We start from the raw sequence: 115343 nt of genomic DNA, 5'->3' as shown, positions 1-115343 counted from the left end.
CGGGACGAGGTTGTAGAACTGGAAGACGAAGCCCACGAGGTCGCGGCGGTAGCGGCCGAGATCCTTACGGCTGAGCGAGGTGACCTCCCGATCTCCGACCAGGATCGTGCCGGAGTCGGGCCGGTCCAGCCCACCGAGGCAGTTGAGTAGAGTCGATTTACCAGAACCACTCGCACCGACGATCGTGCATATCTCTGACTCGTTAATCGTGCAGGAGACGTCCTTGAGGACGTGGATTTTACCGTCGCCCTGCCCGAAGGACTTGTTGACCGAGTCGATGCGGATGTCCATGTGTGGTGCCCTTCTTCGTTGGTATTACTGGTGGTCGGTGGTGCGACGGGACCGGATGAGGTCCGTCAGACAATGGATGGCGAGAGCTGGGGAATCTGATAGGTAGAAGTGCCCGCCGGGAACGGTCCGTGAACGAAAATCACTCGTGGTGGAGCATCTCCAACCGTTGACGTCGTCCTCAGTGAGAGTATCCGCGTCTCCGTGGATCTCGTGGATGGGAGAGTCGATGGGCCCCTCCATGGGCGTCCAGGTCTCGAGCAGCTCGTAGTCGGCCCGCAGTGGGGACAGGACGAGATCCCGTGTTGCCGGGTCCTTGAGGATCTCTGGAGGTGTGCCGTCCAGGGCGAGGAGCTCCTCGCACAGGCTCGCGTCGCTCCGGCTATGAATCGGGGCGTTGTCGGGCACGCTCCAGGGAGGCCGGCTTGAGGATACGACGAGCCCTGAGGGCGCACGGCGACCCCGGGCCTCCATTTCCTGGCACACCGCATATCCGACGAGTGCACCCATGGAGTGGCCGAAGAGGTACAGATCCATGTCCTCCAGGAAGAGAGTTGCAGAGAGGATCTGTTCGACGAGGTCGCTCATCCGGCGGAAGGGGGCGTGGGTGAGGCGAGCCTCCCTGCCCGGGTAGCGCAGCGCGAGAAGCTGTGTGTCCTGAGGTAGGAGCCTCTCCCAGCCGCGGAACAGGCGGCAGGTCCCGCCAGCGTGCGGCAGCCCGAGGACCGCCGCAGTCGGGGTCTGGGCCTGGCCAACGGCGGACAGCAGCGGGTTGCGGAGTGCCGAAGCCAGCGCCAGGCAGGTCACAGGATCTCCCCCTCCTCCATGTCGCAATTCGTTCCGTCGGGAGTGTCTTCCCCGGTTTCGAGCCAGGAGTTATCGGTGACGGTGACGCCAGGCAGTGTTCCCAGCCGGGAGAGAACCCAGGTGGGGTCAACAGCCTCGTCAAGCGGGAGGACCGCGGAGTCGACTCGTCCCTCGATGACGCAGAGAGCGGCCAGTGCGGTGATTTCCGCCGTGAGAGTGAAGGGCGCGTCGGTGGTGACGACGAGCTCGTCGTCACCGGCCCACCCGTGCAGCGTGTAGGTAGGCCGACAGCCGGTGCAGTCCACCCGGGCAGCGTCCCGGAGTCGGCGGACGGCCTCCTCCAGACGTTCCTCATCCCCGAGTCGTACGGGTGAGGCGGCGTAGTAGCGCGCCACCTCGGCGACGTGCTCGCCGTTGATGATCTGATACTCGACCGCGTCGGGGACGCCGTAGGCGGAGCAGATCCGGTTGATCTCCTCGGTGAGGACCGGTGTGACGCTCGCCGTCGGGGGCACGTCGGACGGCAGCTGGTGGGTCCCGCCCAGGAATGGGACGACGCGGTACGCAAGACGGCGGGTGTGCGGGGTGGCACCGCCTGTGCCTGTGTCGAGGAGGAGGTCTCGGGCGGAGCCCTCCGGGAGGGGACCCAGGCCTCCGTGCCATAGACCTACGCTGCGGGGCACTGAAGGTGCGCGAGCGAGGAGCGTATGCATTATGAGACCAGTGAGGCCGGGCTGCATGCCGGCGTCGACGACGACGGCGGAGCGGCCGCTGCCCCTGCGGAGATCATCTGGCTTGTCGAGCGTGCGAAGCAGGTCGCCCCCCGCGGGGTCGACAAGGGGGACACCGGCGGTGAGGGCCTTACGGGCGGTCGGACCGGACCAGCGGGAGGATGGGGCCGCGCAGCATACGACAGCGTCGAGGCCGTCGAGGAAGGAGAAGAAGGAAATCTCGTCGTCAAGATCGACGGTCCTGACCTCGATATCGGGCTCGCCGAGACGGTCTAACTCATCGACGAGACCACGGACGCGTCTGGGTACTCGTGTGCCCAGACGCAGATCGGTCCCGATACGCGCTAGGGCGCGTGCCACTCCGGCCCCGACGGCACCGCTGGCCCCGATGACTCCGACTGTGCTCATCGCAGATCGCCCTTGAGCAGCTCTGCGGCGATCCGGGACACGAGAGGAGGCTCCATGCAGGAGAAGTGGTTGCCGGGAATGTCCACGGTGCGGAAACCGGCATTGCTCCGAGAGTCCCAGAAGGATTCCATGTCCTCGTCGAGCCCGGGCAGAAGGGCCTGTTCGCCGTGCTCGCAGAGGAAGGTCAGGTCCGTCCCGCAGTCGGTGGGCTCCACTTTCCCCATGACCCGCATCGCCTGACGGAACATCTCGAAGGTGTTGCGGATGTAGTTGGCATCGAAACTGAGCCCGACGGCGGTGACGAGATTCTTGAGGCGGGCATCGGGCTCCATACGCAGCAGCGTGCTCAGGTCCGTGAGTCCCGACTCGTCCGCGGCCGCAGCGATCGACTCGTCCGATATCGTGCCGGGGGCCCGTTGGAGGGCGGCTTGCAGGACGTGACCCATGACCTCGAGCTCTGGGAAGCCGAGCGCGGTCGGGTCGAGACCGACGGAACGGGCGTAAACGTACTCGACCATGAGGCGGGAGGTAACATCGCAGGGCAGCCGGTAGGAGGAGATGACTGTGAGGCCGTTGACACGGATTCCCGCCTCCGGCAGGCGCCGGGCGAGTTCTGCCGCGACCATCCCACCCATGCAGTAGCCGGTGAGACGGACTTCTTCCAGATCGAGGGTGCGTAGGGTTCGGATGTGCTCATCGCAGAGATGGTCAAGGACCTCCTCCGGTTCCAGGGCGGTGAGGGACTGCGGGTCGGAGGCCTCGAGACCGATGAGCGGCAGTGGCGACTCGGCCGTTCGGAGCTCATTGATGAGGTTGCGATAGGGGGTGAGCGTGCCCGAGCCTTCATGCACGATGACGTGTGCCGTGCGTCCCGCGCCCGGTCGCAGGACAATCGCGCCAGCTGAGGGCGCCCCGTCCGCCTTGTCTGTGCCGTCGATGGTGAGGGTGTCGACGAGCGCGGCCACGCCACGGACCGTCGGGTCGGTCATCACCCTGCGCATGACGTCGTCCCATGTCACGGAGTCCGGAACGAGACCACGGTGACGTAGTTCATTGACCATGCGGGCGACGAGCAAGGAGTCCCCACCGACGTTGAAGAAGTTCTGAGACGGACTGAGCGGTCCAGTCCCGAGGATCTCCTGCCAGATGGCAGCCACGGCCTGCTCGGTGCCAGTGGCCTCCTCGTCGCCGCTCGTGTTGACGGCATGGGTGACGACTCGGAGCTGCTCGCCGAGCGCCTTGCGATCCGTCTTGCCATTCGAGGTTGTCGGCAGAGTATCCATGACTAGGAGCTCGGCGGGAACCATGTATGGGGGCAGCCTGTCCTCGAGGTATCTGGTGAGTTCTTCTGAAGAGACGGGAGCGAGGCCGTCCTTGACGCGGGCGAGCGCGAGGACCTGCCCGACTGATGCCAGGTCGTCGTCGTCGCTGGGGGTGAATCCCTCGAGGATGAAGCCGTGCCGCTCCAGCAGCTCGCGCCACCTGGAGGCGGGGATGAAGACTTCACCTGTGTCCTGACGGAAATCGACGAACTCCTGCCGAAGCCCGGACTGGAAATCCATGGAGACCATGAGCGTGTAGTTGTCCTGGGCCTCGTCGAGGAGGACGAGGCGTCCCCGTGGGGCGAGCATCCCGTGGATCCGTTCGAGTGCCATGTCGATGTCGAGCGCGTTGTGCAGGACGTTCGCAGCCAGGACGACGTCGCAGGAGTTCGGTGCGATGCCCTGTTCAAGGAGATCGTGGTTGATGTCGAGGATCCCATACGTCAGGCCGGGACGCGGGCCGTAGATCTCCCGCGCTCGGGTGAGGAAGAACGTTGAGACGTCGGTGAACAGGTATTGCGTATCAGTCCCCTCAAGTGACTCAAGAACGGCTGTCGAGGTCCCGCCGACGCCAGCTCCCACCTCGAGGATCCGCAGCGGGGAACCGGTGGGGCGGTCTTCTGCGAGTGAGGAGATTGTGCGGGCGATGATGTCGTTGAAGTAGCGGCTGACAAGGTTGTCCCGGTACGCCCCCAGGGCGACATCGGCCCTTCCCTCCGGGAAGAGGAGCTCGGTGGCCTGGGTGTCGCCGCGCAGCAGGCTGGGCAGAGCAGCCATGCAGTTGCGGATATAGGCGTCGACTTCGTGCCCGTACCCGGTGTGATCCTCCATCTCTTGGATGCGGGCATCAAGCGCTTCCGCCTCCTGATAGGTCGGCTCGGCGTGCATGCAGTAGGTACCCTCGCTCTCGACAAGGAGACCCTCGTGGACGAGAGCGCGAATCCAACGGGTGAGCAGACCATGATGCGATGGTGTGGCGAGGGCTAGCAGTTCCTGGTGTGTGCGCGGGCCCGAGTCGAGGCCGCCGTCCCACAGGACACGTGCCATGGAATGGAGCGCCCGTCGGTTGCCGAGAACGGCGACCTGGGCGAGTTCGGCGTTGTCGACGTCGTCCAGGATCGGGCTGGACGCGAGCCCGACTGCTACCGGTGCATCGGTCGCGGGGGCGGGGGCGACGAATCCGACGAGACGCTGGGAATCCCCGCTACGGTCGACGAGTACCACAGCTGACGACACTGATGGGTGGGATGCGAGGGCGGACTCGACCTCAGCCAGTTCGATACGGTGCCCGTGGACCTTGACCTGGCCGTCCTCACGGCCGAGGAACTCGACAATGCCTTCGGTGTCCCTACGGCCCCAGTCGCCGGTGCGGTACAGGCGCTCATTGGTGCGTGGGTGGATGAGGAACTGACGTGCGGTGATCTCGGGAGAGGCATGGTAACCCTGAGCCAAGCCTGCGCCGGCGAGATAGAGCTCGCCGTCCACACCGGGGCGGCGTTCACGAAGATCCTCGTCAAGGACGTGGATCGCCTGGTTCGTCAGGGCTCGACCGTAGGGTATGGAAACCCATGTCGGTGCCACCTCGTCGATCTCGTGGAATACTGACCAGATAGAGGCCTCCGTGGCGCCGCCGAGGCTGATGATACGGGCGCTCGGAGCGGCGGTGCGTACCTGGTCGGGCAACGTCACGGGGATCCAGTCACCCGACAGCAGGACTGTGCGCAGACTCGCGAGGTCATTGTCCCCACTCACGAGGGAGTCGAGGACCATCTGCATCTGGGCGGGTACGGAGTTCCATATGGTGATCTTGTGGTGCCGGACGAGACCCGCCCAGGCAACGGGGTCGGTGCGTTGCTGTTCGGTGGGGATGATGAGTGCTCCACCTGCAGCGAGGACACCGAGAACGTCGTAGACGGATAGGTCGAAGCTGGGGGAGGCTAAAGCCAGAGCCCGGTCGTGCTCGTCGACTCCGAACCTGGTGGAGACGTCCATGATCGTGTTGTCGGCGGCGGCGTGCGTGATGACGACACCCTTCGGAGCGCCAGTGGAGCCCGACGTGTAGATGAGGTAAGCGGGCACAGACGTGTCTGTCTCCTCGTCGATACCCACTGCGTCAGTGACGAGGGAGTCGGTGACGGACTCGGCGTTGAGGACCGTACACTTCCAGTCCTCGGCGGTGTGGGCCCGATCCGTGATGACGAGGCTTGCTTCTGCGAGCTCGGCGATGTGGACGCGTCGTCCTACTGGATGTGAAACGTCGATGGGCACGTAGGCGGTGCCGGCGCGAAGGGCGCCGACGAGGGCGGACACGAGCTCGAAGCCATGGGGAAGACATATGGCCACATGATTTCCGGGGGCCGCGCCGGCGGCGCGGATCGAGGCGGCGTACGCGGCCGAGCGGTCGAGGAGGTTCTTGTAGGTCCAGGACCTCTCTCCGCTGATGACGGCTACGGAGTCGGGGGCGGTCAACGCACGATCAACAACCGACCGCTCCAATCGTATTGGTCGGCCGGGGACAGGAGTGATCCGGCAAATGGTCGGGTCCGGTTCCATCGGGATGGGGCGGCCATCCGCCAGGGCCAGGAGGAGATCCCGCATGCAATTGAAGGCATCCTTGTCCCAATCACCGCGCAGGGCTTCGTCACGGACGTCCCAACTCACCTCGAGCTCCCCGTCGAGTTCGAGGGCTTGGCAGTCGATGAGTACCTGCGGGGTCTGGGTCAGGCCTTGGACGGTCCTGCCGCCAAGACGAGACAGGGAATCGCGGCTGCCGACACCGAGCATGGAGGTGAAAACGAAGGGGAGGAGCGCAGCCTTCCAGCCGCGACGGCGGGCGATTTCACGGACGACTTCAACGCCACTGACGTGGTGGTGGTCGAGGTCCTCCCACAGCTGATGGTGTACCCGGCCGATAAGCTCCTCAATGCGGTCGGCTCCGCTCGCATCGACGAGCACAGGAATGGTGGAGGTGAAGTCACCGATGATGCGCTCGAGGTCATCGTGCAGGGGAAGCGGCACAAGTGAGGTGACGTTGAGCGTGAAGCGCGGTCTGCGAGCCCAACGAGCCAGGGTGGAGCCGTAGACGGCGAGTAGGAGACCTGTCGGTGATGCTCCAGCGGAGGCCGCGAAAGTCTTGAGCGCCTTCCAACGGTTGGCGTCCAGACGCAGGACATGACGGTGGAAGGTCGGTGGGCTCTGGCGCGGTGGAGCGAGGGGGACCTCCGGGGCACCCGGCAGGTCGTTCAACCGCTCCTGCCAGTAGTCCCGGTCCTGAGCGACCCGCTTGGCCCACGGATGGCCCGGCTCCTGGATGGCACGCAGCGCGAGGACGTAGTCGCGGAAAGTGACATCCAGGGGTTCGAGGTCCTCATACGGCGCCAAGTACAGGCTCACGAGTTCGTCAATGAGCGTCGTGATGCTGCGTGCATCAGCGATGAGCAGGTCGATGGAGAAATGCAGTCGAGCTCCGCAGTCGTGCCGCGTCACGTGCAGCTCAAACAGTGGCCATGACTCGATGTCGTAGACCTGGTGGGCCATCCGCTCACGGGTGGTGTCCAGCACCGTTTGGGCCGCTTCGATGCCCTGCCCGCGGACATCAGTGACCCCGATGCCCACTCGCTCACGCGTCGCAGGTACCTGTTGCCACCCGGCGACGTCAAAGCCGGCACGAAGCATCCCGTGCCGTTCGACGAGTCGATTCCAAGCGTCCTCGAGGCGGACGGGATCCAGATCGGGGAACTCGATCTCCGTGTAGCCGTGGCAGCCGAGGCCTCCGTAATCGATTGCGCTGCCACGCCCCACCAGATGAGATGTCTGAATGTCGGTGAGAGGGAAGGGGGCCTCGGCGTCCTCGGGGTGTGCCTTGAGGAGCGGGCGGTCCTTCCGTTGGAGGCGCTCAAGGATCTCGTCTCGGTGCACGGTCAGGCGCTCACGGAGTTCTGGGGTGAGGGCGCCGCGAGGTGCACGGAAGCGTAGACGACCGTCCTCAGCGTGAAGCTCGATACCGGCGCGGCGTAGGTCATCAAGCAGGACGGTAAGGGACTGATCATTGGGGGACGCGGGACTCACAGCTCACCCTCCTCGTACTCGTCGTCGGGCATGGTGGATGAGGACAGGACGAGGCCCGACCTCTCCAGAGCACGCGCGGTGCCTGCCAGAGTCGGGTCGAGGAAGAGGTCTCGCAGGGGCAGATCCGCGCCCTCCTCGGAACGTATCCTGGTTGCCATCCGGGTGGCGGTCAGAGAGTCGCCGCCGAGTTCGAAGAAGCTTGCAGCGCGACTTGTCACCGGCACGGAGAGGAACTCCTCCCACAGGGCGGCCACGTACTCCTCGTACGGTCCCTCGGGCGGGGCGTCGTTCTCCGTAGACGTTGCACCCAATCCCCTTGTCAACGTTGTCACGGCTGCGCGGTCGACCTTCCCGTTGCGGGTGAGCGGCAGAGTGGGCAGGACGAGCACGACGGCGGGTACCTCGTAGGCGGGGAGCCGTTCTCGTAACCAGTTCAGCAGCGTGGGCTCGTCCACCGCACCGTTGACCGTCACGGCAGCGGCGAGTTCGTGGCCAGCACCCCGGTGCACGACAACGACCGCGTTGTTGACGTCCGGGTGATTGGCGAGGACGGACTCGATCCCACCGAGCTCGATGCGGTGTCCGCGAACCTTGACCTGGAGGTCGGTGCGACCGAGGAACTCGACACGCCCATCGGGTAGGTATCGTGCCCGGTCACCGGTTCGGTACCAGGAGATGCCGTCCTCAGCGCGGCTGAAGGCTGCTGCCGTCAGCTCCGGGTTGTTGCGGTAACCGTGGGCCACTCCATCGCCGCCGATAAGCAGCTCCCCGGCCACCCAGACAGGGCAGTCGAGCATGTTCGGCGTGACGACGCGCAGCTGTTGATTGGAGAGGGGACGGCCATAGGGGATGGATCGCCACGACGGGTCGACGACGTCGACCTCTTCGTAGTTGGACCATACAGCCGCCTCGGTGGCTCCGCCTAGAGCGACGAAGCGGGCATCGGGGCACAAGGACCGGAGACGTCCGGGCAGGTCGAGACCCACCCAATCGCCGGACTCGAGGACGAGGCGCAGTCCGAGGCTGTCACTGGGCCTTGCCTCCAGCGTCGTGAGGAGCATATCGAGCAGAATGGGGGCTGAGTTCCATACGGTGACTCCCATTGAGGTGACAAGCCGAGACCACTCTTCCGCATCGCGTTGGTCCTCGTCTCGCAGCAGGATGAGGGAACCTCCTCGACCGAGTAGGCCGAAGATATCGAAGACGGACAAATCGAAATCGAGTGCGGAGACCGCCAGCCCCCGGTCCTCCTGTGTGATGCCGAAGCGGGTGCAAACGTCGTCGAGCGTGTTCCACGCAGAGCGGTGGCTGACCTCGACGCCCTTCGGCTCGCCGGAGGAGCCGGATGTGAAGATGATGTAGGCGGCCTGCTCCGGAGTGATGGGCACCGGTGTGTCGAGGGGCTCGGCGCCCCATGCCTCCTCAAGGGAGTCCACGACAAGGTCCACACCGGCTTGCTGGAAGGCGGCGGTGCGCCGGGCCTGCGGGTGCGTAGTGGACATAGGGACGTAGATGGCTCCTGCGGCAAGGACACCAAGGACGGCAATGATCTGCTCGGGGCCACGGGGCAGCGTGACACCGATGGCATCGCCGTCCACGACACCGCGCCCACGCAGCCATGCTGCGGTGCGCAGGGCGCCATCGGCGACCTCACCATAGGTGAGTCGGGTGCCGTCACCTGTGAGTAGCGCGGTGCGTCGGGGCTCACGATCGGCGTGCTCGAAGAATGCCTCGTGAAGAAGTCGTGGGGTGATCGGCGAGGCCGTCTCATTGACCGCTTGCCGGATACCGGCCTGGTCGTCCGGTAGTGGGAGGTGGATCGGGTCGTCCCAGTCATCGTCGACTAGCGAGTTGACGAGGTGAGAGTAGGAATCGAAGGCGGCGTCAAGAAAACCGGAGGGGAAGAGATCCTCAACGGCGTCCCACGACAGCAGCAGTTCCCCGTCCTGCTCCATGACCTGATGGTCGATCCACACTTGCGGCGTCTGGGAGAGGACCTCGACCGGGTACCCCAGCAGGCGGGTGGTTCGCGTGCCGAGGGCGTCGGAGCCGAGACTCGAGGTGAAGACTACAGCGCCGGCGTCCGCTCGGTTCGTATGCGCCAGCTCCCGCAGGACCTGGACACCGCTGTGGTCGGCGTGTTCGAGGCTCTCGATGACTTGTTTCTGCATGGTCCGCGCTGCATCAAGAAAGCCCTGCCCGTTCGTGGGTGTGCAGACAACGAGAACATTCTCGGTAAAATCAGCGACCATGGTGGCCACATCCGGATGCACCATCTGCCGCTCGAAGGTCGTCAGGTTGATGCTGAACGGCGACGCGTCACCACTATATCGGGACATGACTGCCGCGTAGCAGGTCAGCAGGACCGCCGAGGGAGTCAGACCAACGGCCCGGGCGCGGTTACGCAGCCTTGTCCAACGGGCCTGGCTGAGACGGGTACTGCGGCGAGTGAAACGAGGGGATCCGGTGACTGTGGTGATATCGACGGGCAAAGCGGGAGCCCCGGGCAGAGAGTCCATTCTCTTCTCCCAGTAACGGCGGGCCGCCTCCCGGCGCCGGCTCGCTGCGGGGGCCGTCACTGCCAGGTAGCGGGAGAAGGGATAGGGGTGCTCCTCGAGTGTGTCGGGGCCCTGGTCATAAGCGATAGCCAGATCCTCCAGAAGGATCGTGATGCTGGTGGCATCAGCGACGAGGAGATCAATGTCTACGTGGAGCCGCTGCTCGCCGTTGGGCAGGAGAGTCAGTTCCAGCTCCAGGTTCTGTCCCACCGCGACGTTAAGTACGCGGTGGGACATCGCTGCGCGCACAGCCTCGAGTTCTTCCTCAACACGGTCCCCAGCGTTGGTCAGGTCGTTGACGGTAACGGTGCGGGGGATGACTGAGTCGAGGACGCGCTGGGTGTTGTCATCGTCAAACACCGCCCGCAGCATGGGATGGCGGCGTAACAGAGCGTTCCATGCCGCGGACAGGCGCGCGGGGTCTAGGTCGTGGGTGCGGAACTCCATGTAGGAGTGGCAGCCGACACCGCCGAGTGGTGCATCGGGGCGGCGGCCGAAAAGATAGGCCTGCTGGATGGGGGTTGTTGGGAACGGTAGCGTCGGGTCGACAGGCCCCGCAACGGCCTCGGGGGCACAACGCTTCTGGGAGAGCAACCTGCTCCATGCCCGCAGATTCGGCGTGGCGAAGAGCTCGCGATACGTGACGTGGTGACCTCCCGCGGTCAATCCGGCGGCGAGCTCCGCAGCCTGAACGGAGGTCAGTCCGAGAGCGAGAATGTTGGTATCGAGATCCTCCTCGGTGATGGGGGTACCAAGCATCCGGGTGAGCACGGCAATGAGATCATCGAGTGTCTCAATGCCGGAGGCGGGGGCCTGGCCCCGACTCTCGAACAATATGGGCAGCTCGCCGCGCAGATAGGCATCCACAGTCGCTGAGCGACGAACCTTGCCGGAGGTGGTCCACAGGATGGTATGAGGTGCAACGACGACGACATCGTCAACGGGCAGGCCATGGACGTCGAGGATTGCCTGACGGCAGGCAGGGACGATGGCTGCGACGGCGGGATCGTTGGGCGAGGCGCCGGCGGTGGCCTCGACGATGACGACGGTGCGTTCCACGCCGTTGACAGGACGCTGCGCTATGCAGACGCGTCGTGTAGGCACCTCGGGCAGGGAGCGGAGAGTCTGCTCGACATCCTGCGGGTAGATGTTGACGCCGCGGTGGATGATGAGGTCCTTCGCGCGGCCGGTGATGTAAAGGTGCCCCTCGTGCAGGACGCCGAGGTCTCCGGTGCGCAGATGCTCAGTGTTCGGGTCGCCGACGAGATGAGCGCGGAAGGTCTCTTCAGTGGCGTCCTCGTGCCGCCAGTAGCCGGGCGGGATTCCGGGGCCGGATAGCCAGATCTCGCCGATGACGCCGTCGGGCAGTGCCCGGTGGGTCTCGGGGTCGACGATGGTGACGCCTGTGCGCAGGGTGTACGTACCGACGCTGACAAGGTGGGTCGCTTCTTCGTCGGCGGTTGCGGGGATGGCCCGTCCGCGACCGAGCTGGGCGGCGCTGAAGGCTGTGATGGGTTGCGAACCCCGTCGGGGACCCAGCCCTGGGGCGGCACACACAGCGAGCGACGCCTCGGCCAACCCGTAACAGGGGGTGAGAGCCCGCGGATCGAGGTTGAGACGCTCAGTCGCGAGCTTGCGAAAGCCACCGATAGTGGCAGGGTTGATCGGCTCGGAGCCGTCAATGGCGAACTTCAGGGAGGACAAGTCGGCTCGGAAGTCGCGGGACCGCATGAGCGTCTTGCCGACGAGCCCGTAGCCGAAGTCAGGTGAAGCAGTGTAGTTCGCATGGTACGTCTCCATGCCGGTGACCCAGCGCAACGGGTCGGCGATGAAGGAAGCGGGAAGCATGAGGGTGGTTGTTCCGCTGTTGATAAGAGGTACGAGGGCGCCGTAGATGAGGCCCATGTCGTGGTGGAGGGGGAGCCAGGAGACCATGGACAGCAGCTCCCCGGGCTCGAGGCCGTTGGCGACGAACTCGGCCTGGTAGGCGAGGGCCCGATGGTCGTTGAGGACTCCCTTGGGATGACCGGTGGAGCCGGAGGTGTACTGCAGGAAGGCAGGGGTGTCGGGGCCTGTGGGCACGGGCTCGTCAATGTCGGTCGGCTCGGTGAGCTTGTCTGGAGAGAGGATCTGCGAGGAGGGGGTGAGGGACGCCAGATCCAGGCTTGTGGCGGTGGTGTCGTCGGCGATGACGACGGTGGGGGAGGAGTCCGTAATGATGTGGTGCAGACGCTCGGTCTCAGGACCTCGAGTGATGGGGAAGGGGACAGGGATGGGAATCATCCCCCGGTACATGGCGCCGAGGATGAGGATGAGGAGGCGATCATCGCCGGGGATGAGGGGGAGCACCCTGTCGCCGGGTGTGCCGGGAAGGTGGGCGGCAGTGACTGCGATCTCGTCCCACAACTGACGGTAGGTGTGGCTGCGAACCGTGACGGTTCCGTCTGAATAGTCGAGAAAACGAAGGGCAACACGATTCGGGAACGCGTCGAGTGCGCGAGCAAGAGCCTCGATGACGGAAGTCATTATGTCAGACCAGGCCTCAAAACGGGAATAAACCGACTCAGCAGACTGTAATGTAAGCCTACCCTAAGGTCAATGCTTCGTTGAGGATCAAGACAAGAGCATGTGCAGGTAGCTCGGCACCTCGTACGGTGTCCACTCGTGAAATCTGTGGAGTGCGGCGTTGCTGGGGAGAATTGTCCGGTGTGTGGTGGGGGTGGGGAGGACTCGTGACGCCGCGGTTCTCGTAGGAGCGCTTCCCGGGTCTCCCGAACTGGTGGCAGAGCGGTCGATGAGCTCTTCGGTTCGTCCTCGAAAGCGGAGGCGGATCGGCGCCGCCGGGGCAAGAGGAGAGGGCCGGGTATGCGCCCCCGACTGCGCTTCCCGGCCCTCGCTTGAGTGTCACTCGGCCGGCATTCCCGGCTCAACGGGGAGTGGTCCCCAACCGGCCGTCAGGTAGGGGGCGGCCGGCTTCAGCGGCTGAGGGTCGCGTCGGTGCCGACGCCGGCTCCGGCGGAGATGCCGGCGAGCTCGTGGTCGTCGGCGTTGCCGCCGGTGCAGACGATCGCGCAGGGTCCCTGGCGGGTGGGGTCGGCCATGAGGCCGGCCAGGCTCGCGGCCCCGGCGCCCTCGGCCAGGGTGTGGGCGTGGGTGGCCATGAGGCCGATGGCGCCCTGGATCGCCTCGTCGTCGACCAGGATGAAGTCGTTGAGGCTGCGGCCCAGCACCGACTGGGTGAGGGCGAAGCTCGCCCCGACGGCCAGCCCCGCCGCGCGCGTGCGGCTGTGGACGGTGGCCGGCTCCCCGGACCTCCAGGCGCGGTGCGCGGCGGGGGCGGCGCTGGACTGGACGCCGATGACCCGGCACCCGGGGACCAGGGCGTCGCGCACGAGGCAGGCGCCGGCGGCCCCGGAGCCCGAGCCGACCGGCGCGTAGACGGCCTCCAGGCCCGGGTGGCGGCGGAAGAGCTCGAGGTAGACGGTGGCGTGCCCGAGCACGATGGCCGGCTCGTCCCCGGGGGAGACCATGCGCATCCCCTCGGCCAGAGACAGGGCCTCGGCGTGGGCCAGCGACTCGCACATCGTCTCCCCCTCCACGACGACGCGGGCGCCCAACGCGCGCACCGCGGCCACCTTGCGGGCCGGCGCGCCCACCGGGACGACGACGGTCACGGGGACCTCGCTGCGGGCGCCGGCCCAGGCCAGGGACTGGGCGTGGTTGCCGGTGGAGGCGGTCACGACGCCGCGGCGCCGCTCCTCGGGGCTGAGCGCCGCCATGAGCGCCACCCCGCCGCGGACCTTGAAGGCGCCGGTGGGCTGGACGTTCTCGTGCTTGACCGTGACCTTCACCCCGGCCTCGGCGTTGAGCAGCGGGTAGGACCAGGCGGGAGTCTCAGGCAGGACCCGCGAGACAGCCTCGTAGGTGCGCAGGACGGCGTCGAAGTCGAGGCCGGACTGGGTGGTGGCGGGAGCCTGGGGCAGGGTGTCGATGGCGGTCATGGCTTCATGATGCGGGCAGCCGGGGTATCGGTCCAATGAATCTTTTGACGAATACCCATCGATACAGGGCATACTTGGTGGCGTGATCGATGTGCAGCAGCTGCGGGCCCTCGTGGAGCTCTCCCGCCTCGGCACCGTCTCGGCCGCCGCCGAGTCCCTGGGCTTCAGTCAGTCCACCGTCTCCCACCAGCTCGCCGCCCTGTCGCGCGCGACCGGCGCGGTCCTGCTGACGCGGGCCGGACGCGGTGTGCGGCTCACCGAGGAGGGCCGGGCGCTGGCGGCGCGGGGCCAGGAGGTCCTCGACCTGCTGGAGCGCACCGAGCGCGAGGTCGTCTCCATGGCCCGCGCGGAGGCGGGGCGCGTGCGCCTGGCCGCCTTCCCCTCCGCGGTGGCCTCCCTGGTGCCGGGGGTGCTCGACGTCGTCGGCCGGCAGTACCCGGGCCTGGAGGTCGAGCTCGTCGACGCCGAGCCGCCCGAGGCCCTCGACGCGCTGCGGCGCGGGCGGGTGGATGCGGCCCTGTCCTTCTCCTATGTCGACGACGACGCCGGCGAGGGCCTTCAGGCCGAGTGCCTGCTCGACGACGTCCTCTACCTCGTCACCCACCCCGGCGGCATCACGCGCATCGCCGACGGCGCCCAGTGCCGGTGGGTGACAGGCTGTGCGCGCTGCCGCGAGGAGCTCCTCGCCGTGGGGAGAGCCAACGGCTTCACGCCCGAGACCGCCTACGCCTCCGATGACTACGTGGCCGTGCAGGCGCTCGTCGCCGCCGGGGTGGGGGCGGCCCTGCTGCCCGGGATGGCGCTGAGCGCCTACCGGCACGAGGGGGTCCAGGTGCGGCCGCTAGCCCGCGAGCAGCGGCGCGTCGAGGTGGTCACCCGCGCCGAGCGGCCCCGGCCGCTGGCCATCGACGTCCTGGTGGAGGCCTGCCAGGTGGCGGCCCGCCGCACGAGCCTGCGCCGCCCCGCGGTCAAGGGCGCGGCAGCGACGCCCTGACTCGCCCTCCCGAGCAGGACGGCGCCAAGCATTGATTGACGTGGGTCACAGTGCTAAAGTCGAGTCACGCAATCGTTTGCGCAGTGAGGCGCTCGGCGGTGAAGGAAGGCAAAGATGCAACGAAAGATTCTGCTCGACTGCGACCCGGGGCATGACGATGCGGTCGCCATGATGCTCGCCTGGGGCAACCCCTCGATCGAGCTGCTCGGTATCACCACCGTGGGTGGGAACCAGACCCTGGACAAGGTGACTCGCAACGCGCTCAGCGTGGCCACGGTCGTGGGAATGCACGACGTCCCCATTGCCGCCGGCTGCCGGCTCCCCCTGGTCCGCCCCGTTGAGATCGCCCCGGACGTGCACGGCGACAGCGGCCTGGACGGCGTCGAGCTGCCGGAGCCCGCCGTGGCGCTCGATCCGCGCCACGGTGTGGATCTCATCATTGAGACGATCATGAGCAACGAGCCGGGCACGGTGACCCTCGTCCCCACCGGCCCGCTGACGAATATCGCCATGGCTGCCCGCAAGGAGCCCCGTATCGTCGAGCGCGTCCAGGAGATCGTCCTCATGGGCGGGGGCTACCACGTGGGGAACTGGTCGCCGGTGGCCGAGTTCAACATCAAGGTCGACCCCGAGGCGGCCCACATCGTCTTCAACGAGAAGTGGCCGATCGTCATGGTGGGACTCGACCTGACCCACCAGGCCCTGGCGACTGACGAGGTGGCCGAGCGCATCGCGGCGGTCCCCGGCAGCGTCTCGCAGTTCACGCTCGGCCTGTTCACCTTCTTCCGCAAGGCCTACCAGGACGCGCAGGGCTTCGACTTCCCGCCGGTTCACGACCCGTGCACGCTCGCCTACCTCATTGACCCCACGATCGTCGAGACCGTCAAGGTGCCTGTCGACGTCGAGCTCAACGGCTCGCTGACCACCGGCATGACGGTCGCGGACTTCCGGGCGCCGGCTCCCGAGGACTGTCACACCAAGGTCGCCACGCGCCTGGACGCCCCCGGGTTCTGGGGCCTGGTGGTCGACGCGATCGACCGGATCCAGAAGGTGGTCGACGCATGAGCCCGGCAACGGCAGAGGTGAGGGCCTCCGGGGCGGCGGCGAAGAAGTCCGTCGGCGCCGTCATGACGGCCCTCCTGGTCGCCTGCTTCGCCTTCCAGCTCAACGCCTCCATGCTGAGCCCGGCGCTGGTGACCATGGAGAAGGAGCTCAAGACCACCGGAACCGTCATCGCGACGTCGCAGACGGCCTTCTTCACGGCGGCGGCGCTCTTCGCGCTCTTCCTTCCCCGCCTGGGGGACATGATCGGCCGGCGCAGGCTGCTGACCTGGATGATGGTCCTGACCGCCGTGGGCTGCGTGATCTCGGCGCTGTCGGGGGTACTCGGCTCGGTCGCGCTGCTGTTCGTCGGCCGCATCGTCCAGGGTGTGGCGGGGCCGACGGTGCCGTTGTGCCTCATCATTCTCAAGCAGGCCGTGCCGGACCCGAAACGGTACGGGACGCTGCTGGGGGTCGTCACCGCCGTCAACGGCGGTATCGCCGGGATCGACGCCCTAGCCGGCGGGTTCCTCGCCGGACGCTACGGCTTCGCCTCGGTGTTCTGGGTGATGACAGCGGCCGCCGTCGCCGCGGCCCTCGCCGTCGCCCTGCTCACCGACGAGTCCCGGATCGACAACCCGACGCCGATGGACTGGCTGGGGACCAGCCTCCTGGTCGTGGCGGTCGGCTCGGCCCTCATCGCGATTGACCAGGCCGGCAAGCTTGCCCAGGCCAACTGGGTGCTCGTCCTGGTTCTCCTGGTGGTTGCCGGCGTGGCCTTCGTCGCTTTCTGGCGCCAGGAGTCGGTGAGCCGTCACCCCCTGGTGACCACCACCTATCTGAGGTCGCGCTCCACCTGGGCGCTTCTGCTCACCACCATGCTGACGATGACCGGGGTCTTCGCCATCATGAACGGCATCGTTCCCGCCCTCGGACAGGATGCGGACTTCGGTGCCGCACTGGGAGCCGACGTCGTCTCGTTCTGGACGCTGACCCCCTACGCCCTGGCAGGACTGCTCATGGGACCGGTCGCGGGCACCCTCGCCGGCCGCATGGGGTACCACCGGGTCCTTCGGTTCGGTCTGATCGGCACGGTGGCGGGGCTCGGCCTTCTCCTCCTCGGGGTGGCGACTCCGCAGCCGTGGCTGCTGCTTGTCATCTCGGTCCTCGTCGGCGTCACCTATGCGGGCATGGGCAACATCATGCTCAACGGGCTCGGCATCGAGCTCTCCCCGAAGGACAACCCCGGTTACCTTCCGGGCCTCAACGCCGGGGCCTTCAACCTGGGCGCCGGGATCTCCTTCGCGATCCTGTACGCGGTGAAGACCGCTGCGGGAGACGTGGGACGAGGAGCCTACGTGGCCACGATCGTCGCTGGTGTGGTGCTGCTTGCGCTGGCGTTCCTCGCTTCGCTGCTGATTCCCCGGGCGGCGGCCGACGGCGAGGCGCCGGCCGGGCCCGCGGGGAGCTGAGAGCCCGGCCGGCTGCGGTCGACGCGGGGACTCGCCACGAGGTGGGAGACGATGGTTACTCAGAGGGATATTGCTCGCGAGCTGGGGGTGGCGGTGTCGACCGTCTCCAGGTCCTTGAGCGACGTGCCCGGTATCCCTGAGGCGACCAAGGAGCGCGTCCGTCAGGCCGCTGAGCGGCTGGGGTACCGCAGGGATGCGCATGCCGCCTCCCTGCGGACCGGCCGCTCGGGGACGATCAGCCTCGTCGTCGGGGCCATCGACAATCCCTTCTTCGCAGAGCTGGCCCATCACGTGGAGACGCAGGCGAACCGTCTGGGGCTCCTGTTGATGATCGCCAATGGTCAGGAGGACCCGGCCGCGCAGGAGCGGGTTGCGCTGTCGATGCTCGAGCAGCGGGTCGATGGCATGATCCTGGTGCCGGTGGGGCCTCCCACGAGCGGGTTGCAGGAGCTGGTGGCGCAGACCCCGACTGTCGCCGTGGACCGACTCCTGCCCGGAGCCGACGTCGACTCGGTCCTGGTGGATCCCCGAGGGGCCGTCCGCGAGCTGGCCGGGCACCTGCGCGATGCGGGGTATCGGCGTCCGGCCGTGATCTCAGGGCCGGACGTCACCAGTACGGGCGCCGGACGCGCTCGGGTGGTCTCCGAAGAGCTGGAGGCCGCCGGATGGTCCGGTTTCCCGGTACTGTCGTCCGCACATGACGCCTCGCAGGCTCAAGAGGTCGTGGAGCGCCTTCTCGCCGACTGCCAGCCGGATGTCCTCATCTGCGGAGGCAACGTCATCACGCTCGGTGCGCTGCGCGCGATGAAGCGGCTGGGGGTCGACGTCGGTGCCGACGTCGGAGTGGCCACATTCGATGATCTTCCGTGGTTTGATCTGATGAGTCCGGCACTGACGTCCATATCGAATGACATTCCACGCATGGCGGCCGAGACAGTTCGGCTGCTGCTGCAGCGGATTGAGAACCCCGATGGGGCTGTCCAGCAGGTGGTTCACGAGGCCTCGCTCAGCCTGCGTGAGTCCACCTGCGGTTCTCGTCCGTGAATCGATGCCACATGAAAGGGAGATATCTGATGCGTACGTGTGTGCGAGCTGTCCTGGGTGACGTATCCGGCGAGGTCGCCGTCTTCGGGTCCCTCAATGCTGACCTGACGGTCCGAACCGAGCGCTTTCCCAAGCCCGGTGAGACGATCCGCGGGGAGGACCTGGTGATCCTACCGGGGGGCAAGTCGGCGAACCAGGCGGTTCAGGCCGGTCTTCTCGGCGCTCGCGTGAGGATGATCGGGGCTGTCGGAGCGGACGGTCACGGCGACCTGCTCATCGAGTCCCTCCAGTGCGCCGGCGTGGACACCTCCGCGGTTCAGCGTGAGAACGTGGCCACCGGCACCGCCATCATCACCGTGGACTATGCGGGGGACAACACCATCGTGGTGTCTCCCGGTGCGAACGGGAGGGTGGACGTCTCGACCGCGCAGCGGCACCGGGATGTCATCGGTGAGGCCCGTGTGCTGGGGCTGTGCATGGAGGTGAGCGCCGAGGCAGTCGAGGCCGCGGCCCGCATCGCCCACGACGCAGGCACCCGCGTGGTCTTCAACAACTCTCCGTTCCACCCGGTGCTGTCCGCCGGGCTCCTGGAGGCGATCGATGTCTTGGTCGTCAATGAGCATGAGCTCGCCGACATGCTGAAGCCGGGTACGAGCGACGTTGCGGCCGAGCCGGAGCGCGAGCGGGCCGACGACGCCACGGACTGGGGTGATTGCGCGAAGAGGCTGGCCGTCATGGGGATCTCCTCCGCGGTGGTGACTCTGGGGGGCCGCGGGTCGATAGTGATCGAGGGGGAGGAGATCACCCCGGTCGATCCCTTCCCGGCGGATGTCGTGGACACCACCGGTGCCGGTGACTCCTTCCTGGGCACGCTGCTGGCGGCGCTCGCCGCAGGGGCGGGACTCAAGGAGGCGGCAGGTGCGGCCTCGGCCGTCTCCGCCTTCGCGACGACCTCCGTGGGGGCGCAGGCCTCCTACGGGGACATCGCCGCAGTCGAGCAGCACTTCGGATAAGCGCGGCTCGACGAGCGAGGCGAGAGAGCCGAGGCTGCTCGCGGCGGTTGCAGAGGTCTGTGGCGCCTCAGGGAGGAGTGGTGACAGGAGACCGGCCCGCAGGCCCCCGCCTCAGTTATTCGTGAACTGCTCGAGGTCCTCGGTGTGCGGGTGGCCGTCATCGGTCGAGCTGAGCCAGAAGACAGAAACGTACTTGGCGTAGGCATCATCTGAAGGAATCTGCTTGAGCGCAAGGAGACCTGGCCCTGTGGGGAGGCCGACTTCTTTCATCAGGAGATCTGTGATGTCGGTGTGTTGACCTGAATCGGGGTCCACGAGTTCCCGCCGTATGCTTCTCAGTTGCTCATTCGCGGCTTGACGTTCTTGTATGCCGATGGGGTCGTAGATTTGAGCTAGTAATGATGACGCGGCAGCTGGATCGGAAAATCGTGACATCCAGCCCCCGGAGTAGACATCGATGACGCCGGAGACGGTGTCGATCGTCTGACCTGTGCCGTCAATGCGAGAAACCGTCATAGGGGTGCAGTGGTCACCATTGCAGGGATCGCCATATTTGTAGTTACTCAAAAGAAAAGAGTTGTGGCTAGCCCCAATAAGCCATTGTGTTGTGGGCGTCGTGACCGGAGGTGCGCCTTGGTTTAATAAAGACAGAATTGTCAACGTGGCGTTTCCGGACGCTCCCGGGAAAGGCTGGTCAGATGTTTCGACAGCAAGATGTGTGTCAGTCAATGCGACTCCAATAATTCTGCGAGTGATATGGGTCGTCCGGACAACTGCTCCGGTGGAGGTATCAACGACCGCAAAATAGGCTGTCGCTTTCGTTGAACTATTGAGCTTAAATGCTACGTATTTCCCGTTGGGGCTGAGTATCCAGTCGTTCGTAAGGGCGGTGGTCTTGGTTGATGGTGACTGTTCACTCGAAGAATCTGGGTGGGTCGGCGCATCATGAGGATGCGTGAAATCGTTCACTCTGATCTGTGTTGCCCATACTATGCTCTTGTCCGAGGATCGCCTTCCGAACACGGAGAGCGAGGGGGGTTCGCCTCCGGTTCCCTCGTCTATCAACTGGCTTACTCCAGTAATGTAGTATCCGTTCGCGGCGATGGAGTTCTTCCAAGATGTGAGGTTTGGGGGATTTTCGGCCGAATCTATCGTCTCAGCTGTGGAGAGATCCAGTGACGTGATCTTAAGTCCAATGGTAGAATCCAGGGAGCGATGGTAATGACAGGTGCTGATTGTCAGCATGACTGCAATCATGAGGGCTACAATAGTGAATGCTCTGGCATCTCTGTGCAGCTCCTGTTGCACGAATGAGTGAGGTGTAGAGGCCTGCTGTAATTTCATGCGTTCCGCTCCGTAAGTCCGTAGAGACGATAGGTGGAGGAATGATCACTAGGGCCGCTGATATTCAGAAGGATAGTGGTGCATCCAGGAGTGCTCGTGAACTCCAGGTAAGGTCTCCGGTGGTCCCCTTTATCTGCCATGAGTTGATGCACTCCCTCTGAGAGGATGAGTGGACTAGTGTCAATAGTGTTGCCGCTGACTGGAATAGTGAGTTCTGGCGACCCGTCTGACGGACGTAGGAATATGTTTGCAATGATGGAGCCGTTGCTTGGACGCGGAGCGATCCCTACATGGGCAGAGGCTAAGCCTGGATAGTGCTCGGCAGGTGTGGCCGTTCGGTTTGTCGGCGTGAATACTGTTGCGACGCGTGGAGTGTTCCAGGCAGTGATGACGTCATATATGGACTTGTCGGAACCGTAGTAAGGGTATGTCGACAGAGTTTGAGATGCGGTGGATGCGACATCGTTAATACCTGACGCTGCGCCAAGAGGAATTTTATCTATGTTGCTGGAGTTGCTCTTGCAGGCTTGGTCGATGTTGATGGCATGTGCGGTAGGGTTTCCGTTCTTGTCGTTCTGATTGTTGAACTGGGCGGTCCAGCCAGAAATGACGACCGGGTTTGCTCCCATATAATCCTTGTGGCTGCGTGGCCGTAAGTTATCAACGACTATCGGATCAATGAGGAGATTATCGACACGGGTGCTTGCGGACGGATTGGCGTCGGGAGCCACGGCGATGCTTGCGGTCCCGACCCACATCTCCTCGTCCGTATCTTTATTGTCTTGTTCGAAGGTTGACACAATGAAGGTACTGTGGCCGGCTGACCCCATGAATGTGGTATCAATGGCGTCTCTGTTGCTCCACAACTTCCTCCCGTCCTTCAAGGAGTATGCCGTGTCCCCATCGAGAAGGGCGGAATCTGTGAGCTGTAAGGTGCCGCCGTTGCTCATGTGCCTTATGACGGGAGTGCCTGTTCGAGTGTCAAATACCAGTGTCGTCTCTGGTGAATCGGATGCTGACAAGTATTCATCGGAACTGATACCCAGATCATCTGGGATTCTTGCCCTGAGAGCGAGGTAGTCTCTGTTGGGGCTTGTAAAGGCGTATAGAGTGTCAAGGGATGCTTCATATTCCCATAGGATGCTGCCGTGGGTCGGCTCCAATGCTGTGATTCCCTCGCTGCCGATCACGATAGGTCCCGTCGATCCAGCGATGACGCGATCGACTCCGCCTATATCTTTGACCCAGCTTGCTTTAGGGCTGACTGTTGTGGGGATCTCGGGTGAATTGTGTGGTGCTGCAGACGTGCTGTGCGTGAAAGGTGTCACGAGGTAGTGTGCCGTTGATGTCAGTAATGAGAGTGCGATGATTGGCGTGAGTGATATGGCAGCAAGTTTTAACTTCGTGATCGGCTGGAGTTTTAATGATGCTTGCTTGGTTACCTTGACGCTGCTCTCGCCTGGCTGAGGACGTGCCGGGAGATACAGCTTGCGCCAGCGGGCCGGATTGCTGAGCTGCCTAGGGTGCATGGAAAGTAGGGTTCGCACGCGATGCAGGATGATGCTCGTGCAGATGAGTGTTGTGAAGCCAAGGGTCTCTGCTGCGTGGCACAAGAAAATGGGGATGGAGATTCCCGATCGCTCGTATGCTGTCATCCAGTGGTGAATATTGATGCCTGCCGTCGCGACACCAAGTAGTGCAATGAGGCTGACGATGACAATCATTGCCGCTCGCCTCAACTGATTGGCGACTGCGGCGAAGGACCATAAGAGGAATTGTAGTGCGAACATTGCGACGGTAGCCTGTACTGCCAAGTTGGAGAAAGGTCGCACTGATTTCATGTGAAGGACGTCAATGTCGATCCCGTAGATCGAACTCAGTAATTTTGCGATACCCGACGAGGCAAACATTGCCAAAACTCCGCCCCAGCGCAGGGCGCGCATCGTGAGGACGCCGCGTGGTGGGAAGGACTCGCCGTCGGCCTCGCTTTCGCCGGTGTCGGTCGCGGCCTGGTCGGCCTCAACGGCATCACAGTTGGCGCTGCCTTCGGCCTCACCCGTGTCCGGCTCCGTTGAGGCCTCGTCGCTGGAGGCGGCGGTGCCTGGCTGGGTTCCGATCCCCTGGCTGCCGGGATCGGTGCTGTGCTGATCGGTGCCGTGCTCGTCGGCGTCAGGCGTGAGAGGCATGAACCTATTGTGGTGACCCATCCGTGACTATGTCAGGCGTTTGCGAGGCCGTCACTCGTTTGAACGGGCCAGGCGGAACACTCCGGTGGATGGGCTTCGGGTGCTGCTCTGGGCGATCCCAGTGCCACCGGTTGAGGCGTCCTGGCCCGCGCCTCAGTTGTTCTTGAACTGCTCGAGGTTCTCGGTGTGGTGGTGACCGTCGTCGGCGGCGCTGAGCCAGAAGCGTGGAGTACCTGCCTCCCGGTATCCCTTGTCGTTGGTGACAACCTGGCTGATGAGGAGCCCCGGACCAGTGAAGACTCGTCGCGCCACGGCGTTATCGGTGTCCTCGTTGTAGACCGTGCCCGAGTTGGTGTCGACGACCTCCCAGTGAAGTCTCCCCTCATCGGTGAGATAGGTGCACCGCCTGATCCACCCGCCGAGAAGGATCTCGCTGGAATTGGTGAAGGAGGCCAGGTGCTTGCCGTGAAGATCAACCTGCGTCACCGTGGAGGTCGTGGCGGTGTCGTGGGAGTGGGCAGGCTGTGAGGACAGCAGAAGAGAGTTCTTCCCGGAGCCTGCAAGCCACAGGCTGGTGTTGAAAGACGTTGGAGATGACGTCGTGTCCGTCAGCGAGAAGACGCTGATGCGGCCCTTGCCCGAGCCGGCGGGATAGTAGGCGTCAGCTGTCTCGACGGCGAGCGAGTCGCTGGTGAGGGCCTGGCCCAGGACCAGCCCTGAGACCTCTGCTGTGCGCACCTGCTTCCCGGAAACCGCGTCAAGAACGACGACGGTTACTCGCTGATCTCCAGGTGTAAAAGGCGTTTTCTGAGAGTGAGGTTGATGCTCACTGGTGGTCTCCGGCGGGCGTAGTACCAGAGAGACATACTTCCCGTTCGGGCTGACGGTTGCGTATCCAGCAGTGCTGGATATGAGAAGGTCGCGCGCCTCCTGCTGAGCAGAGTGGGCATCAGGGCCTGATTCAGTGTACCCATAGTCTGCAACCTGCGGCGTCAGGTTGATCGCCCAGCGGGGCTCCTTGCTGGAGTCTTCAAATCTCGCCACGAGCGTTGACATTTTGTCGTCATCCATGAATCGGTAAGTGACGCAGATGTCTCCATCTTGTGCGGGAAGGTAGGAGGGAACGCGCCGGAACCTATCGTCTCGACCTTCGGACTCTCTCTTGCAGTTCTCCTTCTCGTCCGACGTGAGAGAGGTTGATGATATGTGCGATGCGGTGCTGGCGTGTGATGTGGTGCGGTTGGCGTGGCAGGCGTTCAGGGGAAGCGCGAGCAGCAGTGGGAGTACCGTCATGAGTGCTGCGCTTCGATAGCTTATGAAGGCAATGCTGTGTGGGATTCTAAACTTCATGTCGACCTACCCGGGGAACCCGTAGATTCGGAAAGACTGTGATGCTGTAGGGAGAGCGGGGGTGTTATTGATGATGGCGAGAGTGGATCCGGGGGTACTCAATGAGGAGATGTGTCGACTGTCGTCACAACTTACGGCGATGTCCTCCATGGCGGAGTTATATTCTCTTGATCGTGGTGGATAGTAGGTTGATCCTGGCTCAACCTCTGTGAGTGGAATTATTCTGCTGTCGCCTGTTTTGATCGTGATATGGCCATCGCCTGTGGTGATAACGGCGGTATTTCCTTCTGTCGTCTTGGTGACGGGTGCGCCGTTTTCAAGGCTTGTCGTGGTGATTCCTACTGCCGTGACATAGTGCGGGGACTGATCGAGTGGTGCGACCGTCGTGGTCGCAGGACTGAAGACCGTTCCGACACTGCTCGAACCCTTCCACGTCGAAGAGCCTTCAAGGTTACTGAGCTTGGTAGGCTGTCCGTCCGGCGTTGTCGCCGGGAAGACGGAGATCGTGCCGGTGGAGAGCGACGCTGGGACGTTGATGCCCAGTGTTGTTCCCAGGTCGAACGTGCGGGCGTCCGCCTCAGGTGCTTCACTGAGGGCGTCCAGGCTGATCGCGTGCGCGCGGCGAGCTTTCGCCTCTTCGTCTATATGGCCCTGCGGGGCGCGGTCGTCGTAGACGCCGATCCAGCCTCGGGCGGTGACGATGTCGCTCCGTTCCTGCTCGTGAAGGGTCCCGTTGACCTTCCTGGGCTGAGAGGGGTTGGCCTGAGATATGACTCCCAGAGAGTCGCGACCGCTGTCATATCCAAGAATGAAACTGGAGTGGCCTGCTGTGCCAGCATATTCGGTGGCAATTGGGGGTAAAAAGGTGTCATCCAGTTTGAAGTCTTTGAGATCCCACATCCGTGAGCCGTCGGTCAGGGAGTAGGCGACGGTGTCGTCAAGAAGAGCTGAATCGCTGAGCTGAAAAGTGTCGCCGTGGTCTCCAGCCTTGCGGGGGTGCTCCACAACGATCTTCCCGGTGACTGCGTCGAACACTAAGGTCCTGATCGGATATGCGCCATCCAGCTCTCGCCATTCTGGGCTCATGGACGAGTAGATGATGGGGTCGGCGGCAATGACCGCCACGTATCGTCCGTTCGGGCTGGTGATAAGCCCCAGATCCCCTGATGCGACAGGATCTATTTTGGGAGACCAGGTGAGGAACATGGCGCCGGCACGGCGGTACTGCCAGCGTGCCGATCCGTCAGCGGGGTCGAGTCCGGTGATCGTGTCCTTGGTGAGGAGGATGGGACCCGCGGCCCCGCCAGCGATGTCGAGGAAGTCGTCGACATCCTTCACCCACGTCTTCTGCGCTCCGAAGGATGTGGGATAGGCGGGTAGTTGGGCGGTATCGACAGCGGGTGCTGTGGTCTGCGTGATCGTGGGGGCGTCGGGGTGCGTGCTCTTCACCATGCGATAGGGGATGCCGAAGCCGGCCACCAAGGCAATTGCGGGCAGGAGTGCGATGGCGGCCGTGCTGAGGCGGCGGAAGGGATGGATCTGAACGGCGCGGGACCATAGCTGCCGTAACCCGACGCCCCGAGGGCGGCTGAACCAGAGATCCAGAGCCTCGGGGGACGGCTCGTCACCGTGTGGCTCCTCGGAGGGGAGAACGACTGACCGAGCCGCCCAGAGCCCGATATGCGCCATCGCGATCAGTCCGTACGCGGCGATGCCCATCGCGAAAGCCAGGAGCTCGCCCAGACGGACACCGAAGGCGGATGCGGTCTCCCGCCACAGCTGCAGGACCGGAAGGCAGGCGTAGGCGGTGCCTGCTGCAACCCCGGCCACAGGCAGGAGCTTGAGGGCGGTGATGACACCCGTCCGAATTCTGTTCGCCCCGGTGGTGCGGTAGTAAGGCGTGGGCCACACGGATGCGCCCACGAGCCACAGCACCAGCAGCAGCGCGCATCGTTTCCATGACTGGGTGATCGCTACCCGACCCACGCCTTTGATGCCGCTGCTCCAGGCGAAGAACAGGGCGACTGCCACGATCAAGGCGATGACGCTGCCGGCGAGCAGGGCGCGCATGCATGCCAGCAGGCGTGGGTGATCGCTGAGCGCAGCATCGTCGTGATCGAAGGGCGCCGGAGACACCTCGGTGTCGGTGCCGGCGGTCTCCTCGGCCTCGGAAGGTGAGGGCGAGGTGGGCTGAGAAGATGCGGAATCCATGATGGTGTGTGAATCGTGGTGATGTCAGTGGACGGAGAACTGCTCGAGGTTCTCGGTGTGCGGGTGGCCGTCATCGGTCGAGCTGAGCCAGAAGACGGGCTTGGACTCTGTCGAGCCCTTCCCGTCGGGGACCTCCTGCTTGACGAGCATTCCGGGGCCCGTTGGTACGCCGCGTTCGAAGGTGTTCTTTCCCGTGATGTCGATTGTCTTCTTAATGCTGGGATTGACGAGTTGCTGCTCAAGTGTCTCCCAGGAGGAACCGATGGCCTTCCTCTCCTCCTCTGACGCTGCCTTTGAGCGTAGGTGAAGGGCGCTGGCTGCCTTGGGATCGGCGAACCTATGGATCCACCCGCCGGGGTGAACGGCAGTCACTCCGGAGACGCTTTTGGTTGTCGTCCCATTGGTGCTGACGAGGGAGACAGTCGTAAGTGAGCATCCGTAGACGCACTCGTCCGGGAGGCGATTGGGGGCGAGCATGAAGTTCTCCCGGGTGGCGCCCACCAGCCACTTGTCGGTCGGGAAGGAGGAGGGCTGAGTGCTTGTGTCTGTCAGGGAGAAGGCGGTGACGGTTCCCTTCCCGGAGCCGGCCGGGAAGTAGTTCTGGGCGGTCTCGACGGCGAGGGTGCTGTTGGTGAGGGCCTGCCCCAGGATGATTCCGGAGACCTCGGCGGTTCGGACGGCCTTGCCGGTCTTCGCGTCGAGGACGACGATATGCGTGTGTTGGTCTGCTGCCGTCTCTCCCGACTGCTGCTCGGCGGGAAGGAGGATCAGTGACAGGTATCGTCCATCAGGACTGACGACGGTGCTTCCCGTCGACGACCGGCCCATGTCTTCCTTCATCGCACTTTGGGCGTTGTCTGCGTATTCAGTTCTCTCTTCGTTGGCGGCTACGGGCTTGATCGAGACCGCCCACTGGACCTTATCGGTGGAAGGGGCTCGGCTCACCACGGTGGTCGTCAGATCGCCAGCGACGGTGCCTTTCTTTCTGTTCTGGTCTGAGGTGCTCATGGTGACGGTGCCTTCGGCGGTTGGCAAGGGATCGCTGTCCATGAGGCTTCTAGAATTGTTTGGAGCGGCAGCATTCGCTTCCTGAGCATTGAGAGGCGAGATGACTGGACCGTCGTCACTATCCCCAACGCTGCATGAGGTGATGGTGAGCGCGAGCGTTGCGGCTGTGGCGAGTGCCGACAGTCGCCGGAGCGCGGAGGACGGGCGGGTAAAAGGGTGCGTGGCTCTCATTCCTCGGCTCCTGCGACTCCGAAGATTCGATAGATGTCCCGGCATCTCTGGCCGTCAGTCTGTGGCCCATTACTGCAGTGCGCGTAACCTATGTCAGTTGTGTTGAGGGTGACGACGGTGGTGCCAGGTGTCCGCACGGCCCTTGCTCGTCTTTCGGAAGCAGTGTTTGGGGAGAATAATGGTTGGAGTGGTATGCCGTTGTCGTCTGCTAGCTCTTGGGGTGATCGAAATGTGGAACCGGGTGTGACGGGTATGGTGGTGCCGGGCGAGCCGTTACCGGGTCGAATAACGAGCGCTGCGGAGGTTGAGCCGTCGTCTGCTGGTATCTCAACGATTCCGGTACGCGCACTGGCGAGGCTCCGATCCTGTGACGCGGGGGTGACTGTGTTGGTGGAAGGGTCGAAGACTGTCGCGGCTCGCGCATTCGCTTGGGGGTACTTGGAAACTGCATCCGCAGCGATAACGGGATAGGTGACGATGCTGTCCGAGAGGCGTGATGCCACAGTATTGATTCCCGAGGTCGTTCCTAAGGGAAAGCTTGTGGCGTCGGAGCCGTCGACCTTGGCCAGTGCGTCCAGGCTGATCGCTTCAGCCATAGGGTTGCCCGAGGAATCAAGTTCACCGGTATATCGGGCGACCCATCCGTTGATAAATGAAGTGAAAGTGTTGGAAAACTCTTCATCAAAAGTAAACTCTGACAGGATCTGCTGAACCTCGACCTCGGCGGTGGGATTGTTCTGCGGGCAGACCGTGATGGTCATTGCAGCCTTCTTCGTGCCGGAGGGAGTAACCTCGACGGCATCGTCCTCAAAGTATCCCAGGATGAATGAGGCGTGTCCGGCTGGACCGGAGTAGGACACGCTGGAGCTCTCCGGGAGAGTCCACATCTGAGACCCGTCGGTCAGGGAGAAGGCAGTGTCGTCGTCGAGGACTGCGGAGTCGGTCAGCTGAAGATAGCCGCCGGTACCTTGACGCTCGAAGACGAGCCTGCCGGTCAGGGCATCGAAGACCAAGGTGATGGCGTGAGGAGAGGCGACGAATGTGGGTAGCTGGATTCGGGTGGTCACGTACTTACCATTAGGGCTGGTGATGAGTCTAGGGCTGTCGGAGTAGCTGTTGGGGGCGAATGTGGCCTGCTTACGGCTGTAGCTCCACAGGACACTGCCGTCCTTGGGGTTCAGTGCCATGATGCCGTCGTCGGTGAGGAGGATGGGGCCGCCGGCGCCTGCGACGGTGGTCACCTCAGTGGAGGAGATCTCCTTGCTCCAGGAGGCCTTCGGCGCCAGCGACGTGGGCGGCGCCAGCGAGGCGTCGGCAGGGGTGGTGGCCGTGACGTGGTGGACCGGGTTGATGAATACCGACGTTCCTGCGATGGCGGAACCTAGCGTCAGCGCTGGGGCAATGACCATAGCCGTGAGGTAGACACGCGTGCGTCGAGATACCCGAATACGCTCGTACCGGGGGAATCCATTGTCGGTCTTCTCACCGGTCTTGCGCCTGAGGCGGCGCCAGCGGCTCGGGTCATCGGGATCGCTGTTACCGACCGCAGTGGTGCGCGTACGCAGGTAGTGCAGCAGTGGGACAACGTTGAGGAAGAGCGTGGCTGAGAGCGCCACTCCAGCCAGCGCCAGGAGGAACAGGACGGAGAACCCGGTCTCCTGGTAGGTACTCCACCACGCCATTATCAGAGATGCTGACACCGTCGCGCCCAAGGCCGCCATGACCGTGATCATGACCGTCGTCAGGATGGGGCCCTTCTTCCCCCTTAAGGTGAGGCACGGCCAGACCAGCACCCCTCCGACGATCATGCAACTTGTCAGTACTGAGACTTTGCTCGGGATGAGATCGCTGGCCGTCTTGAGCTCTCGGCGCAGCACCAGTGCGGTTGCTGCGAGCACGACGGTGCCGATGAGTCCGCCCCAGCGCAGGGCGCGCAGCGTCAGGGTGCCGCGTGGTGGGAAGGGCTCGCTCTCGCCCGTGCCCTCGAGCTCGCCCTCACTGTCGGTAGTTGCAGCCTCGCTGGGCTCAGTGGCGTCGCGGCCGGTGCTGCCCTCGGTTTCCCCCGTGTCCGGCGCCGTCGAGGCATCGTCGCCGGAGTCGGCAGTGCCTGGCTGGGTGCCGGGATCGATGTCGGGCTGATCGGTGCTGTTCTCGTCGGCGTCGGACGTGGGAGGCATGAGCCTATTGTGGTGACCCATCCGTGACGATGTCAGGTGTTTGCGCGGTATTTGCCCGGTTGAACGGACAAGGGAAGGAGCGCTCCGGACGGCTGATCTACTGGTGCGGTTCCGGTTGCTCCCGGTGCCTCCGGTTGGGGCGTCCTGGCCCACGCCTCAGTTGTCCTTGAACTGCTCGAGGTTCTCGGTGTGGGGATGCCCGTCGTCGGCGGCGCTGAGCCAGAATGCGGGCTTGGACTCCGCTGATCCGTTCTCGGTGGTGACGTTCTGGTAGACGACCAGTCCGGGGCCATTCGGCACGCTGCGTTCGTCCACGGTCATGTCGGTGGTGTCCGTGGTCTGGCCGGTGTCGATGTGGACGAGCTGTTTCGGGAGTTTCCGGAGCTTCTGGCGTGCGTCCTCAGTTGCGTCATTGTTGTCCGGAGAGGCATGCATTGTGTAGAGGAGGCTGGCGGCCGCTTTCGGGTCCCGGTACTGACTCACCCATCCTCCGGGATGAACGGCGGTGACTCCAGGCAGGGTGCCGATAGTGTGACCATCGGTACCGCTCCGCGTCACGGTGTACGGGGCGCAATCCGACGTGCACTCGTAGGTCGGCACGTCCGGTGCTAGGAGGAGGTCCTGCCCCGATGCGCCGATGAGCCACTGGTCGGTGGAGAACGAGGATGGTTGCGCGCCGGAATTCTTGATCGAGAACACGCGGATGGTTCCCTTGCCGGAACCGGACGGGAAGTAGTCCTGGGCGGTCTCGACGGCGAGGCTGATGTTGGAGAGGGCCTGCCCCAGGACGATCCCGGAGACCTCGGCGGTTCGGACAGCCTTGCCGGTCTGCGTGTCGAGGACGACGACGTGCGTGTGTCGGTCGGTCGCCGGCACTCCTCTTTGTGTCTCATCGGGTGTCAGGACCAGAGACAGGTAACGGCCGTCGGGGCTGACGATTATGTCGCCATCATGTGACTGGCTCGCTGTGCGGTCATGTTCGTATTCCGAATCCGAGATACTGTTCGGCATCTGGCGGTCGGCGGCTGATGGCGTAATGGACACCGCCCACTGGAACTGATCGGTTGAGGGATCTCTGCTGACGATCCTGGTGACGTCCGCATCCGGTTTCTTGGTGGTTGTGCCAGTGCTGTAGTTGGTGCTGATGAAGAGTTTCCCTGTTTTGGTCGTCAGCTTCCTCAGCGAAGCATCATGCAGTTCCTGCGCCGAAACACCCTGCTTGAGGTCCTCCACGGACTGGGAGGAGAGAGACGTGAGCGCCGGCTCTTGACCGTATGCGCTGATGTTGCATGAGGCTATCGAGAGGGTCAAGGAGACGGATGCGGCCACCGCCAGCATGCGGAGATACGGAGTGTGGTCACGATGCCCTGGAGTGAGTGAGGTTCTCATTTGTGCTCCCCCGTGATTCCGTATATCCGATATGTGTGCGGGCATCGTTCGCTCTGGTCGTACTTCCCGCGGGTGCAGTCTCTTTCGGTGTCGCCGGTGGCATTGAAGATGGCGATGACGGCTCCGGGAGTTCTCATCGCTTGTGCTCGTTCGGCGGTGCCGCCTGGAGTGCTGCTTGCCAGGAGGGTCGGAGGAAGGTCGGTGGAGCCGGGAGTGATGGGGATCGTGGTTCCGGTGGAGCCGTCTCCGGGACGAACAGTGATGGCGGCCGACAGTGAGCCATCGTCTGCTGGTATATCGACGAACTCGGCCGGCGAGCCGGTGAAGCCCGGGTACTGGGCGATAGAGGAGACAGTGAGGGTGGGTGGATCGAACACCTTCTCCGTGCGTGGCTCCGACGGGAAATCTCGCGGACCGTTGTCCAACCTGATAGGGGAGTAGGTGACGATGCTTCCGGAGCTCAAGGATGCAGCGGTGTTGATCCCTGAGGTGGCCCCCAGGGGGAAGGTCCTCGTGTCGGTGCCGTCGACCTTGGCCAGTGCGTCCAGGCTGATCGCCTCGGCCACAGGGTTACCCGACGAATCGAACTCGCCGGTGTAGCGTGCAGCCCATCCCTGAATGAAGCTGCCGGGGCTAGGTGGGTAATCATAGTAATCGGGAGGATTGGCAAGCACATCGTTAACCTCCACGGCGGCAGAGAGATCCTCCTGTGGAGTGACGCGGAGGGTGATCGTTGACTTGTAGGACTGGAGGGAATTTTCATGACGTTGATCCTCGCTGTACTGGTCCAGAATGAACGATGCGTGCCCAGCAGTTCCGGAGTAATCGACACGGTCACCATCGGATAGAGTCCAGAGCTTCTTCCCGTCGGTCAGGGAGAAGGCAGTGTCGCCGTCGAGGATCGCGGAGTCGGTCAGCTGAAGCGGGCCGCCGGTGCTCAGATTCTTGAAGACGATCCTGCCGGTCAGAGCATCGAAAACCAAGGTGTCTCCAACGGAATCCACGAACTCGGGTGACAGGATTCTCAGCGCCACGTACTTGCCGTCAGGGCTGGTGATGAGCTGATGGTTGTTGGGGGAGGAACTGGAGGTGGCGAATGTGGCCCGCTTACGGCTGTAGCTCCACACGACGCTGCCGTCCTTGGGGTTGAGCGCCATGATGCTGTCGTCGGTGAGGAGGATGGGGCCTCCGGCGCCTGCGACGGTGGTGAGTTTGGAGGAGGAGGAGATCTCCTTGCTCCAGGAGGCCTTCGGCGCCAGCGACGTGGGAGGCGTCAGCGAGGAGTTGGCGGGGGCGGTGGCCGTGACGTGGTGGACCGGGTTGATGAGCGCCCATGTTCCAGCAATGGCGGAACCGAGCGTCAGTGCTGGGGCAATGGCCATAGCCGTGAGGTAGGCACGCGTACGTCGGGGTACCCGAATGCGCTCGTAGCGGGGGAGTCCCTTATCGGTCTTCTCTCCGGTCTTGCGCCGGAGGTGCCCCCAGCGGCTCGGGTCCTCGTCATCGCCGACGCCGACCACGGCGCTACGCAAGTAGTGCAGCAGTGTGCCGGCGCTCAGGAAGAGCGCGGCCGAGAGCGCCACTCCAGCCAGGGCCAGGAGGAACAGGACGGAGAACCCGGTCTCCTGGTAGGTGTCCCACCACGCCAGAGTCAGGGATGCTGAGGTCGTCATGCCCAGGGCCGCCATGATCGTGGTCATGATCGTCACCAGGACGGGGCGCTTCTTGCCCCTGAAGTTGAGGGACGGCCAGACCAGTAGCCCTCCGACGATCATGTAACGTGGCAGTGCTGAGACCTCACTGGGGACGAGGACGCCGGCGCCAATGAGCCCCCGGCATAGTGTCAGTGCAGTCGCTGTGAGCACGAGGGCGCCGATGAGTCCGCCCCAGCGCAGGGCGCGCAGGGTGAGGGCGCCGCGCGGTGGGAAGGGCTCACCCTCACGCTCACCTTCGGTCTCGTCCTCGCTGTCGCCGGTGTCGGTTGCCTCCTGGTCGGCCTCAGCGGCGTCACAGTTGGCGCCGCCTTCGGCCTCACCCGTGTCCGGCTCTGTCGAGGCATCCTCGCCGGAGGCGGTATCGCCTCGCTGGGTGCCGGGCTGATCGGTGCTGTCGTCGGTGTCGGCGTCGGACGTGGGAGGCATGAGCCTATTGTGGTGACCCATCCGTGACGATGTCAGGCGTTTGTAAGGCCATCACTCGGTTGAATGGGCAAGGGAAAGCGCCCCAAGAAGCGGTCTAGCGTTGCTTCGGTCGCTCCCAGTGCTTCAGGTCGGGTGCGGTGACGCCTTCAATGGTGCCGAGCTTTCGTCCCCGGGTATCGACGCGGGTGAGCGTCACCGGCATCTCGCTGCGCCATCCGGTGGCCGGCGACTGTGGGGACAGGAGCAGGGCGCCGTCGTCGATCCCGGTGAGCCACTGGTCGGTGGCGAAGGATGCTGGAGCGGCGGAGGTGTCGGTCAGGGAGTAGACGGTGACCGTCCCCTTCCCGTCCCCGGCCGGGTAGTAGGTCCGGGCGGTCTCCACGGCCAGGGCGTCGTTGGTCAGCACCTGCCCCAGGACGAGCCCCGAGACCTCCACGGTGCGCACCGTCTCCCCGGTGGCGGCATCGAGGACGAGGACGTGGGTGCGCTGAGCGGCGACGTCGAGCGGGTTGTGGTCGTCGTCTGAGTCGTGAAGCACGGGCCTCATCTGCGGCGGACGCAGGACGAGGGAGACGTAGCGGCCATCGGGGCTGACGACGGCGTAGCCGGCTGGCCGCCACGCGAGGAGGTCGTGGGCAACGTCCTGGGCAGAGCTGCCGTCGTCGTCGAGCCAGTTGACGACGGCCGGCTTGATCTCACGCGCCCACAGCACCGAGCCGTCTGCGCCGCGGTACCTGGCGACGATGGAGCTGTTCGCCCCCGACCGGTCCCGCCGGTCGCGTTGCGCCTTCTCCTTCTCCGTCAGTTCCTGAGCTGAGACGTGGAGGAAGTCCTCGCCGACGGGTATGGAGTCGCTGTCAGTGCTGGTGGGAGTCTTCGAGATGCGCTCCTTGACCTGTGAGGCGCTCAGGGCGGTGGACTCCACCTGCTGCAGCTGCGCGGGGTTCGGGCTGCAGGCGCTCATGGCCCCCGCGAACAGGACTGCCGCAGCCAGGGCCGAGCCGATGAGGCGCCGGCGACGGAGGTGAGGGCGTGTGCTGGTCATGACGAGGCTCCTGAGATGCCGAAGATGCGGAAGGAGTGGGAGCCCTTGTCCGGGCCGGTGGCCATGATGACGAGGGTCGTTCCCGGCGTGCTCAGGGTGGTGAGCAGTGGATTCGACGACGGCGACGGATCCTCGATGGTCCACACGTGCCGAGTTCCGGGCGCGTAGTAGGTGGAGCCCGCGGGTACGTCCACCGTCGTCGGGGTGCGCTCCCCGCTGCTGACGCTCAGGACGCCGCCACCACCGGACTCGGCGCGGGTGAGGCCGGCGTAGGACAGGATCCCGGCCTCCTGCGCCGAGTGGGAGACGGTTCGGGTCTGCGGGTCGAAGATCGCTGCGACGGCTCTACCGCCCTCGAAGTTCTTGGTAGATGACGGCATGTAGCCGACTCCGTGACCTACGGTCCGTTGAGGCAGCGTCGTCAGCGTTCCGGTGGCGCGGGATGCTGCGCTGTTGGTTCCGGAGGTCAGGCCCAGGTCGTAGGCGGTGGTGTCGGCACCGGCGACGCCGGCCATGGCGTCCAGGTTGACGGCCTGCGCCGCCCAGCCCGTGGGGGAGGTCTGGAAGTCGATCGGCGTGGGAGTCTGCGTGAAGGCGGCCACCCACCCGCCGCTGATGACCGGCTCCCCCTGACCGTTGGTGACCAGTGGGGCGCTCTCACGGCGCGTGACGGGGGAGGTGTCCGCCATGAGTGTGTAGGTCACATGCGGCCCGTGCCAGTCTGGTTCTCCCTCGGGACTGCGCGGCACACCCCCGAGGAGGAAGGTGGAGTGACCGGCCGTTCCCGAGTAGGGCCAGGTATCAGGTGAGACGGAGACCTCCTCCTTGTCGATGGACCACAGTCGGGAGCCGTCGGTGAGCGAGTAGCCGGTGGCGCCGTTGAGCAGGACGGAGTCGGTGAGCTGGAGGACGTCTCCCTGCATGAAGCCCTCATAGGTGACGCGCCCGGTCACCGAATCGAGGACCACCACCAGGGATTCGACGCTCATACCCTCTGGCTCCTCGCCGTCGGTGGCATCGAGGGTCACCGCGAGGTGGCGGCGGTCCGGGCTCGGGTAGCAGCGGATGAAACGCGCGTGCTTGCGCGGATAGGTCCACCGCGTCGAGCCGTCGGCGGGATTGAGGCCGACGACGCCGTCGCTGCTCAGAACGACCGGCCCGGCAGCACCGGCCACCACCTCCGCCATGTTGTGGATGTCCTGCGACCAGGCCGCCGTCGAGGCGAAGGACCGGGGCAGCGCCGGAAGCGCAGAGGTGTCGATACTCGCAGCGGTCGACGGCGTGACCCGGCTCGCGACCAGGTGCGGGACCGTGGCCGCTGTCCCGAGGGCGAGCGGTGGAATAACGATGAGAACGACCGCGCCGAGGACGGAGCGCCACGAGGGCCGGGGCAGCCGAATCCTCCGCAGGCCTCCCAGCCGTGCCCGCAGGTGCTGCTTCTGCGGCGGCGGGAAATAGGTGGCCCGGATGGCGCGAACCAGGAGATCGGTCGCCGCCAGCAGGCCCAGGCCCAGCGCCCCCACCGCCAGCGTGAGCAGCTGGTTGATACTGACCGAGGTACTGCGCAGCTGGGCGTGCCACAGGCGAAGAAGGACGATGGCGAAGCCGCCCGAGAACACCAGGAAGCACAGCGGTTGAAAGAGGACCGTCTTCCTGATGAGCGCTCGCGGTGAGGTGGGATAGCTCTTCAAGGCAAAACGCGCGTTCTCTCTCCACTTGAAGTAGCCGGCGATCCATATGAGCGCGGCCAGGCCGCCAACGAAGCCCCCGACCGCCTTCATCGCGTGACCGGGATCCTCCAGCCCGCTCTGGTAGACGAGGAACAGTACGGCCATCGACCCGACTGCCAGGAGCCAGCCGAGGCGCAGGGCCCGCAGAGCCCGCAGGATCGTGAGGATGCGTCGCGGAGGATCGGGCACCGAGCCGTCTGAGGCGCCAACGGAGTCAGCGGTCTCCCGGGACTCGGCGGACTCTGCGGTCTCCGCGGAGCCGGCGGGTGCAGGGGACTCGGTGTCCTGGGGCTGGTCACTGTGCTCATCGGTCATCGTGCTGTCTCCCGTGCCGCTACTTGCTGGTGAACTGCTCGAGGTTCTCGGTGTGGGGGTGTCCGTCGTCGTCCGCGCTGAGCCAGAAGACCGGGGTGTAGGTCGTCTCACCGCTCGCGTCAGTGCTCGTCCGGCCGACCACCAGCCCGGGTCCGGTGGGGACTCCCCGATCGCCGACGATCATTCCGGTGACATCCACGCTGCTTCCCGTGGAGACGTTGACGACCTGCCGCGTCAGGCCCTGCAGAGCGGCTTTGAGAGAGGCTGGTTCCTCCTTCTCGCCCGCCGCTGCGAGGTTGGCCGAAGCATTGACGGCCGCCGGGTCACTGACCTGCGTGACCCAGCCGCCAAAGTGCACGGCCTCAACACCCTTGATGGTTGCGCGGACCTTCCCGGAGGTATCCACCTGGGTGAAGGTCGATGCGCCGGAGTTGCTTTCCGGCCCGTACGGGGAAGGCGGCTGCAGAGACAGCAGGAGCGAGTCGGTCCCGGCCCCCGCCAGCCACTGATCGGTGGCGAATGACGAGGGTGGGGAGGACGGGTCATCCAGTTCGAAGACATGGACCTGGCCTTCCCCCGTGCCGCCGGGGAAGTAGTCGTTGGCGGTCTCCACGGCCAGAGAGCCGTTCGTCAGACCCTGCCCCAAAATCACTCCGTTGAGCTCCTCCGTGCGCACCACGGCGCCGCTGGTGGCGTCCAGGACGACGACGTAGGACTCCTGTTCGGCGAGCCTCTCCTCGAGCCGCCCGTGATGCGGGGTGAGGATGAGGGAGACGCGGCGCCCGTCGGGGCTGACGACGATCTCTCCGCTGGTGCGGGACTTCAGTAGGTCTGAGACGTTCTGCTGCGGGGCGTCTGCATTCTCCAGCGCGTTGCGCGATGCGCCCGGGGGCGTGATCGTCACCGCCCACTTCAGGGCGCCGTCTGATCGGTTCCGGCTGACGAGGGTGGTTCCCACGGGCTTGCGATGGTTCTTCCCCCAGTTGATGAGCACCGTGATGGTGCTGTTCTCAGTGGGAAGCATTGGGAACTCCATGTCCGGGCCCGTGTTGGCGTCGGCCTCGAGGCTCGTGACCTGCTCGGCGGTGAGTGCAGTGGCCTTGACGGTGACCTCCTGTGTGGTCTGGATCGGGGCTGAGGTCAGCTGACCGGCGCAGGCGCTCAACGGGAGGGCCAGCAGTGCTGCTGCAAGGAGCAGCTCGGAGGATCGATGTCGACGGTGCGCAGGTGCCGTGGACGTGCGGTGGGGGTGCCGGGCGGCTTGCTGGCTCATGACGAGGCTCCTACCAGTCCGTAGAGACGAATGCGTGTACCGGTGGTCTGACTCTCGTAGGTGGGGCGCAGAACCACGATGGTGACGCCCGGCGCGCTGAGTGCGCTGATGCCGTCGTTACCTCCTAGCATATTGACGGGGAAGTCGTGAACGCCGCCGTTGCGGCCGCGTGCTCCTGGAACGAAGGGGACTGTGCCGTTCTCCAGGGGGATGGAGGTGGCTTTCGACTTGTCTCCCGACTGAAGGCTGATGCGTCCTTGTCCGTCGTCGGCGCGGGTGATCCCGACCGCGGTGACGAGCCCCGGATCCTGGGGGGCCGCCAGCACGGCGCGTGTCCTGGGGTTGAAGGTGGTGGCGACCGTGGACTGGTCCTTCCAGCCATCGGGGCCGGGGGTTGCGTTCGGCTCGACCGGGGTGGGCGCGGTGGCCGGTAGGACGGCCAGCCTCCCGGAGAGAAAGGACGCCATTGGGGCGATGCCGAGGGTCTGGCCCAGGTCGTAGGCATGGGTGTCTGCGCCGGGCACCTTCGCCAGCGCGTCAAGGGAGACGGCCTGGGCGCGGTGAGCCTTCGAGTAGTTCCCATCGACATCGACGAACTCATCCTGGGTGGCCTCGGGGTAGGTGACTGTCCAGCCCTCGACGATGAGCGGCTCCCGATTGGCGTAGGCGGCCGGAACGTCCCTGACGACACCGCGGGGGTTGGTATCCGGGACGAGTGTGAAAAGGCCGATCCCGTTGGGGCTACCGGGGATCTTCTCCGCGAGAATGAGGCTGGCGTGCCCCGCTGTGCCTGTGTACGGGGAGCCCTCCTCGGAGAGATCGAGGTCGACGTCGTTCAGCCGCCACAGGATGGAGTCGTCAGCCAGCGAGTAGACAGTGCTGCCGGCCAGGAGCACGGAGTCGGTGAGCTGGACGGCCTTGCCATCGTGGAGGTGCTCGTTGGTGACCCGTCCGGTCACGGTGTCCAGGACGATGGTGAGGGCCGATTCCAGACCGTAATCGCCGTCGGAGCTCTTGCCCTGGAACTCCAGCTCCCCGAGCGTCAGGGCGACGTGGCGCCTGTCCGGGCTGGTGATGAGGTAGGGACGCTCACCAAGGACGCTGTTGACATGTCCCCCGTACTGGGCGAACTTCTTGCCTTGGCGGTGGTAGTCCCAGCGGATCTTCCCGGTGGAGGGATCCAGGCTGATGAGGCTGTCATCGGTGAGGACGAGGGGTCCGGCGGCCCCTGCGTTCACGTCCAGCGCGGAGGGGATGTCGTGGGTCCAGGTCACCTGAGACGGGAAGGAGGCCGGGTAGGTGGGCAAGGTGGCGGGGGCGGCCACAGGGATCGGGCGGGGCCGGTCCCAGTTGTGGGCGAGGTAGGCGCTTGCGCTGAGCACAAGGGTTGGGGCCAGGAGGATCACCACCAGAACGATGCGTGAGCTCCAGGAGCCGGTGCTCCGGAGGTGGGTGGGTAGGAAGAGACGAGCGGACCTGGTACGCAGCCGTGAACGGAGCGAGGAGGCCTGTGCGACCTCGGGGAAGAAGGAACGAGTGACGCGCTGGAGAAGATCGAAGGTGAAGAAGGAGCCCAGCCCCAGGGCCGTCATCGCGAAGGCGAGTAGCTCGCCGGCGCTGGCGTCCAGCGGCATGAAGATGTCGTGCCACAGGCCGAGCGCGCCTCCGGCGCTGAGCAGGCCGCAGGTGGCCACCCCGGCAACGGGCAGGAGCCGCTTGATGATGCGCCGGCAGGCCTTCACCCGATGCTGCCAGTCGACCCAGTACTCGGCACGCTCCTGCCAGGCGAGAATGCCGATCCCCCACAGGACGAGCGCCGTGACCAGCGGCGCGAGGCCGAAGTAGAGGAGCACCCACCGCATCGTCAGATCAGTGCGCCATGCCAGGTAGAGGCCGGCCGCTACGAGGACGGTGAGCAGGGCGCCGGCCCTCAGCGCCCAGAAGAGGCCCTCGATCCGCCGCGACCAGACCCGTCGGCGCTCCTGAGGCGTGCGGGGGCGCCGACGGCGGGCAAGAACTGACGGCGAGGAGTAGGGATCCTCTGAGATGAGGGGAGCGGGAGCCGCGAGAGGCTCCGTGTCCTCTCCGGGGCGCTGATCGGTCATCGTGCTGTCTCCCGTGCCGCTACTTGTTGGCGATCTGCTCGAGGTTCTCGGTGTGGGGGTGGCCGTCGTCGGCGGCGCTGAGCCAGAACTGCTGGGGTTTGCCGTTGCCGTCGGCGGTCTCACGGCTGATGAGCAGGCCGGGGCCGGTGGGGACGCCAACCGATTCGGCCTTTCCTCCCGCGAGGTCGTGCGTGCTCCCGGAGTTCAGGTCGACGATCTGGGTGGGCAAGGCCTTCCAGTCGGCTCGCGTCTGGTCATCGTCCTTGCCGACCGTGCTGGCGGCGAGTGCGGCCGCGGCGGACGGATCGCTGAAGCGTTGAAGCCACCCGCCGGGGTGGATCTGGTTGACGCCGGTGATGGTTCTGCGCACTGTGCCATCGGTGCCCATCTGGGTCACCGTGAACGGGCGGAACCGGGTGCTCCAGTCGTTGCTGGCGGAAGGGGAGTACGGGGACAGGAGGAGTGAGTCCCGGGAGGCGCCGATGAGCCAGTGGTCGCTGGGGATGGTGGACGGTTTGCCCGCAAGGTTGCTCAGTGGGTAGACGGAGATGACTCCCTGCCCCTCGGCTCCCGGGTAGTAGTTCTGGGCGGTCTGGATGGCCAGGCTGTCATTGGTGAGGACCCGCCCCAGGATCAGTCCGGAGACCTCCACCGAGCCCTCGAGCTTGCCCGTCTCGGCACTGAGGACGACGACGTAGGTGCGCTGGGCTGAGAAGTCGTCGTCCTGAGCGGTCCGGTGCGGTTGGAGAATGAGTGAGATGTGCTGCCCGTCGGGACTGACGACGCCCACGCCGGAGGATTCCTGTTCGAGAAGACGGAACGTGTTCTTCTGGGTGGTTGCCCAGTCATCACTGCTGGACTCGTACTCGTGATCGAACACCGCGGGTTCGATGCGGCTTGCCCACTGCAGGCCCTTGATATCCGGTTTGTACCCCGTGCTGCCCGGTTTGTAGCTGGTGACGACTCCTGCGCGTTCCGACTTGATATTGGAGGAGACCTGCGAGTTGTCCACCCTGACGGTCCCGTAGCGGGTAGGCAGGTCGCCAACGTCCATGATGTCGAAGTGGTTCCGCTCGGACTCCACCTGATCTGCACTGAGCGGGGTGACGGAGACTCCCGCCGACGGCGTGGTCGCTGCAGTCTTTGAGGCTGAGGAGCCGCAGCCGGATAGAGGGAGCGAGACGAGGAGTGCTGCCACCAGGGCACGGGCGGCACGGCTCGCCGCCGAACCGGTGTGGTGACGGCGCGTCGTGGGCATGGGGCTGGTCTTCGTCGCGTGTGTCGTGTGGTGCATCATCGCGCTTCTCCTCCCACGGCGTAGATGCGAGAGGTGCCGGAGTACCGCGTGCCGGTCCGAACCACGATGATGGTGGCGCCGGGGGTGCTGATGGCGCTCACGAGGTTGTCTTCCGGTTTCACGTCGGCGAGTGCCAGATCCTTGAGCTGAGGGTTGTAGAGCGTGTCTCCCGGTGGAGCGAATGTTGTGCCTGGCACCAGGGGGATTGATACGCCCGATGACCCGTCTGCGGGTTTGATGGTGATCCGTCCCTCGACGGCTTCACCCACGGCGGCCTGGGTGATGCCGACGGAGGCGGCGGCCAGCCCCGGAGTCTGCGCCGCCGCCGTCACTGCCACGGTCCGAGGGTTGAAGACGGAGCCGACAGTGCCGGAGGCCTCCCACAGGAGAAGGTCTGAGTCCACGTCATTCTTTGGTTTCTCAGCCGGGAGAGGTGGGAGGGTCACGAGGGTCTGCGATTTCCTGGAGGCGACCGAGTTGACCTTGGAGGTCATGCCGAGATCGTAGGCCCGAGTGTCTGTCCCGGGGACACCGGCCAGACCGTCGAGACTGACTGCTTGGACCTCCCTATCCTGTAGGCCCTCCTCGGACCATGAAGGCTTGACCTGTTTCCCGTCGGGTTTGTCAATGACCACCCAGCCGTCGATGACAACGGGGCTGTCGTCGACGTTGGACCCGCCGCTGGTCTGAGGGGGCGACTGGGGGGTGAGGTCAGGAAGCTCATGCGTGGCAGTGGGATCGTTTTGGGGGACCGCAACGTCATGGTCCCCCGAGGGGAGACTGAGGACGAAGGCCGAGTGCCCGGCTGCGCCGGAGTAGGCGGCCTGAGCGGATTCGGCTCCTGAGGCGCCGTCAATGGTGAGCTTTCGAAGGTCCCACATGGTTGACCGGTCCGTCAGCGAGTAGGCGGTGGTGCCGTAGAGGGCCGCCGAGTCGGTCATCTGGAGGGGGTTGTCGCCGCGCCAGTCGAAGACCGTTGCCCCGGTGATGGTGTCGAGCACGATGGTGGTCTTCGGCGTTGAGGCGTCGAGGTCTCCGTCCGTGTTGATCAGGGATGTGTAGACGACCGGCTCGTCGAATCTCATCGCCAGGTAACGCCCGTCGGGGCTGGTGATGATGTCTTTCGCTGTTGAGCCCTTGCGCTGATAGCTCCACCGGTTCGAGCCGTCACGAGGGTCGAGCCCGGTGACTCCATCAGATGTGAGAACGATGGGGCCGGCGGCGCCGGCGATCACGTCCTGTCCGCTCGCCAGGTTCTTGGTCCACACCTCCGTCGAGGCGAAGCCGGTGGGGTACTCCGGCAGCTGGTCGGCGTTCGCTGACGGGCCCGTGGTCTGGGTGATGGTGGGCCGGTGGGACGCCGTTGGGTGGCCGTGGTAGGGGACAGCAACGGAGGCGGCGAGCGCCACGACGGGAACGAGGGCGAGCAGGGCACGAGGGCCCAGGGTCCGGAGGGAGGATCGCCCCGGTCGCCGCAGCTGATCGCGCAGGTCGTGTATCCGCGCCGAGATTGGGGTGGGAACGTACAGCGACTCTTCGGCATAGGGCTCGAACAGAGCACGTGAGGCCCGCAGAAGAATGTCTGTGGACAGCAGCAGGGCGAAGGCGGCGATCCCCATGGAGTAGGCCAGGGCCTCGCCGAGGTTGACCGCGTAGGTGGAGAACACGGACTTCCAGAGCCTGACGATCGGGAGGACGGCGTACGCGGCAGCGGCCGGGACCAGAACAGCGGGCAGGAGCATGAGTGCTGTTCGGACTGCGGTCAGCATCCTGCTGCGTGTGCTGGGAGTGCCAAGTCGAGGCTCGGGCCAGAGGGTGACGCCGCACACCCATAGGGCCACGATCAGCGCCAGGCCCTTCCAGGACAGCAGGGGGAGCTTGAGCGTCACCTTGGCGATCCCGCTGCCGTAGATGACGCAGAGGGCGGCCGCGGCCACCATGCCGAGGAAGCAGCCGAAGCGCAGTGACGTCAGGGCCGCGATGATGCGCCGATGGCGCCGTCCGCGCCGGTTGAGGGCCGCATCGGCCTGGTCGGCCCTGTAGCCGGAAGCGGAGGGGGATTCGTCGAGGGGTTTCTCGACGTCGACTGCGGGCGGCATGGCGGGTTGTCTTTCCTCGGGGGCGGTCGGGCGTTACTTGGTGGAGAACTGCTCGAGGTTCTCGGTGTGGGGGTGTCCGTCGTCGTCGGCGCTGAGCCAGGAGACCGGCACGGACGGCGAGCTCTGCTTGTCGGGATCGGTTCTCCTCGTCATGAGGAGCCCTGGGCCGGTGGACAGCCCTGTCTCCTCGGCCTGGTCGCCGTTGAGGTCGGTGGCGGCCCCGGTGTCGACGTCGACCACCTCTCTCGCTGCCTGCGCAGACGCTTCGCCGTCCCCGCCGTCTGGGGTGGGCTCCTTGTACCTCTCGACCCAGCCGCCACGGTAGACCCTGTCTGCATGTGTGATGGTGCCGAGCTTCTGGCCGCCGGTGCTGATGCGCGTCAGGGTGAAGGGGCCGCAGGGACTGCTGCACATGTCGTGGTGCAGTGGCTGCGGTGACAGGAGCAGTGAGTCCTGGCCGGCTCCCACGAGCCACTGATCGGTGGGAGTCGTGGTGGGGGAGGAGGTTCCATTAAGTGGGAAGGCAGTGATGGCGCCCTTGCCCTCCCCGGCGGGAAAGTAGGCGCGAGCGGTCTCGACGGCGAGGTGATCGTTGGTGAGGGCCTGCGCCAGGATGAAGCCGGAGACCTCCCGGCTGAGGATGGTCTTCCCTGTCCTGGCATCAAGAACGACGACGTAACCGCGTTGCTGGGAGGCCAGTTCCACGGTGCTCGACTGATCGGTGAGCTGCGGCTCGTCCTCCTGCTTCCGAGTCACCTGTAACGCGAGGGAGACGTAGTTCCCATTGGGGCTCACGACCAGCGCGCCGACAGCTGTCGACATCAGTCGCCCTGTCAGATCGTGGTCTGAATAGTCCGGCCACGAGATGCTGCTGTCAGAGGCGTTGGTCAGGCTGATGTCGAGAGCCCACTGAGGTGTGTGCTCTGTGGAGTTGATGCTCGCGACCGTGAGAATGTTGTTTTTCAGGGCTGTTGAAACATGCGTCCCACCGTTGGTGGGGGTGGATGGCGTATCGAGCTCATCGATGTTCTTCAGGGTGCGCGAGGTGATCGCGAGAGACTCGTGAGTGGCTTTTGAGCTGAGAGGTGCGCAGGCGCTCAAGGAAAGCGCCAGGGTAAAGGCGATGACGCACAGTGCCGTCAAGGATCTGGGAAGAGTGTTGGTGACAGGAGGCATGAAAGTGAGTGCGTTTCGAGGGTGCTTGCCCATTATTTCCCTCCCGTGATGCCGTAGATCCTGACGTATTGTGATGCCCCATCTCCTGGAGGTGCGGCGTTCAGAGTGACGAGTGTGACGCCAGGGGTATTCACTGCCGACAGGTAGGAACCGCCGGCGTGCGCGACCGCCAAGTCGTTGAGTTTCGCGTTGGAGGAGTCGTCCGTTCCTGGTGCGTAGAAGGTTGTCCCGGGGGCGATGGGCAGGGACGCGGAGTGGCCGTCAGGGGTGCGGGCGGTGATCTGGCCACCAGGGTTCGTCTCTGTTGCCCGGGAGGTGATACCGACGGCGATACCAGAGATTCCTGCCGACTCTCGAGCGGGTTTCACTGCCTTGCTGTGCGGGTCAAAGACCTGCCCGACCGACGGCACCCCGCCCCAGAACTCTCTGAAGTTAGGAAACCTGTCGGCGTTGTTGGGTGGTGGGTTCGATGGCAGCATCGCCAGCGTTCCTGATGTGTAGGAAGCCATGGCATTGACGCCCAGCGTGACGCCCAGGTCGTAGGTCTGGGTGTCGGCACCTGGCACGCCGGCCAGGCCGTCAAGGTTCGCCGCGTAGGCATGGCCGGTCTCAGTCAGGGTGGTCGCCCGTGACCACGCATTGTTGTCGAAGGAGGCAACCCATCCGTCGATGACCACCACCCGCCCTAGATAGTTCTCGAGCAGGTTGGGAGTGGGAGTGATCTGGTCTGGGTGTGCCTGCGGGATGAGGGACAGATGCAGGTCCTTGCCGGTCTCGATGAGAAAGGACGCATGCCCGGCCGTACCGATATAGGCGCCTGGTCCGAGGGGTGGCACCTGAAGCCCGGCGCTCTGGAAGTCCCAGAGCTTGGTGTCCTTGTCCAGCGAGTAGACGGTTGTGTCATCGAGCAGGGCGCTGTCCGTGAGCTGGAGTGCCCCTCCTGCGCTGACGTGCTCGTGAGTCACTTTGCCGGTGACGGAGTCGAGCACCAGGGAGACGTAAGACTGGACGTCCTGGCGGTCCGGGCTGCCGTCATTCTGTTTCCCGCCGTTAGTGATGAAACCTGGGCCGCTCAGGCGCAGGGCGACATGGCGGTGGTCGGGGCTGGTGATGAGGTAGGTGTCGCCCAAGGATTGCGCGGCACGATTCGAAACCAGCGCGGAGTACACGGCGTCGTCACGCTGGTACGTCCAGCGAACGGAGCCGTCCTTCGGGTTGAGTCCCATGAGGCCGGTCGTGGTGAGGACCACGGGGCCTGCGGCGCCGCCGACGACGTCGAGCATCCCATCGACGTCCTTGCTCCAGGCGGCTTGGGAACCGAGAGCTGAGGGGGCCGACGGCAGCTGGGAGTCGCTGATGGCGGCTGCGGTCGTGTGGTGCACGGGGGCGGCCCCGCGGTAGTGCGGGACCGCAGCAATGCCCGTCAGGACAACAGATGGCAGAAGGATCAGAACGCCTGCAGCAGCAACCGTGCGTCGGCTGAGCGTCACGGGCCTGAGCGTCGGGAGCCAACGGCGCAGGCCACGGCGTCGTTTGGTGGGGGCTGATTCACGAGGGCGACATGCTCGGATCCCCCGGAGAACGGCGTCGCATGTCGCCAACAATCCAGCGGCGGCCAGACCGAGGGCCACGGCCAGCAGCTCGCCGACATGAAAGCCGGCGTTCAGGACCTCACGCCACAGCAGGATGACCCGCCAGACGGCATAGCCCGCACAGCCCGCGATGCCCGCCGGCAGGAGGATGAGGGGGATCTTCGGTGGCTTGGGGGTGCCCACGTTCTGCTCCGCCCACGCACTGAAGCTCTTGGTGCAGATGGCGGCGCAGGCGGCCCAGAGCCCGACGGCGATGAGAACCGGATACTGGCACTGCTTGCGCAGCGGAGTGAACAGGTGGGACAGGCCGATACCCCACAGGAAGTACAGCCCGACGGCGGTGGCCGACGCGAGCAGAAAACCGACCCGAAGCGCCCTCAGGATGCTGGTGAGGCGCTTGGACCATCCGCGACGGTGCTGACGAGCCGGGGTCTCTTCGGCGGCGTCAGTGTCGGCATCGGATGGGGACTCGGCGGCAGGCGGCATGGCGTGGGTCCTTCGGTGTGGGTCGGATGGGCGCTACTTGGTGGAGAACTGCTCGAGGTTCTCGGTGTGGGGGTGGCCGTCGTCGGCGGCGCTGAGCCAGAACTGCGGGGTGGAGGTGGTCTCGCGGTTTTGGCCTTCGCCGGTGGAGGTCTCCCGGGAGACGAGGAGCCCTGCAGCAGTCGGCAACGCGACTTCCTTCACCTCAAGGCCCGCGACGTCGGTGGTGACGCCGGAGTCAAGGTGGACCAGTTCAGTGGGGACGGTCTGAGGAGGGTTTGAGGTGTCCTTCGGGGGCGGTGTGCTGGTGTCCTTGACCCGTCCGACCCATCCGCCCCGATAGACGTCGGTCACTCCGGCGATTGTTCCGACGACGTCGCCGCCCTTGCTCAGGCGGGTGAGCGGCTGAGCGCTGTAATGCCCTCCGCTCATGTTGGACGGCGCCAGCAGCAGGGAGTCCTGGGTGGCCCCGACGAGCCACTTGTCCGTGGGGATCGTGGTCGCCTTGGCCGTCGGCTTGTCCAGGGCGTACGTGGTGATGGTCCCGTGTCCGTTTCCGCCGGGGTAATAGCTCTGGGAGGTCTCCACGGCCAGGGTGTCATTGGTGAGCACCTGGCCCAGGATCAGCCCCTTGACCTCCTCAGTGCGGACAGTCCTTCCGGTCTCGGTCTCGATGACGAGGACATAGGCGCGCTGGTCTGCGATGGTGAAGTCCCTCGTCCTCTTGTTGCCCGGAAGCCTGTCATCGCTCGTCGCGTTGGAGCGGAGGAGAATGAAGGAGGCGTAGTGAGTATTCGGGCTGACAACTGCATAACCACTGGTTGGGGTGAAGAGGAGGTAATCTGCTGCGCCTTGGGGGGTCATCGTCTCGTCAGTGCAGACGCCGGAAATCCTGGGAGTGATTTTCGTGGCCCAGACGATATCGTCCTGGGTGTCATGTTTCACCAGTGCTGAAGGGGCGTCCATGTCGCAGGTGGTGTCGAGATGGAGAGGGCCGCTCTTGGTTGGCAGGGGAGAGACGTAGCCTGGGTAGCTATCGTCAATCTTGATTGCCTTGGCCTCCTCGGCGCTTACGGAACTGAGCACTGGTTTGCCGGACTCATCCGGGGTGCTGTCCGTGAGCTGGCATGCAGTCAGCGAGGTCAGCGTGAGGGTGAGTGCTACCAGTGTGGTGAAGCGACGTCGGGGACGTTGTGAGTAACGACTGTCCCTTACGTGCCAATGTTCGGTGATTCTCATGTTGTTGCGCCCTTCGTGAGACCGAAAAGACGAAAGGTGTGGGGGGATTCATTGTGTTGCGCCGTGGGGTTGAGGATGATGATGTTGGCGCCTGGGGCGTGAAGTGCGGACACCTCTGAGGAATCTTTGAGCGCGATGGCGATATCCTTCATGTCAGGGTTGTACTTGGGTGATCCCGGTGTGTGGAAAATGCTTCCCGGAGGGATGGGGAAGGAGGCCTCCTCGCCCTGGCCCATGGGGGCGACTCGCACTCTTGCCTCGAGACTGTTGGGTGTGCTCGCGGGTGATATTCCAACTGCTCGGATGAGTCCTGAAGATTGGTTCATGGGTAGGATCTTCTGTGTTGAGGGGTCGAAGATTGCTGAGACCGTATGAGGTTCCTCCCAGAAGTTAAAAGAGTGTTCTTTGAAGGTGTTTCGTGCGGACGATGATGGCGTTCCGGGGAGCATGATGACTTTTCCTGTGGTCAGCGATGCGGTGGTGTTGATGCCCACACTTCGTCCCAGGTCATGTCTTTGCTGCTGAGAGTCTTCTTCGGAGAGTAGGGAGTCCAGGGTGACGGCTTGCATCGCCCAGCCCTGGTGGAAGGATCCGTTGGCGCTCGTCGGGGCTCCGTCTCGATAGATGGCTGTCCAACCATCGATGCAGATGGCATTCGGAGTCTCTATCATCAGCGCCGACGGAGGAGAGGTGTGGATCTGATCTGGATCGTCCTGGGAAACAAGGTATAGGCGGCCGTACAGTGCACTATTCTCGTCTTGACTGCCTTCGCTGTCGGCTTCGACGTTGACGATGAAGGTCGAATGTCCCGCTGTCCCCGAGTAGGTCGTTCTTTGGTTGGAGGAGTCGGATTTGTGCTTATCGAAGTCCCACGTCTCGACGCCGCTGTCGATGGCGTAGATCTTGCTTCCGTCCATGATGGCAGAATCGGTGATCTGAAGGGCGCCACCGTCGGATAAATGGTCAATAGCCACCCGTCCGGTGGCGGTGTCCAGGACGATTGTGATCGCCGGCTGGCCGATGCCTCGTCCGTCTCCTGTCTTTCCCGGGCCGGCCAGGCGAAAGGCGACGTAACGACGGTTGGGGCTGACCGCCAGGGTCCGGTGGAGTCTGTCGCCGATGAAGTTGGGGAGGCTACCGAAAATCTCAATGTATGTTGAACCCGGGCGCTCGTAGCTCCACAGGACACTGCCGTCCTCCGGGTTGAGGCCCATGACGCCGTCGGCAGTGTGGATGACGGGGCCGGCGACTCCCGCCGCGATGTCGAGGACATTGTCAATGTCCTTGACCCAGGCTGGCTCGCTGGCCAAGGAAGTGGGATAGGCGGGAAGATTCTTGGCGACTGATGGTGGCGCCAGCTTCTGGACGGCCTCATTGCGTCGGCTCAGCGGGACGGCGGCGGCCCCAGCGAGGATGACGGAGGGGGCCAGCACCAGAGCGGCGCGTGCAAGAGTCCGACGTCGTGGACCCTCGGGGTGCTGAACCGGCCTTCTGGACCGCCGGAGACGTGACCACCGCTTGCTCCGGAACTGCTCCGGAGGCAGTACGGCGGCCCGGAGCATGCGAATGAGAATGTCGGTGATGCTTAGAAGTGCCAGTCCTGCCGTTCCCGCGGCGATGGCGACGAGTTCCCCGGTGTTGATCCCGGTACGGAAGAGCACGGAGGACCACGTTGACAGGCACTCCCACATCATCCAAGCGGTGAATACTGCGATTCCACTCATCGCCAGGACGGCGACCGCCGTGCGTATCACGGCGATGGAGGAGCCGTGGACTGGATCGCGGAACCTTGAGGGCCGAGGGCGCAGGATGACGGTCATGAACCAGAAAGCGGCGATCACGACGGGAGGTACGCCCCAGATGGGGGAGGTGTCAACGCCGCTGGGCCAGGCGAAGAAGAGCACCACGGCGCCGATGACGCTGAGCAGCGCCCCGATTCTCAGTGCTGGCAGGGCGGGCAGGAGATGTTGCGCGATACCCGCGGCCCCCTGCCCTGTCTCCCGCGCTTCGGTGTCAGGGGCCTGACCGGTGGACGTGCTGGAGATGTCAGTCGGCGCCGTGTCGTCATGATCGGCGTCGGCTCGAGAAGTCGCGGGAGGCATGATCTCCATTGTGGTGGGCCGCCCCGGATCGTGCGGCAAAATTCGTGGGGCAGTTTGTCCTGCGCCGCGTGAATACACCGACGCCGTCCCTGCCATCGCGTTCGTACCTTGAGTCTCGCGTTCGTGCCTTGGGCCTCGCGTTCGGGGGTTAAGGGTACGAACGCGAGACCTACCCTACGAACGCGACCAATGGGGCAGGGCGTCAGGCGGAGGCTGAGCCTGCGAAGACGACGATGGACGGGGATCATGGCCTCATGAACTGCTCGCACCATCGTCTGGCCCTCCTGACAACCACCGGTGCCGGCCTCTGTGGAGCGCTGGTGCTGGCCGCCTGTGCCGCCCGTCCACGCGGGGACGACTCGCTCCCGCTGCCCGGCGACGACCTGGTGCCCGAGGCGACCATGATCGAGACCCACCAGATCGACATCGACGCCCCGGTAGCCGCGGTCTGGCCCTGGCTGGTGCAGCTGGGGTACGAGCGCGGCGGCTTCTACAGCTTCGATCTGCTCGAGCGTCTGGCGGGTGTGGGCATCACCAATGCCCGACGCGTCGAGCCGCGGTGGCAGGACCTCGCCGTCGGTGACCGGGTGTATCTGGCCGCCGACGCCGCCCTGACCGTCGCGCGTCTCGAACCCGGGCACTGCCTCGTCCTGTCCTCCGACGGCGGCGCCGCGCCGCCCGGGGCGGGCATGGACTTCGACTTCTCCTGGGCCTTCGTGCTCGACGAGCTTGACGCTCCCCGCTCCGGTCGCTGCCGTTTGCGGATCCGGGAGCGCTACCTACCCCACCGGAGCGCGACGACGGCGGTGGTGTGGGCGGTGCGCCCCGTCGCCAGGTTCATGACCCGGGGGATGATGTGGGGCCTGCGCAGGCGCGCCCAGGGCTGAGTCGACCCGGCTCAAGGCTTACTCACGCCTACCGCGAACAGGGGCATGGCCCAGGCGTCGGCCTGGTTAGCCTTGTCAGCACGTGCTCTCAGCGCCATCTCTCCGCGGCGCTGCGACATCCCTCGCCACCACCGGACGAGCGGTCCTGCACTGAGCGCGTGCCGAGGAGGAATTACTGATGTTTGAACGCTTTACCGACCGCGCCCGTCGCGTCGTCGTGCTCGCGCAGGACGAGGCGCGGGCCCTGAACCACAACTACATCGGCACCGAGCACCTCCTTCTCGGCCTCATTCACGAGGGCGAGGGGGTGGCCGCCAAGGCGCTGGAGTCCATGGATATCTCCCTGGACGCCGTGCGCAGCCAGGTCATTGAGATCATCGGCGAGGGGCAGTCCGCCCCCACCGGTCACATCCCCTTCACGCCGCGCGGCAAGAAGGTCTTCGAGCTCTCCATGCGTGAGGCCCTCCAGCTTGGCCACAACTACATCGGCACCGAGCACCTTCTGCTCGGCCTGCTGCGCGAGGGTGAGGGCGTGGCCGCCCAGGTCCTGACCAACCTCGGCGGGGACCTGTCCAGCGTGCGCCAGACCGTCATGCAGATGCTCTCCGGCTACGAGGGCAAAGAGACCGTCAACGCCGGCGGCCCCTCCAAGGAGGGCACGCCCTCGGGCAGCGCCATCCTGGACCAGTTCGGCCGCAACCTCACCGCCGCCGCCCGCGAGGGCAAGCTGGACCCGGTCATCGGCCGCAAGAAGGAGATGGAGAGGGTCATGCAGGTCCTCTCCCGGCGCACCAAGAACAACCCCGTCCTCATCGGGGAGCCGGGCGTGGGCAAGACCGCCGTCGTCGAGGGCCTGAGTCAGGCCATCGTCCACGGTGACGTCCCCGAGACCCTGCGCGACAAGCAGCTCTACTCCCTGGACATGGGCTCGCTCGTGGCCGGATCGCGCTACCGCGGTGACTTCGAGGAGCGCCTCAAGAAGGTCCTCAAGGAGGTGCGCACCCGCGGCGACATCGTCCTGTTCATCGACGAGATCCACACCCTCGTCGGTGCCGGCGCCGCCGAGGGCGCCGTCGACGCCGCCTCCATCCTCAAGCCCATGCTGGCCCGCGGCGAGCTCCAGACCATCGGGGCCACCACCCTGGACGAGTACCGCAAGATCGAGAAGGACGCCGCCCTGGAGCGCCGCTTCCAGCCGGTGACCGTCGACCAGCCCAGCATCGAGGAGACCATCGGGATCCTCACCGGCCTGCGTGACCGCTACGAGGCCTTCCACCGCATCGTCATCACCGACGAGGCCATCGAGGCCGCTGCCAAGCTCGCCGACCGTTACATCAACGACCGCTTCCTGCCGGACAAGGCCATCGACCTGGTCGACGAGGCCGGCGCCCGCCTGCGCATCCGCCGCATGACCGCCCCGCCCGAGCTGCGCGAGATCGACGAGAAGATCGCCGAGGTCAAGCGGGAGAAGGAGTCGGCCATCGACGACCAGGACTTCGAGCGCGCCGCCTCCCTGCGCGACGACGAGCGTCGCCTGGCCGACGAGCGCGCCGCCAAGGAGAAGGCCTGGAAGTCCGGCGACCTCGACCAGGTCGCCGAGGTCGACGAGGCGCTCATCGCCGAGGTCCTGGCCATGTCCACCGGCATCCCGGTGGTCAAGCTGACCGAGGCCGAGTCCGCCAAGCTCCTCAACATGGAGGCCGAGCTCCACAAGCGCATCATCGGCCAGGACAAGGCCATCGAGGCCCTGTCGAAGTCGATCCGCCGCACCCGTGCCGGCCTGAAGGACCCCAAGCGCCCCGGTGGTTCCTTCATCTTCGCCGGCCCCACGGGCGTCGGAAAGACCGAGCTGGCCAAGGCCCTGGCGGAGTTCCTGTTCGACGACGAGGACGCCCTCATCCAGCTCGACATGTCCGAGTTCGCCGAGAAGCACACGGTCTCGCGGCTCTTCGGCGCCCCTCCCGGCTACGTCGGCTACGACGAGGGCGGCCAGCTCACCGAGAAGGTGCGCCGCCGGCCCTTCTCCGTGGTCCTGTTCGACGAGGTCGAGAAGGCCCACCCGGACATCTTCAACTCCTTGCTGCAGATCCTGGAGGACGGGCACCTCTCTGACGCCCAGGGCCGCGTGGTCGACTTCAAGAACACCGTCATCATCATGACCACCAACCTCGGCTCCAAGGACATCGGCAAGTCGGTGGCCACCGGCTTCCAGTCCACCGAGTCCGGCGCCATGGACTACGAGGAGATGAAGGCCCACGTCAACCGCGAGCTCAAGCAGCAGTTCCGGCCCGAGTTCCTCAACCGCGTCGACGACCTCATCGTCTTCCCGCAGCTGACCAAGGAGGAGGTGCGCCAGATCGTCGACCTCATGATCGCGCGCCTCGACAAGCGCCTGGCCGAGCAGCAGATGACCATCGAGCTGACCGAGGCCGCCAAAGAGCTCCTGGCCGAGCGCGGCTTCGACCCGGTGCTCGGCGCCCGCCCGCTGCGCCGCGCCATCCAGCGCGACATCGAGGACGCCCTGAGCGAGAAGATCCTCTTCGGGGAGATCGAGCGGGGTCAGAAGGTCATCGTCGACGCCGAGGGCGAGTCCATCCTGGGTGAGTTCATCTTCCGCGGCGAGCCCTGGGAGCAGGGCGAGGCCGAGGTCGCCGCACTGCGTGAGGCCGAGGATGCCGCGGCCGGCGGTGGGACAGGGGCCTCCAGCCCGCTGCGCATCTCCTCGACGCCCATCAGTCGTGGCGGCGGCGCCTCACCGGCCGCCGAGCCCGGGCGCTGACCTCACCGGGTCCAGTCCCCTTATCAGTTCCATACGATGGGCCGCAACCTCACTGGGGTTGCGGCCCATCGTCGTCGCTGCACAGCGGGGCCCTCGGTCTGCAAGACGCGTTGGCGTGAACTGCAGGGGCGGCGGTGGGGCCGCCTTGCTCCCGCCTCCATTTTTCCAGGTGACTCCCATGAACTTGGACGCATGAGTGTGCGGGATGCGGTTCGCAGTTATGAATATGCACGGGACTCGGGGTCGGTGTCGCCGCAAAACATGGAAATGAAAATTGAATGAAATCTGAACGAAGCAAGAGAATGTTCTGAGAGTTTGGCCTGACTGTCTCATGTCTGTCCTCTGCCGGATACAGTGGAGTGACGATCCGTCGAAAGTCGTCCCTCTGACATGGTCGATCGGTGTCGTCACCCCGCCTTGTGCGGGGCCGTCTCAAACGTCTTTGCCCCTACTCGTCCTCACTGTCCGTACCTGTCCGCCCTCATTCAGACTGCCGCGACGCTCCTCGATCGCGGCGCCGGAATGTCCGGCTCGGATCGCCCGTGCGTGCTCACGCATTCTTGGTGCCGCTACTCCCATGACCCAACTCAGATACGAACCGCGACATTTCCACCAGCATCGTTTTCCGCGACTGCGGACCGCTAACGCTGCTGTGACCCTGAGCGTCCTCGGCGTGGTGGCGGCGGTACTGCCCTGGATCGGCTGGCCGAAGCAGGTCACTGTCGGTGTCCTGGTCCTCACCGTCCTCATCGGGCTGGGGCTGGTGACGGCGCCGCCCACCCGGGCGCTCAAGCGCGGCGGCATCGCCCCGGGTGCTCGTTGGCACTGGGGTGCGGCGATGCTCCTGGGCATGCCCCCGGCGATCCTGCTGGGTCTGAGCTTCCCCGTCGTGTCCCAGAAGATGGCTGCCAGCACGGTGAGTGGCACGGGCCTGCCGGTCATCGTCCTGAGCGTGTCGGTGGCGGTGCCCTGGCTCAGCCAGATCATCGGCACCCCCGTCTACCGGCTCCTGGGCGACTCCATCGGCCGCGGTCCGCGGGCGGTCCTGGAGCGCTACTGCTCCATCTGGCCGGCACTGTTCCTGTGGGCGCTCCTGCCCACGGCGCTGGAGATCCTCGTCGTGGCCGCCGTGACCGGCTGGAACCCGCGCGTCCTGGGCGTCCACACCGCCCTGCTCCTCCTGCACGTCATCTTCGTGCAGTCACTCATCGTCGCCGACGTCGCCGGACGACGCCGCCTGTGGTCGGTGGGCTGGCTCTGCTACGCCGTCGCGCTCGTTGCCGAGCCCACCTGGTGGTACCTGCCTCCGCTGATGGGAGCCCTCAGCCAGCTCCTGTCCATGGGGCGCTCCCTGGGTAGGATCCTGCGGCCCCGCGGGGTTGCCACCGGCATCCTCGTGCAGGACATGCTCCGCGGCGCGATCCTGGGGGGAGTGCTGTGGTCAGACAAGTTCTTCCTCTTCCTGGGCGCCGGTCGCGACTTCGACGTGGCGCTGGTCTACCTGTGCCTCCAGCCCGCCGTCGTCGCCTACTGCTACTACTTCGCGGTCACCGCGCCGCGGGTCAACACCGAGATCGCCCTGTTCCAGACGGTTCTCAAGCGTGAGGGCATGACCAGCCTGCGTGAGCGCGGGCGCACGCTGCGCCGGCTGCTGGACGCCAGCCTCATCCGCGCCTGCATCGTGGGGGCCGCCGGCGTCATCGTCGTCGTGTGCTCCATGGCGCTCATATCCTCCGAGCAGGTCCCGCTGGTCCTCGAGGTGTGCTTGTCCTCGATCCTGTTCACGGTGCTGACGCTCCTGAGCTACGAGATCGACCACATCGGAGACTCGACCACCGCCCTGCTCCTGTCCGGCATTCACGTGGCGATCGCCGCGGCCCTGCTGCTCAAGGTGGCCGACGCCGCCGCCTACCTGCCGCTGGCCGGTGTCGACCTGGTGCTGTGCGCGCTGGGGCTGCTGCTCTACCGCAAACGGTGGGCCGCACCCGAGTACTCCTTCTTCTGGGGAAAGGCCATGTCCTGGTGAGCTCGTCATCCTCCTTCCGCGCCCGCCTGGAGAGTCTCCCGCTGCGCTACTCGGCTCCCGCCGGCGGCTACGCCCCGATGCCCAGTCCCGACGACGCCCCCGGCATCGGGGACCGGGGCGAGGAGACCGGCCCCAGGATCAAGGTCGGCCCCGACGGCTACGGCGTCGTCGTCACTACTGGCGGCGCCAGTGCCCCGAGCGGCCCCTCGGCCGCCACCCCCTCCGCCGGCTCACCCACCGTCCCGCCCGCTACTGAACCGGCTGCGCAGCCGGCCGCGGCGTCGGCCTCCACTCCTGAGAACCCGGCCGCACCGATCTACGGTGTGGTCCAGGCCCCGGCGCCGGCCGGCTACGGCGTGGTCCAGCCGCGCCCCAAGAGCCCGGAGTCGGCCTCCCCGCAGAGCCCCGACGTCCTGGACTCCCCGATCTTCGGTGCCGTGAGCTCGGCGGCCTCGGGCGCCTCGGCGTCCTCGCCGGTGGAGCCGGCCGCCCCCCGCTCCGCCGCGTCACCGGCTCCCGATGACGTTGAAGCCCCTGACGCCACGGCAGCGTCGGCGCCCTCTGAGCCCTCTGAGCCTTCTGAGCCCCCGGCGCACGACGAGTCCCCGGCCCCCACGGCCATCGCCTGGGAGTCCGTGGCCTCGGCCGCCTCCGACGCCGCCGCCATCCCCCTGTCCCAGCAGACCGCCCAGGAGGAGCCTGAGGACGAGGAGACCCCCGCCGGTGGGAGCGAGCTGCCCCAGCTCCCCGAGGAGCCCGAGCCGGAGACCGATGACCAGGAGCTGCCCGACGGCGTCCCCGAGGACGGCGTGTACGTCGACGTCGACGTCGCCATCGTCATGGAGTCCACCTACCCCTATCTCAAGGGCGGGGTCTCCGCAGTGGTCCACGACATCATCACCGGCAACCCGGACCTCACCTTCGGGATCATCCACATCACCTGGGACTCCCACTCCCCGCGCAAGGACCTCTACGGCATGCCGGACAACATCGCCTGGGTGAAGGTCCTCTACCTGTCCATGGAGGAGCACCAGGAGGACTTCCTGCGCGCCCGCCCGCGCGACCTGCACATGAACCGCCGCCAGCGCCGTGAGCTGTCCCGGCGCATCCTGGGCGCCCTGCTCTCCCTGGCCCAGGACGGCCAGACCGAGCCGCTGTGGGACCTCATCAGCGAGGGCCTGAGCGCCTCACGCCGCTACCCGGTCTGGGCGATCCTGGGCACGCGCGAGTTCATGGAGGCCTACCACGACATGATGCCGGACCTGGGGATGTCGATGACCGACATCTTCTGGTGCCTGCGCGACTTCTTCTCCCTGGCCTACGCGGTCCTGGCCGAGCCGGTCCCGCGCGCCCAGGTCTACCACGCCCACACCACCGGCTACGCCATGCTGCTGGGCGTCAACGCCGCCCGCGAGCACGGCACCAAGGTGCTGCTGACCGAGCACAACCTCTACGTGCGCGACACCGTCAACACCCTCCTGGAACGCAGGCTGGACCTCAACGTCAGGCTCACCGACTACCGCACCTTCGACGTCACCGGCCGCGAGCGCATGTGGATGGCCTGGTGGCTGGAGATGGGGCGCCTGTGCTACCCCTACGCCTACGCCTCCACCTACCTCTACCCGCGGGCCATCACCGAGGCCAATGAGCTCGGCGGAGACTCCGGGCGCGCCATCGTCATCCCCAACGGCATCGTCACCTCGGAGTTCGACGCCTCCTACGCCGCGCGCCTGGCCGCCATCGAGGAGATCAAGAAGGAGGGCGCGGACAAGCACCTGTGGAAGCTGGTGTACATCGCCCGCGTCGTACCCATCAAGGGGCTGCTGGACATGATCGACTCGGTGCGCCTCATGGTGGACCGGGGCCTGAACATCCACCTGGACGTGTGCGGGCCCACCGAGCACATGCCCTCCTACTTCGAGCAGTGCCTGACCCGCATCGTCGAGCAGGGCCTGGAGAGCGTCATCACCATCCGCGGCACCGTCAAGGTCCGTGAGCTCCTGCCCGAGTTCGACCTGTTCGTCCTGCCCAGCTACAACGAGGGCCTGCCGGTCGTCTCCCTGGAGACCATGGGGGCCGGCATCCCCACAGTGAGCACCGATGTCGGCGCCGTGCGCTCCGTCGTCGAGGACATGATCGTCACCGACGACGGACAGACCTGGGACCCCTGCGGCATCATCATCGAACCAGGTGACCCCGCCGTCATGGCGGACAAGGTCCAGGAGGTCATCAGCGACGTCGACCTCTACGAGCGCCTCAGCCTCAACGCCCGCGGCCGTGTGGAGGCGGCCTACGACCTGGTCAAGGTCAACGCCTCCTACAACAAGATCTACCGTCAGGGCGGCGCCGGTGAGCAGGCCGGCGCCCGCGCCGACCGAGGAGGAGCATGAGGAGCAGCACCGGCGGCGTCGGCGCCTGGATCCGCTACGGCAACCCGCTTGAGCCCGGGGAGCTGGACTTCGCGATCGCCCACTACCGGGCGGCGATCCTCCAGCCCTGGGAGACCGAGGCGGCCGCCCGCCTCAAGGAGGCGCGACCGGACATGACGGTTCTGGCCTACCGGTGCCTGTCCTCCACACGGGACTTCGAGCCGGACTCCATGCGCGCCTCCGGGCTGTCCTACCGCGAGGCCCTCCGCCGCGGTTGGCTCGCCAGGCGTGACAACGGCGACCTGGTCGAGTGGAACACCTACCCCGGCCACTTCCAGGCCCGCGTGTGGGACCCCGACTACCGCGCCCGCTGGGTGGAGGAGGTCTGCCAGGCCACCGCTGAGACCGCCTTCGACGGCGTCATGGCGGACAACGACGTCTTCGACGACTACTACGGACTGGACCTCCCCCTGGACGGAATCGCCGACACCGCCGCCCTGCGCGCCGAGCTGAACATCTTCGTGGACCAGGCCGGTGCCGGCCTTAACGCCGTGGGCAAGATCCTCATCCCGAACGTGGCCGAGGCCCGCCGGGAACCCGGCCGCTGGGAGCGCCACTCGGCCTGGGGTGGTGGCTTCGACGAGTGCTGGCTGGGCTGGGGGGATGACAACCTCTTCGATGAGGCTACTGCCCTGGCCCAGATCCATGAGCTGCGCGGGCCGGGCCTGTCCATCGTGCGCACCCCCGACGGTGGGGGAGGCGCCTCCGCGTCCGGCTCCCGCCGCTTCCCGGGCCTCTACGGGCTGGCGGCCTTCTGGGTCTTCGGGGCGGGGGAGGGCGCCTACACGGCCACCGGCCACGACGACTACTCGCGCACTGCCTGGTTCCCCGCCCTGGACGCCGACCTGGGGCGCCCGCTGGGACGGCCCCGGAGGGCCTCGGGCGCCTGGGTGCGTGAGTTCGAGGGCGGCCTGGCCGCCGTCGTGCTCAGCGGGGAGGGGAAGGCGACGCTAGACCTGCCCGCCGGCCTGGTCCTGCCCGGCCCCACCGGGGCGCCCGACGGCGAGCCCCTGTCCACCCGCATCACCCTGCCGGGACACACCGGCCTGCTGGCGCTGCGCCCCTAAGCCCCGGGGCCGGCCGGCGATCCGGACGGCAGGGCGCTGGGATCTGAGATGCCCTTGGCTGCGGGCAGTGGGATGATCGCTCTGCGTGCCTGAGGCGCGCTCGGATTCGGCTCGCGCGAGACTCATTAGGGACTAAGGTCTTGTCAAACGTCGGCCAGGTCGGGGAGATCATGGTGCTGCTTGCTCCCCTGAGAATCCCGCCGTCCCGTACAGCGTCCTCTCAGGCTTGAAGCGCGGCGTCCGCTTCGGGCGGTGCCGGTCACCCGCAGGGCTCAGGACAAGGACGACCTATGGCACAGATCTCCCAGAACGGCGCGGTGGATCTCGCGCACAAGCCCATGATGAGTACGGGCCAGATCCTGCTGATGAACGTCGGTTTCTTCGGCATCCAGTACTCCTTCGGCATGCAGCAGAACATCATGTCGCCCATTTACCAGTTCCTCGGGGCCTCCCCCGACGAGCTGCCCATCCTCAACCTGGCCGGACCCGTCACCGGCCTGCTCATCCAGCCCCTCATCGGGGCGCTGTCGGACCGGACCTGGAGCGACAAGTGGGGCCGCCGTAAGCCCTTCTTCCTCATCGGCGCCGCCGGCTGCTCCATCTTCCTGTTCCTCATGCCCTTCGTGACCGCCGTGTGGATGGCGGTCCTGTGCCTGTGGCTGCTCGACGCCTCGAACAACACGGCCATGGAGCCCTACCGCGCCTTCATCGCCGACCGCGTGCCCGACAAGCAGCTCGCCAAGGGCTTCCTCGCCCAGTCCCTGTTCATCGGCGCCGGCTCGGCCCTGGCCGGCGGCACCCTCGCCGTCCTGGAGAAGATCCTGAAGGGCGCCACCGCCGCGGGCATCCCCTACTGGGTGTTCGGGGCCTTCATGGTGGGCTCGGTGTGCTCCATCGGCTCGGTGCTCATCTCGGTGCTCTCCACCAAGGAGCTGCCGCCCACGCCGGAGGACCTCGCCGAGCTCGAGCGCAAGAAGAGGGAGGAGGGCCCCTTCGGCTTCCTCAAGGACGTCGGCGTCGCCATTGTCGAGATGCCCCGCGGCCTGAAGAAGATGGCCCTCGTCTACCTCTTCCAGTGGTACGCCATGAACGTCTTCTGGCAGTACCTCGGGCTCATGTGCGCCATCGCCTACTTCGGCGTCGACGTCAATCAGAAGGGCTACGCCGAGACCGATGCCTTCAGTGACGCCTCGGGCTTCGCCACCGGCCTCATGGTCGTCTACTACATCGCCTGCACGATCGTGGCCCTCTTCCTGGCGCGGCTGGCCAACAAGGTCGGCCCCAAGCACGTCCACACCGCGGCCCTCTTCCTGGCCGCCATCTGCCTCTACCTGCTGACCCACATCGGCGGCCCCGACAACACGACGGTCCTCTACCTGCCGATGATCGGCATTGGTGTGGCCTGGGCCTCAATCGTGGGCATACCCTACGTTATGGCCACCGAGATGATCCGCAAGGAGCGCCGGGGCGTCTACATGGGCGTCATCAACATGATGATCGTCGTCCCCCAGCTCCTTCAGACCCTCACCTTCGGCTTCATCTACAAGAACCTGCTCGGCAACCACCCTGTCAACGCCCTGCTCTTCGTCGCAGTCTTCCTCGTCATCGCCGGCCTGCTCATCGAGTGGATCGACACCGACAAGGACGCCGACCCGAGGGTGCGCGCCGCCGCCATCGCCGCCACCGAGACTGCCGTCGCCTGATCGGGCGCATATGCGCCACATGAAAGGATGACACTTGTGACCTACAACACCATTGTTGCCGCAGTCGGCAATCTTGAGGAGAACACCCACGTCATCGATCGCGCCTGTGAGATGGCGCGACTGTGTGACGCCACCCTTCTCCTCGTGGCCGGCTACGACCCCGTCTCGCCCCGGGACAAGGCCCGCGTCGCCGACACCGCGCAGGTCGCCGATGTGCGGGTCGCCGAGACCCAGCTCACCGAGGACGAGGCCTACGCCGTCGTCGAGAAAGCGCGCGACATCGCAGTCGAGCGCGGCGTCGGCCTCGCCCAGGGCGTCGTCGTCGAGGGAACGGCGGCCTCCGCTGTAACTCTTGTCACGCTGGAGGCCGAGGCGGACCTCGTCGTCGTCGGCTCCAAGGGCGTGGACTCCCTGCTCGGTCGCATTTTCGGCGCCGTCTCCGTCCAGGTGCTGCGCAAGTCCAAGTGCGACGTCCTCGTCGTCGTGCCATAGCTGTGCCGTAGATCCCTTCGGATTCTCCTCAGGTTCTCTCCAGGCGGCTTCCATTGCATCCATCGCGATGGGCGTCCACCGGGCCCGCGTGCGGGTGGTGGGCGCCCGTCGCGCCGCCTTCACCGCCGCCACCGACATCCCGGTCTACTTCGCCGACCCCCACAGCCCCTGGCAGCGCCCCACCAACGAGAACACCAACCGCCTGATCCGCGAGTACCTCCCCAAGGGCACCAGCTTCACCGATGTCACCGACACCCAGGTCCAAGACATCCAGGACCGCCTCAACCGCCGACCCCGCATCGTCTTGAACGGACAGACCCCAACTGAGAAACTCAACGACATCATCAACGGTGCAAACACCACCTGACCCCACCGTCGATCTCGTCGTCGATCTCGTCCGAAAACGTCTATCTCGACGGGGCGCGGCGCGCTGGCGCCGATGAGTGCTGATCGAGTGGTATGAGCACTGATGAGTTTGGCCTAGGACTGAAGTCACACTAGAGTGCGGTGAGGTACGACGCGTCGCCGCGTCACGCCTGCATCAGGACGATCTGAGGCAGAGCCGAGAACGACCCGAATCAGAAAGGGGCATCGATGCCCAAGTACGTGTACCGCTTCAGCGAGGGTGACAAGGACCAGAAGGATCTCCTGGGAGGCAAGGGAGCGAACCTGGCGGAGATGACCCGCCTGGGCCTGCCCGTTCCCCCCGGCTTCACCATCACCACCGACGCCTGTCGCGCCTACCTGGCCAGCGGCGAGGTCCCCGAGGAGCTCTCGGTCCAGGTCACCACCGCTCTGCGTGGAGTCGAGGAGGAGCTGGGGCGCGAGCTCGGCGCCGCCGAGGACCCCCTGCTCGTCTCGGTGCGAAGCGGCGCCAAGTTCTCCATGCCCGGCATGATGGAGACCGTCCTCAACATCGGCCTCAACGACGTCTCCGTCAAGGGCCTGGCCGCCGCCAGCTCCGACGAGCGCTTCGCCTGGGACTCCTACCGCCGCCTCATCCAGATGTTCGGCAAGACCGTCCTGGACATCGACGGTGACCACTTCTCCGACGCCCTGGACGCCAAGAAGGACGCACGGGGCGTCTCCATGGACTATGAGCTCCCCGTGGACGCCCTCCAGGAGCTGGTGGAGGAGTACAAGGCCATCGTCAAGGAGCACGCGGGCATCGACTTCCCGCAGGACCCCCGCTCCCAGCTGGACATGGCCACCGAGGCCGTCTTCCGCTCCTGGAACACCGAGCGCGCCCACATCTACCGCCGCCGCGAGAAAATCCCCCACGACCTGGGCACCGCGGTCAACGTATGCACCATGGTGTTCGGCAACATGGGGGAGACCTCCGGCACCGGCGTGTGCTTCACCCGCGACCCCTCCACCGGGCGCACCGGCGTCTACGGCGACTACCTGGTCAACGCCCAGGGCGAGGACGTCGTCGCCGGCATCCGCAACACCCTGTCCCTGGCCGACCTCGAGCGCCTGGACAAGGCCTCCTACGACGAGCTGCGCTCCATCATGCACCGCCTGGAGACCCACTACCGCGACCTGTGCGACATCGAGTTCACCATCGAGCGCGGCAAGCTGTGGATGCTCCAGACCCGCGTGGGCAAGCGCACCGCCGCGGCCGCCTTCCGCGTGGCCACCCAGCTCGTCGACGAGAAGCTCATCACCATGGACGAGGCCCTCACGCGCGTCTCCGGCGAGCAGCTCACCCAGCTGATGTTCCCCCAGTTCGACGACGACTCCAGCCGCGACCTGCTCACCCGCGCCATGCCCGCCTCCCCGGGCGCCGCCGTGGGCTACATCGCCTTCGACAACGACGAGGCCGTCTCGCGCTCCCAGAAGGGCGACTCCGTCATCCTCGTGCGCCGCGAGACCAACCCCGACGACCTGCCCGGCATGGTCGCGGCCGCCGGCGTGCTCACGGCCCGCGGCGGCAAGACCAGCCACGCCGCCGTCGTCGCCCGCGGCATGGGCAAGACCTGCGTGTGTGGCGCCGAGGCCCTCGAGGTCGACGCCGCCGCCAAGACCCTGCGCATCGCAGGGCGCGAGGAGGTCCTCACCAGTGAGGACGTCATCGCCATCGACGGCACCACCGGCGAGGTCTTCCTCGGCGAGGTCGGCGTCGTCGACTCCCCGGTCATGACCTACCTGCGACGCGGCCTGGACGAGGCTCTCAACGCGGCCGGCGACGACGACACCCGCGAGCTCGTCACCGCCGTGGACCGCCTCATGGTCCACGCCGACGAGGTCCGCCGCCTCCAGGTGCGCGCCAACGCCGACACCCCCGACGACGCCCGCCACGCCATCCACCGCGGCGCCCAGGGCGTGGGCCTGTGCCGCACCGAGCACATGTTCCTGGGCGAGCGCAAGCAGCTCGTCCAGAACCTCATCCTGGCCTCCACCGACGCCGAGCGCGAGGCCGCCCTGGCCGCCCTCCTGCCGCTGCAGAAGGGCGACTTCATCCAGATGTTCGAGACGATGAACGGCAAGCCCATGACGGTGCGCCTCATCGACCCGCCGCTGCACGAGTTCCTGCCGGACCTGACTGAGCTGAGCATCAAGGTGGCCGTCGACCGTGAGCGCGGCGAGCTGGACCCGGCCGACGAGGAGCTCCTGGCCGTGGTGCGCAAGAGCCACGAGGCCAACCCGATGCTCGGCCTGCGTGGGGTCCGCCTGCTGCTGACCATGCCGGGACTCATCGAGCTCCAGGTGCGCGCCATCGCCGAGGCCGCCGTCGAGCGCCTCAAGGCCGGCGGCGACCCGCACCCCGAGATCATGATCCCGCTCATCGGGTCGGTGCGTGAGCTCCAGCTGGCGCGCGAGCGCGTGGAGCACGTGCTGCAGGAGGTCTCCCAGGCCTCCGGCTACGCGCTCGACTTCCCGGTGGGCTGCATGATCGAGCTGCCGCGCGCGGCCGTCACCGCCGCCCACATCGCCGAGGAGGCCGACTTCTTCTCCTTCGGCACCAACGACCTGACCCAGACCACGTGGGGCTTCTCGCGCGACGACGTCGAGGGCTCCTTCGTGGGCCGCTACATCGACGACGGCATCTTCGGGGTCTCCCCCTTCGAGACCGTCGACGTCGACGGCGTGGGCGGCATGGTGCGCCTGGGTGTCGAGGGCGGCCGGTCCACCAAGCCGACGATGAAGATGGGCGTGTGCGGTGAGCACGGCGGGGACCCCGAGTCCATCGGCTTCTTCCACCGGGTGGGTCTGGACTACGTCTCCTGCTCGCCCTTCCGGGTGCCGGTGGCCCGCCTGGAGGCCGGGCGCGCCGCCGTTAAGGACAAGGCTGAGTAGCCGGGTAACCGGGTAGCGAGGTCCGCGGACCAACAGCGTTGTGGGGGCCGGGCTGGGATCAGGAGGCCGGCGACGGCGAGGCGATACCCAGGCGCCCGCCCAGCCAGTCGACCTGGTCGGCCAGCGCCGGCCCCCACACGGCCCAGGTGTGGGCGCCGTCGTACTGGCGGGTGCTCACGGTCATTCCGGACTTCGTGGCGGCCTCGGTCAGGACGGGCACGGCCCCGCGGTAGCCCTTGTCCTGGCGGCCCACCGACAAGATGCCGGCGATGCCGTCGTAGCGGCCGGGTGGGGCGGCGGACATCAGGGAGATCGGATCGTTGGCCTCGTAGGCGGCACGGTCCCCGCCGAAGCCCTCGGAGATGGTGCGCTCCACGCTGCCCAGCGTGGGGTGCTCCTCGGCACTGATAGCCAGGAAGGTGCGGTAGACGCCCGGTGAGCGGGTGACGACCTGCATCGCGCAGGTGCCTCCGTTGGACAGGCCTGCCACCGCCCAGTGGGCGGGGTCGTCGTCGACCTGCAGGTTCGCCCTGATCCAGGCCGGGACGTCCTTCTCCAGGTAGGTGGCCACCTTGCCGCCGGCCTCGGTGTCGGAGCACAGGGGATTGGCGTACGGGCTGCCCAGGAGGTCGGCGACGACGACCACCGGGGCCAGGCCGTGGTGGTTGGCCGCGTAGGCGTCCATCGTGTCCTTCAGGTTCCCCAGCTCGAACCAGTCCGACGGGCTTCCCGGCTGCCCGGTGAGCAGGACGAGGACTGGCAGGGCCGGGCGCTGTGAGCTCAGGTAGGCCGGCGGCAGGTAGATGAAGGCCCCTCGCGGCGTGAAGCCCTTCGTCCCGGACTGGTCGCCGGCCGGGATGTCGGCGGTGACCGCCTCACCGCGGGCGGGCATGTCCGACGGCGGCCTCCAGGTCTCCTCCAGCGTCCCGCGGCCGCGCACGGGTGCCGGCGACTGGGCCGCGGCGCCCTGCAGACGGTTGAGTGGTGTGGTCGCCACCCCGTAGCCCAGGACCGATGCCAGGGTCGGGTAGGAGGCGAAGAAGGCGTTGATCGCCAGCAGCGAGGAGGCCACCACGGCTACGAGGCTGGAGGCGGACTCCGTGGCGCGTACCAGGCGGCGGTTGCGTGAATGCACCGCCTGGTGACGCCCCTCGGTGCGGTTACCGGTGACCAGCTGGGCGATAACGAGACCGATGACTCCCACCCAGGTCCACACGAACCAGCCGACGCCGTCGGCGATGGGATGCCAGATGACGTCCACGACCAGCCAGGAGGTCACCGCGCTGGCCGCTGCGGCGCCGGGTACGACGAGCTGGCGAGACCAGGGCAGGTAGCGGGTGCGCCGCCACCACAGCCAGGCGATGACTACCGCGGCAACGACCGCGCAGGCCGCCCCCAGCCAGGGCTGGAGGATGTGGACGGCCTTGAGAGCGCCCACGACGCCGCCCGAGGCCTGCACGTCAGCGGTGCTGCCGGCAGTGTTGACGGCAGTGGCGGCGTCGGCGGTGGGCGCACCAGCACCGCCGACCTCAGTCACGGTTCATCAGCACCTGGGCGAAGCGCGCCGTCTGAGAGGGCTTGAGACCGGGCAGGTAGGCCCGGGCGATGGCGATGCCCACAGTGGGCAGGTCCACCAGATCGGGAACCGCCAGGTACATGGGCACTGAGCGCGGCTTGAACTTGCGCTTGTAGGCGTGCAGGGAGCTGAATCCGTAGGCCGGCTCCAGCACGGAGGCCAGCAGGTTCAGGAGCGGGTCGAAGCGTGAGGAGGATCCTCCGTCGGCTGGTGCGGAGCGGGACAGCGGCGCCCCGGACAGGGACAGGATCTCCAGGCCCTCGGCCTGAGCGTCCTGGGCGGCGCGCCCGATGAGGTACTCCATGACGGGGCGGAAACCACCCTCGCGGCGTCGCATGAAGTCCAGGGTCAGGCCGATGACGCGCCCGTCGCGGTAGACCGGCAGCCAGGAGGTGACGCCCTGGACGGTGCCGTCGGCGTCAATGGCCAGCAGCAGGCGAGTCTCGGCGTCGTCAAGCTCGGCCAGGCCACCCAGGGTGAAGCCCATCTCCGGCAACGGCTTGTCACTGGCCCAGGCCTGGGAGATGGCCCGGATCTGGTCGCGCCGGCCGGCCGGGCAGTCGCGGAAAGTGGTCCACACCGCCTCAACGCCCTCCTTGTTGGCGTGGTTGAAGGCAGTGCGCACGTCCTGGTAGGCCTTGCCACGGAAGGCCAGGTCCGGCAGGTCCAGGACGGCCTCCTCGGCCACCTGCAGGATCGTCCAGCCCATGGCGCGAGCGGCCTCCATCGCCGGGGCGTGCACCGTGTACAGGGCCGGGATGAGTCCGGCGTCGGTGGCGAAGTCGGCGAAGTCGCGCACCGCCTGGGCCACGTCGGCGTCGTCGGCGGCGGGGTCCCCGACCGTCAGGGCGACGTCGCGGCTGGGCCGGTAGGAGAAACCGGCCGTGCCCGCCTCATTGACCCAGGCCTCGTTGCCCTGCCAGGTGAGCATCCACCCCAGGGTCCCGGCGCCGCGGCTGCGCACCAGGTCGACGAGCTCCTCGCGGTCGGAGACCCGGGTGCGGGCGGGAGCGGACTGGGCCAGCCACACCCACAGGATCGTCAGGAGCCACACCAGGACCGGCACCCACGCGGTGAGTAGGTAGGCCAGGGGCGTCAGGGGCGCGACGATCAGGCTCATGATGCCGCCGGTGCTGATGGGCAGCAGGTAGGACACGTAGGTCTCCAGCAGGGCGGGCCAGGTCGCGTAGGGGGAGAAGTCATGAGACATGAGCAGGCCCCCGGCGACGGTCAGGACCGCCCCACCCAGGAGGGTCAGGATCCAGGCGACGACGGCGCGGCGGATGACGCCCGGGCGCGACCCCAGGGTGAAGCGCCTCCTGGTCCACACCACCAGGCTGATGACCACGATGTTGAGCAGCAGCGGCACCAGCAGGTGCCCCGAGCGCAGCCAGCTGTGCAGGAGCTGGGTCGTGGTAGGACCGGACTCGGGCAGCTGCTCGCCGATCTTCTCCACCAGGGCGAACAGGGCCGCGCACACTCCCAGGAAAAACTGCAGGGCGATGGTGCCGTAGGCCGCTGATCGACGCCCGCGGCGCAGGCCGTCGGCCAGGACCAGCTGCAGGAGCGCCGGCATGCACATCAGGAGCTGCTCGACGGGGTAGATGACGGCGTCCTTGGGCAGGATGGCGGGGGTCAGCCCGTAGCGGGCGTCGGCCAAGGGGCCGGCGGCGTTACTCACTACCGCCAGGGCGCAGCTCACGGCCCAGCAGGCCACCAGGAAGGCCACGAGCTCGCGCTCCGCACGTCGGGGCAGCTCCTGGGAGGGGGCCGTCTGCTGCCCGCGTTCCAGGACGATTCCCATGATGAGGCCGATGACGCCGGCTCCCAGACGGGCCAGCGCGCCCACGGTTCCGGTCACGGCGGCCGAGACGACGAGAACGGCGAAGGTCACCAGGCGCGTGCGCCGTCGCCAGGACGGGCGCATGACGCTGGTGGAGGCCGCCACCAGGCCGGCAGTGGGCAGGCTGATGCCCTGGATCGGGGGGTGGACGAGGTAGGGGGACCAGGCCTCCCACACGCGGCCGATAAGGGGGTAGAGCGCCTGGGCCAGGACGATGCCCCCGGCGCAGGAGACGGCGGCGGTGGCCAGCCACCGCCGCGTGCCCAGGAGTCGCTCCAGCAGCACGCCGACGGACAGCAGCATGAGGCTTCCGGTCACCGGCAGCAGGTGGCCGGGGACCGCCCAGGCGGTCAGCAGGGTCCACACCCGCTGGGGCTGGTCAATGTAGGCGGACAGGGCGATCTGCCCTCGGGGCCCCCAGGGCAGCAGGGCGATGCTGATGACCAGGGTCAGCACGGCGCAGGTGGCCGCGGCCGGCGCCGGGGCCAGCCAGGTGCGCGTGGCCTGCCAGGCTCGGTGCGCGTAGGCGCTCAGGTGCGAGGGCCGCGATGCGGGGGCCGCTGGCGAGGACGACGGCGATGGGGCAAAGGAGGGCGCCGGGGAGGGCGCGAGCTCGGGTGCGTCCGGGGGAGTCGTGGTGGACGAGTCCGACGGCATGAACGCTCCTCAGGCGGTAGGTGATGGGAGGCTAGTGGTGCGAAAGGGGTGGAGGGGCTCCCCGTCGGGAGCCGACCAGCCGACATTCTTATCCACTTCCCGGCCATCCTCATCCACCTCGAGGCGGATGCGACCATGAGACCGGTCTCTCCAAGATTCAGGGACAACCCTAGGAGATAACCTCGATCTAGGTGTGCTGCCGCAGTTTTCTCACTGTGCGCGGACTGATGTGATGGGGTGGCGGCCCACTGCTCGTTGCCGTCATGAGATAGTCTGCCGTGTGCTGGCGGTCGTGACAGGATGGCTGGGTACTGTGTTCGTGGGTGACTCGACTGTGAGCTGTCCACGTGCGTGCTCACCTGTGCTGGGGGCCATCGCGGAGCAGGACGACGAGGAAAGGCGGCCCCATCCATGGCCATGTACGAGCTCGACGGCAACCACCTCCTGCCCGTGCGCCTGGGTCGCTCCGCTGACGCCATCACCCTGTCTCACAGTCTGGTCGCCATCCAGCGTCAGATCGTCGACGTCCTGCGTCGTCCGCTCTTCCCCCTGTCATGGGAGGAGCTCGAGACCGGAGCGAGCCTGACCGCCCTGGACGCCACCGGGCAGGTCGTCGTCGTCGAGGTCCTGGAGAGAATCGACTCCACGGGGCTGCTGGCCGCCATGTCGCGCCTGACCCAGGCCGCCACCGCGGGCCGCCGCGAGATCGCCAGCAGGTACGCCGGCGGGCTGGGGGCCTTCAGCCAGGACTGGAACGAGTTCCGCGAGGCAATGCCCGCCCAGGCCGAGGCCGGACCGCGGCTGACGATCCTGAGCGCCTCCCTGGAGCCTGACGTCGTCGGAGGGCTGGGAGTACTGGCCTCCTCCGGGCTGGAGATCCACGAGGTGGACGTGCGCATCGTGGACGAGTCTCGCATCGTCGTCGTGGTGGAGAAGATCTCCGGGCTGGATGTGGCCGCCGGGGGACCGCTGCTCGTGGCCCGTGCGCCCCGCCCGGCCCTGGCCGGTTCCGCCTCCGCCGGTTCGAGTGGCTCGCGGGCCGTTGACGCCACTGAGCAGGCCGAGCACATGAGCCCGGTCACCGGCCCCATCGAGATCGTCATCCCCACCGAGCCGGCGCACGGCCCCGACGCTGAGGGCGCTGATGACACCGGCGCCGCCATTCCGGCGGGAGCCTTCGCCGCAACGGGTGCTGCCGACGCGCTCTCCGAGCTGTTCGAGCCGGTGGCCGTCACCGCCGAGCAGCCCCAGGTACATGCCCCCTCCGCCCAGGGCGGGGACGAGGCCCAGCCCGAGGATTCCGCCGAGGCCGACGCCGTCCAGCCTGCCGGACAGGCCGCGCCCGAACCGGATGAAGACGCCGCCGAGCCCCCTGCCGACGACGCCCACGTCTCCACCCCCGCGCAGGACCCGACCCAGGACGCCGCTGACGCCGCCCCCGATGACACCACGACCGATGCCGTCCGCGGTGCCGAGGCCGAGCACGAGGCCACGGCGAGCCGGCCCGAGCCGGGCCCGGAGAGCTCCGAGGATGCTCCTCAGGCTCCCGCCGCGTCCGAGCCCGCGGACCGCCCCGGCGACCCCGACCACGACCCCGGCGACGAGCCCTCTGCCGACGACGTCGGCCACCCGGGCCACCCCGACTCCACCGATGACCCCAGCGCCGGGCAGCGGGCCATCGCCGCCCTGGCCGGAGGCGTGGACATCCTCGGCGGGAGCAGCCTGTCCGGGGGGAGCGGCTCAGCGGCGTCGGCCGGCTCGGCGCCTTCTTCCGTTCCGCTCGCCGCCGATGAGACGCGCGATACCGCAGGAGCCCCGCAGATCGGCGATGCCCCGAGCCAGCCCGGTTCGCGCACCCGCATGGGGCGGCGCTCGCGGGCGGCGCGCTCTCAGGCGGAGGCCTCCTCGGCTGCGCCGGCCGCGCAGTTAGACGCCTCGCGCGTCTCCTCCGGCGGCGGGCACTCGGTGCGGGCCGCGCAGGCCTGGTCCACCGTCGCCCCCAGCGAGTCCCGCCCGGAGGCGCCCACCGGCGCGGTGCCGCTTGTGTCCTGGGAGCCGCTGCGCGGGTCGGCCGATGCGCTTGACCCGGTGGCCGAGGCGCTGGGCGGGGATCCCTCGAAGTCCCTCCAGGTCCAGGAGACCGCGGAGCTGGCGGCCGTGGCGGCCTCGTTGGGCGAACCGACCCAGCTCGTCTGGCAGCGGCTGCGTCGAGGCATCTACCACGAGGCGATCCTGTCGGTGGAGGGCGTCATCACCCTGTCCGACGGGCGCTCCTTCACCGACCCGACGTCGGCCGCCAACGCCGCCCAGGCAGTCACCGACGCCGACGGCTGGCGCGTGTGGCGCGTGGGGGTGCACGGCCCTCACCTGGGGGACCTGCGCGACAACCTGGCCGACCGCAGCTTCTGAGGCCCTTGGCCTGGGCCGCTGGCCGTCGTCGGACCGGGTCAGCGCAGCACGTAGGCGGACATCCAGCGGCGCAGGGCGGAGAAGACCTGCTCACGCACGGGCGGCTCGGACAGGGTGAGGTCGTGGACCCCGCCGGGGAAACGGGCGATGGTCACCAGCTTGCCGAGCATGACGGCGCGGCGGGCGGTGGCGTCGGCGTCGATGATCGTGTCCGCGCTCCTGGACTCCGGCATCCACGTCACTCCGAGCCGGGTGGAGGCCGCGCCCATGGACAGCACCGGGCAGCGGATATCCAGGCCCTGGGCGACGCGGTTGTGACCTTCCATGACGGCCTGGAGCCAGCCGACACGCACGGGCGCGGAGGGTTTGATCGACCAGGCGGGGTTGATGTTCCAGCCGGTCACGTAGGGGTCGTCGGCCCAGGCGGGATCGGGCAGCTCGCCGTCGCGCTCGGGGACCCAGCCGTCGGTGATGGAGAAGACGCGCGCCGGGTCGACCCAGCCGTCCAGGATCGACATGTGCGGGTCGCGCAGCGCCAGGGTGCGCAGCACCGGATCGCCGACGGTGCGCACGAGCTCGGAGCCCTGGAGTGAGAGCCAGGCGGAGTTGAGGACCAGGGCGCGCAGGGCCCCCGGGTGGCGGTCGGCCCACAGGGAGGCGATGAGTCCGCCGGTGGAGTGACCCGACAGGACGACCTCGGTCTCCCAGCCCTGGTCGGTGCGAATGGCGGACAGGGCCAGGCCCAGGTCCTCGTCGTAGTCGGTCAGCGAGGTGCACCAGCCCAGCATCTGGCCCTCGCGCCAGGAACGGCCGTAGCGGCGCAGGTCCAGGGCGTAGAAGGCCCCGCCCAGGCGGGAGATCTCGCGGGCCAGGTGGGTCTGGAAGAAGTAGTCGTTCCAGCCGTGCAGGTAGAGGTAGATGAAGGTGGGGGTGGTGGGGGTGCCCGGCAGGGCGCCGGGGTCGAGGGCCGGCAGGTGGCGCACCAGGGTGGCGACGGCGCCGTCGTCCTCGTCGTCGGGCAGCAGCTCCAGGGTGCGGGCCTCGAAGCCCGGGCCCAGGAAGTCCGGCCCCCAGGCGTCCGCCGGTGCGTGCTCGGTCGTTGCGTTCACGACCCCATGATGGCACCGCTCTCCGGACGGGGGCTCCACGACGCCTCTCTCACTCACCAACCAAAACTTCACAATCGACCCGGAGCCGCGTCGTTTCTGAAGTTTCTGTCGAAGTGAGGTGGGTGGGGTGTATCTGCGGCGGCATCAGTGGTGGGAGGGCTCCTCGGCGGACCGCTGACGAAACGGGTCTCAGCATCGACCCTGACGACCGCCTTCGGCATCCTCCTCCCGGGCGTCTGCGCCGTGACCGCCTACGACCTCCTGACCGCCTGAACGAGTTGTTGGCGCTGCCGGGATGTTTGAGCCGCCTGGGGTCTTTGAGATTCTGTCACGTCGATGGGCAGATTTCCTCCGACAGCCTCCAGGTATCGCCGGATGGTGCTGCTCTTCAAGTCCTCAAATTCGCCGCACTCGATTTTTGATATCTGACGCTGTCTGACGCCGATTCGATCTGCTAACTGTGCCTGAGTGAGGCCAGCCTGCTTGCGCAGTTCGCGCAAACGATATGCGCGGATCTTGGCAAGCATCCGCTTCTTATGGGCGTCAACCTGTTCTCTGTCTACCGGATGTACTTCCAAGAACTCTGCAATCGTCATGGGCATGGTGTCTACTCTCCTCTCAGGTTTTGTAAGTGCTTGTCGAACAAATCGTCGGCTATGGGTATGTTCCGCTTGTACCAACGGGTCCAATTTCCGGATTTATCTCCAGCAATCAACAGGATTGCCTGCCGTTTTGGGTCGAAGGCGAATAGGATTCGAAGCTCGGATCTCCCTGTTGATCCTGGTCTCAGCTCTTTCATGTTCTTGTGGCGAGAGGCCTTGATGGTGTCCACCAGCGGGCGACCGAGCCGAGGTCCTTGTTCCTCCAGCAGCTCGATGGCCGCGACGACCTGCTCCTGCGAGCCGCTGTCCAGTGACGTCAGCCAACCTGCGATGAGCTCGATGTCGACGCTCCACACCTTGACATGGTAGCACCTGTAGGGTCTAAGCGAGTGTGCCGAGTCCCGCCGCAAGACGTCTATGGTGTCGGTATTCGTTGCGACCTCGGCGGTGGGAGGGCTCCTCGGCGGACCGCTGACGAAACGGGCCTCAGCGTCGACCCTGACGACCGCCTTCGGCATCCTCCTCCTGGGCGTGTGCGCCGTCACCGCCTACGACCTTCTGACCTCCTGAGCCAGGGATGGGAGGTCGCCCACCGAGCCTGCGGTGACCGTGGATACGGCGCTGCGGCTCGGCACGTACTTCGGGGTATCCGCGCAGTTCTGACTGAACCTGCAGACCCAATATGACCTTGACGTGGCGGAGGACCGTCTTTCGATGCAGATCGATGCCATCACTCCGCTGCGGTTGGCCTGAGGCTCGACACGCCGTACAAGTTGGTCAGCCGGCCGAGATGCGTGGCAGCATCGGTGGCATGAGCAGGGGAACAGTGCCTGAGCAGACCAGCACCTATGATGTCGTCGTGATCGGTGGCGGGCCGGCGGGGGAGAACGTCGCCCAGTACGCCATCAAGGGCACCGACCTGACCGCGGTCCTCGTTGAGGGCGAGCTCCTGGGCGGCGAGTGCTCCTACTACGCCTGCATGCCCAGCAAGGCGTTCCTCGTGCCTATCGAGGTCGCGGCGGCGTCCGCCAACCTCAGCGGCCTGCGCCCGGCCGAACTGTCCGTGCTCGATCTGCTCAAGCGTCGTGACGAGTGGGTTTCCCGCTACAACGACGCTGGTCAGGTGCGCTGGGCCGAGGGTGCCGGCCTCGACGTCGTTCGCGGATGGGCTCGCCTCGACGGCGAACGGCGCGTCGCCGTGAGAACCGCTGAGGGGGAGCGGGTCCTTCGCGCCCGCCGCGCTGTCGTTCTCGCCACTGGCGCGCAGCCCGTCATGCCTGCTGCGTTCCAAGGCCTTGAGGCCTGGGACTCGCGTGACGCCACCGGCGTGCAGGAGATCCCGCAGCATCTCATCGTCGTCGGTGGCGGGGTCGTCGCCTGCGAGGCCGCCACGTGGATGTCCGCCCTGGGCTGCGATGTCACCATGCTGGTGCGTGGTCCCCGCCTCCTGTCGGCTGCGGAGTTCTTCGCCTCCCGACTCATCGAGGAGGCTCTCACTGCCCGCGGTGTCACCGTCATGACGGATGCCCGGGTGACTGCCGCCGAGCGGTCCCAGGCCAGTGACACCGGGCTCGGTCGTATCCATGGCGGCTCTGTCACGGTCACCTGTGCCGGTCGAACCATCGAGGCCGATGAGATTCTGGTCGCCACCGGCCGTCGCCCTCTACTGACCGGCATAGGGCTGGAGACCGTCGGCCTGGAGCCCGACGACGTCCTGGCCGGTCGCCTGCCCGACTGGCTCTACGCCGTCGGCGACGCCAGTGGTGAGGCCCAGTTGACCCACATAGGCAAGTACCGAGCACGCGTTGTAGGGGAGAGGATCGCCGCCCATGCGGCGGGCTGCGAGTCCGAACCAGTGCCCGAGAGCATCCCGGTCCCGCAAGTCGTCTTCACCGATCCCCAGCTCGCCTCCAGCGGCCTGACCGAGCAGAGGGCCCGGGCCCTCGACCACGACGTCGTCACCGCCCAGGTCGGTTACACCTCGGCTGCTGGAGCTGCCCTCCTGCGCGACGATGCCCACGGTGAGGCCAAGCTCGTCGTCGACCGGCAGACGGGGGCCGTGCTGGGAGCCACCTTCGTGGGCCCTGGTGCGGGTGAGCTCATCCACGCCGCCACCATCGCTATCACTGCGGGCGTCCCCGTCCATCGGCTGCGTCACGCCGTGCCCGCCTACCCCACCGCCAGTGAGATATGGCTGCGCCTCATCGAATCCCTCCCGAGCGAGTTGCTCCACCCGAAGAGGTGATATGCGGCGGCGCCACGTGGCGTCCATGGGAAGCGGATGAGAGGTCTTCAGCGATATCAGCCTGGAGCAGCCTCGCCTTGAGTGGCACCAGTCTGAGAGACTGGGCGCATGCGAATCGCCATCGGTGCCCCGGGCAATGGAACCCTCCTGAAGGACGCTCTTGAGGAACGACTGGCCGGGGACGGGCGCGTGAGCGGCGTCGTCGACCTGTCCACACCGGACATCACCTACCCGGAGGTCTCCTTCCAGGTCGCCCGGGCAGTCGCCGAGGGACGGGTCGACCGTGGGCTTCTCATCTGCGGCACCGGCGTGGGAACGGCCATCGCCGCGAACAAGGTGCCCGGGGTGCGCGCAGCAACCGCGCACGACCTGCTCACCGTGCGCGGCTCGGTGGAGAACTACGACGCCCAGATCCTGTGCATGGGACAGAACGTCATCGCGGCCCCGGCCGCCTGGGCGCTCATTGACATCTGGCTCGACCTGCGCCACGACCCCACCAGCAGCTACGGCCCTAAGGTTGGTGAGATCGCCGCCTACGAGGCGCGCCTCCACTCCTGACGGCGGCCCCGCGCGAGCCGCCTAACGAGGTGTGGGCCGCGCCGGAACTGCGCGCGCCGGTGCGGAGACTCTGGTGTCGAAGCGTGTGCTGGCCAGGCGGCGCTCGGCCCAGGTGATGGTGTCCAGCACCGCGCGGGCCGTGTACGCGCGGCGCCCTGCGCCGATCGACTCCGTCGTGAGGATCCCGGCAGCCCGGAGCGTCTCAAGTCCTCGCGTCGCCGCAGTGCGCGAGACCCCGTAGACCTGCGACGCCGTCGAGATGGTCAGGACTGGGGTAGCGGGTAGTCCCTCAAGGATGCGCGACGTCGCCGAGTCGCTGCGCGGGCGGCGACCGGTGCCCTCCCGACTGGCCCACGCCTCAAGCGCGCTTGCCCAGTCGGAGCGCACGTCGTCGAGCTCGGAAGAGATCTGTTCCGCCTGGTCACAGGCCAGTATGACCGCTTCAAGGAAGAAGGCGATCCATGCGTGCTGGCCGGGGGAGGTTTCAGCCTCATCAGCGGCGTCCTCTCCCCGATAGGCGGAGAGCGCCTCGACATACCGATGACTCAGCGTCGACAGGACCAGGCTCGTCGGCAGCACCATGCCGGGAAGCAGCCCCCGGCGAGTCAGTACCGTGTGGATGAGTGCTCGGCCCACGCGGCCGTTACCGTCCGTGAACGGGTGAATCGTCTCGAACTGCGCGTGGACGAGTGCCGCCTGAATGAGCGGAGCATGCGTGGCGCCGTTGAGGTACCGCAACAGGTCCTCGATCAGACCAGGAACCAGATCCGGTGGAGGCGGCACGAAGTCCGCCTCAATGGGGTGATACGAGGATCCCCCCAGCCAGTTCTGAACCGTTCGGATTCCATGATGCTCCGGTGAATCGGGTAGGAGGCTGCGATGCAGGGCCAGTAGCCGGTCAACGTCCACCGGCGCCGTGTCATTCAGCTCTTCAACGGCCGCGCGAACCAGCGTCACGTTGTTGGCGACGGTGCGTGCCTGGGTGCTGAGCCCCTTGACCTCCTCATGCTGGCCGAGCTCCGCCAGCGCGACCTTGTGGGCCGATGGCGCGATCCCCTCGATCCGCGATGAGGCGATCGCCTCGCTGCGCAGGAGAAACCTCGAGACGGCAGTCATGGCGGGAGAAATGGTGAGCGTACGAACTCGCTGCTCGGCCTGGGCCGCCAGCGCCTCGATGTCAGGACTGAGCCTCAGACCGGAGCCGATGAGTGGATCCGGCACGTAAGCCCGGTACTCGCCTGAGCGGCGGTCACGACGGCTCAGCCCGGTGCTGTGCGGGTTATCCCAGTGACCAATGATCCACTGCCCCACTCATCCTCCTTAGCGTGTCATGTCCGAGGTCTCGATGACACTTTAAGTCGTAAGGTGTCACAAACGGCTTGCTTGTGCAACGTTGGTGGCCGGTTTGCGGTCGCCGGTGGAGCGGACGGCATGAGCCGGCACCGCCGTGAGGAACCTCGCACTGAACTGCATTGAGTGCAATCATGCACTGAGTGCAAGATGACGGTGTGACACGAGCCGACCTGCGCGCAACCCAGGCGCGACGCACCCGCGCCGCCATCCGCGCCGCCGCACTCACCCTGACCCGGGAGCGCGGCTACGCTGCGATGACGGTCGATGACGTCGCCGCCCTGGCCGGAGTCTCCCGGCGCACCGTCTTCAACCACTTCTCCTCCAAGGCCGACCTCCTCGTCGTCGGCCCGGAGCTCCCGACGCCCGAGGTTGTCGAGGCCTTCGTCAACGGCTCCGGAAGCCTCCTGGAGGACCTCGGCGACCTGCTCGCCTCCGGCGCCGAGGCCGTCGAGTCTGAGCGCGGCTGGCTCCTGTCCTTCCCGGAGATCGTGCGGGACAACCCCGAGGTGGAGCGTGCCGTCCACGAGCGGCTGCGCATCGTCGCCCAGTCCTTGGCGGAGGCCGCCGGCCGCCGCCTGGGAGCTGAGCCCGACGACCCGCGCACCCGCGCCGTCCTCGCCCTGGCCATGGCCATCCAGCGCAGCTCCCTGGACCTGTGGTGCGGGCGCTCCCACCCCTGGGAGGAACGCCGTGAAGCCGCAGCGCGCTCAGAGAACCCCGGGGCCTCCGAGAGTCCTGTGAACCCCGAGGTCTCAGGCCAGTGCCCCCAGACCAGCTTGGTTGACGCCGTCCGCGCCATGGTCGAGGCGATCTCCGAGGTCGTCTCCCCGCCTTGGTCCGACGCCGCGGCCCCCACCGCTGCCGGCGACCCGACGCCGTCGAGCCCGCTGGGGAAGCCACGCGGGGGCTCTGCCCGTCCTTCTCGCAGCTGACTGAACCGACCGTTTCCATCCTTCGCCCTCAACCGACAAGGCCACACTCATGACTCAACGCACCTCGACGTCGGCCTCCGCCGGCACCGCCCTCCACGAACCGGGGGCGGAGTTCCGCCCCGACCGCCGCTTCTGGGCGGTCTACGCCTCGCTCCTGATCGTCATGTTCCTGTCCGCCATGGACCAGACGATCGTCGGCACGGCCCTGCCCACCATCGTGGGCGACCTCGGCGGCGCCGCCCACATGGCCTGGATCCTGACCGCCTACACCCTGGCCATCACCGTGGCCATGCCGGTCTACGGCAAGCTCGGTGACCTCGTGGGGCGCAAGAACCTCTTCCTGGTGGCCATCGGCCTGTTCCTGATCGGCTCGGCCCTGTGCGGTACCGCCGACTCCATGACCCAGCTCATCATCTACCGCTTCATCCAGGGGCTGGGCGGCGGCGGCCTCATGATCTCCTCCCAGGCGATCACCGGCGACCTCATCCCGCCGCGCGTGCGCGGCACCTACATGGCCCCCATGGGAGCCATGTTCGGCGTCGCCTCCATCCTGGGACCCATCATCGGCGGCTGGCTGACCGACTCCGTCTCCTGGCGCTGGACCTTCTGGATCAACCTGCCGCTGGGCGTCCTGGCCTTCATCGCCATCCTTTTGGTGCTGCGCCTGCCCTCCGGCCGCCTGACCAGCCCCATCGACTGGTGGGGGCTCACGCTCATGAACGCCGGCGCCGTCGCCATTGTCCTCATGGCCACCTGGGGCGGCAACCAGTACGCGTGGACCAGCCCGGTCATCATCGGCCTGGGGGGTGTCGGCCTGGTCTGCTGGGGCCTGTTCGGCTTCGTCGAGACGCGAGCCACCGACCCCATCCTGCCCTGGACGATCCTCACCAGCCGCACCTTCCTCGTCTCCACGCTCGTCGGCATGCTCGCGATGGGCGGCATGATCGGCGTCATGAGCTACCTGCCCACCTACCTCCAGATGGTCTACGGCTACTCGGCCACCGCCTCCGGCCTGCTCCTGGTGCCCATCACTATTGGGATGCTCGTCTCCTCGATCCTCTCCGGCGTGCTCGTCTCGCGCACCGACCGCTACAAGATCTACCCGGTCGTGGGGCCCCTGATCGCCGCCGGCGCCGCCTTCTGGCTCTCCCGCCTGTCGACGACGTCGCCCGTCTGGCAGATCTCCGCGGCCACCTTCCTCATGGGGGCGGGCATCGGGCTGTTCTTCCAGCTCCTGGTCACCGTGGTGCAGAACGCGCTGCCGGCCAAGCACCTGGGCACGGCCACCAGCGGCAACAACTTCTTCCGTGAGGTCGGCGTGTCCCTGGGCGCCTCGCTCATCGGCGCGGCCTTCTCCTCCGGCCTGACCTCCCACCTCACCGATCGGATCGGCGCGCTGACCCGCAGCGCGGACCCGGCCGTCCTGGGGGCGCTGGCCCAGTTCAAGGACGCCGACACCTCCTCGCTCACGCCCGCCCTGGTCAACCAGCTGCCCACCGCCCTGCACGACGCCGTGGCCGGCTCTTACGCCGATGCCCTCCTGCCGATCTTCGGCTGGATGATCCCGCTGTTCGTCGCGACCTCCGTCGTCGCCCTCTTCCTGCCCGAGGTGCCCCTGTCCCAGAAGACCGCGCTGGAGCAGGTCGCCGAGGCCGAGGCTGAGGACGCGGCTGAGGCCGAGGGCGCGGCTGAGGCCGAGGTCAGCGAGCCGACGGCGTTGAGGGATGGGGCGCAGTAGATGAGAGGATGACCCGGTGATGGAACAGATCATCAGGCGACCGCCCCCGGCAGTGCTGCTGGCGATGGCGGGGGCGGCGCAGTGCGCCATGACTCGTGGTCGGACAGTGACACCGTCGTCAATGGCGGCGGCCGCTCCTGTTGTCGGGGGCTCACTGTGCCTGCTGGCCGGAAGCGCGGGCAACTTTCTTCGCCACCGCACCACGGTCGACCCGGTGAGGGTCGAGCGCGCCCAGCACCTCGTTGTGGACGGCCCCAACCGGCTGACACGCAACCCCATGTACCTGGGCCTGACGGGCCTGCTGCTCTCGCACGCGATCGCGCGCAGGAGCCCATCCGCGCTGATCCCGCTGGCCGGCTTCGTCTGGCTCATCGACCACCACCAGATCCCGGCCGAGGAGAAGGCCCTGGAGGCGCGGTTCGGGCAGGACTACCTCGACTACACGGAGGCCGTTCCCCGCTGGCTGAGCGTGCCGGGCCTTCGAGGAGGCTGCCGAGCTCACCGTCGGCGCTGACGGCGCGTGGCGCCCGAGGGCGGGGTGACACGGCTCGCGCGAACGGACGGAATGATCCGACGGCGCACGTAGTTGAAGGCTGCATGAAAGCATTCGGGTTCCTCAGCTTCGGACACTACGGACACGGTCGCGGCCCTGGCGACCCCGACGCCGGCCAGGCGCTCAAGGACGCCGTCGAGATCGCCGTCGGCGCCGACGAGATCGGCGTCAACGGCGCCTACTGGCGCGTCCACCACTACGCCCGCCAGGCCGCGGCCCCTATCCCGCTGCTCTCCGCGGCCGGCGCCCGCACCCAGCGCATCGAGGTCGGCACCGGCGTCATCGACATGCGCTACGAGAACCCGCTCTACCTGGCCGAGGAGGTCGCCGCCCTCGACCTGCTCACCGACCAGCGCATCGCCATCGGCATCTCCCGAGGCTCACCGGAGCAGGCCCGTCGCGGCTGGGAGACCTTCGGCTACGCCGGCGGCGCCGACCCGCGTGGAGCCGACGTCGCGCACGCCCACACCGCCCAGTTCCTCGACGCCGTCCGGGGTGTCCCGCAGGCGGACCTCGACACCAGCGGCGGTATGGCCCCCGGCGCGAGCTCCCGCCTGCGCATCGAGCCGCACGCCCCCGGCGTGGACCGGCGCCTCTGGTGGGGTGCGGGCTCTCGGGAGACCGCCGAGTGGACCGCCCGCCAGGGCCTGAACCTCATGAGCTCGACCCTGCTGACCGAGGCCACCGGGGAGGGCTTCTCCCACCTCCAGGCCGAGCAGATTCGCCGCTACCGCGAGGCGTGGAAGGAGGCCGGCCACGACTGGACCCCGCGCGTGAGCGTCTCGCGCTCCATCTTCCCGATCGTCTCCGAGACCGACCGCAGGTTCTTCGCCCTGCGCGGCGAGGACTCCCACGATCAGATCGGCGTCATCGACGGCCTGCAGTCGACCTTCGGGCGCACCTACGCCGCCGAACCCGACGTCCTCATCGAGCAGCTGACTCAGGATGAGGCGCTCCATGCCGCCGACACCGTCATGCTCACCATCCCCAGCCAGCTCGGCGTCGACTTCAACCTCCACATCCTGCAGGCCTTCGCCGAGTACGTCGCCCCGGCGCTGGGCTGGCAGCCCAACACCGCCGGGCCGGTGACGGGCTACTCCCTGGAGGCGTGACGTCCGCAGTGGCTGCGGCCCATCCGGCGGGTCGGCCCGACTCTCGCCTCGGGCCGACCCGCTCTACGAGGGCGGGCCGAGGGGGAGAGGTCTGGCGGGGCGCTGAGCCGTACTCAGGAGCACCCCGCACTCGTGGAGTAGGGCCGGTGAGTTGACCTCGCCGTCGTCGTGATCGGCGTCGGCCTTCTTCTGAGGATTCAGCAATAATCCGGGAGCAGCGCTTTAATAAGATGCCGACGTGATGGACGAGGGTGGGAAAAGGTTCTGCCTGGTGCAGGAGCCTCGTGGGCGGGCAATAATGACGTGGCCTGTGGGTCTCGGACTTCTCCGAGCCCCACAGGCCCCTGTCGTTGAGGGTGACATCGCCTCTGGATCCCATATTCCAGAGGGGACTCAACCCTCCTTCGCCAGAGCGGCTAACGCCGAGCTCCCTATCAACTCGAGCGGCCTCGAAATCCGATCGGTCATTGGGCTCCCCAACCCTCGCGACCGGTTCCGTCCGGCGGCAGTCACTATGTAACCCACTGCTCCTGAGGGAGCACTTCAATGTACCTGAGAGTATTCTGAGAACCCGTTCGCGGACTTTGTTCTTTTTCCTGAGGCTGGGTGTCTCCTTTTCTCAAGGGGCTAATGATGTTATTTTCGAGTACATTTTAAACGCATAGGCATTCCCTTTGCATTGATTTTCCTCAGGTGTTGTCCCAGTCATGGGGTGTACTGGTCAGCCGCCCAGCCGTCATCCACCACCCGGAGATGCCCGGGTGCTGAGGCGGGCTCGCCTTGAGCGGCCGGGATCAGTGCTGGTCGGTCTCGGAGCGGGGAGTCTCCTGAGTCGTTGCCTCGGTGGGCGCTGTCCCCGAGGTGTCCACGCGTTGGTCCTGCACAGGGGGCGTTGGTGGGGCATACCCGTAGGGGCCGGGCTGCTGCGGCCCGACGGAACCGGCCGCGCCCGAGGGGGCCGCGAAGGCGTCCTGCCCGAGAGCCGCGGCTCCCACCGGAACAGGGACGGGAACGGGGGAGGCCCAGCGCAGCTCATCGCGGGGGAGGTCGTAGACCACGCCGGGGTAGCGGCCGAACTGCTCCTCACTGGGCACACTCGAGGAGGTGGAGTCCAGCGCCGCGAGCATCTGCTCCGGCGTCGGCCAGGAACCGGACCACCCGCTGCCGCTGGGAGCCGACGGCGGGAACCAGGCGGTGGACTCCGGTGGGCGGATCATGATCCGCCCCGGACGGCTGCGGTCGCGCAGGGCGTGGGCGCGCCAGGTGATGACCGGGTGCGTGGACCGCCAGACGGTCATATGGAGCCACAGCCCCTTCTCCCGCGTGGCGCGATCCGCCAGGGCGTGGGTGTTGACCTCGGCCCCCAGGTACTTGCCTCCGGAGAGCACCCCCATGACACCGGGGACCCCCTGAGGCGCGTAGGCGTAGCCGTGGTTGTCCGCCGTGTACTCCTGGGCCCGAACCAGCGCTTTGCCCAGAAGCGGGACGTTGAGGCCGAGGGTGACGAACAGCAGGCGCAGCATGGAGATGTGACCCGCGGCGAGGTGCCCGACCTCGTGCCCGATCACGAAGCGCAGCGCCTCGGGGTCGCGGGCCCGGCCGCCGATCTCGAACAGGTCGGAGTGGACGGCCACGAAACGCCGGTAGCCGTGGCCGGCTGCGAAGGCGTTGATCTGACCGTTGCCCATGGTCACGTAGGCGTCTGGCACCCGGCGCAGGCCGAACTGCCGGGCCGCCTCAACAACCATCCGGTAGCCCTCCGGGAACTGGGTGGGACTCATCTGGACCGCGGTCGCACGGAGCTTGGCGTACGTCATCGCGCGCACCACCCACAGGATGATCGGGATGATGGGCACCAGCAGGAGGAACTGCGCGCCGCTGCCCTCCTCGCTGAGGAAGAAGTCGCGAACCTGCGCCCCCGGGCCGGTCGGTTCAGGCACGGCGACCAGCCAGATCACCAGGGCGATCCACGCCAGGTAGGCCAGGGCAGTGGCCATGCTGGTGGCGATCAGGAGCGGAATCTCGACAGGGTGACGCAGCTGACGGATTCCCCTGAAGCCGTGAACAGTCGCGCCGTTGAACATCCGCGGGTGGGAGGGCGGCATGGCCGGCGGCGTCAGGCCAGAAGGGTCGAGGACGGTAGTTGGAACAGGTGGTCGCATGGCGGCAACCTAAACGACTCGCCGCTGGATTCGTCTCCTGCCTCAGGAGGATCTTCGCGTCTCGATTATCCGCCGTTTGGTGGGAAAAGGTAGTGGTCGATCGTTCTCCTCGAACGTCCCTGCGACTCCAGCCGTCCCACAGGAGCCGGAGGCAGGCGGGACCTGACGCCGTCGATCGCGACCCCGTAGGCTCTTGCCCGTGCAGCACTCCGCATCGCCGTCCCTGCCGTCATCGCCCCTGCCCTCCCTGTCCGGGAACCCGGACCACGCCGTGCCCTGGGGAATGCAGATCGCCGTGCGCTACGACAAGGTCCACCCTCCCCGGCGGATCGACGTCGCCGAGGCCGCCGCCCGCGCCGTCGTCTCCCTCCTGGCCTCACCTGCGGCCGCCCCCGGTGGGCCGTGGAACCCGGCCGTCGACTACTGGCGCGACGGGCGCATCCGCAAGCTCGTGCGCCGAGCCCGCGGCAAGCGCTGGGAGGAGGTCCAGGATATCGACGGCGTCACCGTCACCCAGGACGGCCCCGCCGGCTGGGGGCAGGCGGCCGCCCGCGCCTTCGTCCCCGGTCCGGTGCGTCCCCTGCCCAGGGCCCTGGCCAAGACCCAGGTGGAGGGCACCCACTTCCCGCCCGGCGACGAGCTGCCCCCGCCGCCCGCCGAGATCACCGCCCGCGCCGCCAAGGACCCGGCCGCCGCAGAGGAGATCGCGCTCACGGCGGCGTCGGCCTCCACCGGGGCCCTGGTGACGATCGAGGTCACGCCCCTGCACGAGATGACCTCGGGCAAGCTGGCCGCCCAGTGCGGCCACGCCGCCCAGCTGGCCTGGGAGAGCAGCGCCATGCCGCCCGCCCTGAGGCGGGCCTGGGCCGACGACGGCTACCGGGTGCGCGTCGTCGTGCCCATCCGGGAGCAGTGGGAGACCACCACCCGGCCCGTGAGCGTCACCGACGCCGGCTTCACCGAGCTCGACGGCCCCACCGAGACGACCCGCGCCTCCTGGTGAGCGCGCGGCGTCGGAGTGCCACTCCGCAGAGGGACACCGGCGACCCGCCGGGCCTCCTCCATCAGCCCGCCATCGTCGCCAGGACGCCCAGCCCCCGGACTTTGGCCCGAGCGAGCTTCTTAGAAGCCATGACACTCTGAATCGGGAACTGCGTTTCCCGTCCAGAACGTACTTCTCCCCCAGGTGACTGAGGTCGGACCCCAGTCATCTGTAGGACAACGCAGTCCTCGTCGGAGAAGTACGTCCCCGATCGGGTACCTACCGGCGCTGCCTCTCGGGCTCCGGCACCCCGCGGAACACCCACAGCCGGATGAACACGTAGAGGTAGATGCCCTCGCAGCAGGCCGAGATGACGCGCGCCAGCTCGGCGTTGACCCCGAACCAGTGCAGCAGCGAGGACAGACCCAGGATGAAGATGACGTACTGGCTGATGACCCCGGCCGTGTAGCCCGCCCCCTGCTCGACGACGTGCCCGTGGGCCTGGAAGTTCAGCCACCGGTTGAGCAGGAAGGAGTAGATGGCCGCGATGACGTAGCCGACCGTGACCGCCAGCGGGTAGAACCAGTGGAGGTGGTTGTAGAACACCCACAGGCAGGTGATGTCCAGGAAGAAGGCGGAGCCGTTGATGATCGCGTAGCCGATGAAGGTCACCGGCAGCCGGCTGCGCACGAAGCCCGGCAGGATGGAGTGGATCGCCGTGATGAGGCGCAGGAAGACCTCCGGAGCCCGGCGGGCCGCGGCGGTGGAGGACTCGACGGTGGACGCAGCGGCATCAGCGGTGGTGGTCCCAGGGGCGTGGTCGTCCGTCGCGGTTCCTGCCATGAGGTGTCCTTCCCTGTGATGGCTCCTGTCAGAGGGAGTCTTCCCCGACCGCGCCGCCTGGGCAAGTTCCGAAAGGAGGAACAGTGGCCCGCCGGCTCATCCTTGCGGCGGAGGGGCAGCCTGCGTCAGGGCCTGGGCGACCTCGCGGCGCAGCAGCTCGCCGCCGGCGTCGGCCGGGTGGTGGATAGTGTGCAAGCCCACCTCACGGGCCGCGGCGATGTTGGTGGCGCTGTCATCGACGAACAGGGCCTGGTCCGCCCCCACCCCCGCGAGCTCCAGCAGCCGGCGGAAGTAGGCGGCATCCGGCTTGGCCACCCCCAACGTGCAGGAGTAACCGTCGATGTCGCACAGACCGTCATAGCCCAGCTGCTCGCGCATCCAGGCCCGACGCTCCCACTGCTGATTGGTGGCCAGGACCGTGGTGTAACCCGCCTCGCGCAGGTCCCTCACCAGCTGCCAGGCCACAGGGTCGGGCGTGGCCCGGTGCCACATCTCCAACAGGTCCGATGCACGCAGCTCCAGCCCCAGGCTCTCCACCACCCGCTCCAGCAGCTCGGTCAGGGTCTCCCGGCCCGCCAGGGCGTCGGTCTCACCATCGATCATGGCCTGGGCGAAGGCGGGTCCGCCGCCTTGGGTCAGCGCCTCGCCCCACGGGGTGCCGATGAGCTGAAGAACGCCGTCGGCATCGAGCAGGACGGCGCGCACGGGCGTGGACGAGGCGGGCGGGATGACCGGCTGAGAGATGCTCACACCCCGATTCTGCCCTACCTCGCGGAGGGTCTCGGTCGGGAGATAGGCCGGGCGCGGGGCGCACCGGTGGAAGACTGGGGCCATGACTGATGCCGCCAGCACGCCCGCCAGTGCCTCACTCAGCCCCCGTCCCGGTGCCCTCGCCGCCACCGAGGCCGCCACCGACGTCGGTGCGATCCTGCGCGACGACGACGCCTACACCGACTCGCTCATCGACTTCGTCACCGCCTCGCCCAGCTCCTACCACGCCGCCGCCGAGGTCGCCCGCCGCCTGGAGGGGGCCGGCTTCACCCGCGTCGACGAGACCGTCTCCTGGGAGGAGGGCCTGGCGCGCCGCGGCTACGTCATCCGCGACGGCGCCATCGCCGCCTGGGCGCTGCCCGAGGCGCTCACCCCCGGGGCGGGGCTGCGTATCGTCGGCGCCCACACCGACTCCCCGGCCCTCAAGCTCAAGCCCGCCGCCGCCCTCGTCCGCTCCGGCTGGCAGCTCATCAACGCCGAGGTCTACGGCGGACCCCTGCTCGCCTCCTTCCTCGACCGCGAGCTGGGCCTGGCCGGGCGCCTGACCACCCGCGACGGCGCCGTCCACCTCGTGCGCACCGGCCCCATCGCCCGCGTGGCCCAGATCGCCCCGCACCTGGACCGCAGCGTCAACGACACCCTCCACCTGGAGCGCCAGACCCACCTGCTGCCCCTGTGGTCGCTGGCCGAACCCGACGCCGCCCCCGACGCCGTCGAGACCCACCTGTGCGAGATCGCCGGCATCGACCCGGCCGAGCTCGCCGGCCACGACGTCCTGACCTACCCCACCCAGGCGCCCGCCCGCTTCGGCCGGGACGGAGAGTTCCTGGCCTCCTCCCGCCTGGACAACCTCTCCTCCGTCCACGCCGGACTGGTCGCCCTCGAGGCGCTCGCGGCCGCCGGGGTCGAGCCCGCCGACCCCGTCATCCTGGTGGCTTTCGACCACGAGGAGGTCGGCTCGGACACCCGCTCCGGGGCGGGCGGCCCCTTCCTCGAGACGCTGTTGCGGCGCCTGGCCCGGGCCCTGGGGGTCAGTGGTGACGGCCTCGATGCCCTCCTGGCCCGCTCGACCTGCGTGAGCGCCGACGCCGGGCACTCCATCCACCCCTCCTACGCCCACCTGCACGACCCGGCCGTCCAGCCACTCATCAACCACGGCCCCCTGCTCAAGATCAACGCCCAGCAGCGTTACGCCACCGACGCCGCGGGCGCTGCGATCTGGGCGCGTGCCTGCACGGCGGCGGGTGTGCCCAGCCAGGACTTCGTCTCCAACAATGCCGTGCCCTGCGGTTCCACCATCGGCCCCATCACCGCCACCCGCCTCGGCATCACCACGGTCGACGTCGGCGTGCCCCTGCTGAGCATGCACTCGGCTCGCGAGATGTGCGGCGTCCAGGACGGCCCCTGGCTCGCCCAGGCCCTGCACGCCTACTGGCAGGGGGCCTGAGCATGGCGGGGAAGCGGACCGGCCGCAGAGACCGGCCGGACTCGCCGATCCGGGCCGCCGGCGTGCACGGCGCCAACCCCTGCCCCTGCGGCAGTGGGGCAACCTACGCCCAGTGCTGCGAGCCGCTCCACGACGGCGCCCCGGCGCCCACGGCCCAGGCCCTCATGCGCTCGCGCTACACGGCCTTCGTCGTCGGCGACGAGGACTACCTCTTCCGCACCTGGCACCCGCGCACCCGCCCCGAGGGGCCCTACTGCCACCCCGGGACCCGGTGGACGGGACTGACCATCCACGAGACCGTCGACGGCGGGGCGGACGACGAGACCGGCATCGTGGAGTTCACCGCCACCTACCGCAGCGGCGACGGGCGCGGGGGTGTGGTGGACGACGCCCTGCGCGAGCGCTCCCGCTTCACCCGCCGCGCCGGCCGCTGGCTCTACCTCGACGCCGTCGGATAGGGCCGGTGGCCCAGGGCGGATGGGACAGACGGAGCCCCGCTCAGCTCCAGGTGCCGCGCCAGTACTGGATGGGCCAGGGGGCCTCGTCCCAGGAGCGCGCCCCCAGGTCCGCTGCCCAGCGCAGCGGCAGGTACGGATCGCGCATTGCCGCCCGGCCCACGGCGATCGCGTCGGCCTGCCCGGCGACGAGCGCCTGCTCGGCCTGGGCCGCCGCCTCGATGAGACCCACACCCACCACCGGGACTCCGCTACCGGCCACGGCCTGCTTGACCTGCTCGGCCAGCGGCAGCTGGTAGCCGGGCCCCACCGGCACTGCGGCTGGGACGTTCCCGCCGCTGGAGACGTGCAGGACATCAACACCGGCCTCCACCAGCTCACGGCTGAAAGCGGCGGTCTCCTCACCGGTGACGCCGCCCTCGGCCCAGTCCGAGGCCGACAGGCGGATATCGAGCACCGTCTGCGACCCGATGGCCTCGCGCACGGCCCGCACCACCTCAAGCGGGAAGCGCTGCCGGTTCTCGACGCTGCCGCCGTAGGAGTCGGTGCGCTGGTTGGACAGGGCGGAGCGGAACTCGTGGATGAGGTAGCCGTGGGCGCCATGGATCTCGACGACGTCGTAGCCGGCCTCGACGGCGCGCCGCGCGGCCGCCGCGAAGGCCTCCACGATCCGACTGATCCCGGCCTCGTCCAGCTCGGTGGGAACCGCGTGCTTGGGGAAGGGGATCGCACTGGGGGCCAGCAGCTCCCAGCCCTCCAGGGTGCCGGTACGCGCGCCCTCCACCTTGGGGCGCCACGGAGGAGTCCCCGACTTGCGCCCGCCGTGCCCGATCTGGATACCGGCCAAGGCCCCACCGGAGTGGATCGCCTCCACCAGGCGGCGCTGGCCGGCGACCTGCTCATCCGACCACAGCCCCAGGTCGTAGGGGGACAGGCGCCCCTCCGGGGAGACCGCCGTGGCCTCCACGATGACCGTGCCGAAGCCGCCCACCGCGCGACTGGCGTAGTGAACCAGGTGCCAGTCGGTGACGACACCGTCCTGCGCCTCGACCGAGTACATGCACATCGGCGGCAGCCACAGGCGGTTGCGGGCGGTCAGCCCACGCATGGTCATCGGCTCAAGAATGCGCAGTGCGCTGGAGGAAGTCATGGCCTCACGCTACCCTCCCGGCCGCTCGGCCGACATGGGGCGGGAATCACCCGTGCGATCGCGCCATGGAACTCAATGGAACCCATAGGCTCCCAGGCGTGAGCTCGCGTCCCGTCCCCGTCACCGGCCCTGTCCAACGGCCCGTCCCCGTCTCCGACCCTGTCCAACGGCCCGTCCCCGTCTCCGACCCTCGCCACCGGCCCGCTCCCGTCACCCACGGCCCCGACGACGTCGCCCTCATCTTCGAGAGCGGCGGCATGCGCGGGGCCTACACGGCCGGCCTCGTGCGCGTCATGCTGGAGGCCGGGCTCTCCTTCCCCTGGGTCGGGGGCATCTCCGCGGGCTGCACCAACACCTGCAACTTCGTCTCCCGGGACATCTGGCGCACCCGCGAGGCCTACCTGGGGCTGACCACCGACCCCAAGGCCGGCGGCTGGGGCAGCTTCGTGGCCGGCAAGGGCTACTTCAACTCCGAGCACATCTACCTGCACACCTCCGCACCCGACGAGTCCATCCCCTTCGACTGGGAGACCTTCGCCGCCTCACCGGCCACGGTGCGCCTGGGCGCCTTCCGCTGCGACACCGGCGAGGAGGTCTACTGGGGCCTGGAGGACATGCCCACCATGGAGGACCTGCTGGTAAGGGCCCGGGCGTCGTCGTCGATGCCGGTGCTCATGCCGATGGTCGAGGTCGACGGCGCCCCCTACGTGGACGGCGCCGTCGGGCCCACCGGCGGCTTCGCCATCGACGCCGCCCGCGCCGACGGCTACGACAAGCTGCTCGTGGTCATGACCCGCCCCGAGGGCTACCGCAAACCGCCCATGCGACGCCACGAGATCGAGGTCCTCCAGCGGCTCTACGCCCGCTACCCGGCCCTGGTTCAGGCCGTCGTCGACCGCCCCGAGAACTACAACCGCACCGTCGAGGAGCTGGAGCACCTGCGCAGCCGGGGGCGCGTCTACCTCTTCCGGCCCGAGCGCATGCCGATTGCCAACGGCGAGCTGCGCTACGACCGCGTCGTCACCGCCTTCGAGGCCGGCCTGGCCCAGGCCCGCCGCGAGCTGCCCGCCATCGAGGCCTTCCTGGCGGGCTGAGCTCAGTGCGGCAGGGCGACGCCGTAGCGGGCGATGTCCTGGCCCTCATCGAAGCCGAAGGTGATGATCGGGGGCACCGGCCTCCCCCCATCGAGGGAGGTGGCCAGCAGCTCCAGGACGTGGCGCTCGTGAGGCGGAACCGCCTCGGGCAGGCCGGCCAGTGAGAACCAGCGCAGACCCGCGTTCTTGGCCGGTTCGCGCACGCTCGGCGTGCCCGCCCAGGTCCGCAGCGTGAAGAACAGGTCGATGCGCTGCTCCAGAGCCGCCCCGCCCAGGTCATTGGTGCGGTGCATCGCCGTCAGCGCCGTCAAATCCTCCGCATCGACGCCGATCCCCAGCTCCTCATCGGCCTCACGCAGAGCCGTCTCCAGGACGCTCTCGGCGGCCTCGACGTGCCCCGAGGCGCCGCAGGCCCAGTGCCCGTCCATGTAGCCGGTGTCCCGCCGCAGCTGGAGGAGCACCTGGGTCTCGCTGCTCGCCGCCCCGGCGCCCCGGTCCGCGGCGCTCGGATCGGGGCGCAGGAGGTAGACGTAGGCGGCGGGGACAAGAGTGAAGGAGTGGGCGGCCATGGCGACCACCGTAGCCCAGGTGCCGCACCGCAGGAGGAGGGCAGGCTGCGTGGGGAGAACTGTCGGGATACGGGCGACAGGAACTCATGAAACCATCAGGAATGTAGGCGATGCTCCGGTGCAGTCAGTCATCAGTGGCCGTCTGTGGCAGCTCGCCACGTGCCCGCCGGGGGCATCTGAGAATCACCTCGGCGGTAACGCTGCCGGCTCGACGTCGGACAACTAGGCTTCACCCTGGGGTGACGGGAGATCTCGGACCCGCCCGCCAACCCGACGTCACCGCCGTCAGCCGTCGACACGATCAATGATGACCGATGCCGACCCGAGCACGGCCGACGCCCGTTGACGCCGATTGACGACGCTGCCTGAGGAGGACTTGATGCAGACCAGCCTTACTCGGCTCACGGCCGATGACGGAACGCGCTTGGTCGTGCACATCTGGCTCCCCGAGTGGCTCATTGACGGCTCCCTCCTGGTGGCCGACGCTCCCGAGGCCGGCGCCCCAGCGCGCCCCCCGGCCGCGCTGCGCCCGCAGGTACCCGGCGCCGCCCGCCCGCGGGGCATCATCGTCATCGCCCACGGCATGGCCGAGCACGCCTCGCGCTACGCTCGCTTCGCCGCCTCCGCTGTGGAGGAGGGCTATGCGGTCCTAGCCGAGGACCACCGCGGCCACGGGGCCACCGCCGCACCGGGTGGCTTCGGTTTTATCGCCGAGCGAGACGGCTGGGAGAGGGTCGTGGCCGACATGGGCGCCGTCCTGGATGCGGCCCGGCGGGCCTGGCCCGATGTTCCGGTCTTCCTCATGGGCCACTCCTGGGGCTCCTTCCTGGCCCGCGACTTGGCCGCGCGCCGCGGCGGCGAGCTGGCCGGCCTCATCCTGCTGGGGACCGGTACGGGAATCGGCGCGCTGGCCGGCCCCGCTGTAGCGATCTGCGCCGGTGAGTCCCGGCTGCGCGGCCCGCGCCGCCCCTCCCGGCTGCTCAACGCGCTCGCCTTCGGCCCCTACCAGCGCCACTTCGCCCCCAACCGCACCGAGGCCGACTGGATCAGCCGGGACGTTCACGAGGTCGACCGCTACGTCGCCGACCCCTGGTGCGGATTCGCCTACCCCCCGAGCTTCTACCGCGACATCATTTCAGGGCAGGAGGCCGTCAACACGGCCTCCCACGCCGCGGCGGTCCCCGCGGGGCTGCCCATGCTCCTGGCCTCCGGTGACCGGGACCCGGTCGGGGCCATGGGGCGAGGCGTCCAGCGGGCCGCCACCCTCTACCGCCGCGCCGGCGTGCGGGAGGTCTGCGTCATCCTCTACCCGGGCGGTCGCCACGAGCTGCTCAACGAGACCAACCGGGATCAGGTCACCGGCGACATCCTCACCTGGATCGACGGACACCTGCCCGAACTGTGAGAATCAACGGGTCATTGCGGATTCTCAGGCGATTATCCGCGTCATCCTTGTAGGAGATCTACAAGTCGCGCGGCGGCTCTTCGGTGGGAACCGGTCGTTCGCCATGCCGGCGATCCCCGTAGGGTGGAGCCATGGTCACCAAACCCTCCTCCACGTCAGCCGCCGGCAGCCTCGCCCACAGTCCCGCACTGGCCCACGTCCGTGAGGCTGGGCTGATCCTGGCCGGAACGCTCGCCCTGACCCTCATCGGCCAGATCTCGATCCCCCTGCCCTTCACTCCCGTGCCGATCACCCTGGGCACCTTCGCCGCTCTGGGGGTCGGTGCCGTGCTCGGCTCACGCCGCGGCGCCCTGTCCGCGCTGCTCCTGGGTGCCCTGGCCGCTGTCGGGGCCCCGGTCCTGGCCGGCTGGAGCGGCGGCACCATCGTGACCTTCGGCTACGTCGTCGGCTACGTCCTCATCGCCGTCATCGCCGGACGCGCCGCCGCCGTGTGGTCGCGCCACTCCGGCTCCGCGGCCACCCGGGTCGCCACCGGTGTTGCCCTCATGCTGCTGGCCTCGGCCTCGGTCTATGTCCCGGGTCTCATCTGGCTGAAGGTCGCCACCGGCGCCAGCTGGGGCACTGCCTTGGACCTGGGGCTGGTGCCCTTCATCGTGGGAGACGTCCTCAAGTCCGTGGTCGCCACCGGCCTGCTGCCCGTGCGCAACCGTATTCGCTGACCGCCCTGACTGCAGGGGGCCGACCCTCCCCGTGCCCCGCCGAGCTCCGCGCTCGGTGGGGCACACGGGTCTCAAGGCCCGTTTCGGGGTGGTCGGAGCGGGTTAGAGTGCCTGTATGAGTCAGCCCGAAAGGCGGACTGTACCCGTCCTGTCCGTCATGGACATGGTTCCCGTCAGTGCCGGGCGCAGCCGTATCGACGCCCTCACCGACATGATCGCCCTCGCTCGAGCCGCCGACGCCGCCGGCTATAAGCGCTACTGGTTGGCTGAGCACCACGGCTCCACCACCTACCTGTCCTCGGCGACCACCGTCCTCATGGGGCAGGTCCTGGCGGCCACCGAGCGCCTGGGCGTCGCCTCCGGCGGGATCATGCTGCCCAACCACGCCCCGCTCGTCGTCGCCGAGCAGATCGGCACCCTGGCCACCCTCTACCCCGGACGGGTCGGCCTGGGGCTGGGACGGGCCCCGGGCACCGACCAGCGCACGGCCGCCGCACTGCGCCGAGGAGCCTCCGACCCGGGCCGCTTCGCCGAGGAGATCCTGGAGATCCTCACCTACCTCGGTGACGAGCCCGTGCCGGAACGGCTCCCCGGGTCCCTCCTCCTGGGCGCCCCCGGCATTCCCGACGACGCCCTCCACGCCCCTGAGCCCGGCGGCCCCCGGGTGCGGGCCGTCCCGGGGGAGGGCACCCACCCGACCGTGTGGGTGCTCGGCTCCTCCGTCAACGGGGCCCGCGTGGCCGGCAGGCTCGGACTGCCCTTCGCCGTCGCCTCGCACTTCGCCCCGGTCCAGGCCGAGGCGGCCATCGCCACCTACCGCTCCGTCCTGGAGTCCCGCGCGGAAGGCGCCCTCGGCCCCCGGGGTGCGCCGGACGTTCCGCGGGTCGCGGCCGCCGTCAACGTCATGGTGGCCCCCAGTCGGGGGGAGGCCCGCCTGCTGTTCAGCACCGCCATGGCCGCCGCCGCCCGCATCGTCGGCAACCGGCCCGGGCCGCTGGACCCGCCCAGCCAGGACCCCCGGGCCTGGCGCGCCTACGCGCCCGGCAGGGAGGGAGCCGTCGAGGCGGCCATGTCCCTGTCCTTCGTCGGGACGGCCGACGACGTCGCCGCCCGCCTGCGTGAGCTGGCCGACCGCTGGGACCTCGACGAGATCCTCGTGGTCACCTACGTCCACGACCCGGCCCTGCGACGCCGCTCCTACGAGCTGCTCGCCCAGGCCTGGAACGCCTGAACACGCCAGTTTCTCACGGTTTGCCACCTGTTCCACGTGTCGATCCTGTTTCCTCGGCGGACGTACTATCCCCGCCTATGGGTGGCGCCTGAGCCTCTCAGCGCGCCGGAAACCCTCTGTCCCAGTGACGAATCCCAGTCGGTTCCATGCCCCATGGAGGTTGCATGAACAACGCCCTGACAGTGTCGCGCCGTGGCTTCGGGCTCGGCGCGGCCGCCTTCGGCCTGCTCCTGGTCTCAGGATGCTCGCGCGGATCGGGTTCGGAAGGAGGCGGCCTGGGCAGCGGCAGCGGCAAGCTGACCCTGGCCTACAACTCCGACGGCCCCCACAAGACCTGGGTTGAGGCCGTGTGCCACTCGGTGTCCAACGTCCTGGGCATCACCATGGAGCCCCTGCCGGTGGCCCAGTTCTCCGAGATGCGCGCCGCCATCACCAAGCACACCCTTCTGGGCGCCTTTCGCTCCGGCTGGTCGGCTGACTACCCCTCGCTGGAGAACTTCCTCAACGCCACCTTCCAGACCGGTGCCGGCGCGAACGACTCCCAGTACTCCTCGAAGACCTTCGACGACTTCCTGGCCCAGGCAGCGGCCGCCACCGACCCCCAGACCGCCTACGGCTACTTCCGTCAGGCTCAGACCCAGCTCTTTGCCGACCTGCCCGGCATCCCGCTGTGGTACCAGAACGGCTTCGGCGGCTACTCCCGCCACGCCTCTAACGTCGACTTCAACTGGACCGCCACCCCGGTCTACGAGGAGGCCCGCTCCAGCGCCAACGGCGGCGTCATCCTGGCCAATCTCTCCGAGCCGCAGAACTCGCTGTTGCCCACCAACACCAACGAGGCCAATGGTGGGCGCGTCCTCGACCTGGTCTTCGCCGGCTTGATCCGCTATGACAAGGACGGAAACGTCATCAACGAGGTGGCCTCCTCCATCGAGACGACGGACAACCAGCACTACACGATCACCCTCAAACCGGGCTGGACCTTCTCCGACGGCAGCCCGGTGACCGCCGACTCCTTCATCAAGGCCTGGAAGTTCGGCGCCCTGCTGTCCAACGCCCAGCTCGGCTCCTCCTTCTTCGAGAGGATCAAGGGCTTCTCCTACGACGAGGACTCCGATCTGACCGGGCTGACCAAGGTCAATGACCTCACCTTCACGGTCGAGCTGAACGCTCCGGCGTCGGACTTCAAGATCAGCCTGGGGCACTACGCCTACTACCCGATGCCGGAATCCGCCTTCAAGGACCCCAAGGCTTACGGCACCAAGCCGGTGGGCAACGGCCCCTACCGGCTCGTCTCCTGGGACCACGACAGCCGGATGGTCCTGGAGCCCAACCCCGCCTATGCCGGCGGTCGCACCGTGGCGAACAAGGGCATCACCTTCAAGCTGTACACGAGCTACGACTCGGTCTACAACGACCTGCTGGCCGATGCCATCGACATCGCCGACTCCGTCCCCGACTCCTTCCTACCCATCTTCCAGAAGCAGCTGGGCGAGCGCGCCATCAACAAGCCGGCCGCCTTCTTCCAAGGACTCGCCATCGACGTCACCCACGAGCACTGGAAGATGGACGAGGAGGGGCGTGCCCGCCGCGCCGCCATCTGCCGGGCCATCGACCGCAACCTCATCTGCGACAAGCTCTACTACGGCACCCGCACGCCCGCCAAGGACTTCACCGCCCCCACCGTTGCGGGCTGGACGCCGGATGTCCCGGGCAACGAGGTCCTCACCTACGACCCGGACGAGGCCAGACGCCTGTGGGCGCGGGCCGAGGCCATCTCCAAGTTCTGAGGGAGGAAGACGACATGCTTCGCTACGTCGCACGCAGACTGTTGCAGATGGTCCCGGTGTTCTTCGGGGCCACGCTGCTCATCTACGCCATGGTCTTCGCCCTGCCGGGCGACCCGATCGCCGCGCTCGGGGGCCAGCGCTCACTCAGCCCCGAGGTGATCGCCCAGATCAAGGCCAGCTACCACCTCGACAAGCCCTTCATCGTCCAGTACCTGCTCTACCTCAAGGGGCTGTTCACCCTGGACCTGGGCCAGTCGCTGCGGGGGACCGAGTCCGTCCTCGACGTGCTGGTGCGGGCCTACCCGATCACCATCAAGCTCTCCCTCATGGCCCTGGCCTTCGAGGCCATCGCGGGCATCGGCTTCGGCCTCATCGCCGGGGTGAGGAAGGGCGGCTGGTTCGACGCCACCGTCCTGGTGCTCTCCCTGGTGGTCATCGCCGTGCCCACCTTCGTCATCGGCTTCGTCCTGCAGTTCATCGTCGGGGTCCGCCTGGGATGGCTGCCGGTCACCGCCGGTGAGAGCCCCGGTTTCACCGAGCTCCTCATGCCCGCGGTCGTGCTGGGCGCCGTCTCCTTCGCCTACGTGCTGCGCCTGACCCGCACCGAGGTGGCCGAGAACCTCACCGCCGACCACGTGCGCACCGCCCGAGCCAAGGGCCTGAGCGGGGCCCGCGTCATGATCGTCCACGTCCTGCGCAACTCCCTGGTCCCGGTCGTCACCTTCCTGGGCGCGGACCTGGGGGCCCTCATGGGTGGGGCCATCGTCACCGAGGGCATCTTCAACATCAAGGGCGTGGGAGGCACCCTCTACTCCGCCATCATCCGCGGCGACGGCCCCATGGTCGTGTCCTTCACCACCGTGCTCGTGCTCGTCTTCATCATCTCCAACCTCCTGGTGGACCTGCTCTACGCCGCCCTGGACCCGAGGATCCGCTATGCCTGAGAACACCGAGAACCCCGAGAACACCGAGAACGCTGTGTCTGCCACGCCCTCGCCCGCCGTGCGCCCGGGTCAGGAGCGCTTCGTCATCGCCGACGACGAGATCGGCCTGGGCGCCGTCGACGCCGTTGCCGACGAGTCCGCTCCGGCCTCCGTCTGGGTCGACGCCTGGAGGCAGCTGCGCCGTCGGCCCATCTTCTGGGCGGCCTCGGTGCTCATCGCCGTGGCCGTGGCCTTCTCCCTGGTCCCCGGGCTCATCGCCCCGCGCGACCCCGGCTACTGCACACTGGTTAACTCCTACCAGGGGCCCTCCTGGGGCCACCCCTTCGGATTCGACATCCAGGGCTGCGACATCTTCGCCCGCACCGTCCACGGGGCCCGGGCCTCGGTGAGCGTGGGCATCTTCACCACCCTCATCGTGGTCCTCGTTGGCTCGGCCGTCGGGGCCCTGGCCGGGTTCTTCGGCGGGTTCTTCGACGCGCTGCTCTCGCGCGTCACCGACATCTTCTTCGCCGTGCCCTTCGTCCTGGCGGCCATCGTCGTCATGCAGATGTTCCGCAACGACCGCTCGATCCTCACCGTCATCCTGGTTCTGGCTCTGTTCGGCTGGCCCCAGATCGCCCGCATCACGCGGGGCTCGGTCATGAGCGTCAAGAACGAGGACTACGTGACCGCCTCGCGGGCGCTGGGCTCGGGGCGCATGGCCATGCTGCTGCGCCACGTCATGCCCAACGCGGCCGCCCCCATCATCGTGACGGCCACCGTCGAGCTCGGCGTCTTCATCGTCTCGGAGGCCACCTTGAGCTTCCTGGGCATCGGACTGCCCTCCTCGGTCGTCTCCTGGGGCGCGGACATCGCGGCCGCCAAGGACGCCCTTAACAGCCACCCCAGCGTTCTGCTCTTCCCCTCCGGCGCACTGGCTCTGACCGTGCTCGGCTTCATCATGCTCGGCGACGTCGTCCGCGACGCCCTGGACCCGAAGGCCCGCAAGTGACACCCTCCAACGCATCCACCGCCACCGCCTCAGGCGCGTCCGACAAGACCTTCGCCCCCGCGGCCTCCTGGAAGGCCGAGAGCGACCCCCTCCTGGAGATCGCCGACCTGGAGGTCGCCTTCCGCTCCTCGACCGGGCTCGTCCCGGCCGTGCGCAAGGCGAACCTGACCCTCTACCCCGGCCAGTCCGTGGCCATCGTGGGGGAGTCGGGCTCGGGCAAGTCCACCCTGGCCCACGCCGTCATCGGGCTGCTGCCCGGAACCGGTCGGGTCACCGGCGGCACGATCCGCTTCCAGGGCCGAGACATCACCCACCTGGGCGCCCAGGAGCTCACCGCCCTGCGCGGCTCCTCCATCGGCCTGGTGCCCCAGGACCCCATGTCCAACCTCAACCCCGTGTGGTCCATCGGCTTCCAGGTCAAGGAGGCGTTGCGGGCCAACGGACTGGCCGGCGTCGCCGACGACCGCCTCGCCCACCTCATGGCCGAGCACGCCGGGCAGGCCGGGCACGCCGACCGCGCTCAGAAGGCGGCCCCTTCGGCCGGTGGGCACATCGACGTCAATGAGCAGGTGGCCCTCCTGCTGGAGCAGGCCGGCCTGCCCGAGGCCTCCCGGAGGGCCAAGCAGTACCCCCACGAGTTCTCCGGCGGCATGCGCCAGCGCGCCCTCATCGCCATCGGACTGGCCGCCCGCCCCGACCTGCTCATCGCCGATGAGCCCACCAGCGCCCTGGACGTCACCGTCCAGCGACGCATCCTCGACCACCTCCAGACCCTCGTGCGCGAGCTGGGCACCGCGATGCTCTTCATCACCCACGACCTGGGGCTGGCCGCCGAGAGGGCCGAGCACATCGTGGTCATGCACCGCGGTCGGGTCGTCGAGTCCGGCCCCAGCCTCGAGGTGCTTCAGGACCCCCGCCACCCCTACACCCAGCGCCTGGTCAAGGCGGCCCCCTCCCTGGCCTCCCGGCGCATCGAGTCCGCCCACGCCCGCGGCATCCAGGTCGCCGAGGACGAGCTCCTGGGCGCCAGCCTGGGATCGAGCTCCACCGAGGAGATCCTGCGCGTGGAGCACCTCACCAAGGTCTTCGAGGTGCGCGGCGCCAAGGGCAAGGACAAGACCCTCACCGCCGTCGACGACGTCAGCTTCGGTATCCGCAAGGGCACGACGACCGCGCTCGTGGGCGAGTCGGGCTCGGGCAAGTCCACGGTCGCCAACATCATCTTGAACCTCATCGACCCCACCTCCGGCAAGGTGTTCCACGACGGGGTAGACCTGTCCACCCTGAGCTCCAAGGAGCTCTTCGCCCTGCGGCGCATCATGCAGCCGGTCTTCCAGAACCCCTACGGTTCCCTGGATCCGATGTACTCGATCTTCCGCGTCGTCGAGGAACCGCTGCGGGTCCACGGGATCGGCACCGCCAAGGAGCGCGAGGCGCGCGTCGCCGAGCTGCTCGACATGGTCTCCCTGCCGCGCTCGGTCATGCGCCGCTACCCCCACGAGCTCTCCGGCGGACAGCGTCAGCGCGTCGCCATCGCCCGGGCCCTGGCCCTCAAGCCGCAGATCGTCGTCCTCGACGAGGCGGTCTCCGCCCTGGACGTGCTGGTCCAGGCTCAGATCCTGCGCCTGCTGTCCGACCTGCAGGCCGAGCTGGAGCTGACCTACCTGTTCATCACCCACGACCTGGCCGTCGTGCGCCAGATCGCCGACGACGTCGTCGTCATGGAGCACGGGCGGATCGTGGAGTCCGGGGCAGCCGATGAGCTCTTCGCCAACCCGCGCCAGGACTACACCCGCGAGCTCATCCGGGCCGTCCCCGGGGCGGGCATCGACCTCTACGGAGATGAGGCGGGGGATGAGATGGCGGGCGAGGTTGCGCAGGAGTGAGCAGCGGGCATGATGCGCCCGTGCAAGAAGACGTGCCCACCACCGTGTCCACCATCGTGTCCACCACTGTGCCTCCTGTCATGCCGACCGTCGTCATCCGCTCCCTGCCGGCCCGCCTGGGCACCGCCCTCATCGGCCTGGCCGCAGTGGGGATGTCCCTGACGATCGGCCTGGCCGACGGCGCCGGCCACGGCCTGCGCACCCTGGCCTGGGCGGGGCTGCTCACCTTCCTCACCTGGCTGCTGTGGTGGGCCCCGCAGATCACCCTGACCTCGCAGGCGCTCACCATCCGCAATGCCTGGCGCACTCATGTGCTGGGCTGGGGCGAGGTTGAGCTGTGCCGTACCCGCTGGGGGCTGTCGGTCATCACCCGCGACGACGTCGAGGTGCGGGCCTCGGCCGCTCCCCGCCGCGGCGGCATGGCCGAGTCCTTCCGACGCCGCCAGGAGCTGCGCGAGCAGCAGGAGCGGCGCGACGGCCTGCGAGACGCCGAGCCGGCCCCGGCGGTGCGCCCGGAGTACCTGGCGGGGGAGGGGCGCTATCGCACCAACCTCGACACCGGTGACGCCGGGGCGCTCATCGAGGCCTACGCCGAGCAGGTGCGCAGCCGCCCCGCTCGGGCCGCCGACGATACGGCGCCCGGTGCGGCCGTCGGCGTGACCAGCAGCCTCAACCGCCCGGTCGTCGTCGTCGCAGGGTTGCTCGCCGTCGCGCTCGCGGCCGTGACCGTGCTCCTGTGAGGTGACTCCCCGGTGACCTGAGCGTGAGTGGGCGCACAGGCCGGGTGTTGGCCCTGCCATGGCAGGTCGCGACCGGCGTCCTCTAGTCTTTCCATGTTTCATGCCCTGTGGCCGGTGCCTGAGAGGTGCCTGGCCCGCGGCGTCCTCCCACCGGAAGAAGTGCCCCCTATGAGCGTGCGCCAGGATCTGCGCAACGTCGCCATTGTCGCCCACGTCGACCACGGCAAGACCACTCTTGTCGACGCCATGCTCTGGGAGGCGGGCGCCTTCGGGGCCCGGGCCACCGAGGAGACCACCGGTGAGCGCGTCATGGACTCCGGCGAGCTGGAGCGTGAGAAGGGCATCACGATCCTCGCCAAGAACACGGCGGTCCACTACTCGGGCCCCTCCGCCGCGGACGCCGGCTGTCCCGAGGGCATCATCATCAACGTCATCGACACCCCCGGCCACGCCGACTTCGGCGGTGAGGTCGAGCGGGGGCTGTCCATGGTCGACGGCGTCGTCCTCCTCGTCGACGCCTCCGAGGGGCCCCTGCCCCAGACCCGCTTCGTGCTGCGCAAGGCCCTGGCCGCGAACCTGCCGGTCATCCTCGTGGTCAACAAGGTGGACCGCCCCGACTCCCGGCTCGACGAGGTCGTCTCCGAGTCCACCGACCTGCTGCTGTCCCTGGCCAGCGACCTGGCTGACGAGCACCCCGACATCGACCTCGACGCCGTCCTGGACGTGCCCGTCATCTACGCCTCCGCCAAGGCCCGCCGCGCCGACACCGAGGCCCCGGCCGACGGTGAGCTGCCGGCCAGCGAGAACCTCGAGCCGCTCTTCCGCACCATCATCGAGCGGATCCCCGGCCCCTCCTACGAGGAGGGCGCCCCCCTGCAGGCCCACGTCACCAACCTGGACGCCTCCCCCTTCCTGGGGCGCCTGGCGCTGCTGCGCATCCACAACGGCACCCTGCGCAAGGGGCAGACGGTGGCCTGGGCCCGCCACGACGGCTCCCTGGCCTCCGCCCGCGTCTCCGAGCTCCTCGTCACCGAGGGGCTGGACCGCAAGCCCGCCGAGGAGGCGCACGCCGGTGACATCGTCGCCGTCGCCGGGATCGAGGACATCACCATCGGCGAGTCCCTCGTGGACCCCGAGGACCCGCGCCCCCTGCCGCTCATCACCGTGGACGACCCGGCCATCGCCATGACCATCGGCATCAACACCTCCCCGATGGCCGGGCGCACCAAGGGCGCCAAGGTCACCGCCCGTCAGGTCAAGGACCGCCTGGACCGCGAGCTCATCGGCAACGTGTCCCTGCGGGTCCTGCCCACCACGCGGCCCGACGCCTGGGAGGTGCAGGGACGCGGCGAGCTGGCGCTGGCGATCCTCGTGGAGCAGATGCGCCGCGAGGGATTCGAGCTGACCGTCGGCAAGCCCCAGGTGGTCACCCGCACCATCGACGGCAAGCGCCACGAGCCCATCGAGCGCATGACCATTGACGTCCCCGAGGAGTACCTGGGCGCCGTCACCCAGCTCATGGCCGCCCGCAAGGGCCAGATGGAGACCATGACCAACCACGGCACCGGCTGGATCCGCATGGAGTTCCTTGTGCCGGCCCGCGGCCTCATCGGCTTCCGCACCCAGTTCCTCACCGAGACTCGCGGCACTGGCATCGCCTCCTCCATCGCCGAGGGCTACGCCCCCTGGGCCGGGAAGATCGTCTCGCGCACCACCGGCTCCCTCGTCTCCGACCGCGCCGGAGCCGTGACCGCCTACGCGCTCATCCGCCTCCAGGACCGCGGCAGCTTCTTCGTCGAGCCCACCCAGGAGACCTACGAGGGGCAGGTCGTGGGGGAGAACCCCCGCGGCGAGGACATGGACGTCAACGTGGTCCGCGAGAAGCAGCAGACCAACATGCGCTCCTCGACCGCGGACACCTTCGAGGCCCTCGTGCCGCCGCGCCGCCTCACCCTGGAGGAGGCCCTCGAGTTCGCCGCCGACGACGAGTGCGTCGAGGTCACCCCGGAGGCCGTGCGCATCCGCAAGGTCATCCTCAACTCCCAGGAGCGCTTCCGCGAGAACGCCCGCCGTCGTCGTGCCGAGGCCTGAGAGGAACCGCCGCCCATGAGCCAGTCCGTCAACCGCGGGGAGAAGTCTGCCGCCTCCGAGGCCGCAGCCGACGCCGTCGAGCCCGTTGAGGTTACTGAGCCGGCTGAGCCGGTCGGTCAGAGCGAGGAGTCCGAGGCGGCTCCGGACACCGAGCAGCCTGAGAAGTCCGAGGGACCTGAGGAGCCCGAGCAGGCTCCCGTCGTCGAGCAGCCGGAGGAGAAGGCTCCCGCCGCCGAGGACACCGGAGAGGACACCACCGAGGACGCCGACCAGGGGGCGGGTGAGCCCGCCTCCTGTGCTCAGGGCGGGGACGCTGATGACACCCCGACCCTCAACCTCGAGGATGAGTCTCAGGACGAGCCTGCAGAGACTGCCGAGTCGGTTGAGCCGGCTGAGGAGCCCGGCGGCGAGGCCCAGGAGGGGGAGTCCGCCGGGATTGTCGAGGTCGTGAAGCCCGCTGAGGCGGCCGAGTCGGCCCAGGCCGCTGAGCCGGCTGAGCCGGTCGGTCAGAGCGAGGAGTCCGAGGTGGCTCCGGTCACCGAGCAGCCTGAGAAGTCCGAGGGACCTGAGGAGCCCGAGCAGGCTCCCGTCGTCGAGCAGCCGGAGGAGAAGGCTCCCGTCGCCGAGGACACCGGCGAGGACGCCGACCAGGGGGCGGGTGAGCCCGCCTCCTGTGCTCAGGGCGGGGACGCTGATGACACCCCGACCCTCAACCTCGAGGATGAGTCTCAGGACGAGCCTGCAGAGACTGCCGAGTCGGTTGAGCCGGCTGAGGAGCCCGGCGGCGAGGCCCAGGAGGGGGAGTCCGCCGGGACGGTCGAGGTCATGAAGCCCGCTGAGGCGGCCGAGTCGGCCCAGGCCGCTGAGCCGGCTGAGCCGGTCGGTCAGAGCGAGGAGTCCGAGGTGGCTCCGGTCACCGAGCAGCCTGAGAAGTCCGAGGGACCTGAGGAGCCCGAGCAGGCTCCCGTCGTCGAGCAGCCGGAGGAGAAGGCTCCCGCCGCCGAGGACACCGGCGAGGACACCGACCAGGGCGCCGACAAGACCTCCGCCCCTGGCGACGAGCCCGTTGAGTCGGCCGCTGTAGAAGCCGCTGAACCGGTGGCGACGCCGGCATCGACGCGCGTCGTCGACGAGGCCGCCACCCCTGCCGAGGCCCTCTCGCCCTATGAGTCGGCCGGCGCCGACGCGGCTGAAGAGACCCTGCAGGACAGCGCATGGAGCCCCGACTCCGGCGACATGCCGCCATCGATCGCACCGAAGAGCCTGTCCGGGGCGTCGCCCTCAGCGCCCGCCGTTGCCGGGACCCTGGCCGCGGCCGAGGAGGCGCACAAGCCCTCCAAGGCCCAGGACGTTGCGAAGAAGACCAACGGTACGGCAGCCGGGTCGGGCGCCTCACGCCGTCGGCGCCTCATCCCCGCCGCCTGCGCCGCCGGGGCCGCGGCCCTGCTGCTGGCCTGGGGCGGCATCGCCTGGTGGACCACCCAGCACATCGCCTCGGGCACCACCGTCTCCGGTGTCGATGTCTCCGGTCTGAGCCCCAAGGAGGCCCGCGACCGCGTCGGCAAGGGCATCGGCGACCAGCTCGCCCAGCCCGTCACCCTCACTGTCGGGCAGGGCAGCTCCGAGCTCGTGCCCGCCAAGTCGGGTGTCTCGGTCGACACCGACGCCTCGGTCAAGAAGCTCACCGGCTTCACCCTCAACCCCCTCACCCTGGCCCAGCGCCTCGGCGGCCAGCGCACCGAGGCCGTCATCCGGGTCGATTCCACCTCGCTGCGAGGCGCCCTGGAGGACCGGGTCGACACGATGGCCAACGGCGCGGTCTCAGCGACCGTGACCCTGGAGGGCACCAAGCCGGTCACCACGCCCGCGAGCAACGGCATCGGGCTCGACGTCGAGGCCTCTCTCAAACAGCTCTCCGGTAGCTGGCCCCTGGGCAAGAAGACCCTCGCCATGGCCGAGGGCACCGCGATCCCCGCCATCACCGACGAGGAGGCTGCCAAGTTCGTCGACGGCACCCTCACGCCGCTGCTGTCCAGCGGACTGACCGTGAACACGGCGGGCACCGGCGCGCAGAGCAAGAGCCCCGGCGCGGCCGCGGCCTTCTCACCGCAGGACACCGCTGAGATGCTGAAGATCTCCTCCGAGGGCGGCACCTTGAGCGCCACCTTCGACCCGACCGCACTGCGTGACGGCGTCGTCGCCAGGATCGGTCAGGTCGAGACCCCCGCCCAGAACGCGACCTGGAAGATCGACGGCTCCGCCACCGGCGCACCCGGGGCACGCCCCCAGTACGTTCCCGCCGCCCAGGGCAAAGTCATCGACACCGCCGCCCTGTCCACAAGCCTGCTCAAGGCCGGCACCACCGCCACCGACGTCGCCGGCCGGACCGTGACCCTGCCGATGGTCGTGGCCGAGCCGACGGTGACGACGCCGCAGAACGAGTGGGGCATCAGTGAGGCGATCGGCGAGTTCGCCACCCCGTACAACAGCGGGGACGCGCCGCGCACCCAGAACCTCACCCGCGGGGCCGAGCTCGTCAACGGCACGGTCGTCAAGCCCGGTGAGGTCTTCTCCCTGGAGAAGACCCTCGGCGAAGTCGACTACGAGCACGGGTTCGCCGACGCCGGAGTCATCTCCAACGGGCAGCACGTCGACTCCCTGGGCGGTGGGCTGAGCCAGGTGGCCACCACCGTCTTCAACGCCGGTTTCGAGGCCGGCATGGACGACACCGAGCACCACGCCCACCAGTACTACTTCGACCGCTACCCGGCCGGGCGCGAGGCCACCCTGTGGACCGGCAAGCTCGACGTGAAGTTCACGAACTCCACGTCCCACGCGGTACTGGTCCAGGCCTGGCTGGACGGGGAACAGATCCACGTGCGCATGTGGTCCACGAAGTACTACGACGTGTCGATCACCTCCTCGGACCGGTTCAACTTCCGCCCGGTGTCCACTGAGCGCAAGTCCGGCCCCGGCTGCGAGCCCTACTCGGGCGGCAACCCCGGCTTCGACATCACCGTCACCCGCACCCGCAAACATGACGGCAAGGCCTTGCCTGACGACGTGCTCACCACTCAGTACGCCGCCGACAACGACATCGTCTGCTCCTGACGGCACCGCCGTCTGCGCCCCCGGTTCAGAGGAGTGCCGACGCAGCAGTGTCGGAGGAGACTTTTGTCCAAACGGGACGACTTTGATGACATCGTAGAACGCTTCTGCGTGACCGCGGTTCTCTGACCTGCGCAAACGCGAGTGGATCGCGTGGCGTCGCGCGTCAAAGTCGTCCCTGCTGGACACTTTTCAGCCGGATCGTCGCAGATCGCGCTCTGAGGCGTGCGGTGCCCGAGATTGGTGTTACCTGTGACATTCGCGCCGCGGCAGTGACGTAATCGCGGTGTGGCAACCCTGAGTTTTCGGCGTGCTGACGGCCACTCTCTCACCTCTTGGGCTGACGGGCACCGGGGGACCATACTTGGCCCGACCCCGCTCACCTGTGTGGGCAGATCCCCAGAGAAGAAAGGACACTGCTGCCATGACGTACGTCATTGCCCAGCCCTGCGTCGACGTCAAGGACCGTGCCTGCGTTGACGAGTGTCCCGTCGACTGCATCTACGAGGGTGAACGCAGCCTCTACATCAACGCTGACGAGTGCGTCGACTGCGGCGCCTGCGAGCCCGTCTGCCCCACCGAGGCGATCTTCTACGAGGACGATGTTCCCGAGGAGTGGGAGGACTACACCCGCGCCAACATCGACTTCTTCGAGCTCAAGGGACTCGGTTCGCCTGGAGGTGCCCAGAGGACCGGTGCGCTGGACTACGACGACCCCATGATCGCCGCCCTGCCCCCGCAGAACGAGGAGTGGAAAGAGGCCAACGGCTACTGAGCCTGCGGGCGGGGGCTGGGGGTGGAGACACCCCGGCTCGTGAGGAAGAATCAGGACCTGTGACCACCAGCGCGACTCCTGAGACCTCCCCCAGCCCCCACCTGCCCCGCCGCCTCGCCCTGCCCGACTTTCCCTGGGACTCGCTGAGCCCCTACCGGGAGCGGGCCGCCCAGCACCCGGACGGCGTCGTCGACCTGGCGGTGGGGACACCCGTCGACCCCACCCCCGAGATCGCCCGCAACGCCCTGTTCTCGGCCGCCAACGCCCCCGGCTACCCGACGGCGGTCGGCGCCCCCGTGGTGCGTGCCGCCATCGCCGAGTGGATGGAACGACGTCGGGGCGTGGCCGGCCTGGGTGACGGCGAGGTCATTCCCACCATCGGCTCCAAGGAGTCCGTGGCCCTCCTTCCACTGCACCTGGGGGTGCGCCCCGGCGACCTCGTCCTGCACCCGAGAGCCGCCTACCCCACCTACGACGTCGGCGCCCGTCTCGTGGGGGCCACCCCGGTCCCCGTGGACACCGACGCCGACCCCGTCACCTGGGGTATTGCTGAGGACGCGCCCGTGGCCGTCGTCTGGCTCAACAGCCCCGGCAACCCCGACGGGCACGTCCTGAGCGTTGAGCAGATGGCCCGGATCGTCGCCTGGGCCAGGGCGCGGGGTGCCGTTGTCATCTCCGACGAGTGCTACGCCGAGCTCGGCTGGGAGTCGCCGTGGGACACCCAGCCGATCCCGAGCCTCCTGGACCCCCGGGTCGGAGGAGAGGCGGGCCGAAGCGGCCTGCTCGCCCTGTACTCCCTGTCCAAGCAGTCCAACCTGGCCGGCTACCGGGCGGCCTTCCTCGCCGGTGACGCGCGGCTCGTGGGCGCCGTCACCGAGGTGCGCAAGCACACCGGCATGCTCATGCCGACTCCGGTGCAGGCGGCCCTCGTGGCCGCCCTCGGCGACGAGGCGCACATGGAGGTGCAGAAGGAGGTCTACCGGGAGCGCCGCGAGGTGCTCGTCGAGGCGACTGCCGCCGCCGGTCTCGTCAACGACCCGGCCTCCGTGGCCGGCCTGTACCTGTGGCTCCGGGGACCTAAGTCGATGAGCGCCTACGAGCTCGTGGGGGCCTTCGCCGAGCTCGGGATCGTCGTGGCCCCCGGCGACTTCTACGGCGAGGCCGGGGCCGGGCGGGTGCGCATGAGCCTGACCGACACCGACGAGCGAGTCGCCGCTGCCGCCGCGCGCCTGCGCTCGCCTGAGGCCGCCGCCCTCTTCGCCGGCTAAGGCCGGCTGGTCCCGGTCAGCCGACCTCGGGCCACCCGGAGGTGAGATAGGCCCCGACGGCGCGGTGCTGGAATCGGTAGGGCCTGCCGCGCTGGATGATCCTGCGGGTCAGGTCGAGCCGCTGTGCGGTGGGGCCCGCGTCGGTGGCCCTCTTGTGGCCGAGCCTCTCGGCGATATTCGTCAGAGAACGTTCCTCGGGTGCGAGCTCAGCCATTGCCTCGACGAACTCCCTCTCGCGCGGTGGGAGCCGATCGAGGATGCGTTGCACATGCGCCTCCGCCTCATGAACCGCCTGCCTGCTCCATCCGGTACGGACGTGCTCGGCGGTGATGATGCTGTCAGTGCTGGCGTGCCAGGCGCACTGCCCGGCGAGCTGGAAAAGGAATGGCTCTCCGCAGGAGAGCTCGACGATGGCGCGTTGGGCGTCGGGCTCCATGAAGATCCGGTCTGTGCCGCCGTCGGCCGTGGTGATGGGCCACCCCTGGCTGATGAAGGGGTGGAGTGCGGTCAGGAGGTCGTCGTCGTCGATGGTCTCCAGCGTGGTGGTCTGGAAGCGACGCGCGAAGGTGGCACCGGATCGGGCTCCGGCCATGTCCGCGAACTCGGGCAGGCCGGTCAGGTAGACGGCGATAGGCAGCGCCGAGCCGACGCTCAGACCGCCGGGAAGGGTTGTGGGCTCCTCGTGAGTGAGCGCGTCACCCAGGGCGATGAGCAGCTGGGAGCGCGTATGCTCATCAGTGATGTTCTGGACCTCGTCGATGTGGATCATCACCACGGCGTGGCGCTTGGTGGCCGCACGGCCGATCTCAATGAGCAGATCGGTCAGGGCGGTGTAAGGCTCGGGGCCGTCCTGGGTGCGCACGGACAGGGAGATGCCGGAGGCTGCCACGGACTCAACGCGGCGCAGCAGGTCGCCGATGCGCTGCTCCCTGGCTGCTGGCAGACCCGCCGTGTCGGCGAGGGTCAGCAGAGCTGAGGCGACTCGCTTGATGGGGTCGCTTCCCGACGGGATGCGTAGCTGCGGCGTGACCCAGTCGCCATCCTCCAAGGCCTCGCTCGCGATCCGGCGCACCAACGCGGATTTTCCGGAGCCGGCTTCCCCCAGGATTGTGCGGCCACGCTCGTGGATGCCGGCGGCTCGGCGCGGGCGAAGAGCATCCCGCCAGTCGCTGAGGTGCTCGATGCGCCCCGCCCACACCAGGGGCACCGTGTCCGAGCCTGGGCTGAACGGTGAGTCAAGGGGAGTCCTCATGATGATAAGTTTATCAACGATCACTTGGTTTGATAAATTTATCAGCCGCCGCTGGGCTTGATAAGTTTATCAAGCCACGGGTGGGTGCTCGGCTGGTGCCCACGGCGGGCTGATCCGGGCTGATCAGGCTGATCCGGGGGCCCACGGTGAGCCCATGAGACGACGTCGTGACGGCGCACCCCGTACAGTGGACGCTGGGCCCGCCGGAACCCCCGTGGGCCCAGGTCTCGCCGTCGCGATGCGTGCGGCCCCGAGCCCCAGGAGGCATGATGACGAGCACCCCCACCCCCACCGCGGCTGAGCAGCCCGAGCAGAGTCGGCTCAGCGCCGTCGGCGGTCCCGGCCTGCTGGCTGTTGACGGCACCAACCTTGAGCTGCCGCGCACCCGGGCGACCGACGGCGCCGACGGCCTAGGCGTGTCCAAGCTGCTGGGCTCCACCGGCGTGGTGACACTCGACCCGGGCTTCACCAACACGGCGTCGTGCACCTCGCAGATCACCTACATCGACGGTGCGGCCGGGATCCTGCGCTACCGCGGCTACCCGATCGAGGAGCTGGCCAAGTCCTCGACCTTCCTGGAGGTCGCCTACCTCCTCATCAATGGCGAGCTGCCCGACCGCGAGTCCTTCGCGCGCATGGAGCGGCGCATCTCGCGTCACCGGCTCCTACACGAGGACTTCCGCAGCTTCTTCACCTCCTTCCCCTCCTCGGGTCACCCGATGGCGATCCTCCAGGCGGGGATCGCGGGCCTGGCCACCTACTACGAGGACACCCTCAACCCGCACGACCCCTACGAGCGCGAGCTCGCCACCGTGCTGCTGCTGGCCAAGATGCCCACGATGATCAGCTACATCGCCCGGCGCGCCATCGGCCTGCCGCTGCTCTACCCCGATCCGCAGCGCTCCTACGTCGAGGACTTCATCCGCCTGACTTTCGGGATGCCCTACCAGTCCTACGACATCGACCCGGCCGTCGTGCGGGCCCTGGACATGCTCCTCATCCTGCACGCCGACCACGAGCAGAACTGCTCGACCTCCACGGTGCGCCTTGTGGGCTCGGCCGATGCCAACATGTACGCCTCCGTGGCTGCGGGGGTGGGCGCCCTGTCCGGGCCGCTGCACGGCGGTGCCAATGAGGCGGTCCTGCGGATGCTGGACACGATCCAGAGCTCGGGGATGAGCACGGCCGAGTTCGTCCGCAAGGTCAAGGACAAGGAGGACGGCGTGCGGCTCATGGGCTTCGGCCACCGGGTCTACAAGAACTACGACCCGCGCGCCGCCATCGTCAAGGAGACCGCCCACGACGTCCTGACCCGCCTGGGCTCCGACGACGGCGACCGCAAGCTCGAGATCGCCATGGAGCTGGAGGAGACGGCGCTTCGCGACGAGTACTTCGTCTCCCGCAGCCTCTACCCGAACGTCGACTTCTACACCGGCCTCATCTACCAGGCGATGGGCTTCCCCACGAAGATGTTCACGCCCCTGTTCGCCCTGGGGCGCCTGCCGGGCTGGATCGCCCAGTACCGCGAGATGATCGCCGACCCGGCCAAGCGCATCGGGCGGCCCCGCCAGGTCTACAACGGCTCCACCGAGCGCCACTACGTGGCCATGCACCGGCGCAAGCACGACGACGGCCAGTACCCGGACACCCGCGCCGGCGTGCCCAGCCTCGACCGCATCGCCAGGGTCTGAATCACGAGGGTCTGAGGCTCACGGGCTCACGCCGGTCGCCCAGGGGCGGTTGTCTGTGGCTGGTTGTCTGGGGCCGGTTTCTGTGGCCGGGCGGTGCGGGTCGGGGACGTACATTCCCGACGAGGACTGCTCTGTCCCCCAAACCACTGAGGGCGGACCTCAGTGGTTTGGGGGAGAAGTAAGTCGCCGACGCAGAAGTACGTCGCCGAGACCGTCATGGTGAGCTCTGCGGCCTACAGGTCGGCCAAGTCGATCTTGCCCATGTGCAGGAGCTTCTCGCGCGTGGCGGTGTCGGCCATGAGGTCTGCAATGTTGTGGGGGACGACCTGCCAGGAGACGCCCCAGCGGTCGACGCACCAGCCGCAGCGCTCGGCCTCGGGCACGGCCGACAGCCCCGTCCAGTAGCGGTCGATCTCCTCCTGGTCCCGGCAGGAGACGATATTGGAGACCCCGGGAGTGAAGGCGAGGTCCTGGGAGGCCCCCGAGTCCCTGGCCGTCATCCAGATGCCGCGCAGCGTGAAGTCGGTGAACATCACCGTGCCCGCCTCCATCGGCCCGCCCTCCTCGTAGCGGTACAGGGCCCCGCGGTGGGCGTCGTCGAACAGGGCGATCCAGGCCTCGGTGGCCTCCTCGGCGTTGGCGTGGTTGGTGCCGCCGAACATGAAGGAGGGCAGGATGAAGGGGCGTGGCTCGCCGGCCGGGTCGGTGAGCATGAGCTGCCAGGTCATGCCGAAGCGGTCGCGGACCCAGGCGTAGCGCGGCGAGAAGGGGTACTCGCCCAGCTCCATGAGAACTCCGCCGGCGGAGAGATGCTCGTAGAGCTCGTCGAGGTAGGTCCGGGCCTGGTCCTCGCCGCCGAACAGGAGCGGGTCGAAGTTTAGGATGCAGCTGATTGACGGGTTCGGGGCGTCCTGGCCTCCGCCGTTGATGAGCGAGAGGCGGAAGCCGTGGATGCTGACCGTGGCCGCGTACCCGGGTACCTGCTCGACGACGCGGGCCTCGCGGAAGACGTCGGTGTAGAACTGGGCGGCCTCGTCGGCGTTGCCGTCGCATCGGATAGCGGGAGTGATGAGTTGGTCCATACGGCCACCGTATCGTGACGTGTGTTGGGGCCGCTCCGGGAGAGGAGCGGCCCCAACATTGTGTTCGGCGGGCCGGGTCATACCCGGGTATTACCGGCTATGAGGTGGCCTTGCGCCGGTAGTGGAGAACTGCTGCGCCGGTGAGCAGTCCGAGGATCGCCAGGGCCGTCAACCTGTTCGCGTTGATCCCTGTGTTGGGGAGGGGACGCTTTGAAGCGGTAGTTGTCGGAGCTGCCGTGGGCGCCTTGGTGGGCTCTGTGGCGACGGCAGGAGTGGGGGTCGAGCCTCCACTCGGTGCGGGTGTCGGTTGGGCACTGGGAGTCCCGCTGTCGGGTGGGCAGTTCTCGCCGACGACGCAGACACCGGGCTTGTCCTGGGTGGGGAAGCCGGGGTCGGGGTCGCACTGGTCGCCAATCCCGTCATTGTCGTAGTCGGTCTGGCCCCAGTTGCTGACGTCGGGGCAGTTGTCCTGGTCGCGTGGTGTGTTGTCTCCATCGTCGGTGATATCGACCTGGGTGGTGGCGACGGCGGTCTGTCCGTCTGACTGGGTGACGCGCAGGCCGATGACGCCGCTGAACTCCTCGGTGAAGGTGTGGGTGATGCGTGGGGAGGTCCCGGTTTCGTCGTAGACGCCGTCACCGTTGAAGTCCCATTCATAGGAGGTCAGGGAGCCTGAGAGTGCGTGGGAGGCTGCGGCATCGATGTCGACAGGATCTCCGACCTTGGCGACATAGGGGCCCTGGATCCAGGCGAAGGGCTTGTTGAGCTCGCTGCTGATGGCCTTGTTGACGAGGTCACTGACCTGGTCGGGAGAGGAAGCGTTGGCGGTGGTGCCTGTGCTGGAGGTGACCAGCGTCTGGAAGCTGGTGGAGTTGAGCTGCCCGGTGTCAATGCCGTAGACGCTGACCGGGTCCACGTCGTAGGCGGCCTTGGCGACGGAGGCAGCGGTGTAACCAGTACCCGGCTCGGGGTCGCGTGGAGGAGCGTCGCCGATGACGACGACGATCTTCTTAACCCCGTTGCGCCATTTCATATTAACGGCCTGCATGACGCCGCTGTAGACGCTGGCGTTGGTGTTGCCGAGGTTTCCTCCCTCATACGTCAATGAATCTAGTCCCTTTTCAAGGGTAGATTCGTCGCTGGTGAAGTCGACATCTGTTCGGGCTAGATAGTTTTGAAAGTCAAATTTAGGGTGATCCTTGTAGTCGACGAGCGCGAAGCGATATGACGAGGCACCTTTCTGTGTCTGCTTCATGATGTCGTTGACCTTTGTCTTGAGGGCTCTAACATTGTCTTTCATGGAGCCAGTGGAGTCAATAACGAAGGCTATGTCAATGTCACTCTTTGCGTCTTGCGTCGGGCTACTGAAGGTGGGAATTCCGACTTTCTCAGCGATGAGTTTCGCTATCTCCGCGTGACCCGTAATGTTCGGGTGGTAGAACTCGTTTGTGTCGTAGCTGCTTTCAGATTCGATCTGACCATTGTTTTTGATTTTTCCCTTGGTCTCCAAGAACTCGTTGATCCACCGTTGGGGGTTGCGGTGCTTTGGTGAGGGGTCCGGCTCGTGCCCGTCAAATGTGTTGATGATTCCGTCGATGTAAGTGACCTTAAGGCTGGGGTGTGAGTTGTTCCATTCTCGAACAAGTGTGGATTGTATGTCCATGGAGGCGTCGCTAAGTGAGCGGACCCCGGCCCCCGCGTCGTATCTGACGCCAGAATTGTCTAGGATGTAGTTCCGATTGGTGGCAAGGCGTGGATAGCCGACAAGGATGACTTGAGCGTCATCCTTCAGTTTATTGTCAATCTTCTGAAGTATGGTCAAGGTGTTGGACTTAACGCTCTCCAGTTTTGTGTTGGCGTCCGTGACCTTCTCCTTGCAGGTCTTTGCGTCTCGCAGACCAAGAGTGAAGCACTCTTTTACTATGTCGGAGAAGTTGACGTCATTGCCGCCGATTGTGAACATCACCAGGTTCGTGTCTTCGGGCATTTCATCGATTTGACCTCGGCTCTTGGTAAGATCGTTCGTGACATTCCCGCTATGGGCGAGGTTGGTGAGTACCGTAGGTGCGCCCTGAGAGTTGAGCCATTCGACATACTTATGCGCCCAGTTGTTGTGACTTTTGTAAGCCTCCTTGTCTCCATAGTATGCGCCCGCTCCATTGCCGGCTGAATAGGAGTCTCCAAGTAACGTGGCTCGAATTAGTGTGTTGATCCTGGCGTCCGCTCGGGCGGTAGTTGAGAAATTTGGAGTCAGTGACACCTGAATGACAATCAATAAAGTAGTGATGGTGGCAATTAATATCCCGTGGGTCCATCTTGCTCTTGAGCTGTTTTCTGTGTCATAGAAATGGATGTTCATTTGAGGTCCTATGTAAGACTGTGCTGATGTTGTTGGTGGTGATGGGTTTAGATCATGTACTTCGCGAATTAAGTGTTCGCGTCTGGATCGACAGGTAGGGTGTAGTTAATTGTGATACCAACTTCACTATCCTTGGGTGGCGTATCTTCTGAAAGTCCAATAAATAGTTGCATGTAGTCGTTAGGTTTTCGGTGTGCGTGTTGGGCGAGCCATAATGTCGAGGTAGTGACTCGGGTCTGTTCCTCCCATCCGTGAGACTTTGCGTAGTCTATGAACTCGTCCCTGAGCTGCTCTGAGGGTTTTGATGGGTCTCGAAACCATCGTTCGAGATGAACTCCTGGATATTTCCAAGTTGTCCAACCTGGAAGCTCCGACTCTTCTGTGCGGACAGCTTTCACTCCGAGGATGGTCTCGTGTCCCATGGGGTCGTTTTTGAGGGCTCTTAGGGCTCTTGCCTCATATGATAGGGGACCTCCCGGGCCAAAGGCCCAAGTCAGCCCGCCTCCGACGGCCAGTCCTCCGACAAGAGTCCCGCAGCCAATGCGAGTCAATAGCTTGCGGCGAGACAGGTGCGAGGGCGGGGTTGTGGATTCTGATGCAGGGGTATGGGGTTCTGGGACTGCCGTAGTCATATTACGATTTTATATAGTCCACGAGGGGGAGGTGCATGAATCATGTACTGACGTTTGTCAGTATTTTGGAGGCGACTCGGGTTCTTCGCGTTTGACCTGACTCGGCTCATTGTGGGGTGGTTGGGTTGCTGGGGCTGGTTGTTGTGGGGCACTAAGGGGTCGGTAGGATCTGGTGGATGAGCCCGCACCTGCGTAAGGTCAAGATGGAAGGTTATTCAGGGGGTGGTGGTGTAGGTGTAGAGCATGAGGGTGGCTGTGATGGTTTGTGGGAATGTGTTCAGGGGGCGTCGGTAGTC

The 115343-nt window shown here is 67.2% G+C and carries 78 protein-coding genes (1 of these 78 running past the window's edge); 40 read left to right on the top strand and 38 right to left on the bottom strand.

Annotation, left to right across the window (positions count from 1 at the left end; translation table 11 throughout):
* The 3 genes in view from RIV14_RS02090 to RIV14_RS02080 are tightly spaced (at most 24 nt apart) and all read right to left on the bottom strand, a layout consistent with a single transcriptional unit that may run on beyond the window.
* On the bottom strand, positions 1-291 hold the start of the coding sequence (locus RIV14_RS02090; RefSeq protein WP_075373313.1) for an ABC transporter ATP-binding protein. 408 nt of this gene lie to the left of the window's left edge; the window shows 291 of its 699 coding nt (coding positions 1-291); its start codon is at positions 289-291; its stop codon lies beyond the left edge, outside the window.
* A gap of 24 nt (positions 292-315) precedes the next feature.
* Positions 316-1095: a thioesterase II family protein gene (locus tag RIV14_RS02085; protein WP_075373312.1), complete on the bottom strand. Its 780-nt coding sequence runs from the start codon at positions 1093-1095 to the stop codon at positions 316-318.
* A complete protein-coding gene (locus tag RIV14_RS02080; protein WP_075402890.1) occupies positions 1092-1778 on the bottom strand; it encodes a hypothetical protein in 687 nt (228 codons plus the stop codon). Before RIV14_RS02080 ends, RIV14_RS02085 begins: the two co-directional genes overlap by 4 nt.
* Before the next feature lie 24 nt (positions 1779-1802).
* Here RIV14_RS02080 and RIV14_RS02075 point away from each other — a divergent pair, with 24 nt between their 5' ends.
* Positions 1803-2102: a hypothetical protein gene (locus tag RIV14_RS02075; protein ID WP_075373310.1), complete on the top strand. Its 300-nt coding sequence runs from the start codon at positions 1803-1805 to the stop codon at positions 2100-2102.
* Positions 2103-2230: 128 nt separating this feature from the next.
* On the opposite strand, the gene RIV14_RS02070 is transcribed toward RIV14_RS02075, so the two are convergent.
* The 3 genes from RIV14_RS02070 to RIV14_RS02060 form a co-directional block, all read right to left on the bottom strand.
* Positions 2231-7624 (bottom strand): non-ribosomal peptide synthetase, encoded by a 5394-nt coding sequence (locus tag RIV14_RS02070; protein ID WP_075373309.1) that lies wholly within the window; start codon positions 7622-7624, stop codon positions 2231-2233.
* Positions 7621-12708 carry a non-ribosomal peptide synthetase gene (locus RIV14_RS02065; protein WP_075373308.1) on the bottom strand — a complete coding sequence of 1696 codons (5088 nt, stop codon included), beginning with the start codon at positions 12706-12708 and terminating at the stop codon, positions 7621-7623. Before RIV14_RS02065 ends, RIV14_RS02070 begins: the two co-directional genes overlap by 4 nt.
* A gap of 449 nt (positions 12709-13157) precedes the next feature.
* Positions 13158-14183, bottom strand: coding sequence for a threonine ammonia-lyase (locus RIV14_RS02060; protein WP_075373307.1), 1026 nt, complete (start codon positions 14181-14183; stop codon positions 13158-13160).
* Between the two features lie 82 nt (positions 14184-14265).
* Between RIV14_RS02060 and RIV14_RS02055 the strand changes: the two genes are divergently transcribed.
* The 5 genes from RIV14_RS02055 (at position 14266) to RIV14_RS02035 (ending at position 19747) form a co-directional block, all read left to right on the top strand.
* On the top strand, positions 14266-15177 hold the full coding sequence (locus RIV14_RS02055; RefSeq protein WP_075373306.1) for a LysR family transcriptional regulator: 912 nt from the start codon (positions 14266-14268) through the stop codon (positions 15175-15177).
* A 114-nt stretch (positions 15178-15291) separates the two neighbouring features.
* On the top strand, positions 15292-16242 hold the full coding sequence (uriH, locus tag RIV14_RS02050; RefSeq protein ID WP_075373305.1) for a uridine-preferring nucleoside hydrolase UriH: 951 nt from the start codon (positions 15292-15294) through the stop codon (positions 16240-16242).
* Positions 16239-17690: a uridine transporter UriT gene (uriT, locus tag RIV14_RS02045; RefSeq protein ID WP_075373304.1), complete on the top strand. Its 1452-nt coding sequence runs from the start codon at positions 16239-16241 to the stop codon at positions 17688-17690. Before uriH ends, uriT begins: the two co-directional genes overlap by 4 nt.
* 51 nt (positions 17691-17741) lie before the next feature.
* Entirely contained in the window at positions 17742-18734 is a 993-nt protein-coding gene (locus RIV14_RS02040; protein WP_075373303.1) for a LacI family DNA-binding transcriptional regulator, read from the top strand.
* Between the two features lie 29 nt (positions 18735-18763).
* Entirely contained in the window at positions 18764-19747 is a 984-nt protein-coding gene (locus tag RIV14_RS02035; RefSeq protein ID WP_075373302.1) for a ribokinase, read from the top strand.
* A gap of 111 nt (positions 19748-19858) precedes the next feature.
* On the opposite strand, the gene RIV14_RS02030 is transcribed toward RIV14_RS02035, so the two are convergent.
* From RIV14_RS02030 to RIV14_RS01945, 18 genes are all read right to left on the bottom strand, one after another.
* Positions 19859-21091 carry a hypothetical protein gene (locus RIV14_RS02030; protein ID WP_143224245.1) on the bottom strand — a complete coding sequence of 411 codons (1233 nt, stop codon included), beginning with the start codon at positions 21089-21091 and terminating at the stop codon, positions 19859-19861.
* Complete coding sequence (locus RIV14_RS02025; protein WP_143224244.1) at positions 21088-23277, bottom strand: hypothetical protein; 2190 nt, start codon at positions 23275-23277, stop codon at positions 21088-21090. The genes RIV14_RS02030 and RIV14_RS02025 overlap by 4 nt, the downstream gene beginning before the upstream one ends.
* A 153-nt stretch (positions 23278-23430) precedes the next feature.
* The gene (locus RIV14_RS02020) at positions 23431-24015 is read right to left on the bottom strand and encodes a hypothetical protein (protein WP_256694982.1); all 585 of its coding nucleotides are present in this window, start codon (positions 24013-24015) and stop codon (positions 23431-23433) included.
* A 618-nt stretch (positions 24016-24633) separates the two neighbouring features.
* Positions 24634-26697 carry a hypothetical protein gene (locus tag RIV14_RS02015; RefSeq protein WP_256699355.1) on the bottom strand — a complete coding sequence of 688 codons (2064 nt, stop codon included), beginning with the start codon at positions 26695-26697 and terminating at the stop codon, positions 24634-24636.
* 165 nt (positions 26698-26862) lie between these two features.
* Positions 26863-28077 (bottom strand): hypothetical protein, encoded by a 1215-nt coding sequence (locus tag RIV14_RS02010; protein ID WP_075373298.1) that lies wholly within the window; start codon positions 28075-28077, stop codon positions 26863-26865.
* Positions 28074-30254 (bottom strand): PQQ-binding-like beta-propeller repeat protein, encoded by a 2181-nt coding sequence (locus RIV14_RS02005; protein ID WP_256699354.1) that lies wholly within the window; start codon positions 30252-30254, stop codon positions 28074-28076. Before RIV14_RS02005 ends, RIV14_RS02010 begins: the two co-directional genes overlap by 4 nt.
* Before the next feature lie 156 nt (positions 30255-30410).
* A complete protein-coding gene (locus RIV14_RS02000) occupies positions 30411-31643 on the bottom strand; it encodes a hypothetical protein (RefSeq protein WP_256699353.1) in 1233 nt (410 codons plus the stop codon).
* The gene (locus tag RIV14_RS01995; RefSeq protein ID WP_075373295.1) at positions 31640-33784 is read right to left on the bottom strand and encodes a PQQ-binding-like beta-propeller repeat protein; all 2145 of its coding nucleotides are present in this window, start codon (positions 33782-33784) and stop codon (positions 31640-31642) included. Before RIV14_RS01995 ends, RIV14_RS02000 begins: the two co-directional genes overlap by 4 nt.
* A gap of 94 nt (positions 33785-33878) precedes the next feature.
* Positions 33879-34829, bottom strand: coding sequence for a YncE family protein (locus RIV14_RS01990; RefSeq protein ID WP_075373294.1), 951 nt, complete (start codon positions 34827-34829; stop codon positions 33879-33881).
* The gene (locus RIV14_RS01985) at positions 34826-36874 is read right to left on the bottom strand and encodes a hypothetical protein (protein ID WP_075373293.1); all 2049 of its coding nucleotides are present in this window, start codon (positions 36872-36874) and stop codon (positions 34826-34828) included. Before RIV14_RS01985 ends, RIV14_RS01990 begins: the two co-directional genes overlap by 4 nt.
* A 19-nt stretch (positions 36875-36893) precedes the next feature.
* A complete protein-coding gene (locus RIV14_RS01980; RefSeq protein ID WP_256699352.1) occupies positions 36894-38147 on the bottom strand; it encodes a hypothetical protein in 1254 nt (417 codons plus the stop codon).
* Positions 38144-40252 carry a hypothetical protein gene (locus RIV14_RS01975; RefSeq protein WP_075373291.1) on the bottom strand — a complete coding sequence of 703 codons (2109 nt, stop codon included), beginning with the start codon at positions 40250-40252 and terminating at the stop codon, positions 38144-38146. Before RIV14_RS01975 ends, RIV14_RS01980 begins: the two co-directional genes overlap by 4 nt.
* Before the next feature lie 19 nt (positions 40253-40271).
* Positions 40272-41546, bottom strand: a complete 1275-nt coding sequence (locus tag RIV14_RS01970) for a hypothetical protein (RefSeq protein ID WP_256699351.1) — start codon at positions 41544-41546, stop codon at positions 40272-40274.
* Positions 41546-43648: a hypothetical protein gene (locus RIV14_RS01965; protein WP_075373289.1), complete on the bottom strand. Its 2103-nt coding sequence runs from the start codon at positions 43646-43648 to the stop codon at positions 41546-41548. Before RIV14_RS01965 ends, RIV14_RS01970 begins: the two co-directional genes overlap by 1 nt.
* A 33-nt stretch (positions 43649-43681) precedes the next feature.
* Positions 43682-44824, bottom strand: coding sequence for a hypothetical protein (locus RIV14_RS01960; RefSeq protein WP_143224243.1), 1143 nt, complete (start codon positions 44822-44824; stop codon positions 43682-43684).
* Between the two features lie 32 nt (positions 44825-44856).
* Positions 44857-46902 (bottom strand): hypothetical protein, encoded by a 2046-nt coding sequence (locus tag RIV14_RS01955; protein ID WP_075373288.1) that lies wholly within the window; start codon positions 46900-46902, stop codon positions 44857-44859.
* Positions 46903-46935: 33 nt separating this feature from the next.
* A complete protein-coding gene (locus tag RIV14_RS01950; protein WP_081379519.1) occupies positions 46936-47985 on the bottom strand; it encodes a hypothetical protein in 1050 nt (349 codons plus the stop codon).
* Between the two features lie 149 nt (positions 47986-48134).
* Positions 48135-50240, bottom strand: a complete 2106-nt coding sequence (locus RIV14_RS01945) for a PQQ-binding-like beta-propeller repeat protein (protein ID WP_143224242.1) — start codon at positions 50238-50240, stop codon at positions 48135-48137.
* Between the two features lie 254 nt (positions 50241-50494).
* Between RIV14_RS01945 and RIV14_RS01940 the strand changes: the two genes are divergently transcribed.
* The 9 genes from RIV14_RS01940 (at position 50495) to ppdK (ending at position 64923) form a co-directional block, all read left to right on the top strand.
* Complete coding sequence (locus RIV14_RS01940) at positions 50495-51127, top strand: SRPBCC family protein (RefSeq protein ID WP_075373333.1); 633 nt, start codon at positions 50495-50497, stop codon at positions 51125-51127.
* A 178-nt stretch (positions 51128-51305) separates the two neighbouring features.
* Entirely contained in the window at positions 51306-53906 is a 2601-nt protein-coding gene (locus tag RIV14_RS01935; protein ID WP_075373286.1) for an ATP-dependent Clp protease ATP-binding subunit, read from the top strand.
* 652 nt (positions 53907-54558) lie between these two features.
* The gene (locus tag RIV14_RS01930) at positions 54559-55932 is read left to right on the top strand and encodes a hypothetical protein (protein ID WP_309324794.1); all 1374 of its coding nucleotides are present in this window, start codon (positions 54559-54561) and stop codon (positions 55930-55932) included.
* Positions 55929-58322, top strand: a complete 2394-nt coding sequence (gene pelF / locus RIV14_RS01925; RefSeq protein ID WP_075373284.1) for a GT4 family glycosyltransferase PelF — start codon at positions 55929-55931, stop codon at positions 58320-58322. Before RIV14_RS01930 ends, pelF begins: the two co-directional genes overlap by 4 nt.
* Entirely contained in the window at positions 58319-59428 is a 1110-nt protein-coding gene (locus tag RIV14_RS01920) for a putative glycoside hydrolase (protein ID WP_075373283.1), read from the top strand. Before pelF ends, RIV14_RS01920 begins: the two co-directional genes overlap by 4 nt.
* Before the next feature lie 290 nt (positions 59429-59718).
* Positions 59719-61131: an MFS transporter gene (locus tag RIV14_RS01915; RefSeq protein ID WP_075373282.1), complete on the top strand. Its 1413-nt coding sequence runs from the start codon at positions 59719-59721 to the stop codon at positions 61129-61131.
* A 36-nt stretch (positions 61132-61167) separates the two neighbouring features.
* Positions 61168-61623 carry a universal stress protein gene (locus RIV14_RS01910; RefSeq protein WP_075373281.1) on the top strand — a complete coding sequence of 152 codons (456 nt, stop codon included), beginning with the start codon at positions 61168-61170 and terminating at the stop codon, positions 61621-61623.
* Between the two features lie 67 nt (positions 61624-61690).
* Positions 61691-61990: an IS30 family transposase gene (locus tag RIV14_RS01905; protein WP_081379520.1), complete on the top strand. Its 300-nt coding sequence runs from the start codon at positions 61691-61693 to the stop codon at positions 61988-61990.
* A gap of 227 nt (positions 61991-62217) precedes the next feature.
* Complete coding sequence (ppdK, locus tag RIV14_RS01900; protein WP_075373280.1) at positions 62218-64923, top strand: pyruvate, phosphate dikinase; 2706 nt, start codon at positions 62218-62220, stop codon at positions 64921-64923.
* A 58-nt stretch (positions 64924-64981) separates the two neighbouring features.
* Here ppdK and RIV14_RS01895 read toward each other — a convergent pair whose 3' ends face one another.
* Together RIV14_RS01895 and RIV14_RS01890 are read right to left on the bottom strand one after the other, a co-directional pair.
* Complete coding sequence (locus tag RIV14_RS01895) at positions 64982-66460, bottom strand: alpha/beta hydrolase (RefSeq protein ID WP_075373279.1); 1479 nt, start codon at positions 66458-66460, stop codon at positions 64982-64984.
* On the bottom strand, positions 66453-68999 hold the full coding sequence (locus RIV14_RS01890; protein ID WP_075373278.1) for a bifunctional lysylphosphatidylglycerol flippase/synthetase MprF: 2547 nt from the start codon (positions 68997-68999) through the stop codon (positions 66453-66455). The genes RIV14_RS01895 and RIV14_RS01890 overlap by 8 nt, the downstream gene beginning before the upstream one ends.
* 411 nt (positions 69000-69410) lie before the next feature.
* On the opposite strand from RIV14_RS01890, the gene RIV14_RS01885 reads away from it, so the two are divergent.
* Positions 69411-71408 (top strand): restriction system modified-DNA reader domain-containing protein, encoded by a 1998-nt coding sequence (locus RIV14_RS01885; RefSeq protein WP_075373277.1) that lies wholly within the window; start codon positions 69411-69413, stop codon positions 71406-71408.
* 38 nt (positions 71409-71446) lie between these two features.
* Here the strand turns inward: RIV14_RS01885 and RIV14_RS01880 are convergent, their stop codons facing one another.
* The 3 genes from RIV14_RS01880 to RIV14_RS01870 form a co-directional block, all read right to left on the bottom strand.
* Positions 71447-72517, bottom strand: a complete 1071-nt coding sequence (locus RIV14_RS01880) for an alpha/beta hydrolase (RefSeq protein ID WP_075373276.1) — start codon at positions 72515-72517, stop codon at positions 71447-71449.
* A 251-nt stretch (positions 72518-72768) separates the two neighbouring features.
* Positions 72769-73119 carry a helix-turn-helix domain-containing protein gene (locus RIV14_RS01875; protein WP_075373275.1) on the bottom strand — a complete coding sequence of 117 codons (351 nt, stop codon included), beginning with the start codon at positions 73117-73119 and terminating at the stop codon, positions 72769-72771.
* A gap of 5 nt (positions 73120-73124) precedes the next feature.
* Positions 73125-73475 (bottom strand): type II toxin-antitoxin system RelE/ParE family toxin, encoded by a 351-nt coding sequence (locus RIV14_RS01870; protein WP_075373274.1) that lies wholly within the window; start codon positions 73473-73475, stop codon positions 73125-73127.
* Positions 73476-73539: 64 nt separating this feature from the next.
* Between RIV14_RS01870 and RIV14_RS01865 the strand changes: the two genes are divergently transcribed.
* The 3 genes from RIV14_RS01865 (at position 73540) to RIV14_RS01855 (ending at position 75922) form a co-directional block, all read left to right on the top strand.
* Entirely contained in the window at positions 73540-73689 is a 150-nt protein-coding gene (locus RIV14_RS01865) for a hypothetical protein (protein WP_178387903.1), read from the top strand.
* Between the two features lie 241 nt (positions 73690-73930).
* Positions 73931-75364, top strand: a complete 1434-nt coding sequence (locus RIV14_RS01860; RefSeq protein WP_256699350.1) for a dihydrolipoyl dehydrogenase family protein — start codon at positions 73931-73933, stop codon at positions 75362-75364.
* A 108-nt stretch (positions 75365-75472) separates the two neighbouring features.
* On the top strand, positions 75473-75922 hold the full coding sequence (locus RIV14_RS01855) for an RpiB/LacA/LacB family sugar-phosphate isomerase (protein WP_075373272.1): 450 nt from the start codon (positions 75473-75475) through the stop codon (positions 75920-75922).
* 21 nt (positions 75923-75943) lie between these two features.
* On the opposite strand, the gene RIV14_RS01850 is transcribed toward RIV14_RS01855, so the two are convergent.
* Entirely contained in the window at positions 75944-77233 is a 1290-nt protein-coding gene (locus tag RIV14_RS01850) for a Fic family protein (protein ID WP_275531691.1), read from the bottom strand.
* Between the two features lie 197 nt (positions 77234-77430).
* Here RIV14_RS01850 and RIV14_RS01845 point away from each other — a divergent pair, with 197 nt between their 5' ends.
* The 4 genes from RIV14_RS01845 (at position 77431) to RIV14_RS01830 (ending at position 81610) form a co-directional block, all read left to right on the top strand.
* On the top strand, positions 77431-78207 hold the full coding sequence (locus tag RIV14_RS01845) for a TetR/AcrR family transcriptional regulator (protein WP_075373271.1): 777 nt from the start codon (positions 77431-77433) through the stop codon (positions 78205-78207).
* Between the two features lie 49 nt (positions 78208-78256).
* The gene (locus RIV14_RS01840) at positions 78257-79945 is read left to right on the top strand and encodes an MDR family MFS transporter (RefSeq protein ID WP_075373270.1); all 1689 of its coding nucleotides are present in this window, start codon (positions 78257-78259) and stop codon (positions 79943-79945) included.
* A gap of 19 nt (positions 79946-79964) precedes the next feature.
* Positions 79965-80459, top strand: coding sequence for a methyltransferase family protein (locus RIV14_RS01835; RefSeq protein ID WP_075373269.1), 495 nt, complete (start codon positions 79965-79967; stop codon positions 80457-80459).
* 83 nt (positions 80460-80542) lie between these two features.
* Positions 80543-81610 (top strand): LLM class flavin-dependent oxidoreductase, encoded by a 1068-nt coding sequence (locus RIV14_RS01830; RefSeq protein ID WP_075373268.1) that lies wholly within the window; start codon positions 80543-80545, stop codon positions 81608-81610.
* A gap of 794 nt (positions 81611-82404) precedes the next feature.
* Here RIV14_RS01830 and RIV14_RS01825 read toward each other — a convergent pair.
* On the bottom strand, positions 82405-83694 hold the full coding sequence (locus tag RIV14_RS01825; protein ID WP_075373267.1) for a M48 family metallopeptidase: 1290 nt from the start codon (positions 83692-83694) through the stop codon (positions 82405-82407).
* 361 nt (positions 83695-84055) lie between these two features.
* Here RIV14_RS01825 and RIV14_RS01820 point away from each other — a divergent pair, with 361 nt between their 5' ends.
* Positions 84056-84775 (top strand): aminoacyl-tRNA hydrolase, encoded by a 720-nt coding sequence (locus RIV14_RS01820; protein WP_075373266.1) that lies wholly within the window; start codon positions 84056-84058, stop codon positions 84773-84775.
* 258 nt (positions 84776-85033) lie between these two features.
* Here the strand turns inward: RIV14_RS01820 and RIV14_RS01815 are convergent, their stop codons facing one another.
* The gene (locus RIV14_RS01815; RefSeq protein ID WP_075373265.1) at positions 85034-85597 is read right to left on the bottom strand and encodes a GtrA family protein; all 564 of its coding nucleotides are present in this window, start codon (positions 85595-85597) and stop codon (positions 85034-85036) included.
* A 96-nt stretch (positions 85598-85693) separates the two neighbouring features.
* Positions 85694-86347 carry an HAD family hydrolase gene (locus RIV14_RS01810; protein WP_075373264.1) on the bottom strand — a complete coding sequence of 218 codons (654 nt, stop codon included), beginning with the start codon at positions 86345-86347 and terminating at the stop codon, positions 85694-85696.
* 82 nt (positions 86348-86429) lie between these two features.
* Here RIV14_RS01810 and RIV14_RS01805 point away from each other — a divergent pair, with 82 nt between their 5' ends.
* Positions 86430-87815: a M18 family aminopeptidase gene (locus tag RIV14_RS01805; protein WP_178387904.1), complete on the top strand. Its 1386-nt coding sequence runs from the start codon at positions 86430-86432 to the stop codon at positions 87813-87815.
* Positions 87816-87817: 2 nt separating this feature from the next.
* Positions 87818-88273, top strand: coding sequence for a YchJ family protein (locus tag RIV14_RS01800; RefSeq protein ID WP_075373263.1), 456 nt, complete (start codon positions 87818-87820; stop codon positions 88271-88273).
* 40 nt (positions 88274-88313) lie between these two features.
* Here the strand turns inward: RIV14_RS01800 and RIV14_RS01795 are convergent, their stop codons facing one another.
* Complete coding sequence (locus RIV14_RS01795) at positions 88314-89420, bottom strand: oxidoreductase (protein WP_075373262.1); 1107 nt, start codon at positions 89418-89420, stop codon at positions 88314-88316.
* Between the two features lie 98 nt (positions 89421-89518).
* Between RIV14_RS01795 and RIV14_RS01790 the strand changes: the two genes are divergently transcribed.
* On the top strand, positions 89519-90514 hold the full coding sequence (locus tag RIV14_RS01790; RefSeq protein WP_075373261.1) for a patatin-like phospholipase family protein: 996 nt from the start codon (positions 89519-89521) through the stop codon (positions 90512-90514).
* Between the two features lie 2 nt (positions 90515-90516).
* On the opposite strand, the gene RIV14_RS01785 is transcribed toward RIV14_RS01790, so the two are convergent.
* Complete coding sequence (locus tag RIV14_RS01785; protein ID WP_075373260.1) at positions 90517-91083, bottom strand: NUDIX domain-containing protein; 567 nt, start codon at positions 91081-91083, stop codon at positions 90517-90519.
* A 379-nt stretch (positions 91084-91462) separates the two neighbouring features.
* Here RIV14_RS01785 and RIV14_RS01780 point away from each other — a divergent pair, with 379 nt between their 5' ends.
* The 12 genes from RIV14_RS01780 to dapC all read left to right on the top strand — a co-directional run bounded on the left by RIV14_RS01780 (position 91463) and on the right by dapC (position 108031).
* A complete protein-coding gene (locus RIV14_RS01780; protein ID WP_075373259.1) occupies positions 91463-92488 on the top strand; it encodes an alpha/beta hydrolase in 1026 nt (341 codons plus the stop codon).
* Positions 92489-92619: 131 nt separating this feature from the next.
* Positions 92620-93207: a biotin transporter BioY gene (locus RIV14_RS01775; RefSeq protein ID WP_075373258.1), complete on the top strand. Its 588-nt coding sequence runs from the start codon at positions 92620-92622 to the stop codon at positions 93205-93207.
* A 115-nt stretch (positions 93208-93322) separates the two neighbouring features.
* Positions 93323-94438, top strand: a complete 1116-nt coding sequence (locus RIV14_RS01770; RefSeq protein WP_075373257.1) for an LLM class flavin-dependent oxidoreductase — start codon at positions 93323-93325, stop codon at positions 94436-94438.
* A gap of 164 nt (positions 94439-94602) precedes the next feature.
* On the top strand, positions 94603-96228 hold the full coding sequence (locus RIV14_RS01765) for an ABC transporter substrate-binding protein (protein ID WP_075373256.1): 1626 nt from the start codon (positions 94603-94605) through the stop codon (positions 96226-96228).
* A gap of 14 nt (positions 96229-96242) precedes the next feature.
* On the top strand, positions 96243-97172 hold the full coding sequence (locus tag RIV14_RS01760; RefSeq protein ID WP_075373255.1) for an ABC transporter permease: 930 nt from the start codon (positions 96243-96245) through the stop codon (positions 97170-97172).
* Entirely contained in the window at positions 97165-98163 is a 999-nt protein-coding gene (locus RIV14_RS01755; RefSeq protein WP_075373254.1) for an ABC transporter permease, read from the top strand. The genes RIV14_RS01760 and RIV14_RS01755 overlap by 8 nt, the downstream gene beginning before the upstream one ends.
* Positions 98160-100049, top strand: a complete 1890-nt coding sequence (locus RIV14_RS01750) for a dipeptide ABC transporter ATP-binding protein (RefSeq protein ID WP_075373253.1) — start codon at positions 98160-98162, stop codon at positions 100047-100049. Before RIV14_RS01755 ends, RIV14_RS01750 begins: the two co-directional genes overlap by 4 nt.
* A gap of 20 nt (positions 100050-100069) precedes the next feature.
* A complete protein-coding gene (locus RIV14_RS01745; RefSeq protein ID WP_081381885.1) occupies positions 100070-100789 on the top strand; it encodes a hypothetical protein in 720 nt (239 codons plus the stop codon).
* 168 nt (positions 100790-100957) lie between these two features.
* Entirely contained in the window at positions 100958-102880 is a 1923-nt protein-coding gene (gene typA / locus RIV14_RS01740; RefSeq protein ID WP_075373252.1) for a translational GTPase TypA, read from the top strand.
* Between the two features lie 15 nt (positions 102881-102895).
* Positions 102896-105991: a VanW family protein gene (locus RIV14_RS01735; RefSeq protein ID WP_309324779.1), complete on the top strand. Its 3096-nt coding sequence runs from the start codon at positions 102896-102898 to the stop codon at positions 105989-105991.
* 421 nt (positions 105992-106412) lie between these two features.
* The gene (fdxA, locus tag RIV14_RS01730; RefSeq protein ID WP_009394099.1) at positions 106413-106763 is read left to right on the top strand and encodes a ferredoxin; all 351 of its coding nucleotides are present in this window, start codon (positions 106413-106415) and stop codon (positions 106761-106763) included.
* Positions 106764-106822: 59 nt separating this feature from the next.
* Positions 106823-108031: a succinyldiaminopimelate transaminase gene (gene dapC / locus RIV14_RS01725; protein WP_075373250.1), complete on the top strand. Its 1209-nt coding sequence runs from the start codon at positions 106823-106825 to the stop codon at positions 108029-108031.
* A gap of 16 nt (positions 108032-108047) precedes the next feature.
* On the opposite strand, the gene RIV14_RS01720 is transcribed toward dapC, so the two are convergent.
* The gene (locus RIV14_RS01720; protein WP_075373329.1) at positions 108048-109283 is read right to left on the bottom strand and encodes an ATP-binding protein; all 1236 of its coding nucleotides are present in this window, start codon (positions 109281-109283) and stop codon (positions 108048-108050) included.
* 269 nt (positions 109284-109552) lie between these two features.
* Between RIV14_RS01720 and RIV14_RS01715 the strand changes: the two genes are divergently transcribed.
* Positions 109553-110974 (top strand): citrate synthase, encoded by a 1422-nt coding sequence (locus RIV14_RS01715; RefSeq protein WP_143224241.1) that lies wholly within the window; start codon positions 109553-109555, stop codon positions 110972-110974.
* Between the two features lie 233 nt (positions 110975-111207).
* On the opposite strand, the gene RIV14_RS01710 is transcribed toward RIV14_RS01715, so the two are convergent.
* Both RIV14_RS01710 and RIV14_RS01705 read right to left on the bottom strand, forming a co-directional pair.
* A complete protein-coding gene (locus tag RIV14_RS01710) occupies positions 111208-112056 on the bottom strand; it encodes a VOC family protein (protein ID WP_075373248.1) in 849 nt (282 codons plus the stop codon).
* A gap of 97 nt (positions 112057-112153) precedes the next feature.
* Positions 112154-114415 (bottom strand): VWA domain-containing protein, encoded by a 2262-nt coding sequence (locus tag RIV14_RS01705; protein ID WP_075373247.1) that lies wholly within the window; start codon positions 114413-114415, stop codon positions 112154-112156.
* Positions 114416-115343 lie beyond the last annotated feature (928 nt).

It is taken from the genome of Actinomyces acetigenes, assembly GCF_031296635.1.
GTDB classification, from domain to species: Bacteria; Actinomycetota; Actinomycetes; order Actinomycetales; family Actinomycetaceae; genus Actinomyces; species Actinomyces acetigenes.
This window is presented reverse-complemented; position numbering and strand designations above follow the sequence as displayed.

Bases quoted from the DNA above. Each gene is read 5' to 3' on its own strand.
- RIV14_RS02075 (WP_075373310.1), top strand. From the start codon at position 1,803: ATGCATTATGAGACCAGTGAGGCCGGGCTGCATGCCGGCGTCGACGAC.
- RIV14_RS02065 (WP_075373308.1), bottom strand. From the start codon at position 12,708: ATGACTTCCGTCATCGAGGCTCTTGCTCGCGCACTCGACGCGTTCCCG.
- RIV14_RS02060 (WP_075373307.1), bottom strand. From the start codon at position 14,183: ATGACCGCCATCGACACCCTGCCCCAGGCTCCCGCCACCACCCAGTCC.
- uriH (WP_075373305.1), top strand. From the start codon at position 15,292: ATGCAACGAAAGATTCTGCTCGACTGCGACCCGGGGCATGACGATGCG.
- uriT (WP_075373304.1), top strand. From the start codon at position 16,239: ATGAGCCCGGCAACGGCAGAGGTGAGGGCCTCCGGGGCGGCGGCGAAG.
- RIV14_RS02040 (WP_075373303.1), top strand. From the start codon at position 17,742: ATGGTTACTCAGAGGGATATTGCTCGCGAGCTGGGGGTGGCGGTGTCG.
- RIV14_RS02035 (WP_075373302.1), top strand. From the start codon at position 18,764: ATGCGTACGTGTGTGCGAGCTGTCCTGGGTGACGTATCCGGCGAGGTC.
- RIV14_RS02030 (WP_143224245.1), bottom strand. From the start codon at position 21,091: ATGAAATTACAGCAGGCCTCTACACCTCACTCATTCGTGCAACAGGAG.
- RIV14_RS02025 (WP_143224244.1), bottom strand. From the start codon at position 23,277: ATGCCTCTCACGCCTGACGCCGACGAGCACGGCACCGATCAGCACAGC.
- RIV14_RS02015 (WP_256699355.1), bottom strand. From the start codon at position 26,697: ATGCGCGCCCTGCTCGCCGGCAGCGTCATCGCCTTGATCGTGGCAGTC.
- RIV14_RS02010 (WP_075373298.1), bottom strand. From the start codon at position 28,077: ATGAGAGCCACGCACCCTTTTACCCGCCCGTCCTCCGCGCTCCGGCGA.
- RIV14_RS02005 (WP_256699354.1), bottom strand. From the start codon at position 30,254: ATGCCTCCCACGTCCGACGCCGACGAGAACAGCACCGATCAGCCCGAC.
- RIV14_RS02000 (WP_256699353.1), bottom strand. From the start codon at position 31,643: ATGAGAACCTCACTCACTCCAGGGCATCGTGACCACACTCCGTATCTC.
- RIV14_RS01995 (WP_075373295.1), bottom strand. From the start codon at position 33,784: ATGCCTCCCACGTCCGACGCCGACACCGACGACAGCACCGATCAGCCC.
- RIV14_RS01990 (WP_075373294.1), bottom strand. From the start codon at position 34,829: ATGACCAGCACACGCCCTCACCTCCGTCGCCGGCGCCTCATCGGCTCG.
- RIV14_RS01985 (WP_075373293.1), bottom strand. From the start codon at position 36,874: ATGACCGATGAGCACAGTGACCAGCCCCAGGACACCGAGTCCCCTGCA.
- RIV14_RS01980 (WP_256699352.1), bottom strand. From the start codon at position 38,147: ATGAGCCAGCAAGCCGCCCGGCACCCCCACCGCACGTCCACGGCACCT.
- RIV14_RS01975 (WP_075373291.1), bottom strand. From the start codon at position 40,252: ATGACCGATCAGCGCCCCGGAGAGGACACGGAGCCTCTCGCGGCTCCC.
- RIV14_RS01970 (WP_256699351.1), bottom strand. From the start codon at position 41,546: ATGCACCACACGACACACGCGACGAAGACCAGCCCCATGCCCACGACG.
- RIV14_RS01965 (WP_075373289.1), bottom strand. From the start codon at position 43,648: ATGCCGCCCGCAGTCGACGTCGAGAAACCCCTCGACGAATCCCCCTCC.
- RIV14_RS01960 (WP_143224243.1), bottom strand. From the start codon at position 44,824: ATGCCTCCTGTCACCAACACTCTTCCCAGATCCTTGACGGCACTGTGC.
- RIV14_RS01955 (WP_075373288.1), bottom strand. From the start codon at position 46,902: ATGCCGCCTGCCGCCGAGTCCCCATCCGATGCCGACACTGACGCCGCC.
- RIV14_RS01945 (WP_143224242.1), bottom strand. From the start codon at position 50,240: ATGCCTCCCGCGACTTCTCGAGCCGACGCCGATCATGACGACACGGCG.
- RIV14_RS01940 (WP_075373333.1), top strand. From the start codon at position 50,495: ATGAACTGCTCGCACCATCGTCTGGCCCTCCTGACAACCACCGGTGCC.
- RIV14_RS01935 (WP_075373286.1), top strand. From the start codon at position 51,306: ATGTTTGAACGCTTTACCGACCGCGCCCGTCGCGTCGTCGTGCTCGCG.
- RIV14_RS01920 (WP_075373283.1), top strand. From the start codon at position 58,319: ATGAGGAGCAGCACCGGCGGCGTCGGCGCCTGGATCCGCTACGGCAAC.
- RIV14_RS01915 (WP_075373282.1), top strand. From the start codon at position 59,719: ATGGCACAGATCTCCCAGAACGGCGCGGTGGATCTCGCGCACAAGCCC.
- RIV14_RS01905 (WP_081379520.1), top strand. From the start codon at position 61,691: ATGGGCGTCCACCGGGCCCGCGTGCGGGTGGTGGGCGCCCGTCGCGCC.
- ppdK (WP_075373280.1), top strand. From the start codon at position 62,218: ATGCCCAAGTACGTGTACCGCTTCAGCGAGGGTGACAAGGACCAGAAG.
- RIV14_RS01890 (WP_075373278.1), bottom strand. From the start codon at position 68,999: ATGCCGTCGGACTCGTCCACCACGACTCCCCCGGACGCACCCGAGCTC.
- RIV14_RS01885 (WP_075373277.1), top strand. From the start codon at position 69,411: ATGGCCATGTACGAGCTCGACGGCAACCACCTCCTGCCCGTGCGCCTG.
- RIV14_RS01875 (WP_075373275.1), bottom strand. From the start codon at position 73,119: ATGCCCATGACGATTGCAGAGTTCTTGGAAGTACATCCGGTAGACAGA.
- RIV14_RS01860 (WP_256699350.1), top strand. From the start codon at position 73,931: ATGAGCAGGGGAACAGTGCCTGAGCAGACCAGCACCTATGATGTCGTC.
- RIV14_RS01855 (WP_075373272.1), top strand. From the start codon at position 75,473: ATGCGAATCGCCATCGGTGCCCCGGGCAATGGAACCCTCCTGAAGGAC.
- RIV14_RS01840 (WP_075373270.1), top strand. From the start codon at position 78,257: ATGACTCAACGCACCTCGACGTCGGCCTCCGCCGGCACCGCCCTCCAC.
- RIV14_RS01835 (WP_075373269.1), top strand. From the start codon at position 79,965: ATGGAACAGATCATCAGGCGACCGCCCCCGGCAGTGCTGCTGGCGATG.
- RIV14_RS01830 (WP_075373268.1), top strand. From the start codon at position 80,543: ATGAAAGCATTCGGGTTCCTCAGCTTCGGACACTACGGACACGGTCGC.
- RIV14_RS01825 (WP_075373267.1), bottom strand. From the start codon at position 83,694: ATGTTCAACGGCGCGACTGTTCACGGCTTCAGGGGAATCCGTCAGCTG.
- RIV14_RS01820 (WP_075373266.1), top strand. From the start codon at position 84,056: ATGCAGATCGCCGTGCGCTACGACAAGGTCCACCCTCCCCGGCGGATC.
- RIV14_RS01815 (WP_075373265.1), bottom strand. From the start codon at position 85,597: ATGGCAGGAACCGCGACGGACGACCACGCCCCTGGGACCACCACCGCT.
- RIV14_RS01805 (WP_178387904.1), top strand. From the start codon at position 86,430: ATGACTGATGCCGCCAGCACGCCCGCCAGTGCCTCACTCAGCCCCCGT.
- RIV14_RS01800 (WP_075373263.1), top strand. From the start codon at position 87,818: ATGGCGGGGAAGCGGACCGGCCGCAGAGACCGGCCGGACTCGCCGATC.
- RIV14_RS01795 (WP_075373262.1), bottom strand. From the start codon at position 89,420: ATGACTTCCTCCAGCGCACTGCGCATTCTTGAGCCGATGACCATGCGT.
- RIV14_RS01785 (WP_075373260.1), bottom strand. From the start codon at position 91,083: ATGGCCGCCCACTCCTTCACTCTTGTCCCCGCCGCCTACGTCTACCTC.
- RIV14_RS01780 (WP_075373259.1), top strand. From the start codon at position 91,463: ATGCAGACCAGCCTTACTCGGCTCACGGCCGATGACGGAACGCGCTTG.
- RIV14_RS01775 (WP_075373258.1), top strand. From the start codon at position 92,620: ATGGTCACCAAACCCTCCTCCACGTCAGCCGCCGGCAGCCTCGCCCAC.
- RIV14_RS01770 (WP_075373257.1), top strand. From the start codon at position 93,323: ATGAGTCAGCCCGAAAGGCGGACTGTACCCGTCCTGTCCGTCATGGAC.
- RIV14_RS01765 (WP_075373256.1), top strand. From the start codon at position 94,603: ATGAACAACGCCCTGACAGTGTCGCGCCGTGGCTTCGGGCTCGGCGCG.
- RIV14_RS01760 (WP_075373255.1), top strand. From the start codon at position 96,243: ATGCTTCGCTACGTCGCACGCAGACTGTTGCAGATGGTCCCGGTGTTC.
- RIV14_RS01755 (WP_075373254.1), top strand. From the start codon at position 97,165: ATGCCTGAGAACACCGAGAACCCCGAGAACACCGAGAACGCTGTGTCT.
- typA (WP_075373252.1), top strand. From the start codon at position 100,958: ATGAGCGTGCGCCAGGATCTGCGCAACGTCGCCATTGTCGCCCACGTC.
- RIV14_RS01735 (WP_309324779.1), top strand. From the start codon at position 102,896: ATGAGCCAGTCCGTCAACCGCGGGGAGAAGTCTGCCGCCTCCGAGGCC.
- fdxA (WP_009394099.1), top strand. From the start codon at position 106,413: ATGACGTACGTCATTGCCCAGCCCTGCGTCGACGTCAAGGACCGTGCC.
- RIV14_RS01720 (WP_075373329.1), bottom strand. From the start codon at position 109,283: ATGAGGACTCCCCTTGACTCACCGTTCAGCCCAGGCTCGGACACGGTG.
- RIV14_RS01715 (WP_143224241.1), top strand. From the start codon at position 109,553: ATGACGAGCACCCCCACCCCCACCGCGGCTGAGCAGCCCGAGCAGAGT.
- RIV14_RS01710 (WP_075373248.1), bottom strand. From the start codon at position 112,056: ATGGACCAACTCATCACTCCCGCTATCCGATGCGACGGCAACGCCGAC.
- RIV14_RS01705 (WP_075373247.1), bottom strand. From the start codon at position 114,415: ATGAACATCCATTTCTATGACACAGAAAACAGCTCAAGAGCAAGATGG.